Source organism: Chromobacterium subtsugae, from assembly GCF_001676875.1.
Lineage (GTDB): Bacteria > Pseudomonadota > Gammaproteobacteria > Burkholderiales > Chromobacteriaceae > Chromobacterium > Chromobacterium subtsugae.
The window spans coordinates 1-106,887 of the sequence record NZ_JYKA01000010.1 but is presented as its reverse complement, the minus strand read 5'-3'; the positions used below and the strand labels follow the sequence as shown (position 1 = coordinate 106,887).

The following is a 106,887-nucleotide window of genomic DNA, read 5'->3' as shown; positions in this document are numbered from 1 at the left end:
CTTCCTGTTCGGCCTGGCGGCGCACTTCGCCTGAGCCCGGCACGATCATGGCGCGCACCGTAGGCGCCACGCTGCGTCCGCGCACGATGTCCGCGACGGCGCGCAAGTCCTCGATGCGGGCATTGGTGCAAGAGCCGATGAAGACGCGCTGAACGGGCAAGCCTTCCAGTTGGGCGCCTTCGGTCAGGCCGGTGTAGCGCAGCGCCCGCTGCATGGTGAGCCGGTCGGCGCCTTCCGGCGCCGACGCGGCGACGGGGATGCGGCCGCTGATCGGAATGGATTGGTCGGGGCTGGTGCCCCAGGTCACATAGGGCTCGACGTCGCCGGCCTGGAATTCAAGCTCAAGGTCGAATGGGGCGCCGTCGTCGCTGCGCAGGGCGCGCCAGTCCACCTTCGCGGCGTCCAGCGTCGCGCCGGCCAGGTCCGGGCAATGGTGGGCGATGTATTCCAGCGTCAGCGCATCCGGCGCGATGAGCGCGCCGCGCGCGCCGGCCTCGACCGCCATATTGCACAGCGTCATCCGCGCTTCCACCGTCAGCGACTCAATGGCCTCGCCGCAGAACTCGACCACATAGCCGCGCGCGCCGTGCGCGCCGATCCGGTTGATGATCAGCAGGATAAGATCCTTGGCGGTGGTGCCGAGCGGCAAGCGGCCGGCGACATGGATGCGCATGGTTTGCGCGAGGCGATACACCAGGGTCTGGGTCGCCAATACGTGTTCGACTTCTGAGGTGCCGATTCCGAAGCCCAAGGCCCCCAGCGCGCCATAGGTCGTGGTGTGGCTGTCTCCGCAGAGAACGACCATGCCGGGACGAATCATGCCCAGCTCCGGCGCGATGACATGTTCTATGCCTTGAAAGCGGTCGTTGGCATCGAACAGCGGGATGCCGTGGCGGTCGCAGTTCTTCTTCAGGTTCGAGGCCTGCAATGCCGAATTCGGCTCCTCGATGATGCGGATCGCCACGGGGTGGGTCGGGATGATGTGGTCGACCACCGCCACGTTCTGGCCGGGTTGCGAGACTGTGCGGCCGGCTTCCGCCAGCCCGGCGAAGGCTTGCGGGCTGGTGTACTCGTTCATGATGTGCAGGTCGGCGTAAAGCAGCACGTTCTGGGTATCCAGACGCGCCACCGTGTGGGTTTCGACCAGCTTCTGGTAAAGCGTTTGGGGTGGGGTTTGCAATGCGGTCACTCTTGTCTCCCGGTGAGCCTGAAAGCGAGGCGGCTTCCTTTGGAGGCAAGTTAGTGGATTGCAAATTTCTGTACAATAATTGAAATATAAAACTGTTTTTAACTTAAATGCAAAAATGAACTCCATATCCGACGTCGCTTTTTTCCTGGAAGTGGTGAAGGCGGGCACGCTGTCCGGCGCGGCGCAAGAACTGGGCGTATCCACCGCCGCCGTCAGCCGTCGCTTGGCCAATTTGGAGGCGCGGCTCGGCATTCGGCTGTTGAACCGCACGACGAGGCGAGCGGCCGTCACGCATGAAGGCGAGCTGTATCTGGCGGAGGGGAAAAAGATTCTTGGGGAGCTGGAGGAGTTGGAGCAAAGGCTGGCCAGCGCCCAGGCCATCCCAAAGGGGCTGCTGCGCGTCAATGCGACCTTCGGCTTCGGCCGCCAGTTCATCGCCCCGGCGATAGCGGACTTTGTCGAGCTTTATCCCGATGTCGACGTTCAGTTATCGTTGTCCGACCGCCCGGTCAATCTGATCGAAGAGGGATTCGATGTCTGCATCCGCTTCGGCGAGTTGCCCGACGCTCGCATCACTTCCAGGAAAATCGCCAGCAATCGCCGCCTGTTATGCGCATCGCCGGCCTATCTGGAGCGTTTCGGCGCGCCGGTCTCCCCGATGGATCTGCAGCGCCACCGCTGCATTGTGATCCGGGAGAGCGACGAAACCTATGGCGCGTGGCACCTTCACTCAGGCAATACGCAAGCCAATGTGAAGGTCCGCGGGACCGTCTCGACCAACGATGGCGAGGCAGCGGTCAGCTGGGCATTGCGGGGGCTGGGGATATTGCTGCGCTCGGAGTGGAACGTCGCGCCTTATCTGCGTTCGGGACGATTGCGCGAAGTGCTCGGCGACTGGCGGTTTCCGGCGGCCGACATTCACGCGGTCTATCCGATGAAGAACAACCTGTCGGCGAAAGTGCGGGCCTTCGTCAGCCATCTGGATAAGCACTTTGAGCCATATCGGCCCAGGGGGGATGGCAAGAGCGGCTGGTAGCATCCGCAAGCGGCAATGTCTTGGCGACCCGGCTCTTGAGTATGATGTCGGAAAGATCGGGATGGATGATAAAAAGCCGCCAACTTTTTCGCGTTGGCGGCTTTGCGGTCTAATTAGATGCCGGCGGTTACGATATCTTCGCGCGTCAGCAGGAACACGAAGCCATCGCCGCTTTGCGTCTCCATCCACATGAAGGGGAGGGTGGGGAAGCATTCTTCCAGCATGTCGCGGTTGTGGCCGATTTCCACCATCAGCACGCCGCGCTCGTTGAGGAATTCCGGCGCGCGGCGCAGGATTTCGCGGGTGGCGTCCAGGCCGTCTTCGCCGGAGCCCAGCGCGATTTCCGGTTCGTGCAGGTATTCTTCCGGCAGCGCGTCAACCGACTCGGCATCGACGTAGGGCGGGTTGGAAATGATCAGGTCGTATTTTTCTTCTATGCCCTCGAACATATCGGTGTGAACCAGGTTGATCCGGTCCTGCAGGCCGTAATGCTCGACATTGATCGACGCCACTTCCAGCGCGTCCAGAGAAATGTCCACCGCGTCGATTTCGGCGTCGGGGTAGTGGTGGGCCAGCTGGATGGCCAGGCAGCCGGAGCCGGTGCACAGGTCCAGCGCGCGATGCACCAGTTCCGGGTGTTCGATCCACGGCTCCAGCGGCTCGCCCAGCAATTCGTAGATGAAGGAGCGCGGCACCAGCACCCGCTCATCCACGTAGAAGCTGAATTCGCCTTGCCAGGCCTCATTGGTGAGGTAGGCCACCGGCACATGCTCTTCGGCGCGGCGGCGGATCAGCTCCAGCACGTCTTCCAGTTCGGACGGCAGCAGCTTGGCGTCCAGATAGGGGTCGAGCTGGTCTATCGGCAGCTGCAGCGCGGTCAGGATCAGGTAGGCCGCTTCGTCGTGGGCGTTGTGGGTGCCGTGGCCGTAGGTGAGCTCGGCTTCGTTGAAGCGCGTGACGGCGAAGCGCAGCAGGTCGCGCACGGTGCTGAAATGGCTGGCAGCCTGTTGGTACATGGGTTTCCTTTCAATGCAAGGGGGACATGGTCGGCCCATGTCCCCTGGTAGTCTGGCGCTGCCGCCTGGCGGCGGCCAGCTTTAGAACGGCAGCTTGGCGCTGGTGGCGGTGCCCAGCACGCGGCGGAAGTCGCCCTTGATTCTTTCCAGCGCTTCTTCGGTATCGGCTTCGAAGCGCAGCACGATCACCGGCGTGGTGTTGGAGGCGCGGGCCAGGCCGAAGCCGTCCTTGTATTCGACGCGCAGGCCGTCCAGCGTGTTGACTTCCTCGGCGCCGTCGAAGCTGGCGGATTCCTGCAGTTTGGCGATCAGCGCGTGGTTCTCGCCTTCCTTGGCCATTTTCAGGTTCAGCTCCGGCGTGGATACCGCGTTGGGCAGCGCGTTCAGCAGCTCGCTCGGGTCTTCCACGCGCGATAGCACTTCCAGCAGGCGGGCGCCGGTGTAGATGCCGTCGTCGAAGCCGTACCAGCGCTCCTTGAAGAACACGTGGCCGCTCATCTCGCCGGCCAGCAGCGCGCCGGTTTCCTTGATCTTGGCCTTGATGAAGCTGTGGCCGGTGCGCGCCATCACCGGCACGCCGCCGTTTTGCTTGATCCAGGGCTTGAGCAGGCGGGTGGACTTCACGTCGAAGATCACCTTGGCCTTGGGATTGCGTTCCAGCACGTCGGCGGCGTACAGCATCAGCTGGCGGTCCGGCCAGATGATGTTGCCGTCTTTGGTGACCACGCCCAGGCGGTCGCCGTCGCCGTCGAAGGCCAGGCCGATTTCGGCGTCGGTTTTCTGCAGCGCCTCGATCACGTCCTTCAGGTTTTCCGGCTTGGCCGGATCGGGGTGGTGGTTGGGGAAGGTGCCGTCCACGTCGCAGAATAGTTCGCGCACTTTGCAGCCCAGGCGGCGGTACAGCAGCGGGCCGAAGGCGCCGGCCACGCCGTTGCCGCTGTCCACCACGATGTTCAGCGGGCGCTCCAGCTTGATGTCGGAGGTGATGCGCTCGAAATAGGCTTCGGCGATGTCTTCGGTGCGGTAGCCGCCTTCGCCCGCGGCGAGATCGCCGTCGACGATGCGTTGGTACAGTTTCTGAATGTCCTGCCCGGCCAGGGTGTCGCCGGCCAGCATCATCTTGAAGCCGTTGTAGTCGGGCGGGTTGTGGCTGCCGGTGACCATCACGCCGGACAGCGTGCCCAGTTGGTGGGCGGCGAAGTACAGCATCGGCGTGGCGACGCGGCCGACGTCGATCACGTCCACGCCGGCGGCGCGGATGCCTTCGGACAGCGCTTCGCACAGTTCCGGGCCGGACAGTCGACCGTCACGACCCACCACGATGGCCCGCACTTTGCGGGCAAGCGCTTCCGAACCCACGGCCTGGCCAATCTGGCGCGCGACGGCGGCGGTCAGCGTCTTGCCGACGATGCCGCGAATGTCATAAGCCTTGAAGATGTCTTTGGATAGTTTGTTCATGATGGTTTTGTTGCGGTCGATTGTGTTTGAAGGGCGGCGCCGCTATCGCAGGCCGCCTTGTCCGTATTTCAGTTGCCGAATTGCCGGCTGAGCGCCACCAGCTGATCCAGCTTCTGGCGCGCCTTGCCGCTGTCCAACGCTTCGCGCGCCATGGTAACACCGTCGGCCAGGCTTGGGGCGATATCGGCGGTATAGATGGCCGCGCCGGCATTGAACAACACGATGTCGCGCGCCGGGCCGGGCTCGCCGTCCAACACCGACAGCAGCCGCAGCCGCGATTGTTCCGCGGTGTCCGCGCGCAGGTCTTTCAGTTCGCAGCGCATCAGGCCGAATTCGCCGGGCTCGACCTGGTATTCCAGTATCTCGCCGTTTTTCAGCTCGGCCACCATGCTGGGGCCGGACAGTGTCAATTCGTCCAGGCCGTCGCAACCATGCACGATCATCACGTGCTTGCTGCCCAGCTGCTTGAGCACGCGGGACTGGATGCCCACCAGGTCGGGGTGGAAGACCCCCATCAGTTGCTTGTCGGCATCGGCCGGGTTGGTCAGCGGCCCCAGGATGTTGAAGATGGTGCGCGCGCCCAGTTCCTTGCGTATCGGCGCGACATGCTTCATCGCGCTGTGGTGGTTGGGGGCGAACATGAAGCCCAGGCCGATTTCGTCGATGCAGCGGCCGGCCTGTTCCGGACTGAGGGCCAGATTGACGCCCAGCTGTTCCAGCACGTCGGCGCTGCCGGAACTGGACGATACCGAGCGGCCGCCATGTTTGGCGACGCGTGCGCCGGCAGCGGCGGCGACGAAGGCCGCGGTGGTGGAGATGTTGAACGTGTGCGACTTGTCGCCGCCGGTGCCGCAGGTGTCCACCAGGTTGGCGCGGTCGGCCACCGGCACGTGGGTGGCGAATTCGCGCATCACGGTGGCGGCGGCGGCGATTTCCGAAACCGATTCCACCTTGACCCGCAGGCCGATCAGGATCGCGGCGGTCTGGGCCGGGCTCAATTCGCCGCGCATGATCTGGCGCATCAGGTCCAGCATTTCGTCGTAAAACAGTTCATTGCCGTCGATCAGACGGTTCAGGGCCACTTGCGGGCTGATCATGATGATGGATTCCTATGAGCCTTGGCGGCCAAGCTCGGCCAGCCTTTGCGTGTCCAGGTCGATCTGGCAGGCCAGGCGGGCGCGGTCGGCGCCGTTGCCGCTGGCGTAGCTGGCGGCCAGCCAGTCGCATTGCTGGCGGCGGTAGGTTTGGTACGCTTGCCGGGCGCGCAGCAGGGCGCGGGCGGCGTGGAAGCGGTTGTCGCTGGCGCGGTCCAGCTTGCGCATCGCCGCCAGGCTTTTGTCCTCCTGCGCGGCGAGCAGGCGTTGCGCGTCGGCGTGGCGCTGCTGCAGGCAGGCCGCGACGGCCGGCGTATCGGCGGCGCTTTGCGCGCAGTCGTCCAGCGCGCCCGCCCACGCGGGGGAGGCGAGCAGGGCTAAGGCCAGCGTCAGCCGCATGCGCATCAGGCGAATTCCTTCAGGAAATTGTCCAGCATCTGGTGGCCGTGTTCGGTGAGGATGGATTCCGGATGGAACTGCACGCCCTCGATCGGCAGCGTCTTGTGGCGCACGCCCATGATCTCGCCGTCGTCGGTCCAGGCGGTGACTTCCAGGCAATCGGGCAGCGATTCGCGCTCTATCACCAGCGAATGGTAGCGGGTGCAGGTGACCGGATTGGGCAGGCCGCGGAACATGCCCTTGTCCAGATGGCTGACTGGCGACACCTTGCCGTGCATCAGCTGCTTGGCGTGAATCACCTTGCCGCCGAAGGCCTGGCCTATGCCCTGGTGGCCCAGGCACACGCCCATGATGGGCAGCTTGCCGGCGAAGTGCAGGATGGCCGGCACCGACACGCCGGCCTCGTTGGGGGTGCAGGGGCCGGGGGAGATCACCAGGTATTTGGGCTGCAGTTCTTCTATCTGCTGCAGCGAGATTTCATCGTTGCGGAACACCCTCACGTCCTGGCCCAGTTCGCCGAAATACTGCACCAGGTTGTAAGTGAAGGAGTCGTAGTTGTCTATCATCAACAGCATCGGGGTTAAATCCTTGATTGCGCTGGATTTTGTTGCCATTCCAGCTGTTCAGTGCCCCGGCGGCGCTCTGTCGAGCGCGGGGCGGATATGAGATCCACTATACCGGATAGCGGCGGCATGCGCAGCCTACCGGCGCGGGGGGCGTCCGGCCTCTGGGGGAAGGAAGCCGCAAGCGGCGAGGCCCTGCTTCGGGTTTGACATGGATGCGCTTATGCGTCATATCGCAGATTGAATGGTGTCGGATAGTCAGGAAGCGACGATGGAAAGAACGTTCACCGTGCTGGTGGCGGAAGACGTGGAGGCCACCCGCCGGTTGATGGGGCTGGTGATCGAGGAAATGGGGCATGCGGTGCGGTATGCCGAAAACGGCCGGCAGGCGGTGGAGCAGTGCCGGCGGCAATTGCCCGACATGATATTGATGGACTGCATGATGCCGGTGATGGATGGGCAAGAAGCGATCCGTGAGATCCGCCGGCTTTGCGGCGACCGCTGGCTGCCCATCATCTTCCTCAGCGCCCGCAGCGATGAAGAGGCGCACATCAGCAGCCTGGACGTGGGCGCCGACGACTATCTGGTCAAGCCGATCAACCTCACCATGCTGGCCGCCAAGATCCGGGTGATGCAGCGCATCTGCGAGATGCAAAGCCGGATTTCGGCCGACTCGCAAAAACTGCTCAACTATTACAATAGCAACGAGCGGGAGCAGCGTTTCGCCAAGCACGTGCTGGACAGCATCGTCGGCAGCGAGGAGCAGGACCTGCCCGGCGTGTGCGGCTGGCAATTGTCGGCCGAGCAATTCAGCGGCGACGTGCTGGCGCGGGCGCTGTCGCCGACCGGGCAGCTGTGCATCATGCTGGCCGACAGCACCGGCCATGGCCTGTCGGCGGCGCTGGCCTGCTTGCCGGCGGTGGACATTTTCTACGCGATGGTCCGGCGCGGTTTTCCCCTTACCGCGATGGCGCGCGAGATCAACGCCAAGCTGAACCGGCTGCTGCCGGTGGGGCGCTTCGTCGCCGCCGCCCTGGTCGCCATCGACTGGGAGCAAGCCCGCATCGAGGTGTGGAACGGCGGCATGCCCTGCGTGGTGTTCGCCGCCGATGACGGCGCGCTGCTCAAGGAGTGGAAATCGCAGTTTCCGCCGCTGGGCATTTTCGGCGTGGAAGACTTCCGCTGGGAAAGCGAAACCTATTTCTGGGAGCAGAGCGGGCAGCTGGTGCTGTGCTCCGACGGTTTGACCGAGGCGGAAGACGCGCAAGGCCGGCAATTCGGCAGCCGCGGCGTGTTGCAAGCGCTGGCGCGGGCTGGAGAGGACGCGCCGCTGGACGCGATACGGCTGGCGGTGCTGGCGCACTTGGGCGGGGTCAAGAACCGCGACGACATCTCCTTGGGTGTGGTGCGGCTGGAGGCCGACGCGAGCATGGCGGCGGAGCGGGGCGCCGAGCCGCTGGAGCGCGACGACGGCGGCCTGCTGTCCAACTGGCAGATCCAGCTGGAATTCAACGCGGAGGAATTGCGCCGCGATCAGGCCCTTCCCATGCTGATAGGCTGGCTGAACCAATTGGGCCTGCGCGGCGGGCAGTTCAAGCAGGTGCTGCTGGTGGTCACCGAGTTGTTCAACAATGCGCTGGACCATGGCGTGCTGCGGCTGGATTCGCAAATCAAGGCGAAACCGGACGGCTATGAGCGCTACTTCGTGCTGCGGCGCGAGCGTTTGAACGGCTTGCGCGAAGGCTGGGTGGCCTTGCGGATCGAGCGCCGCCGCCATGAGGGGCGGGACGGGATATTCATCCGCCTGTGCGACAGCGGCGCGGGTTTCGATCATGTCTCGCTGCTGGAGGGCTTGCGAAGGGAGCCGTCCGAACTGCCGAGCGGCCGCGGCCTGCCCTTGGTGCGGGCCCTGTGCCGCCAGCTGGTTTTCCATGGCTGCGGCAGCGAGGTGGTGGCTGAATTTCCCCTTTGATTCCGGCTGTGGCGGGGTTCAGCGCGGAGCGGTCGCGGCGGCGCCCGGCAGCGCCCTGCCGCTGGCGGTGGCGTTGCGCCTCACTTTGGCCTGCAGCTGCATCAGGCCGTAAAGCAGCGCCTCGGCGGTAGGCGGGCAGCCAGGCACGTAGACATCCACCGGCACGATGCGGTCGCAGCCGCGCACCACCGAGTAGCTGTAGTGATAATAGCCGCCGCCGTTGGCGCAAGAACCCATCGATAGCACGTAGCGCGGCTCCGCCATCTGGTCGTAGACCTTGCGCATGGCCGGCGCCATCTTGTTGGTCAGCGTGCCGGCGATGATCATCAGGTCGGCCTGGCGCGGCGTGGCGCGCGGAATCAGCCCAAAGCGGTCCATGTCGTAGCGCGCCGCCGCCGCGTGCATCATTTCCACCGCGCAACAGGCGAGGCCGAAGGACAAATACCACAAGCTGTTGCTCTGGCTGGCGCCGAACAGGCTATCCAGCGTGGTCAGCATGTAACCGTTTTTTTCCAGGCTTGGGGTCATGGCATGGCTTCCGAGTCGACGATGGCGCCACTGTAGCCATGGCGGGCGCCGCCGGCTTGTACCGAAACGACATCGGGCGGCAGCAGAATGTCGCGGTTGCCTTCGCCCAGCACCAGCGGCAGCTCGTGGTCCTGATACTGGATCAGGCTCATTTCCAGGTTGCGGTCGCCATGGCTGCGGCGCAGGAAATCCCCCGGCGTCAGGCCGGACAGCGCGCGAAAGTCGCGCGCCATGTGCGGCTGATCGAAATAGCCGCAGTCCGCCGCCAATCCGGCCAGCTGGCCGGCGGCGTCCGGGCGCGAGATCAGCAGCCCCATCATGCTGACGAAACGCATTTGGCGGCGGGTGTCGCGCAATGACTGGCCATAGCTAGCCAGGAAGCGGCGCTCAAATTGGCGCAGGCCCAGGCCGCAGCGCTCGGCCAGGGCGCGGCTGTCGGCGAACAGCCAGTCCGGCGGCAGCAGCAAGGGGCCGCCGTCTTTGGCCTCCTCGCGGCGCGCGGCCTGCCGCCGCAGCCAATCTTCCAGAATGCGCGCCATCTGCCAGGGCTGGCGCGCGGCTTGCAGGGCGTCATGCAGCGCATCCGCCGCCGGGCGGCCCGCCAGTTCCTCAAGCGGCCAGCTTTGATCGGCGATGCGCTGGCAATCGAGCGGGAACAGCCTGCTTAGCTGCCCGGTGCGCAGCAAGGCGCTGATGAAGCGCGTGCCGGGCGACAGGCGTATCGCTATCGGCTGGCTGAACGGTCCGCTGACGAAGCATCGGGGCGTGCAGCCCAGCGGGCGGCCGTTGATTTCCGCCTGGCTTTGACCAGCCAGCAGCACGCCGATCAGAGGGAAGGGCGTGGCGGGGATGCGCACGAGGCCGCTGCCCTCCAGCTGGAGATGGAAGTAGCGGATCAGCGGCGCCAGGCGCGGGGAAGGCGGGAGCAGTAATCTCGACATGCGGTGAATGATATTCGCATGCCGGCCGCCCCGCCCGCATTTTTACTGCGGCATCGCGATTCTTCATGCTTGTGCCATATTGAATGGGCGAGGCCATCGCCGCCGAAGCGAGGTTTCCAGGCATTCGACGAGGAGCGTTTATGAGCGGGCACGGATATTGGGCCGCGGCGATCGCGCTGGCGGCGATATTGAGCGTACAGGCTGCGTCGGCAGCGGATGCCGCCGCGGGGCAGTGCCGGACGTTGACGGATATCGAGGGCCGCTATCGTTGCGCCGGCGAGTGTGTGACGACGGCGGCGGACGGCAGCCGCTCCCTGGTGAAGGTGTCGGGCGAGGAGGATGCGATCCGCCGGTTTGACGGCTCCCAATGGATATATCAGATCGACATCACCGGCTCCGGCGGTTTCGCCGAAACGGAGATCGGCGGGCTGAGCGGCCATGTGCTGCAGACGGCGACGGCCCATGTCTCGGATCAGCAATATCCAGTGCTGGAGGAGTATGCCTTCGCGGCGGACGACCATTGCCGGGCGACCGGCTACGTCAAGACCGTGCGCAATCCGGACCCGGTGGCGCTGAAAGCATGCTCGCTGGCGTGTTCGCGCTAGCGGCATGGCCAAGGCCCGGCGGCTAGCCGAGCCTTGGGCGCGGGGCTTACGCCGCGTGGCCGGCGCAGGCGTGCAGCAGGCTTTGGTCCAGCACGTCCCACATCTCGGCCAACGGATCGAGGAAGTCTAGCATGCCTTCCAGGATCAGCGGCGCGGTGGAGGCGGTCAGCGTGGCGGCCACGGCCTCGCGGACGTGGTTCTCATGCTGGCTCTCCGCGCCGCATTCGCCCCAGTGGTCCAGCAGATAATGCATTTCCGGGTCTTCCAGCCTGACGCCGTAATGGCCGGTGTCCACCAGCGCCTGTTTTTCCCCTGGAATCAACGCGCGGTTGGAGATGATTTCCAGCGCGAAGGCGGTGCCCAGGTTGCGCATCGTGGAATCGAAGTCGCTGCGGGCCCGGCGCTGGAAGGCCGCCATGGCCCGCCGGGTTTGCAGCAGCAGGCCGGTTGGGCGCTCATAGCCGGGATGGTCGGCCAGCAGCCGGTCCGATGCCTCCTTGAGCTCGGTTTCCACTTGCTGCTGGTCATTGACGTCGGCGAAGCGCGGGCGCGCGCCGCTGCGGTTGACGATATGGCCGGCCATTCTGGCGAGGTCGGCGCCGTGGCCTTGTTCGGACTGCGCGATTTCCGCCATTAACTGCGCCTGGCTGATCAAGCCCAGCATTTCCAGCGCGCCGGGAAAGGCTTGCCCGGGGCGGGTGGCGGCGCAGAAGGCCTGGATCTGGTGGAATAGAGCGGCGCAGGCTTCCGCATCCGGCGCGGCATGCGCCCAATGCTGGAAGATGGGGTGGGTGTAAGCGCGGTGGCTCTGGACTATCCGGCTTAGCTGTTCAATCGTGGTGGTGCTCATGGGATCCTCTCTTTTCGGTCGAAACCCCCTTTGTGCATGATCTAGAAATATTTTCTGCCGGCGCTGGCGTCGGGGACGCGATATCCCAGCCGGACGATGTGTTGATCGATGTCGCGTTGGTAGACCTCCCGCAGCTCATGGTTGGTGCACGTTCTCAGGCCCCATTTCACCGCCAGCCGGCTGCGCCGCGAGTCGGATTTGCCGAACATGTCCAGCGCCATCGGGTACATCTTGTCCAGCGCCTGCTGGGCGCGGTGGCGGGAGTCGGCCTGTTCGCGGGCCCGGCGCATCAGCAAGGCGCCGTGGGCGAAGTGCATGGCCTCCTCCTTGAGAATCTCCCGGGCCTCGATGGCCAGCGGCCGGTATGGACTGTCCACCATCTCCTTGATCTGGTAATGGCCCTCCAGCTCGCAAAGAAAGCTGAAAGCCGCGCGTTCTTCCCAGGTGTTGAAGTCGGTAGTCATGCTTTCGGCGGCGAAAAAGCGGCGCTCTTTCTTGTCTTGTCGGAGCATGTGGGAGGTGTCTATCCCCATTTCGGCCAGCAGCCGGGCAAAGCGGCGGAAATGATCCACTTCTTCGGCGGCGAATTTGACGCAAATGTATCTTTCGTCGGCGTTAGGCGCCAAAGGATAGAAGGAGTCGACATAGGTATCGCCGGCGCTGAGCTCGCCCTCGCCATTGGCCAGCATCTGATGAATCAGGATTTCCCGAAATTCGTCGGGCATGTCCGCGTGCTCGATGGTGCCGGGCGGATGGTGGTATGTATGGTGTTCCATTTGCTTGCCTCTTGAATATTTGGCGTAACGACGCGTTGGTTTCCCCTTGCATGGATCCGGAATGACAAATGCCCAGCCTTCCCGCGCGGCGGCGGGAGCGGGGCGGTGCCCGTGATTTTCAGGCGTTGATATAGGTCAGCGTGTGATGGGAAACGATCTTCCCTTCGCTATCCGTTATGGTGGCGGTGCCGTACAGGATGCGGCGTCCCGCGGTCATGACTTCCGCCTCGCAGCTTAGGTCGGTGCGGGCTGCTCTGAGGAAATTGGTTTTCATCTCCAGCGTCACGGCGGGCGTGTCTACCCCGGCCACCGTCATCAGCGCCAGCCAGAAGGCCACATCGGCCAGCGTCATCATGCTGCCACCTTGCGCCACGCCGCCGGGACGATAGTGCTCGGGTTTCAATGGCAGGCGCAAAATCGCCTTGCCGGGCGAGACGGCCTCGACCTGGAAATTCCACCAGGGGCCGAAAGGCGATTCGGCGAGGATTTTTTTGGCTTGCGCGACATCCAGCAGCAACGGAGCGTCTTGTTTCATCGGGGAATTCTTGCCTTCGGCGCGCGGGCCGGCGATTTGGTTTATGTTCAAACAATCTAGGCGCGGCTGCGGCTTGGCGGCAATCGTAGAACTACGGCAATAAGCAAAAACTGTACTTTAGGATTGCTTTCGCGTGGTGTGATTGTCGAATCGGGGCGGGTTTGGCTGGCAGGGCGGCGGCGCCTGTCGCTTCGCCGTGGCCGGCAGGGCAAACTGTTCGAAGGCCGAGCTAGATTGGGACAGCTTGGGGGCGAATTTGCGACAAGCCATAGCGCATTACAGGGGGCTTGTGAAGGCTTGGTTTGGAGCGCTTATTGAAGGAGGCCTTGATTTACGGGCTTTAAGGCGAAACGCAGGGGTGAAGAAAAACCAGGGATGGTGCGAAAGGAGAGACTCGAACTCTCACGCCTTGCGGCGCTGGAACCTAAATCCAGTGCGTCTACCAATTCCGCCACTCTCGCATTTCGAGACTTGAAAACGAGTGATCTGCCACCCACATTCAATCTCGAAGAGGACGGAATGTTAACCCAACAGCCAGATTAAGACAAGTGTTTGGCCGACGACGGAAACTTATTCCCTCCGACAGGGTCTCTTGCTTACAATTCCAAGCGTTTCACAGAACAACTCACTCAGGAGAGCTTCACATGCACCCGGATTTTCAAACGGCCTATCAATCGACCCCTATGGCGGACGCCCGCCATAAGGTCTTGCGCAATACCTACGGCCTGCTTGGCCTGTCGATGATCCCGACCGTCATGGGCGCCATCGTGGGCACCCATATGAGCTTCGCCTTCCTGGCCGGCAGTCCCATCATCGGCATGCTGCTGATCATGGCGGTGTTTTACGGCCTGGTGTTCGCCATCGAGAAAAACCGCTACAGCTCGGCCGGCGTGTTCCTGATGCTGGGTTTCACCTTCATGATGGGCGTGCTGTTGGGGCCTCTGCTGCAGTTCGCGCTTAAATTCTCCAACGGCGGGCAGCTGATCATGACGGCCGGCGCAGCCACGTCGCTGGTGTTCTTCGTGATGGCGGGCATCGCCTCCACCACCAAGCGCGACCTGTCCGGCCTGGGCAATTTCCTGACCGTCGGCGCCATCGTGCTGATGGTGGCTGTGGTGGCCAACCTGTTCCTGCGCATGCCGGCGTTCCAGCTGATGATCTCCGCCGCCTTCGCGCTGTTCAGCTCGCTGATGATCCTATGGCAGGTGAAGGTGGTGGTGGACGGCGGCGAGAACAGCTACATCTCCGCTGCCTTGTCCATCTACATCAGCATCTACAACCTGTTCACCAGCCTGCTGCAACTGCTGCTGGCTTTTGGCGGCAACCGCGACTGATCCAGCCGAGCCGGCGGCGACGCCCGCAACGAAAAACCCTCCGCCTTTGGCGGAGGGTTTTTTCATGGGCGGAGCGATCTAAACCGCCAGGCTCCATGGCAGCGACAGCACCGATTTCAGCTCTTCCTGCCGGTCGGGCCAGCCGCCGGGGCAGTCGCCCGCGGCGCACAGGGCGCTCCGGGCAAGCTGCTGGCAGCAGCCGAGTATCATCATCAAGTCTTCGCTGGTGCCGTGCGCGATCATGAACGCGGCGTCCAGCATGCTGAATTGCATCTCCCGCTCCAGCGCGTCCTGGAAGACGCCGTCGGCGCTGAAGGCTTCGATGCTGATGGCGATGGTGTTTCTAGACGATGGCGATGAAAACAGCTCGATCTGGAAATTGCCTGCCCGGGCTCGTAAAAATTGCCTGACGCGGCTGAATTGCACGGCGTTCGGTTGCGGGCTAAGCATATTGCGCGTGTCGGCCGGTTGCGTCCCGCAGCGCTTCGCTGGCTTGGCGATACCATCCGTTCAGCAGGGTTTCGGCAGCCCTGACGGCGTCTCTGCTCATGGCGGGATTGGTTTTTTTCAGGGATTCGATCAGGCGTATCATGTCCAGCGAGCCATGCCATTCGGATTGGTGCCGCAGAATGGTTTCATGCCATTGGGTGTTTTCCGGGCGGGAGATGTAGCTTGAGTAGCAGCCGAAATCCTGGATGACGTCTTTTTGCTGGATGACGCGGCTGTGCCACGCTTCGTGCTGGTGCTCATGGTGTTCACTGACCAGAGCCCTGGCGCTGAGTTCCCAATCTTCCTGGTGCAGGAATGCCCTGACTACCAGCTGCTTCAGTGGCAGAAAGCCGCTGAGCTGTTCGATCAGCACAAATGAGCCGTGGGGCAGAATCGCCGAGCCTTTGGCGGGTTTGCCCCGGTGCGGAACCCGGCAAGGGTGGGTTTTCCAGTCGGCGCCTCGCATCTGGGTTGGCGACGGGTCGTAATCCGATAGTTTCAGTTCTTTCGCATTCATTTTGCCAAAATCTTTTATTGGGATGCCTCGGGCGCGCCTCACTGGGCGGGGGCGACTTCGTTCATCATGTTCCTGCGTAGATTGCTCAAGACCAGCGCCATCTCGCTGGGCGCCTGCAGCACCGCCTTGCGTATCTGCGAGGCGATTTCATCGGTGGGCAGGTTGTTCAGCTTCAGGTGGTCGCCGATGACGGCGGAGCACAGCAGGAAGTTGAATCCATTCGCTTTTTCCGTCAGGTCGCTCAGCCATTTTTCCGCTTCTTGCTTGTGGCTGGCTGCCTGATTCCTCATGTAGCGCTCCTGCTTGGTGATGCCGGCTTCGTTGGGGTTGCGCGGCTTGACGGCCATGTCGAGCGCGGCTTGCTCCAGCATTCTGATAGCCAGGCATTGCAGGCGGTAATTTTCAAGTGCGTTTTGCGTGCACATGGTGGTGTCCCCGGTCGATGTCGCCGGCGCTACATCGGATTTTTAGACGGCGCGGTGTGATTGCCTGGGCCGGTTTTGCGAGGCTGGTTCGGGCCGAGAGGCTCGTTTGTGGCTTCCTTCTGGGCTTCGTGAGCGATGCGGAGGAAGTGGTTGCGGTCTTCAAGATTCAGCAGCACTTCGGTTGAATGCTCGCCTGGAGCGGCTGCCGCGCCGGCGCTTCCCGCTGCCGCAGCGCCAGGGCTGGTTGTGTCGTGAGCCAATCTGGGTCTCCTGAAAGTGGGGCGTTATGCGGTGGTTTCGGCGCGATGAGGAGGCGCAGAACCGGCATGTCGCACAATATCATGATAAAATGTTCATCATAATAGTAATTATAGTATATGTTTTTCTTTGTGGGCATCAAGGGGTTTCTTCGATGGTGGTTGCTGGCATGGGCTGGGTGTGGCGCTGGCGGCCACTGGCGCTTGAGCATTTGAGTAGCGGATGTTTTATATCTATCTGATTTTTATGTATTTTTGTGATTTCTCTCGGATTTTATTCCATCTACCTGCCTAAGTGGCTCATTTTTTTGTAGTGCTATAGTATGTATTAAACTATAACAAAAATTTTCTATGTGATATTCTCGCCCCGTGTTGGCGAAATGCGCGCGGTCGAGTGGATGCGAAACGGGCGCTTAACGAGGCGGGAAGGGCGGAAAAGAGTTCATATGAGAAAAATTCAAGCGGTGCTCAAGGATATTGCGCAGAAGACCTTGCTGCTGGCCAGTCTGATCGACGAGGCGACCCGCGTCGGCGTATTGAGCCAGGAGCAGGCGGATGATCTGGTGCAGGGGGTGCGCATCCGGGGGCACTTGTCGAACAGTCTCGAAACCATGGCGTACTGGACGGCCAAGGACCTCAATGATCCTGCGCTGGCGGAGGAGTTCCAGGAATTGGTGATCAGCATCCGAGACTTTCTTGCCTGGGTGGATGAGACGGTCGGCAAGCTGCAGGCGGCGCTGCATGACGACAGCGCGGTGGCGTGATGGCGCGCTGGTTATTGGATTGCTAGGCTTGAGTCGCTTGCAATGCGGCGCGCGCCGCGGGTTTGAAGAGAGCCTGTCATGCGGGTTTGCCTTGGCGGCGCCGGCGCGGTTGGGTGCGCCGCTCATTCTCCGTCCCTTTCTTGTGAACCGCCCTGCCGTGTCCCGGCATGAAGCCCGACAAATCAGGCCCTAGTGGGCTTAATAACTCCTTACACTCGGAGTAAATGATTTTTTGTGGCCATGTGGTACACTCTAATAGTAATGAAACTAAAAGAAACAGCACTTTTCTCTAGGCCTTGGCGCCATGAGTCTTCGGTCGCTCACGACAGTCGGGTGAAGGAATAAGAAAATGTACGATGACGGTCGCGTATTTCTGGTGGCTGGATATTGGGCGAAGCTGAAAAAGGCCTTCGCCGCCGCTTCTGTGTATGTGATCGCGGATACCGCGACGATCGCATCGAGCCTGGCGAAACGCTGCATGCCGCAATTCCTGCCGGCTGGCGTGATGAGCCTCGCCGAGGTTCGCCGTTATGTCGCCTACATGAGGCGCATTGTTTCCGGCGACGAGATTTGCCTGATGCAGGAAGGCATCTCGCGCCAGCATGGCAAGCTGCCTGATGATCAGGTGTTTGTTGTGGTCGGTTTTTCCAAGAACCATTCGCCGGATCGGGATCCGGTGGTGAATTTCGTTGCGGCAAAAGGCGAAGCGGAAGCGACGATGCTGCAGCAGAGCGCAATGCCCAGCTTGTCCGTCTCCGGCGTGGCCAGCTTGGCGAAGCTGTTGGAACTGCAGTCCGGAATGGAGCGAGTCGCCTCCGGCGAAATGCCGGCCCTGAAAGAGCAAGGTGTCATTCGGTAATGATCGGGTCTAACGCAAAAGGGTGTGATGGATGTCTACGGTGAACATACCTGTGTATGAGCGTCAACTTGCGGCCGTTCTGCCGGAGGAACTGCGAACCAGCTATTTCAGGGGCGAGGTGCCGGAGTCGATGCGCGAGCGCTTTGACGAGTGGAAACGGCAGGCCTTTCTGGATGGCGGGCCGCCGGCCTCCATGACGGAAAGCAATGTCGCCAAATTCTTTTTGCGCGCGGAAGCGCTCAAGCAGCAGGACGCGCTGGGCGCGATGCCGCTGTCCACGTTGTTTCCGATGAGCAGCGCGCCGATCACCGCCCTGGACGCGGCAGCGGTGCGCCGCGCGGCGGTCGCCGGCCATACCGGCCTGACCCGCGAAGTGGTGGATATGGCGATCCGTCCCGCCGACGTCACGCCGGTGGCGCCCAGGGAAATGCAGAAAATGGCGGCCAGTTTGCAGCAGGCTTCCCAGGCCAAGCCGGAGGGCGTCAACGTGGACCGCAATTTGCTGGATTTCTTCCAGATGCGCGGCAATGCCAAGTACCGCAAGGATTTGATGATCAATGTGGCGCTGGAGGAGGCTCACGGCGCCAAGGGTTTGGCCGAGCGAGTCGAGCGCAGGATGGGGGCGTTGGGGGAGGCCGAGCAGGGGTTGGTCAAGCGGTTGCTGAATGGCGAATCTCCGGCGGATGTGATGAAGGATGCTCGCGCGCCGAAGAAGCCCACATCCTCGCTGGCGATGTAGCCATGGCGAGGTTGATTGCATTGCCGGACTTGTCCCGGCGCGGTTTTCTCCGGCAGGCCGGCGGCGCTTTTCTTGCGCTATCCGGCCTGTCCGCATTGCCGGACCGCTCCGATGCCGAGGCGCTGGCTGTCAGAGAGCAGGCGGGCAATCCGTTCGCGGCCATCTGGGAGCGCCCGCGCGAGGTGGTCATCCACCGCCAGGCAACGGGCGAGCGCCATCGCATCCTGTTATGGCATCCGCAGCAGGGCTGGCTGCGCGATGGTTATGTCGAGGCCTGCAATCTGCTGCGGGATGTGGTGGCGGGAGAGGTGAGGCAGATGGATTTGGGCTTGCTCAATATGCTTTACGCGATCCAGAGCTGGTATCTGGCCAATGGCGTCTACGAGCCGCTGGTGGTGACCTCCGGCTATCGCAATCCGGCGCGCAATCGCGGGATAGAAGGCGCGGCGAAGAATTCCATGCACACCTATGGCAAGGCGGTGGACATGCGCGTGCGCGGGCTCAGCACTGCCCAGCTGTGGCAGATGTCGGCCGCCTTGCGCGCGGGTGGGGTGGGTTACTATCCCGGCAAAGGTTTCGTGCATATTGACACCGGACGCGTTCGTTATTGGCAAGGATAGAAAAAGTTTATTATAATGATAATTATTTTAAACTATTATTCGGTCGGGGGCGTGCATGGACAGCGATGGCGGTGCAGCGGCGAATGACGGCAGGGCATCTGGCAGGCTGGCGGAATTGCAACGTCGGCTGGGTTGTCATTCGATGCCGGAGCGAAGCCCGGCGGCGCATGCGGACCGTCGCGCCGCGCCCCAATCCTTGCAGACGGTATTGCTGACGGGCGGCGCTGCGGGTTTTTCGCTATTGGCCGCTGCCTTGTGCGGCCCGCTGGATCTTCCCTTTGCCGCAGCTGCCGCTGCCGCCGCTTACTGCGCCTGGCAGTCGCACCAGGATGACAGGCGCAGGCGGCTGGATGCCTGGGAGAGCGAGCAGGCCCGGTTGCGATTCGCGAGGGAAGAAAGCGCTTATGATCAATTGCGGACATTGCGCAAGTCGCAGGTTCTGCGCGCGTATGCCAGCTTGCGCGCGCAAGCGCGCAAGCCCATCCGCAGGGGGAGGCGAAGCGGCATGGTGGTGGAAGATGAGTTGAGCCAGACGGATTTGCAGCAGTTTTTCAAATCGCTCAACAGCGCCGCGCACGATCCAGATGGCCGCGCGGTTTACATTCCCCCAGCGACGCCCAGGGCCGGCGCGCGCGATGGCGGTCTGGAGGATGAGGAGATCGCCAGGCTGTTCGGCGTCGGCGGCAATCAGCTGTTTATATCGGAACAGGGCGCTTCCGAGTGATTTTCCCTGTGGCCGGCCCGGCGCAACCTTAAACCTTGCAGGATATCGACATGCGTTTTTTCGGATTCATCATCAACCCCTTGCTAGCGCCATTCAAGACGCTGGCGGCGATGCACCGCTCGCTCATGCCTGGGGCGAGGGAAAGCGGGGGAAGCGGCTGGACCCGGCCGGACAATCACGAAGCCGTTCGCGTCACCGCCGGCAAAACCTCGCGGCTGATCTGGTACTGCACCGCATGCTGCCCGCTGCTGGCGGCGCTGGCCTTGTTGAAGGGGCTGCCTTATCTGCTGGCTTACAATCTGATGATGGCGGCAGCCACCGGCGTGGTGCTCGCCTTGCGCTACGCGCTGATCGCGCGCCAGATGCAGACTGGCGACTTGGCGCAGTCACGCATCGGCGACGCCTTTCGGCATGGCTGGTGGTTTCCCAAAAGCTGACGCCGGCCGCTTTGGGCGGTCCGGATAAGAAAACGGCGCCGTTCCACCGGGAACCGCGCCGTTTTTGCATGTCTGCGAAGCCTTAGTCGACCTGCAGGGGCGAGAACGACTTGATCAAGTCGTCCAGCGCCTTGAGGTCGGCGAGGAAAGGTTCCAGCAAATGCAGCGGCAGCGCGCTCGGGCCGTCGCACTTGGCTTGCGCCGGGTCCGGATGCGCTTCCAGGAACAGGCCGGCCAGCCCCACCGCCATGCCGGCGCGCGCCAGTTCGGCCACCTGGGCGCGGCGGCCGCCGGATGCGGCGGCGCCGGCTTCGCGTTGCTGCAGGGCGTGGGTAACGTCGAAGATCACCGGGCGGTTGCCGGTCACTTTCTTCATCACGCCGAAGCCCAGCATGTCCACCACCAGATTGTCATAGCCCAGGCAGGTGCCGCGGTCGCACAGGATCAATTGCTCGTTGCCGGCCTCGACGAATTTCTCCACCACGTTCTGGATTTGCGGCGGGCTCATGAATTGCGGCTTCTTGATGTTGATCACGCGGCCGGTTTTGGCCAGCGCCACCACCAGGTCGGTTTGGCGGGCCAGGAAGGCCGGCAGTTGCAGCACATCGGCCACTTCGGCCGCCGCCGCCGCCTGCCAGGGCTCGTGCACGTCGGTGATGACGGGCACGCCGAAGGCGTCTTTGACCGCCTGCAGGATTTTCATGCCTTCTTCCAGCCCGGGGCCGCGATAGGAGTGGATGGACGAGCGATTGGCCTTGTCGAAGCTGCCTTTGAACACGTAGGGGATGCCCAGCTTGCTGGTGACGCGGACGTATTCTTCGGCGCTGCGCAACGCCAGATCGCGCGACTCCAGCACGTTGACGCCGCCGAACAGCGTGAAGGCGCCCTGGTTGCTGACATGGATGTTGGACTGGATGGGAACGTTGATCACGTGGTTCTTCCTATATCGGTAAGGCGCTGGCGCAAGCGGGGTGCCGTTCGGCTGGCCCGAGCTTTTCGCCGCATTGCGGAACGACGACATGATATACCCGGTATTCAGCCGCGCACCATCGCTGCCGCGTCAATTTTCCCATCTCCGAGCTGGCGGACCGCGGAGCAGTCCGGTTTGCTGTTGGGGCTTGAATTCAAAATTCATGATTTAAATAGTACAATAATGCCAATGAACTGTTGGATGGCGGCAAAATAATATGATTTTGAAAGAAAAAGCGTTTACCGAAGCCAAGGATTGGAAACAGGCGGCCGGCGACGCCGCGGAAAAGGAAATGGCTTTTTATTTGCGGCGCTATTTTGCCGACGATCAAGAGGTATACGTCCTCAATGATGTGAGGCTGGAATTGGACGGCGACGCCGCGCAAATGGATCATGTGCTGATTCATCCGGCGGGATTGACCATAGTCGAAAGCAAGAGCGTGTCGGGTAGATTGCAGATGAAGGCCGACGGGCAATGGCTGCGCTGGTTCGACGACCGCTCCTCGGGCATGGCGTCGCCCATCATCCAGGCCAGGATGCAGTCGGAATTCTTGCGCAAATACCTGCGCAGCCGCACCGCGCAGCCCGAGGTGATAGACCGCCTGGCGATGGATGTGATCGTGTCCATTTCCAGCAAGGGCCAGTTCATCCCGCCCAAGGGCATCGACGTGCCGGAGGTGTGCAAGGCGGACCAGGTGGGCGAGCGCATCCGCGCCAAATCGCAAGGCGAGGTAGCGTTTCCCGCTTCGCACCGCCGCATCCTGGGCCAGTACCTGGCCAAGATGCATAAGCCACGCGCCGAGCCGGCGCCGGTGGAGTCAGCCGCCCCCATGCCAGCGGCAGCGGTGGCGCCGGCAAAGCCGGAAGCGCCGGCGCTGCAGCATCTGGCTTACATCGGCCCCTTGCTGAAACCGGCCGGATTGTTGCGCAGCCTGGGCGGCGGAGCGGCGCTGCGCAAGGTGTACGCCACTTTGTGCAAGGGCTGCCAATCGCAGCGGCTGGAATTCCGTTACGGCAAATTCGGTTACTACCTGAAATGCTTGGATTGCGGCGAAAACACCGCGATCCGGCTGGATTGCCGGCAATGCGGCAAGCAGACCCGCCTGCGCAAGCAGGAGGAATGCCTGTTCGTCGAATGCAAGGACTGCGATCTATCCGAAGTGCTGCACCGCAACGACCGGCCGCTGCCTGAGTTGGCCTGACGCCATTTGCGGCGGGGCAGGACATTTGGTTTTTTCGCCTTTATAGTGGATGCTTTTCCACCCTGACGATGATGACCGATATGAGCGACCTGTCCGCCTTCCCGATCACCGGCACATGGCCGGCCAAGCATCCCGACCGCCTGCAGCTGTATTCGCTGCCGACGCCAAACGGCGTCAAGGTTTCCATCATGCTGGAGGAGATCGGGCTGCCTTACGAGGCGCATCTGGTCAGCTTCGAGCGCAATGAGCAGCTGTCGCCGGCATTCCTGTCGCTGAACCCGAACAACAAGATCCCGGCGATACTCGATCCCGATGGCCCGGGCGGCAAGCCGCTGGCGCTGTTCGAGTCCGGCGCCATCCTGATTTATCTGGCCGACAAGACCGGCAAGCTGCTGCCCAGCGACCCGGCGGCGCGCTATGAAGCCATCCAGTGGCTGATGTTCCAGATGGGCGGAGTGGGGCCGATGTTCGGCCAGCTGGGCTTCTTCCACAAGTTCGCGGGCAGGGAATACGAGGACAAGCGCCCGCGCGACCGCTACGCCGCCGAGTCGCGTCGTTTGCTGCAGGTGCTGGAAGGCAGGCTGGACGGGCGCGCCTGGATCATGGGCGACGAATACAGCATCGCCGACATCGCCATCTGGCCCTGGGTGCGCAATCTGGTGGGTTTCTACGATGCGGGCGAACTGGTCGGTTTCGCCGACTTTCCCAATGTGCGATGGACGCTGCAGGCCTTCGTTGAGCGGCCGGCGGTGGCGCGCGGGCTGGCGATTCCGACCAGGGATTAGGCCAGGCGCCGGCCGGGAACCGCGTCCGCGGACGCGGTTCGGGCTGGTTCAGGAGACAGTCAGCATGGATATGCTGCAGCGCTCCATGTCCATGGTGACAATGCGGCCCTGCCGGTCGAACATCAGCCAGCTGTCGTTCTGCATCTTCAGTTGCACTTTGGAACCCGCCGGCCAGCTGAAGGCGATGTCGGGAGCGTCGGCGCCGGCGCGGGCCAGCAGCGTGCACACCGCGGCTTCCCGGCTCATCGCCACAGCCAACCAACCGCGGCCGAGCGTGACGTTGAGCGAGCCGCCCGCCATGTCAGGCGGCAGCGCGAGGAAGCTTTCCTTCTGGCCCGGTGGATGGTTGCCCAGCCATGGATGGCCGTTCTTGTCCGCCGCCAGCCAGCAGTAGCGGTAGCTGCCCCAGGGCGAGGGGATCACCGTCGCATTTTTCGCGCTCTCGTGCACGGGGATGTGGCCGCGCGACTGCAGGCGCCGGCCCGGCAGGCTGTATTGCCACAGCTGCATCTTGCCGTCGTCGCCCGCCAGCTCATAGTGCTCGCAGTTCGGGCTGCGCATCACGCGCGCCACCCGGCCCGGCAGGTCGCCCACTTGCCATAGCACGCTGTGCAGGCCGCGGGCCACATCCAGCACGCGGATTTGCCTGTCCTGTCCTACCGCCCAGCCCACGCCGTCGAAACTGTCCGCATAGCAATCCAGCGCCACCGCGCCCAGGTCCTGCTGCTCGCGCCGCGCCAGGTCCAGCCGGTGCACGCGCAACGCGTCGCCGCGCCAGATCACCGCCAGCGCTACCTGGCCGCTGTCCGCCAGCACGATGCTGTCCGCGGGGGCTGGGAAGCGGTGCGCGATTTTGCCGCGCGGATCGACGATGGCCGCGCCCGCTTCTCCCAGCGCGACCAGCAGACGGCCGTTGGCCAGCAGGGCGGCGTCCATGATGGCCAGGCCGGCCAGCGTCGGCGCCCGCAGCCAGCCGACTTCTTTCTGATTTTGCAGCGGATTGGGGAGAGGAGCGGGCAGCTTTCCGGGCAGGTCCGCCTGCAGCAGCCCATCCTGGCTGATGTTGAGCAGTGTTTGCAGTTGGCGGCGGCTGAGCCGGCCTTCACGGTTGTCCTGGTCGACCAGCCAATGGTTGAACATGGCGCGGGCGAGCAGCCGGCTGGCCGGGGTGTGCTGGCCGGCGGCCAGCAGGGCATGGGCGATGGCCGCGCGTTCGGCGGCCTGGTTTTCGCCATCGCGTATCGCCAGTATCCGGCTTTCATGCCGGCGCAGGGTGTCCGGTAGCAGCAGCGCGCGCTGCACCAGGGCCTCCGCCGCCAAGTTGCCCCCGGCCTCTTCCGCCTGCGCCAGCCACTGCGCGGCGCGCTCGCGTTGCGACGCGAGCGGCCAGATCGCTTGCGCGGCTTCCAGCCAGCGTCCTTGCTCCACCAGCGATTGCGCCCATTCCTCGCGCAACTGGCGCGTGGCTTCGGGCCAGCGGCTTTCCAGTTGCGGGATGGCGTGGGCAAAGGCGTGGTCGCGCCTGGCCACGGCCAAGGCGCGCGGCAGGTCTCCGGCCTTGCACATCAGCCGCACGATCAGCGCTGCCGGCATGTCCCAGGCCAGCGCCAGTTCCGCCGCCTGGCTGAAGCGTTCGTGTCTTTCCAGATAGTCCAGTGCTTCGGCGTGGGCTTGCAGCAGTTCGGCCAGCACGAACACCGCCTGGTCGATCTTTCCTTCACGGTCGAGTTTGTCAAAAGTGCGGCGGTAGAGCTGGCGCAGGTGCTGGTTCAGCTCGTCGCCAAGCTGGATGGAGGGGCCGGCGCTGCCGTGGCGGGGCGTCAGCGACAGGTCGCGGCGGGCGTTGGGCGTGCCGAAGGCCTGGCCGGTGCTGGCGCCGTCGCCGCCCAGTGGAATGGCATGGCGCAAAGCCTCGTTGATGCGGCCGGTTTCGAACATCGCCAGCATCTCGCGCATATAGGCGGCCTGGCGGCGGCCCAGCACGCGCGATAGGTGGCTGGTCATCGCCGCGCGCGCCAGCCAGTCGCGCCAGGCTTGCGGCATGGCTTGCGCCGCCAGGCGGCGGGCGGGGATCAGCGCTTGCGCGGTCGCGCCGCCCTTGCCCGGTTTGCCTGCGGGCTTGGCGGGCGCAGCTTGGCGCGGCGGGGCGCGGCGATCGCGGAAGCGGTAGGCCAGCGCCGCCAGCGCGAGCAAGGGGAAGAAATGGGAAGGGCCGCCGGAAGATGAGCCGGCATTCGAGCCGGCATCGTATGACGGAGCGGGCGCGTCGCTGCCCGCGGCGATGAGAACGCCCAGGCCGACGCAGGCGGCCAGGACCGCGGCGACGATCAGTCGCTTGCGCCACGGGCTTTGCGGCGCCGGCTGCGCGGAGGCTTCCTGCCGCGGATGATCCAGCGCCTGCAAAAACTGCAGTTGCTGCGGACTGGCCGGCGGCACCGCGCCGCCCAACAACTGGCGCAGGCTCTGCTCGGTGACGGGCGCCTGCTCCACTTGCCGGGGCAGGGTGTGGCGGCAGTCGTACATGTCGACGACGGCATAGGCGGAGGCATCCAGCCAGTCGCCCGGCCGCAGCGCTTCGGCGTCGGCCAGGTTCAGCGCTTGCGCCCGTCCGCCGGTCACCAGCCACAGGTCGGCGGGCGGCAGTTGCTGGTATTCCGCTTCGGTCAGCGGCGCGGAGCACAGCGCGCGGCCCAGCAGCTGCAGCGGCCAGCCGTCCAGCTGCTCGCAAAGTTGCTCGACTGGCGCGGCGTAGCGCAGCAGGTCGCCGTCGGGGAAGCGGTAGGCGCTGGCGCCGGCATGCCAGCCGGCCAGGATGCGGCGCTGCCGCGCGGCCTCGTCGAAGCGGCCGGCCGGCAGCCATTGCCCGGCTATCCAGTGGCGGCCCTGCAGCAGCGGCCGGCGGATCTGCGCGCCGATCGCGGTCTCAGTCATGCTGCTCTCCCGGCGCGGCCTGGCCTTGCAGGCGCAGGGCCACGCATTGTTCGGTCACGGAATACACGATCAATTCTCTTTGCTCGGTCAGCAGTGCGATGGCGGCGCTGGCCGGCGCGTAGCTGATTTTGGCGATGGGATGGATGGGCTGGTACAGGATGAGGATTCGCCCGTCGCAGAGCAGGCCCAATTGGTTTTGCGCCTTATGGAACAGCACCAGCTGGAAGGCGGTGGACGCATCTGCGCGAGGCACCAGGCCCAGCGCGCTCCAACCGGGCGGCAGTTGGTAGTCGATGCTGGCCGCGGCGGCATGGGGCCGGCCGGCGTGCAGCCGCCAGCATTCGCCCAAGGCGGATGGCTGGCGGACGGCGCAGGCGAACAGATTGGGCTGAGCGAAGCCCAGCAGCGCTTCGCTGTCGGCGGCGCAGGCGCCGGGCACTGTCCATTCATTGTCCAGCGGCCCCAGAGGGCCCTGGCGACTCGACGCCGCAGCGGGACGAGTGGAGCCGGAGGGCGGTTCCGCCCAGAGGCGTCCCAGCCGCAGCTGGCCGGCTTGATGGCGAACGTACAGCAGCGTGCGCGCATCTTGCTGGCACATTGCCAGCACTTCGCGCAGCTGCAGATGGGTGGTGCCTGGCGCCGGGCCGCTGTGCACGCCGCGTTTGCCGGGCGCCACCCAGAACACCAGGTTGCCGACGCGGTCGCGGGCGTAAAGCCTGGCGCAGTTGTCGTGTTGCAGCCAGGCCGCATCCAGCAGGCGGGCGGCGCCGGGCGCCAGTTGCAGCATGTCCTGCGGCGGCAGCTGCACTTTGCCCAGGCCGGGGAGCTGGCTGAAGGCCAGCGTGTCGCCCAGTTGCGCGACCGCGCCTACGGTCTTGCGGGTGAAGGCCAGGCCAAGCGCGCTGCCGGCGCTGCTCCACTGCACGCGGCGCGGCTTCTGCCGCGACGAGCGGCCGGGTTTCGGCACATGCAGCAGCAGGGTTTCTTTTTCTCCCAGCAGGAAGGCGGCGACGTGGCTGCCATCCGGCGACAGCAGCGGGGCGTGGCGCAGCGAGAAGCGGCCGGCCAGTTGCCGGGCTTCGGTCTGGGTGTCGAAATTGCCGGCCAGCAGCGCCCGGCCGGCGGCTTGTGGCGGCAGCGGCAGGGTCAGCTTGCGCTGGCCTGCGCGATCGCGCACCACGATGTCGAGCGCGTCGCCGTCTAGCGTGGGGCGGATGTCGACTTGATGGGTGAAGGCGGAGGCGGCCAGCCCCTTGTCCGGCAGCGGATAGCCTATCAGCCAGCACTCTCCGGGGCGGGTTTCCAGCTGGTCCAGTGCCGCCAGCCATTGCTGGCTGCATTCCTGGTTGAAATTGCGGTAGCTGCGGGTCGCCAGCAATTGGCGCAAGGCGTGGGTTTGCGCGCCTTCGCGCCACTCGCCGGGCGCTTGCAGGCTGCCCCAGGCGAAGTCGCCGCCGGCGGCGCTGGCGCGGCGCTCCAGCAGGATGCACAGCGCCAGGTGGGCGAGCCGGGCGGCGCCAAGCTGCAGATTGCCGCAGTGGAACAGCGCCAGAATGCGGCTGCTGGCGCGGCTTTCGCGCGGGGTGGGCGCGAGGAACAGGAGTTCGTTGCCGGCGGCGCGGCGCAGGAATTCGTCCGGCAATTCGTCGGCCAGCAGCCATTCCGAAGCCAGCAGGCGTTCGTATGGGCCGCGGCGCTGGAGCGCGTCCACGCCTTGCGGCGCTTCGTCATCGCCGCGGATGGCGGCCTGGAAGCGGCCCAGCGCCGGGCTGAGGCGGCGCAGCAGTTCGCCCACTTCGGGGGCGAGCTCGGCGGAAAAGCCGCTCAGGCAGTCGTGCCAGGGTTTGAGCGCGTCGGGTAGTTGCATGTGGATCAGTCTGTCGGGGTCAGGCGGGGGCGAGCCGCCATTGGCGGCGGATGTCGGCCAGCAGCTCGGCGCTGACCGGCAGCTGCCGATTCAGCGGAATCAGCCGGGCGGGCTCGCGCCACAGCAATTGCGGCCAATGCGGGCTGCGGCGGTGCAGCGCCTGCGCCAGCGCTTCGCTGGGCGCGTCAGGCTGCCACAGGGCCGGCAGCCATAGCCGGCTGAAGTCGGCGTCGGCGCGCGCGTATTCCACGCCATCCACCCAGGGCAGCGCGTGTTCGGGGCCGATGACCACCAGCAGGCCGGGGCCAGCGGTGGCCATCAGCGGCGCGCGCCGCTCGTCCGACATGCGCTCCAGGCGCAGCAGCAGGCGTTGGGCGGCGGCGTCGAAGGCGACGGCGGCCTGGGGCGGCAATGTTTTCGCCACGGGCTGCCAGCGCCAGGGCAGGGCCGGCTGCCTCATGCGGCCACCGTCAGGCGCGCGGCCAGCTCCTGTCTGGCGTTGGCCAGCGTTTCCGGCAGGCTGGCGGCGTCGAAGTTGGCGTCTATCTCGCGCAGCAGGGCTTCGACCGCGGCGCCGCCGTCAGGGTCGGCCAGGCAGGCCTCGGCCGACTCCAGCAAGCGGGCGACGCGCGACAGCGGCTGCACGGCGGCGGTTTCCACCGCGCTGGCCAGCGTGGGATTGGCGCTGGCGGCCAGGCGCTCGCGCAGCGTCTCGCGGGCGGTTTGCTGGGCCTCCTGGGTGGGCAGCACGTACAGCAGCGGCCACAGGTCGGCTTCGCCGGCCTCGTCGCGGCCGGCCAGCGCCGCGGCGGCGGCGATCAAACGCTGCGATTTGACGATGCGGCGGTCGGACAGCGAAATGCCGGCGCCGCGCAACTGGCGGATGGCGTCGGCCAGCAAGGGACGGACCGCATCCATCCGCACGCCCTTGACCGCCGCGCACAGCGTATCCAGGTCGGCCAGACGCATCGCGCTTTCCGGCGCGGCGTCCTCAGCCTGCCAGCCGCCGGCCAGCAGGTCTTCCAGCTGATGGTCGGCCACCGGCTCGACGAAGGTGTGCAGCAGGAAGCGGTCGCCGAAGGCGGCCAGCGCCGGGTCGTCTGGCAGCGCGTTGGCGGCGCCGACGCACACTCGCAGCGGGCAGCGCATCTGGGTATGGCCGCGGCGGAAACGGCGCTCGTTCAATACGCCCAGCAGGGTGTTGAGGATGGCGGTGGAGCCGAGGAAGATCTCGTCCAGGAAGACCACGTCGGCTTCCGGCAGCATGCCGGCGGTGTCGGTTTCCACCGTGCCTTCGCGCAGCTTGCGCAGATCTACCGGGCCGAATAATTCGGAAGGCTCGGTGAAGCGGCCCAACAGGTACTCGAAATAGCGGCCGCCCATGCCTTGCGCCACCCGGCGGACCACGGCGCTCTTGGCGGTGCCCGGCGGGCCGACCACCAGCAGGTGTTCCTGCGCCACTGCGGCCAGCATGATCAGTTCGGCCAGCTGGTCTCTGCCGACCAGGCCACGGGTTGCGGTGCGGATGCCGGCGCGCACCTGTGTGGCGGCCTGTTGCGACGGAGATTTCATGATGTTGACATTCAAAATGCGGTATGATCCCAAATTTTCCGCATTGCGTCAAAATGTTAATGCATTGTAATTGATCGTTAACAAATGTGTTTTGCGGGGATGCAGGGATGGCGTCGCATGCGCGCAAAGGAGACGGGGTGGCTTTTCTTGATTTTAATAAGTACTTAGTGTTTAAATCGGGAAGCCGCAAAAAAGTTTAAAGCGGCGGCGATAGGATGCGGGCAAGTGTATCAAATCAGCCTGGCGCGACGCGCTGGCGCAATCATGAGAAGGTGCGTGCATGAAACGAAAGATGGCAGTCTTGCTGGCCGGCCTGGCTTTTTCTTCCGCGGCGGCCATGGCGGCTCCGGTGGCGCTGGCGTATTACTCGGACTATCCGGGCAATTACGCGGCGTTGACCCGGTACTATGAGAATTTCAACGCGGTGTCGGTCGACTTCTACAATATCGCCAGCGACGGCGCGATTTCCGGCAACGGCGCGGCGCCGCCGACCCAGGCGCTGTCCTTTCTGCGGTCCCGCAAAATCCCCGCTTACGGCTGCGTTTCCAATGTCGATGGCGACTGGAGTCCGGACATCGCCCACGCGGTGTCCACCACCGCGCTGAACCAGTCGGTGGCCAACTTGGTGAAGTTTGCCCAGGCCAACGGCTTTGCCGGCATCAATATCGATTTCGAGGCGGTGGCGCAGGGCGACCGCAACCATTTCAGCCACTTCATTCAAACGCTGGGCCGCGCGTTGCATGCCAAGGGTTTGAAGCTGATCGTCAGCGTGCCGGCGTTTTCCGCCAAGGATTACGACGACCAGGCCAATTACGGCTACGACCTGCAGGCATTGGGCGCGGCGGCCGACTATCTGCAGATCATGACTTACGACGAGGCGATTCCGGCCTGGGATCCGGGCCCGGTGGCAGGTTCCGGCTGGATGGAGGATGACCTGGACTACGCGACGTCGCTGGTGCCGGCCGCCAAGATACTGAGCGGCATTCCAGTCTACGGCTACGACTGGAAGCGGGCTGGCGACGGCGGCATGCTGTACTGGAAGGACACGCAGGCGCTGATTGCCCGCTACGGCGCGCAGCCGCGTTACGACGCGGGCAGCAACTCGCTGACCTTCAGTTATGCCGCGGCCGACGGCAGCCGCCACACGGTTTGGACCGAAAATGCCCGCAGCGTGGCGCTGAAGGCCGGCTTGGTGAACGCCTACGGCTTGGGCGGCGTTTCCACCTACGCGCTGGGCATGGAGAATGCCGCTTTCTGGGCGGCGGTGAGGCAGGGCCTGTCGCAGTAGCGCTTAGGCTAAGGGGGATGAAAAAACCGGGCGCAGGCCCGGTTTTTTTCGTGTGAGCGCGGCGGGGCTTACCAACTGCCGCCCAGCGCGGCGATCAAGGCCACGCTGCTGGCGTATTGCCGGTTTTTCACGCTCCACAGATTGTTTTCGGCGTTGATGCGGGTGTTTTGCGCCGACAGCACGTTCAGATAGGCCACGGTGCCGGCCTGGTACTGATTCAGGCTGATCGCTTCCGCCCGCTTGGCCGCGGCCAGCGCCGCGCTTTGCATGCCGGCTTCCTGCTCCAGCAAGCTCTGGGCGGACAGATTGTCCTCCACGCCTTGCAGCGCGGACAGCACGGTCTGGCGGTAGCTGGCCACGCTGGCGTCGTAGCTGGCCACCGCCTGGTCGGTTTGCGCGCTGCGCAGGCCGGAGTCGAACAGGGTCAGCGCCAGAGAGGGGCCGACCGACCAGATGCGGTTGGGCAGGCTGACCCAGTCGGCGAAGCTGGAGCCGCGGTAGCCGCCGCTGGCGCCCAGCGACAGGGTGGGGAAGAAGGCGGCTTTGGCGATGCCGATCTGGGCGTTGGCGGCGGCCATATTGCGCTCGGCGGCGGCGATGTCGGGCCGGCGCTCCAGCAGAGTGGACGGCAGGCCGGCCGGGATCTGCGGCAGGTAGGGCGCCTGGGCGGCCGGCGGCAGCGCGAAGCTGGCCGGCGCCTGGCCCAGTTGTGCGGCGATGGCGTGCTCCAGCTGCGCGCGGGTGAGCTGCTTGTCCACCGTCGCGGCCTGCGAGGTTTTCCATTGGCTTTCCGCCGAGGCTACCGCGTCGTCGCCGACGATGCCTGCGGCGTACTGGTTGCGCGTCAGCTGCAAGGTGTCGGCCAGCAGTTTTTCGCTGGCGCGCAGATTGGCCAGTTGGGCGTCGGCCACCGCCAGCTGCAGGTAGGCGGTGGCGAGCTGCGCCTGGCTGCTGAGGCGGATGGCCGCCAGTTGGGCCTCGGAGGCCTGCTGCTTGGCCTTGCCGGCTTCCACTTCGCGCCGCACCGCGCCCCACAGGTCCACTTCCCAGCTGGCCGACAGGCCCAGGTTGTAGGCGGTGGCGGCGCCGCCGCCCGGCGTGGAGACGCCGCGGGTTTTGGCGGCGTTGGCCGACAGGGACGGGAACAGGCCCGCCTGAGCCTGGCGCAGTTGCGCCTGGGCCTCGCGGTATTGGGCCTCGGCCTGGGCGATGGTCGGGCTTTGCCGGTTCAGCGTGTCCATCAGGCCGTTGAGCGTCTGGTCATGGAATACCGACCACCAGTCGCCGCGCGGCATCGCGTCCTGCGGTTCGGCGGTTTTCCAGCGGCCGTCCTCCTTGAAGCTGGCCGGGATGTCCAGCTTGGGTTTGGCGTAGTCGGGGCCGACGGCGCAGCCGGCCAGCGCGGCGGCGCACAGCGCGGCGCACAGCGCGCGTTGAATCGATATTGTTGTTTTCGTCATGGCTATCATTCCTTGCCGCCGCCGGCCAGCGCGTTGCCGAGGCTGCCGCGCCATTTCAGGCACCACAGGCGGAAGCGGTCCAGGTACAGGTAAACGATGGGGGTGGTGTACAGCGTCAAGAGCTGGCTGAGCAGCAGGCCGCCGACGATGGAGATGCCCAGCGGCGTGCGCATCTCGGCGCCGTCGCCGCGGCCCAGCGCCAGCGGCAGCGCGCCGAACAGCGCCGCCAGCGTGGTCATCATGATGGGGCGGAAGCGCAGCAGGCAGGCTTGCAGAATGGCTTCCTCCGGCGGCAGCTTGTGCTCGCGCTCGGCGGAGAGCGCGAAGTCTATCATCATGATGGCGTTTTTCTTGACGATGCCGATCAACAGCAGAATGCCGATCAGCGCGATGATGTTGAATTCGCCGCCGGTGGCCATCAGCGCCAGCAGCGCGCCGACGCCGGCGGAGGGCAGGGTGGAGAGGATGGTGATCGGATGCACCACGCTCTCGTACAGCATGCCCAGCACGATGTACACCGCCACCAGCGCGGCCAGGATCAGCATGGGCTGGCTGTCCAGCGAGGCCTGGAACGACTTGGCCGTGCCCTGGAAGCTGGCGTGGATGCTGCTGGGCAGGCCGGTGTCGGCCAGCGCCGCGTCTATCGCCTTGGTGGCGTCGGACAGCGAGATGCCCGGCGGCAGGTTGAACGAGATGGTGGTGGCGGCGAACTGGCTTTGGTGGTTGACCGACAGCGAGGTGTTGGTCGGTTTCCAGCTGGCGAAGGCCGACAGCGGCGTCGGCTGGCCGCCCGGCGTCTGCAGGTAGATGTTGCGCAGCGCTTCCGGGTTTTGCCAGTACTCCGGCGCCACTTCCAGCACCACGTGGTACTGGTTCAGCGCGTTGTAGATGGTGGACACCTGGCGCTGGCCGAAGGCGTCGTTCAATACCGAATCCACCTGCGACTGGGTCAGCCCCAGCCGCGCCATCGCGTCGCGGTCGAAGACCAGCGAGGTTTGCAAGCCCTTGACCTCCTGGTCGCTGTTCAGATCGGCGAGGAAGGGGATCTTGCTCATCGCCAGCTGCACCTTGGGCGTCCATTCGCGCAGCTCGTTCAGGTCGTCGCCCTGCAGCGTGTACTGGTACTGCGCGTTGCTGGCGCGGCCGCCGATGCGGATATCCTGCACCGATTGCAGGAACAGCTGGGCGCCTGGCTCCTTGGCCAGCTTCTTGCGCAGCCGCGCGATCACCTGGTCGGCGTTTTCCTTGCGTTCGGACAATGGCTTCAGGCTGACGAACATATTGGCGCCGTTGCGCTGGCCGCCGCCGGTGAAGCCCACCACCTTGTCCACCGCCGGATCGGCGCCGACCACGTTGATGAAGCGCTGCAGCTTCAGCTGCATCGCCTGGAAGGAGATGCTCTGGTCGGCCTTGATCATGCCGGTGAGGCGGCCGGTGTCCTGCTGCGGGAAGAAGCCCTTGGCGATCACCACGTACAGAAACACGTTGAGCGCGATGGTGGCGGCGAGAATGGCCATCATCAGCCGGCTGTGGCGCAGCGCCCAGGTCAGCGAGCGGCGGTAGGCGTCCAGCATGGCGTCGAACACCTTCTCGCTCCACTGGAACAGGCGGCCGGGCGGGCGGCTGGCGTCATGGTTTTTCAGCCAGCGTGCGCACAGCATCGGCGTGGTGGTCAGCGACACCACCAGCGACACCAGGATGGCCACCGACAGCGTGACGGCGAATTCGCGGAACAGCCGGCCGATGATGCCGCCCATCAGCAGAATGGGGATGAACACCGCGATCAGCGAGATGCTCATCGATAACACGGTGAAGCCCACCTCGCGCGCGCCTTGCAGCGCCGCCTGGAACGGCTTCATGCCATCCTCGATGTGGCGCGAGATGTTTTCCAGCACCACGATGGTGTCATCCACCACGAAGCCGGTGGCGATGGTCAGCGCCATCAGGCTGAGGTTGTTCAGCGAGAAGCCGGCCAGGTACATCACCGCGAAGGTGCCGACCAGCGACACCGGCACGGTGATGGCCGGGATGGCGGTGGCGCGGCCGCTGCGCAGGAACAGGAACACCACCAGGATCACCAGGCCGATGGAGATCACCAGCGAGCGCTCCACTTCGCTGAGTGAGGCGCGGATGGTGGGTGTGCGGTCCATTACTTCGTTGATCTTGATCGCGGCGGGGATGGAGGCCTGCAGCTTGGGCAGCAGCGTCTTCACCCGGTCCACGGTGTCGATGATGTTGGCGCCGGGCTGGCGGAACAGGATCAGCATCACCGCCGGCTGCTTGGCCAGCATGCCAGCGTTGCGCAGATCCACCACCGAGTCCTTCACATCGGCGACGTCGGAGATGCGCACCGCGCTGCCGTTTTTGTAGCTGACGATCAGCGGCAGGTAGTCGCTGGCCTTGCCGGCCTGGTCGTTGGCCTGCACCTGCCAGTGCTTGTCCTCGTTTTCGAGAAAGCCTTTGGGGCGATTGGCATTGGTGCTGGTGATGGCGGCACGCACGGTTTCCATGCCGATGCCGTAGTGGTTCAGCTGCATCGGGTTCATTTCCACCCGCACCGCCGGCTGCGCCCCGCCGCCGATCACCACGTTGCCTATGCCGTCTACCTGCGACAGCTTCTGGCCCAGGATGGAGTCGGCGGCGTCGTACATCTGGCCGCGAGTCAGCGAATCCGACGTCAGCGCCAGGATCATGATGGGCGCGTCGGCCGGGTTCACCTTGCGGTAGGTGGGATTGGACGGCATGCCGGTGGGCAGCAGCGAATGGGCGGCGTTGATGGCCGCCTGCACGTCGCGCGCGGCGCCGTTGATGTCGCGGTCCAGGTCGAACTGCAGCGTGATGTTGCTGGAGCCGAGCGAGCTGGTCGACGTCATCTCGGTGATGCCGGCGATGCGGCCCAGCGCGCGCTCCAGCGGCGTGGCCACCGTGGCGGCCATGGTTTCCGGGCTGGCGCCGGGCAGCTTGGCCGACACCGAGATGGTGGGGAAGTCCACCTGCGGCAGCGGCGACACCGGCAACAGCTTGAAGGCCAGCATGCCGGCCAGCAGGATGGCCAGCGTCAGCAGCGTGGTGGCCACCGGGCGGCGGATGAAGGGGGCCGACGGGATCATGCTTGCGCCTCTTCAGCCGGCTGCGGCTTGTCCTTGCGGCCGAAACGGCTCGCCAGGCGGTCGAAGGCCAGGTAGATCACCGGGGTGGTGAACAGCGTCAGCACCTGGCTGACCATCAGGCCGCCCACCATGGTGATGCCCAAGGGCTCGCGCAGTTCCGAACCCATGCCGCCGCCCAGCATCAGCGGCAGCGCGCCCAAGAGCGCCGCCATCGTCGTCATCAGGATGGGGCGGAAGCGCAGCAGGCAGGCCTGGTAGATCGCTTCGCGCGGGCTCATGCCCTGTTCGCGCTCGGCTTCGAGCGCGAAGTCGATCATCATGATCGCGTTCTTCTTCACGATGCCGATCAGCAAAATGATGCCGATGATGGCGATCACCGACAGGTCGGTGCCGGACACCATCAGCGCCAACAACGCGCCGATGCCGGCCGAGGGCAGAGTGGAGAGGATGGTGATCGGGTGGATATAGCTTTCGTACAGCACGCCCAGCACGATGTACATCGTGACGATGGCGGCCAGGATCAGCCACAGCGTGTTGGACAGCGACGCCTGGAAGGCCATGGCCGCGCCTTGGAACTTGGTGTCCATGCTGGCCGGCAGTCCCAGGTCGGCCTCGGCCTGGCGGATGGCGTCCACCGCCTCGCCCAGCGACGCGCCCTGCTTCAGATTGAAGGAAATGGTGGCGGTGGGGAACTGGCCCAGGTGGTTGATGGCCAGCGAAGCCGGGCGTTCCTCTATCGTCGCCACCGCGTCCAGCGGCACCGGCCCGCCGCTGGCGGTGGGCACATAGATGCCTTTCAGCGACAGCGGGTCGCGCTGGTGCTGCGGGTCCACTTCCAGCACCACGCGGTACTGGTTGGTCTGGGTGAAGATGGTGGAAATCAGCCGCTGGCCGAAGGCGTCGTACAGCGCGTTGTCGACCGCGGCGGTGGTGACGCCCAGGCGCGAGGCGGTGTCGCGGTTGATGTTGACGTAGGCTTGCAGGCCCTTGTCCTGCAGGTCGCTCGCCACGTCGGCCAGCGATGGCTCCTGTTGCAGCCGGTGCACCAGCTTGGGCACCCAGGCGGACAGGTCGCCCTGGCTGGTGGCTTGCAGCGTGAACTGGTACTGGGTGCGGCTGACGCGCGCGTCTATGGTCAGGTCCTGCACTGCCTGCAGGTACAGCGACATGCCCGGCATTTCATCGGCGCGGGCTTGCAGCCGCGCGAGCACGGTGCGGATGTCGTCGCGCTCGCCCTTGGGCTTGAGGTTGATCAGCAGGCGGCCGCTGTTCAGCGTGGTGTTGGTGCCGTCCACGCCGATGAACGACGACAGGCTGTCCACCGCCGGGTCTTTCAATAGCGCCGAGGCCAGTTTTTCCTGGCGATCGGCCATCGCGCTGAAGGAGATGGATTGCGAAGCCTCGCTGATGCCCTGGATGGAACCGGTGTCCTGCAGCGGGAAGAAGCCCTTGGGCACCCAGACATACAGCGCCGCGGTCAGCGCGACGGTGCCGATGGCCACCAAGAGCGTGGTTTTCTGGCGGTCCAGCACCCAGGACAGCATCTTGCCGTAGCGGGCGATGATGTCGTCGAAGAACTTGCCGCTGGCGTGGTAGAAGCGGCCCTGTTTTTCCTCAGGCACGTGCTTGAGCAGGCGCGCGCACATCATCGGCGTCAGCGTCAGCGAAATGAAGGCCGAAATCAGGATGGACACCGCCAGCGTGATGGCGAACTCGCGGAACAGACGGCCCACCACGTCGCCCATGAACAGCAGCGGAATCAGCACGGCGATCAGCGAGATGGTCAGCGAGATGATGGTGAAGCCGATCTGCTTGGAGCCCTTCAGCGCCGCCGCCATCGGCTTTTCGCCTTCTTCGATGTAGCGGGCGATGTTCTCGATCATCACGATGGCGTCGTCCACCACGAAGCCGGTGGCGATGGTCAGCGCCATCAGCGTCAGGTTATTGATGGAGAAGCCGGTCAGGTACATCACGCCGAAAGTGCCCACCAGCGACAGCGGCACCGCCACCGCCGGGATGATGGTGGCCGGCACATTGCGCAGGAAGACGAAGATCACCATCACCACCAGCGCGATCGCCAGCATCAGTTCGAACTCCACATCCTCGACCGAGGCGCGGATGGTGACGGTGCGGTCGCTCAGCACCGCCACGTCGACCGAGCCGGGCAGGGTGGTTTTCAGTTGCGGCAGCAGCGCCTTGATGCGGTCGGTCACCTGGATCACGTTGGCGCCGGGCTGGCGCTGCACGTTGAGAATGACGGCCGGCGTAGCGCCGGCCCAGGCGGCCAGGCGCACGTTTTCCGCCGAGTCCACCACCTTGGCCACGTCTTGCACGCGCACCGGCGCGCCGTTCTGGTAGGCGATGACGACGTTTTTGTATTCCGCCGCCGATTGCAGCTGGTCGTTGCCGTCGACGGTGGACGCCTGCAGCGGGCCGTCGAAGCTGCCCTTGGCCTGGTTGACGTTGGCGTTGGCGATGGCGGTGCGGATGTCTTCCTGGGTCAGGCCGCGCGCGGCCAGCGCCTTGGGATTGCTCTGGATGCGTACGGCGGGCCGCTGGCCGCCGCTGATGCTGACCAGGCCCACGCCCGGCACTTGCGACAGCTTCTGCGCCAGCCGGGTGTCCACCATGTCCTCCAGCTTGGTCAGCGGCAGGGTGGGCGAGCTGACGGCGATGGTCAGTATCGGCGTGTCGGCCGGATTGACCTTGTTGTAGATCGGCGGGCTGGGCAGGTCGGCCGGCAGCAGGTTGCCGGCGGCGTTGATGGCCGCCTGCACTTCCTGCTCGGCCACATCCAGCGTCAAATCCAGGCTGAACTGCAGCGTGATCACCGAAGCGCCGCCGGAGCTGGCCGACGACATTTGGGACAGGCCCGGCATCTGGCCGAACTGCCGCTCCAGCGGCGCGGTGACCGACGAGGTCATCACGTCCGGGCTGGCGCCGGGGTAGAGGGTGACCACCTGGATGGTGGGGTAGTCGACTTCAGGCAGCGCCGAAACCGGCAGCATGCGCCAGGAAACCAGGCCGGTCAGCAGGATGGCCACCATCAACAGGGTGGTGGCCACCGGCCGCAGGATGAACGGGCGAGAGGGATTCATGCCGTATCCTTGCGCTTAGTTGGCGGCCGAGGCGTGACGCTTGCCCCAGTCTCCGCTGGCGCCGTGCTTGCGGTGCGGCTTGCCTTCGCTGGCCGCCGCGGCGGCTTCCTGGCTTTGCGCGGCGCGGTCTATCACCTTGACCTTGGCGCCGTTGCGCAGCTTGTCCACGCCGTCTATCACCACCTGCTGGCCGGCGCGCAGGCCGGATTCGATGATGGTGACGTCGCCGGAGGCCGGGCCCACCGCGACCTTGCTGATGCTGACGGTGGAGTCGCTGCCTACGGTGTAGACATAGCTGCCCGCCTTGCCCAGCTGCACCGCGGCGGTCGGCACCACGATGGCGTTCTTGCGCACGCCCAGCTGCAAGTTGACGTTGACGAACTGATTGGGGAACAGCGCCTGTTTTTCGTTGGCGAACTTGGCCTTGATATTGATGGTGCCGGTGCTGGTGTTCAGTTGGTTGTCCATCGCCAGCAGGACGCCGTCGGCCAGCTTGTGCTTGTTGTCGCGGTCCCAGGCTTCCACTTTCAGCTGCTTGTTGTCAGCGGCGGCCTGCAACACCTGCGACAGGCTCACTTCCGGGATGGCGAACACCACATTGATCGGCTGGGTCTGGGTGATCACCACCACGCCGTTGGCGTCGCTGGCGTGCACGATATTGCCCGGATCCACCTGGCGCAGGCCGACGCGGCCGGCCACCGGCGCGGTGACGCGGCTGTAGTCCAGCTGCAGCTTGGCGTTATCCACCGAGCCCTGGTCCAGCTTGACCGTGCCCTGATATTGTTTGACCAGCGCGTCCTGGGTGTCTACCTGTTGCTTGGAGATGGAGTTCTGCCCCAGCAACTGGCGGTAGCGGGCCAGGTCCAGCTGGGCGTTCTGCAGCAGCGCCTGATCGCGCAGCAACTGGCCCTGGGCCTGGGTCAGCGCCGCGAGATAGGGTCGTGGGTCCAGTTCGGCCAGCAACTGGCCCTGCTTGACCAATTGGCCTTCTTCGAAGTGCACCTTGTCCAGCTGGCCGTCCACCCGGCTGCGGACGGTGACGGTATACGTGGAGTTGACCGTGCCCAGCGCGTTCAGCTGCAGCGGGGCGTCCAGCGTCCGCGCGGCGGTCACGCCCACCGCCATCGGCGCGCCGCCCTTGGCGTTGGCGGCGGCATCCTTGGCGCTCTTGCTGTGCTGGTGCCACCACCAGCCGCCGCCGATGACGGCGATGGCTGCGATGACTAAAGGCAGGCGGTTGGATTTGGCGGACGTGGGGGTCGACATGCGGCGTGCTCCGGACGGACGTTTCACTTGTTATTAACTGGCAGAGCATGACATTTTTTCATGCTTTATGCTGCGTTTATGCTAAAAACCGAGCGGCCTATGCCAGCCGCGTTGTATTTTAAGACTGACCGAATTGTATGAGCCTGGTTTTAGTCCGAGCGCGGTTTGTGTTTGAAATTGTTAACTAAAAATGAGTGTTTGCTTTCTTTGTTGGATCGGTGCGGATGCTCGATTGCCTTTCCCCATGCTAAGCGTTTGATTCCAGTAGGGCTGCGCAGTCAAAAGACCGAGCCGCGAGGTTTTCAGCCGATTCGTGATTTTTACATTTCATGGACGCGCCGAGGTTTGTCCATTGCGTATGGCGCTGTTCCGCAAGGCCAAGAAATGCGTGCGGAGGGGCGGAGCCGCTCCCAAAATTGGTTGCGCCGCCGCGCCTGGGAGATGGCTGGAACGGGGAGGGCAGCGGCTGTGAGGCGGAATTGTCGCCGGCGCGGTACGGCATGAGCTGGATGCAAGGGCCACAGCGGGTGTGACGGGCGAGTTTGTTTCTTTTGCGAACATGACATTTTCGTTTTTTGCATATTTTGCCTCATCCGGGCTAGGCAATGCGAACGAACGATGTCATTCTTTTCCGCTTTGATTATTCGGGCCCGGCGATCCGCCAGGGCGGCGCGGGGCAATCCCGCGCGGCAGAACATTAGAGCGAGTTGGATATGGACAAGAAACAAGACGCGCCGGAACTGCGGCGTTCGCTGCAGGCGCGCCATCTGTCGATGATCGCCATCGGCGGCTCCATCGGCACCGGCCTGTTCCTGGCATCGGGCGCCACGGTGGCCGGCGCCGGCGCCGGCGGGGCTTTGCTGGCGTACGCGCTGGTGGGCCTGATGGTGTACTTCCTGATGACCAGCTTGGGCGAGATGGCAGCCTTCATGCCGGTGTCGGGTTCCTTCCAGGTATACGGTTCGCGCTTCGTCGACCCCGCCTTCGGCTTCGCCCAAGGCTGGAACTACTGGTACAACTGGGCGGTGACCATCGCGGTGGAGCTGGCCGCGGCCGCCATCATCATGCACTACTGGTACCCGGCGGTGCCCGGCGTGGTGTGGAGCGCGGGCTTTCTGGTGCTGATCTTCGCGCTCAACTATTTCTCGGTGAAGGGCTTCGGCGAAGCGGAGTTCTGGTGCTCGATGCTGAAAGTGGCCACCATCATCGCCTTCATCGTCATCGGCTTTCTGATGATCTTCGGCATCATGACCGAACCGCAGCCGCAGCGCATCGCGCCCGGCCTCGGCGTGATGATGCAGGGCCAAGGGCCCTTCGTCGGCGGCCTGGCGGCCTTTGTCGGCGTGGCCATGGTGGTGGGCTTCTCCTTCCAGGGCACCGAGCTGATCGGCGTGGCCGCCGGCGAGTCCGCCAATCCGGGCCGCACCATTCCGCGCGCGGTGCGGCAGATCTTCTGGCGCATCCTGATGTTCTACATGCTGTCCATCCTGATCATCGGTCTGATCCTGCCTTACAACGATCCGCTGCTGTTGAAGAACGAGATGAAGGATGTCGGCGCCAGCCCGTTCACGCTGGTGTTCAACCGCGCCGGCCTGGCCTTCGCCGCCAGCCTGATGAACGCGGTGATCCTGTCCGCCATCTTGTCCGCCGGCAACTCCGGCATGTACGCGTCCACCCGCATGCTGTACGCGATGGCCAAGAACGGCATGGCGCCGGCCCGCTTCGGCAAGCTGACCGCCGACGGCGTGCCGCGCAACGCGCTGTACGCCACCACGCTGGTGGCCTGCTTGTGCTTCCTGACTTCGCTGTTCGACAGCAACGCGGTATACATGTGGCTGCTCAATTCGTCGGGCATGACCGGCTTCATCGCCTGGCTGGGCGTGGCCATCAGCCATTACCGCTTCCGCCGCGCCTATGTGCGGCAGGGCTATGACCTGGCCGATCTGCCGTATAAGGCCAAATGGTTCCCGCTGGGGCCGCTGTTCGCCTTCGCCTTGTGCATGCTGATCATGCTGGGCCAGAACTACACCGCCTTCACCGCCGCCAAGGTGGACTGGAACGGCGTGGTGGCCACTTATGTCGGCATTCCGCTGTTCCTGGCGCTGTGGTGGGGCTACCGGGTCAAGCACAAGACCCGCCTGGTGCCGCTGGAGCAGGTTGACCTGGCCGACGCCCACCGCAAGGCGCGGGAGCTGCGCGAGGAAGGCCGCGGCGGCAAATTGGCTGAGGCTCAAGCCTGACCGTCGCGGCGAAAGCCGCGCGTAAAAATGAAACAGGCCCTCAAGGGCCTGTTTGTCGTTTGGGAGCGCAATGTGAAAGTTCACGAGCGCTAATGGCCGCTTAGCTGCGCGTTGGGCGAAAACCGTTTGCGTTTGGCGTGTAAAATGCCGGGCGACGTGGATTGAACTGAAAGAATCTTAATGACGCCTCAACAAATCGTAGGCATGGCGGCCAGGCTGTTCGCGCTGTGGCTGGTGGTGATTTCCTTCCAGTCGCTTGGCATTGCCAGCTTTCTGGGCGGGCGGCCCGACAGCGGCGCTGCGGCGCCATTGCTGTATGTGATGCCGCTGTTGCCTTTGCTGCTGGCCGCTTTTCTTTGGTTTTTCCCGATGTTCATCGCGCACAAGCTGGTGCCGCGCACGCATGAAGCCAATGCGCTGAAGATCCCCGGGCGGGAGTTGCTGGCGGCCGGGGCGGCGATTCTGGGCTTGTGGGCGCTGCTGCGCGCCTTGCCGCAATTGCTCGCGGTACTGGGTTTGCTGATTGCCGCCGATCGGCCGGCGCTGGGTTTTTACTTCACTCCGGACCGCCGTCTGGATCTGTTGAGCTGCCTGCTGGAAGCGGCGTTCGGGATATTCTTGGTGGCGCGGCCCTGGTGGGTGGCGCGGCGGATCCTGCCGGAAGGGGCGCCGCGGACGGATGCGCGATAGACGCAATCCCGCTTGGTCGAGTTGAATTGGAAAGCCCGCTGGCAAGCGGGCTTTTTTGCGTTTACATTTACGATCCTGAAAAGATTTTAAACATCTGCCCGCGGAGCTGCCCTAATGCCGTTGCTGTCCATCTTCCTGACCAAATTTCTGTTCGTGATGGCGGCGCTGCTGCCCATCATGAATCCGCCGGGCCTGGTGCCCATCTTCATCTCGATGACGGCGCGCAACACGCCGCAGCAGCGCCGCTACCTGGCGCGGCGCATCGCGCTGTATTGCGCCTTGCTGCTGGTGGGCAGCATGTATGTCGGCGGCTATGTGCTGTCGTTTTTCGGGGTGTCGCTGCCGGTGGTGCAGATGTCCGGCGGCTTGCTGATCACCTTCGCCGCCTGGCGCATGTTGAACGACACGCCGGCCGAGGCCAGCCAGCCGTCGACCGAGCCGTCGCGCGGCGACAGCCAGGCCGAGCTCAAGCAGCGCGCCTTTTACCCGCTGACTTTCCCGCTGACGGTGGGGCCGGGCTCCATCTCGGTCGCCATCACCATCGGCGCCACGCTCACCGGCAGCGGCAAGGGCATCGTCCGTTACGCGGTGGCGCCGCTGGCGGGCTCCGCCGCCATCCTGGCCTGCAGCGTGCTGGTGTATCTGTGCTACAGCCACGCCGACAAGCTGCTGCGCTACCTGGGCCAGACCGGCTCGGTGGTGTTTCTGCGGCTGTCGGCCTTCATTCTGCTGTGCCTGGGGGTGCAGATCATGTGGGACGGCTTCGGCGAGCTGGCGGCGCAATGGCTGCGCGACAATGCCGCCAGCTTCCACTGACGCGGGCCGCGCCTTGCGGCTTTTGTTGACCTGAGGCAAGGCGGGAGGAGGCCGGCGGGGCGCAGACTATGTTCATGACATCGGTCCACTGAACGGAGACGAAACCATGAGCACCAGCGCTTTCTTCATCCCCTCGCTCAACCTGATGGGCGCCGGCTGTCTGCGGCAGGCGATAGACGCCATGCGCGGCCACGGCTTCCGCCGGGCGCTGATCGTCACCGACCAGGGCCTGGTCAAGGCCGGGCTGGCCGGCAAGGTGGTGGACATGCTGGCTGCGGCGGATATCGAGCCGACGGTCTTCGACGGCGTGCATCCCAATCCCAGCTGCGCCAACGTCAATGCCGGCCTGGCCTTGCTCAAGGAAAAACGCTGCGACGTGGTGGTGTCGCTGGGCGGCGGCTCGCCGCACGACTGCGCCAAGGCCATCGCGCTGGTGGCGGTGAATGGCGGCAAGATCCAGGACTACGAGGGCGTGGACAAGTCGGCCAAGCCGCAACTGCCGCTGGTGGCGATCAACACCACCGCCGGTACCGCGTCCGAAATGACGCGCTTTTGCATCATCACCGACGAGTCGCGCCATATCAAGATGGCCATCGTCGACAAGCACACCACGCCGATTCTGTCGGTCAACGATCCGGAAACCATGGCCGGCATGCCGGCCGCGCTGACCGCCGCCACCGGCATGGACGCGCTGACCCACGCGGTGGAGGCCTATGTGTCCACCATCGCCACCCCCATCACCGATGCCTGCGCCTTGAAGGCGGTGGAGCTGATCGCCGGTTTCCTGCGCCGCGCGGTGAAGGATGGCAAGGACATGGAAGCGCGTGAGCAGATGGCTTACGCGCAATTCCTGGCCGGCATGGCCTTCAATAACGCGTCCTTGGGGTATGTGCACGCGATGGCGCACCAGCTGGGCGGTTTCTACGACTTGCCGCACGGCGTGTGCAACGCGGTGCTGCTGCCGCATGTGCAGGCTTTCAATGCCGAGGCGGCCGGAGGCCGGCTGGGCGATGTGGCCGTCGCGCTGGGCGAGGAGGCGCGCAGTCCGGAAGCCGCCATCGCGGCGATAAGGCGGCTGGCGGCCGATGTCGGCATCCCGGCCGGGCTGGCGCAATTGGGCGTGAAGGACGCTGATATTCCGTTATTGGCGGGCAATGCGCTGAACGACGCCTGCGGTTTGACCAATCCGCGCAAGGCCAGCCACGAAGAAATCTGCGCGATCTTCCGCGCCGCGCTGTAGGCCGCGCACGGCCTCTCGCCTCGCAACCCGCCATCGCAGGATGGCGGGTTTTTCCTGTTTTTCCCGCCAAATGCCGCGCCGGGCACGACGATAGCGCCGGATGGCATTTAGCAAGCGGGCGGTTTTCAGGCAAGATGGATGGGTAATGACAACCGGCTTCGGCCGGATGATGAGAAAGAGAGAAGCGCATGTCCGACCTGCAACCATCCTCCCTGCACCCGGAAACGCAGGCCATTCGAGCCGGCCGCACCGTCAGTGAATTCGGCGAACACAGCCAGGCCCTGTATCTGACCTCCAGCTTCACCTACGAGTCCGCGGCCCAGGCCGCCGCGATGTTCCTGGGCGAAGTGGAGGGCTACACCTATTCCCGTTTCACCAACCCCACCGTGGCGGCTTTCCAGCAGCGGCTGGCGGCGATGGAGGGCGGCGAGCGCGCCATCGCCACCGCCACCGGCATGGCGGCGATCCAGGCGATCATGATGACGCTGCTGAAGGCGGGCGACCACATCGTATCGTCGCAAAGCCTGTTCGGCTCCACCACCAATCTGTTCGCCGGCCAGCTGTCGAAATTCGGCGTGGCCACCCGTTTCGTCGACGCCAGGGATCTGGCCGCCTGGCGCGCGGCGATCACGCCGGAAACCCGGCTGTTGTTCCTGGAGACACCGTCCAATCCGCTGACCGAGGTGGCCGACGTGGCCGCCATCGCCGCCATCGCCCATGAGCATGGCGCGCTGCTGGTGGTGGATAACAGTTTCTGTTCGCCGGCGCTGCAGCAGCCGCTGGCGCTGGGCGCCGACCTGGTGATGCATTCGGCCACCAAATTCCTCGATGGCCATGGCCGGGTGATGGGCGGCGCGGTGGTGGGCAGCGACGCGCTGATCGAACAAATCTATCTGCATGTGCGCGCGGCCGGGCCGTCGCTGTCGCCGTTCAACGCCTGGACGCTGTTGTCGGGCATGGAAACCCTGCACCTGCGGATGGAAAAGCACAGCGCCAACGCGCTGGAGCTGGCGCGCTGGCTGGAGAGCCTGCCGCAGGTGGAGCGGGTGTACTACCCCGGGCTGGAAAGCCATCCGCAGCATGAATTGGCGCGGCGCCAGCAAAAAAGCGGCGGCGCGGTGGTGTCCTTCGTGGTGAAGGGCGGCCGCGAGGCGGCCTGGCGGGTGGTCGATGCCGCGCAGGTGATCTCCCGCACCGCCAATCTGGGGGATGTGAAGTCCACCATCACCCACCCGGCCAGCACCACGCACGCGCGGGTCAGCCAGGAGGCGCGCGACCGGGCGGGCATCGTCGAAGGGCTGTTGCGCGTCAGCGTCGGTCTGGAAAATGTGGCCGACCTTAAACAAGATCTGTTGCGAGGCCTTGACTAAGCCCTTTTAACGCGTGTTTCATTCAAACGGCAGTCTAAAATTGGACTGCCGTTTTTGTATTGCCCTGAGTCGGTGAATGTCGCGGGCATGGTCTTGCCTTGACATTGATCAAATTAAAACGTAAGTTTGAAACGCTTGTTCGAAAGCTGAGATGAGCAAGACTAAACCACAAGCAAATACAATAAAGGCACTGGAGAACATGGAGGCAAGCCGTCCCGACACCGCTACCCGCATTCTGGATGTTGCAGAACGTCTGTTCGTGGAGCACGGTTTCGAGGCGACTTCGCTGCGCATGATCACCCAGCAGGCCGAGGTGAATCTGGCCGCGGTGAACTATCACTTCGGCTCCAAGGACGCATTGTTCGAATCCGTGTTCATGCGCCGGCTGGCCCCGCTGCTGGAGGGCTGCCTGCTAGAACTCGACAAGCTGGAAGCGGAAGAGGGCGAGTTGCCCCTGGATCAGCTGGTATTGTCGTTCATCCGACCCTGCCTGGCGCTGTCCAAGGACCCGTCCCGCGGCGGCGCGATGTTCGTGCGCCTGCTGTCGCGCACGCTGGTGGAAAACCACCGGCTGCTGCGCGAGACCATCTCCCAGCAATACAGCGTATTCGTGCAACGCTATACCAGCGCCTTCCAGAAGGCGCTGCCCCATCTGGAGCCGGAGCAGTTGGCCTGGCGCATGCACCTCGCCTTCAGCGTCATGTTCAACGCCTTCGCCGGTAACGATGTGCTGAAAATCTTCACGCGCAGCCAGATCGTCACCGCCCGGGATCCGGACATGATCGTCAAATATCTGGTGCCTTTCGTGATTGCCGGTTTGGTTTCGCCTGTCGAAGGCTGATTCCGCGCCGCCTGCCGGAGTATGACAAAAGCAAGGCAGCGGTTTGCGGGAGTGAGGGGTCAACACGAGGGTAATACACAATGATTGCTGCCATTCTTCTGATCGCGCTGCTCGGCGCGCTGGCGTATTTCGCCGCGCCGGTGCTGGCCTGGACTGTGGGCATCGCCGCCTGGCTCGCCGCGCTCCAGTTCGTTTTCCATTGTCCGCCGTCCGTCGCCGTCTGGGCGGTGTTCGCCGTTGTCGCCGCGGTGCTCAATATCGTGCCGCTGCGCCGCGCGGTGTTCACCGGCCCGGTATTCGGCATCTTCAAGAAAATCACTCCGGCGATGTCGCAGACCGAACAGGAAGCGATCAACGCCGGCACCGTATGGTGGGACCGCGATCTGTTCTCCGGCAAGCCGGACTATCAGCGCCTGCTGTCTTTTCCGGATCCGAAGCTGACGGCTGAAGAGCAGGCCTTCATCGACGGCCCGACCGAACAGCTGTGCGGCATGATCGACGACTGGAAGATCACCCACGAGCTGAAGGACCTGCCGCCGGAAGTATGGCAGTTCATCAAGGACAACGGCTTCCTGGGCATGATCGTCAAGAAGAAATACGGCGGCCTGGAGTTCTCCAACTACGCCCATGCCAAGGTGGTGACCAAGATCGCCACCCGCGGCGGCTCCGCCGCCGTATCGGTGATGGTGCCCAACTCGCTCGGCCCGGGCGAGCTGCTGCAGCACTACGGTACTGAAGCGCAGAAGGACTACTATCTGCCGCGCCTGGCCAAGGGCCAGGAAGTGCCTTGCTTCGCGCTGACCAGCCCGTACGCCGGCTCCGACGCCGGCAGCATTCCCGACTTCGGCGTGGTATGCCGCGGCTCCTACACCCACCCGCGCACCGGCGAGCACTTCGAAAACGTGCTGGGCGTGCGCGTGAGCTGGGAAAAGCGCTGGATCACCCTGGCGCCGGTGGCCACCATCTTGGGCCTGGCGTTCAAGATGTACGACCCCGACCACCTGCTGGGCGACAAGGAAGACATCGGCATCACCTGCGCGCTGGTGCCGACCGAGCACGCCGGCGTGGAAATCGGCCGTCGCCATTTCCCGGGCGGCGCCGCCTTCATGAACGGCCCGACCTGGGGCAAGGACGTGTTCATTCCGCTGGACTGGATCATCGGCGGCCGCGATTTCGCCGGCCAGGGCTGGCGCATGCTGGTTGAGTGCCTGTCGGTAGGCCGCTGCATCTCGCTGCCGGCGATGTCGGTGGCCTGCGGCAAGCTGACTACCTGGACCACCGGCGCCTATGCCCGCATCCGCGACCAGTTCGGCCTGCCCATCGGCAAGTTCGAAGGCGTGGATGAGGCGATGGCCCGCATCGGCGGCTTCACCTACCAGATGGAGGCGTCGCAGGATCTGGCGCTGACCGCGCTGGATAACGGCGAGAAGCCGTCGGTGCTGTCCGCCATCCTGAAGTACCACAACACCGAGCGCATGCGCAAAACCCTGAACGACGCGATGGACGTGCATGGCGGCAAGGCAGTGGTGCTGGGCCCGCGCAACTACCTGGCGCGCGGCTACCAGGCGATTCCGATCGGCATCACCGTCGAAGGCGCCAACATCCTGACCCGTTCGATGATCATCTACGGCCAGGGCGCCATCCGCTGCCATCCCTTCGTGCTGCGCGAAATGAAAGCCGCGATGGCCAACGACGGCGCCGAGTTCGACAAGGCGATCACCGGCCACATCAACTTCGTGATCAGCAACAAGGTGCGCGCCTTCTGGCTGGGCCTGACCGGCGCCTGCTTCGCCGGCAGCCCGAAGGGCGGCGTCACCGCGCGCTACTACAAACAGACCACCCGCCTGTCCAGCGCCTTCGCGCTGCTGTCCGACATGGCCATGTTCAGCCTGGGCGGCTCGCTGAAGTTCCGCGAGAAGCTGTCGGCCCGCCTCGGCGACATGCTGTCCGGCCTGTACATCGCCACCGCCTGCCTGAAGCGCTTCGAGCGCGACGGCGCGCCGAAGGAAGACATCGCGGTGATGAGCTGGGCGGTGGAAAACGCGCTGTACGACGTGCAAGTGGCGATGGACGGCTTTCTGGCCAACCTGCCCAACCGCGCGCTGGCGTGGATTCTGCGCCGCATCATCTTCCCGTGGGGCCTGACGTTGAAGCCGGCGTCCGACCGCGTCGGCACCAAGGTGGCGCGCGCGCTGATGGAGCCCGGCGCCACCCGCGACCGCCTTACCCGCGGCATGTACGTGTCCAAGGATGAAAACGACGCGGTCGGCGTGCTGGGCCACGCGCTGGAGGCCGTGCTGGCGACCGAGCCGGTGGAGCAGAAGCTGCGCAAGCTGGCCCGCGACGGCAAGTTCCGCACCATCACCGCCCGCGAGCGCCTGGCCGAAGCGCTGCAGACCGGCCTGATCACGCAAGCCGAGTTCGACGCCGTCGCCCGCGCCCGCAAGCTGAAGCGCGACGTGATCATGGTGGACGACTTCGACATGAAGCTGGAGCAGCATGATGACAAAATGCTGCAGCGCCTGATTTTCTAAGATCGGCAAAGTGGTACTATCGCCGGACACGCGCGACGTGTCCGGCGTTGACGAAAACGGCTGCGACGCGATTGCGGCCGTTTTCGTCAACGCTTAGCGCCCGGCGGGCAGGAGTTCAAGCAATGGAGCAGCAGGAGCAACGGATTCCGGTCTTGCGAGTCAGGGCCCTGCCCACCAGCACCAATGCCTACGGCAGGGTGCAGGCCGGCTGGCTGATGAGCCAGATCGACATGGCCGGCAGTCTGGACGCCGAACGGCTGTCGCGCGGTCCGGTCACCACGGTGGCGGTCAACGCCTTCCAGTTCGCCGCGCCCATCATGCTGGGCGACGTGGTGGACATGTATGTGGAACGGCTGCGGATAGGGCAGAAGTCCATCACGCTGAAGATTTCGGTGGAGGCGGAGCGGATGGACGGCTCGCACGTGCGCGTGACCGAGGTGATCGCCACCTATGTCGCTATCGACCGCGATGGCAAGTCGCGCCTGCTGGGCCAGGATTGAGGAAAGTGTTGCCGTATTTCCCGATTGTTGTGGAAATGTTGCATTAAAACGAACGTTTGGAACAAAAGCTCTGCGGTTTGGTGGGATTGCTCTAATTCTCTGGTAGCATCGATTATGACTCACGCCATGATTGGGTCATCGTTAATGAAAATATCTACTCAAGAAATATCAGAGAGGGAAGCATGAAGCTCAAGCATCTTAGCCTGTCCGTGATGATCATGGGCACTGCGCTCGGCCTGGCGTCCACTCAGGCGGCTGCCTCGGGTTATCAGTTCGGTTCGCAAAGCGTCTCCGGCCAGGGCACCGCCCATGCCAACGGCGCGGAAGCCAACGATCCGTCCACCATCTTCTCCAACCCGGCCGGCCTGACCAGGCTGGACGGCACCCAGCTCTCCACTGGCGTCACCCTGGTGGTGCCGCACTCCGAATACACTGACAACGGCTCCAAGAATGTGTTGGGCCAGCCCACCGGCGGCGACAACGGCGGCACTTTCGCGCCGAAGGCGGTGGCGGCGCCGACCTTCTACCTGTCCAGCAAGATCAACGACAGAATCACCGCCGGCATCGGCATGTACGTGCCCTACGGCGCCAAGCTGGACTACGGCTTCAACTGGGCCGGCCGCTACGCGCTGAAGAGCATCGACCTGCAGTCGCTGAACATCAACCCGTCCATCGCCTTCAAGTTGGATGAGCGCAATTCTTTGGGTTTCGGAATTTCGGCTCAGTACATGGACGCCACCCTGGAGCAGATGGCTGATGCCACGTCCGGCCTCGCCATGAAGGCGGCCGCAGCTGGCGGCATCACCGGTCCGTATGGTCCGGGGGGGGCGACCGTTACCTTGACCAATCCGGCGCAGATCTCCGCTGTAATGCGGGCTGGCGGCATTGGCGGCGATGGTCTGGCTCACGTTGAGGGTAATGACTGGGGATTCGGCTGGAATATCGGCTACATGTTCCAGTTGAATGAAAACACTCGCTTCGGCCTGGCCTACCGCTCCACTGTGAAGCAATCGTTGCAAGGCTCTTCTACTTGGACGTTCAATAACGTCCAAGGCAATGTGACCATCGGCGGGGTGACGCTGCCTGCCGCTGTCGCGGCCAAGCTTGCGCACCCGGATGCTTCCGCGTCTGTCGATGTCAGCACGCCGGAGACGGCATCGGCCAACTTCTTCCATCAGCTGAATCCGAAAATTGCGTTGATGGGCGATGTGACCTGGGTGCGCAACTCGCGTCTGCAGCAGATCGACATCAAGCAGTCGACCGTTAACGGCGTGGTGCAGGGCGATCTGGTGTTGCATCAGAACTGGAAAGATACCTGGCGCGTGTCGGTCGGCTCCAACTACCAGCTGAGCGATGCCTGGATGCTGCGCGGCGGCTTGGCCTGGGAGCAGTCTCCGGTGAAGTCGGATGACCAGCGCCATCCGGCGATTCCGGATAGCGACCGCATCTGGCTGTCGCTGGGCGCCAACTTCAAGATCAACAAGCAAAGCTCGATCGATATGGCGTACAGTTTCATCGACTTCAAGAGCGCTAACGTCAACTACTCGGATACTTGCAACCCGACCGGCAATAACGGCGCATGTACCGGCAACGGCGGCACGGTCAATGGCAGCTACAAGACCTATCTGCAACTGCTCGGCCTGCAGTACAACTACCGCTTCTAAGCCGTCTTTAATGGCTTGAAACTCCCGACAGGGCAGGCGCGCAGCGTCTGCCCTGTTGTCGTTCCGGCACAGTGGGCGGCTTTGTTGCGGCCGCGCCAGCGCCGCATGCAGTTTTTTTACAAAAGCTGCTTTGATTTTGCCCAAAATGGGTTAGACTAATCCGACATAAAAGCGAGTGTTTGATATTTTATCGACGCTGGCCGATCTGCAGGACGATTCCGCGGCGCGCGGGCCGTCCGAATGGTCTACAAAGCGGGTCCGGCAACGGGCCGCGAGTGGTGACGGACCGGAAGAATAGCGAATATCGCCGGCCACGCTATCAAGTAGTACCCGCCTGCGCCGCTCCAGCCTCTGGCGGAGCGGGCGCAGGGCAAGGACGATTCAACGCTCGTCCTTGAAGCAAGCTGGACAGGTTGAGAGGGGCCTGTCTCATGTGTGTTTCAACAAATCGAGGAAACCATGTCTCAAACCAAATTCAATGTGCGCAAGGTAGCCGTGCTCGGTGCCGGCGTGATGGGGGCGCAGATCGCCGCTCATCTGGTAAACGCCAAAGTCCCGACCATCCTGTTTGATCTTCCGGCCAAGGAAGGCGACAAGAACGGCATCGCGCTGAAGGCCATCGACGGTCTGAAAAAGCTGAAACCCTCTCCGCTGGCGGGCAGCGATGTGGTGGCCCACATCCAGCCGGCCAACTACGACGACCATCTGCACCTGCTGAAGGATTGCGACCTGGTGATCGAGGCCATCGCCGAGCGCATGGACTGGAAGGTGGACCTGTACCACAAGGTGGCCCCGCATCTGGGCGAGCACACCATCTTCGCCACCAACACCTCCGGCCTGTCGATCAACAAGCTGGCCGAAGGCTGCCCGGATTCGGTGCGCCCGCGCTTCTGCGGCGTGCATTTCTTCAACCCGCCGCGCTACATGCACCTGGTTGAAATCATTCCCTGCGTGACCTCCGACGCCCACATCCTGGACAACCTGGAACGCTTCCTGGTGTCCACGCTGGGCAAGGGCGTGGTACGCGCGAAAGACACCCCGAACTTCGTCGCCAACCGCATCGGCGTGTTCTCGATGCTGGCCACCATCGCCAACGCCGCCAAGTACGGCATCCGCTTCGACGTGGTCGACGACCTGACCGGCCCGCGTCTGGGCCGTCCGAAGTCCGCCACCTTCCGCACCGCCGACGTGGTGGGCCTGGACACCTTCGCCCACGTGGTGAAGACCATGCAGGACACCCTGCCGCAAGATCCGTGGCACGGCCTGTTCCAGACTCCGGACTGGATGCAGAAGCTGATCGCCGCCGGCGCGCTGGGCGCCAAGACCAAGGCCGGCATCTACAAGAAAGACGGCAAGCGCATGCTGGTGCTCGACCCGGCCAAGGGCGAGTATGTCGGCTCCGGCGAGAAGGGCGACGACGCGGTCAAGGACATCCTGAAGATCGCCGATCCGGCGGAGAAATTCCAGAAGCTGCGCGACAGCGAGCATCCGCAGGCGCAATTCCTGTGGGCATGTTTCCGCGACGTGTTCCACTACATCTCCTACCACCTGGGCGATATCGCCAATTGCGCGCGCGATGTCGATTTCGCCATCCGCTGGGGCTTCGGTTGGAGCGCCGGTCCGTTCGAGACCTGGCAATCCGCCGGCTGGCAGCAAGTTGCGAAATGGCTGCAGGAAGACGTCAAGGCCGGCAAGGCCCTGACCGCCGCCGAACTGCCGGCCTGGGTGCTGGAGAGTGATCGCGCCGGCGTGCATTTCGCCGAAGGCTCGTTCAACGCCGCCGACAAGAAGCTGATTGGCCGCTCCGCGCTGGATGTTTACCAGCGTCAGCTGGCGCCGGCCAAGGTGCTGGGCGAAGCCGTGGCGCCGCTGGGCGAAACCGTGTTTGAAAACGAGGGCGTGCGCGCCTTCACCACCGGCGACGATGTGCTGGTGGTGTCGTTCAAGTCCAAGGCCCACGCCATCGGCCCGGCCGTGCTGGAAGGCCTGAACACCGCCATCGACATCGCCGAAGACCGCTTCAAGGGCCTGGTGATCTGGCAGACCGAAGAGCCGTTCTCGGTCGGCGCCGACCTGCAGTCGATGATGCCGGCCTTCATGATGGGCGATTGGGACGCCATCGATTCGATGATCGGCCGCTTCCAGACCACCGCCTTGCGCCTGCGCTACAGCCAGATCCCGACCGTGGCCGCTACCCAGGGCTATGTATTCGGCGGCGGCTGCGAATTCGCGATGCACTGCGACAAGACCGTGGCGGCGCTGGAGTCCTATGTCGGTCTGGTGGAAGTGGGCGTGGGCCTGCTGCCGGGCGGCGGCGGCTGCAAGGAATTCGCGCTGCGCGCTTCGCAGGAGGCCCGCGGCGACGTGCTGGCGGCGCTGAAGGACTACTTCATGAACATCGCCACCGCCAAGGTCGCCACCAGCGGCGTCGAGGCGCAGGAGCTGGGCTTCTTCCGCAAGGGCGATCCGGTGGTGTTCAACGCCTATGAGCTGCTGTACGTGGCCAAGAAGCAGGCGCTGGTGCTGGCAGAATCCGGCTACCGTCCGCCGCTGAAGGTGAAGGGCTTCCCGGTGGCTGGCCGTTCCGGCGCCGCGTCGATCAAGGGCCAACTGGTGAACATGCTGGAAGGCAACTTCATCAGCCAGCACGACTTCTTCATCGCTTCGCAGATCGCCGACGTGATGACTGGCGGCGATGTGGAGGCCGGCACCCTGGTTAACGAGCAATGGATTCTGGACCTGGAGCGCAAGGCTTTCATGACCCTGCTGAAAAACTCCAAGACCCAGGACCGCATCGCGAACATGCTGACCACCGGCAAGCCGCTGCGCAACTAAGTGCTTGGGGATGATTCTGCTGCGCGTGCCGATCTCAAGGCTGTGATGCTCGCCGTACCACTTGTACGGCTGCGCTTCTCGCCTTGACCTCGGCCCGCTCGCTGCGAATCCTCCCGCAAGCACGGCCAATAGCCAGATGATAGGTCGGTTGATTTCTACCGCTTGGATCAGCCGGCCGACAGGAGAATCGAAAATGAGCAAACAAGTACAAGAAGCTTACATCGTCGCCGCCACCCGCACCCCGGTGGGCAAGGCGCCGCGCGGCATGATGCGCCATGTGCGCCCGGACGACATGCTGGCGCATGTGATCACCGGCGCGCTGGCCCAGGTGCCGACCCTGGACCCGAAACTGATTTCCGACTGCGTGGTCGGCTGCGCCTTCCCGGAAGCGGAGCAGGGCCTGAACATGGCGCGCATCGGCGTGCTGCTGGCCGGCCTGCCCAACACCGTGGGCGGCATCACCATCAACCGCTACTGCTCGTCCGGCATCAACGCCGTGCAGATGGCCGCCGACCGCATCCGCCTGGGCGAAGCCGACGTGGTGATCGCGGCCGGTTCCGAATCGATGTCGCTGGTGCCGATGATGGGCAACAAGGTGTCGCTGAACCCGGAAATCTTCGCCAAGGACGAGAACTACGGCATCGCCTACGGCATGGGCCTGACCGCTGAAAAAGTGGCGCAGCAGTGGGGCGTGTCGCGCGAAGACCAGGACGCGTTCGCGGTGGAATCCCACCGCCGCGCGCTGGCCGCCATCGACGGCGGCAAGTTCAAGAGCGAGATCACCCCGCTGGAAGTGACTTACCGCACGCCGAACCTGGAAACCGGCGAAGTGGTGAGCAAGACCCGCGTGCTGGACACCGACGAGGGCCCGCGCCGCGAAACCACGCTGGAAGGCCTGGCCAAGCTGAAAACCGTGTTCGACGCCAAGGGTTCGGTCACCGCCGGCAACTCTTCGCAGATGTCCGACGGTGCCGGCGCGGTGATCCTGGTGTCCGAGCGCGTGCTCAAGGAGTTCAACCTGGTGCCGCTGGCCCGCTACGTGACCTTCTCGGTCAAGGGCGTGCCGCCGGAAATCATGGGCATCGGTCCGAAGGAAGCCATCCCGGCCGCGCTGGCCCAAGCCGGCTTGAAGCAGGACGACCTGAAATGGATCGAACTGAACGAAGCCTTCGCCGCCCAGGCGCTGGCGGTGGCGCGCGATCTGGAGCTGGACATGTCCAAGGTCAACCCGCACGGCGGCGCGATCGCCCTGGGCCACCCGCTGGGCGCGACCGGTGCCATCCGCACCGCCACGCTGGTGCACGGCATGCGCGACGCCGGCCTGAAGGGCCACGGCATGGTGACGATGTGCATCGGCACCGGCATGGGTGCCGCCGGCATCATCGAAGTGCTGTAAGCCAGCTACCTTCCGCTACCCGCGATAAACCCGCCGGATTCCCGGCGGGTTTTTTCATGCGCGTGCCCGCGCTGGCCGGATGAGAAAAGCCTGCCCCTTGGGCAGGCTTTCCCGCGCCGCGAGATTGCGCGTTTAACGTCCCATGTAACGGATCACGTTCATATTGCCGGAGCTGCGCACCACCACCCAGCCTGCCGGAATCGGCGAGCCCAGCATCACCGTGATTTCCGTCCCCGGCGCGGCGCCCTTGGTATAGCGGATGACATTGCTGTTGCCATTGGCGCGCACCACTACCCAGTCGGCGGGAATGGGCGAGCCCAGCATAACGGTAATCTCGTTGCCATAGCTGGAGCCATTCAGATTGCGCAGCGTGTTCATATTGCCGTCGCCGCGCACGATTGCCCAGCCGTCCGGTATCGGCGAGCCCAGCATCACCGAGATTTCCGTTCCCGGCGCCGCGCCCTTGGTGTAGCGGATGACATTGCTGTTGCCATTGGCGCGCACCACTACCCAGTCGGCGGGGATGGGAGAGCCCAGCATCACGGTGATTTCGCTGCCATAGCTGGAACCGTTGAGATTATGCAGCACGTTCATTTTGCCGTCGCCGCGAACGATCACCCAGCCGTCCGGCGTCGGCGAGCCCAGCATTACCGCGATTTCGGTTCCCAGCGACGCGCCTTTGCTGTAGTAGATGACGTTAGTGGTGCCGGTAGAGCGGATCACCACCCAGTCTTTGGGAATCGGAGAGCCCAGCATGACCGACAGCTGCTGAGTGTAGGAAGCGCCGTGGGTGTCGGTGATTTCGTTCTGGTTGCCGCTGCTGCGGGTGATGACCCAGCCATCGGGAACCGGCGAGCCCAGCATGATCCATAGCGTTTGGCCGTAATACAACGGCGCGAAGCGCGCGGTTTGAGGGTTGGCGGGCTGTGCGGCGGAGGCGGCATTGGCGCAGGCGGCGCCGGCCAGCAGCGCTGCTGCGGCGATACGGAACAGTGTCTTGTTTGTCATGGAATGATGATCTTGGCGTGCTTGTTGCGGTTGGTCGAATGACGCGTTTGTCGAGCGGTGCGGGGTGTCCGGGCTGTCGCTATTGAAACTGCGCGGCCGGATATTTTAAAATGACTATGTCATTTATTTTATGAGCATGTCGCAATTTTGGCAATCGCGGACGTCGCCGATGGATTGGAGCTGTCGCTGGAGCGGGTGGAAAGGACGGAGGGAGGCATGCGGGCCAATGCCATGCGCGCTTGGCTGCGATAGGGCAGGCAAGCGCGCGGTTGATGGCGTGGGTTTTGGCGCTAGATGCGGAAACGGCTGATCAGCGTATCCTGGCGCGCGACTTTTTCCGACGTTTCATTGCAATGCTGCAATTGCACCTCGGCGACATCGGCCACTTGCTGGCCTATCTGCTGGATATTGCCGGCGCTGTGGCTGATGTCCTGCGCCATGCCGCTTTGACGCTGGATGGTGCTGGCGATTTCGCTGTTTTTGCGGTTGATGTCGGCGATCACGTCCTGGATGCGCAGCAGCATTTCGCTGGTCTGTTCCGCCTCGGCCACGGTGTGGCCGGCGCGCTCGCGGCTTTCCTCCATTTTCTGGTGCGCTTGCCCCACCCCGCGTTGCAGCTGCTCTATCGTGCTGCGTATCTCCTGGGTGGCGCTCTGGGTTTGCGACGCCAGCTTGCGCACTTCGTCGGCGACCACCGCGAAGCCGCGCCCCAGCTCGCCCGCCCGCGCGGCCTCGATGGCGGCGTTGAGCGCCAGCAGATTGGTCTGCTCCGCCACGCCGGTAATCACTTGGACGATGGATTCGATATTTTTGCTGAAGGCGGCCAGCTCGCCCATCGATTGCGAAGTTTCCTCCATGGTCTGCGCCAGTTTGCAGATGGACTGGGCGGATTGGGCCACCTGTTTCACCCGGCCATCGGTTTCCTCATGCGCCTGCTTCGCCGCGGCGGCCACGGCGCTGGCATTATTGTTGATTTCCCCGGTGGTGTCGGCCATTTCCTGGATTGCCGATGCCAGGCCGTCCAGCTCCTGCTGCAGGCGGGCGGCCTCGTTGCGGCTTTGGCGGGCTTCGTTGGCGCTTTGCTCGGTGCTGTCGTGCACCGAATGCGAAATCCGCTGGATGTCGCCGACCAGTTGCTGCAGGTAGGCGAGGAAGGTGTTGAGTTCGTGGGCCACCTCGCCGAATTCATCGCTGGCGGAATCGTCTATCCGGCGCGTCAGATCGCCGTTGCCGCTATTGATTTGCGCCAGCGATGACTTCAGCTGCAGCAGCGGCGCCTGCATCAGCCGCCCCATCAGGCTGCTGAGCGCCAGCATGCTCAGGATTACGCCTATCACCGCGCCTATCATCGCCTGCTGGCCCAGCGAGCGGACGTTGGCCATTACCTTGTCGGTGTCCAGGACGATGCCTACCAGCCATTTGGCGTTTTGCAGCTTGTCCAGCGGCTGGAAGGCCACCATCAGCTTTTTGCCGTTCACGTCGATGTCTTGCAGATCCTTGCTCAAGGCCGGCGCTTGTCCGCCGAACAAGTCGGCCACCGATTTGCCGTTCAGCTTGCCGTCGGGGTGGCTGATGATCTTGCCGTCGGCCGACAGCAAAAAGGCATACCCCGCGCCGTTGAAATTGACGGTGTTCAGCGCTTCGGACACGGTTTTCAGGCTGAGGTCGCCGCCAAACGCGCCCTTGACCGCGCCCTTGTCAGTGAGCTTGGCCACCGCCGAGATCAATATCTCGCCGGAGGCGGCGTCGGGGTAGGGATCGGTCAGCGCGGCGCCGTTGGCGTTCTTGGCCACCGGATACCACGGGCGTTTGCGCGCGTCCCAGTCGGGCGGCGGGTTCCATTTGGGATCGTTGGTGATTCTTTTGCCGTCGGTGTCCAGTCCGCCGAAGATCAGCAGAAACTCCTGCTTGTGCTGAGGGCGGTCGAACACTTCCTGAATGCGCTCCGCGCTGAAGCCGGAGTCTATCAGCTGCGCCATCAAATCTATCTGTTTGAGCTTGCCGTTCAGCCAGTTTTCAATCTGCGCTGCCAGCACTTGGCCGGTTTGGGCGATCTCCTGCTGCTTGTCGCGCCTGACGCTGTCGGCGATGCTGCGGTACTGGATCCAGGACAGCGTGGACACGGTGACGGCCAGGACCAGCGCCGAGATGAGTCCCGCTTTGTGAGCTATTTTCATGATCCGACCCTTGCCGTGGCGCTAATTTGATTTAGGTTAGTACATTTTGCGCAATGGACCAGCCGCGGCCGCAAGCCTGTCCGGAAGGCTGGCGCGGCAGTCTGCTCGCAAGGGGGGAGATGAAAAAAAGCCGCAGGCGCGGCATGGGGCGGGAGACGGGCGGCATGGCCGCCCTTGCTCAGGCGTGGGCCTGGTATGCCTTCAGCACTTGCAATCCGTGGGTTTCTGCGCGGACTTGATCATGGCGGCAAATCATCCTGCTGTTCCCGATCAGAGCCTGAATGCCGGATAGCAGGTTGAAGCGGGCAGGCACGGGATAGCCCAGGTTTTGATTCAGCGGACGGATATGAAGCACCGCCGCCATGTTTTGGTACTCCTCGGGCGTCAGCTTGCCGGAGTCGAGCATGCTCGTCATCACATCGTGGGCTTAGTCCGTGGAGAGGTTCTCCAAGTTCAGCTTGCCGGCCGCTTTGGGAGCGGGCGCATCCGACTGCGCTTCGGTCAGCATTCGGACAAATCCGGATGCCTGCGCGGCGTCGGCGATTCGGGGCGCGGATGCCACCGGCTTTGCGGAAAGCGCCGGGGTCAGCATTTTTTCTCCGTTGGCGACTGTCAGCGTACCTTCAAATTAGCCCGGTAGACATAGCCCGGCGAGTTGATCGGGATCGACCAGGATTCAAATGCTCAAGTCATGGGGCATGGTTTGCCTACAGGAGCCGGGGCAGTCCAGGGGCAGGCCATGCGCGTTTCTGGCAAAACAGCGTGGCGTGTCTTGGTTTTGGTTTGCCGGCGCGGATGGCAACATGGTCAAGGTGACTTGCCAGAAGCCATGGAAGCGAACTGATCCGGTGGCGGGGTCAGTATCGTTGACGTGTACGTTTGAGCAGGTGTTTGATGCTGGTTAGGTGAGTTTTACGGCAAAACGGCAAGCATATTGCTTGCCGTTTTGCATGCACCTACCGGTTAGAGTTTGATGCAGTAGAAGGGGCCGCTAGGCCGGCCATAACCTTTGTTGGCATAGAATGCGCCCGGGGCTGAGGCGATAGCGTAAAGGGAAACATCTAGCTCGGCGCCAGATTTCTCATCATTCCAGATGAGGTCTCCTGCGGAGGTCTCCGAGACGAGGTCCCTGCGGATGCAGCGGTAGTTGGGAATGTAGGGCTTGCTGTAATCGCTCTGCGCTACCGAGCCAATGGCTACATAGCCTGCCGGAGCATTCGGCAGCCAGATGGAGCCATCGCTGCTGCCGCCGCTTCCTTTGTCGGTCCATATCAGAGTGTAGTCTATCGGCAGTGCCAGCAAAGGGGCAGAGCCATCGTCATTTTCCACCTCTACCACCTGGATTGCCCCACTCCCTGATTTGCCGTGATCTCCCTGGGCATGATCGCCAATGATGTACTGGTTGGGATTCGTCGGAGCCGGACGCCAGATGCTGACATCCTTGGCGGAGCCGGTTCCTTTGTCGGTGTAGATCGGGTCATGTAGGTAGTTGGAGATTGTGGTAACGATCAATCTGGCGGATCCAGCGTTCAGGATTTGCTTCACGATTTCGGGCGAATTCATATGAAACTCCTAACGGTAAGTAAGTGTGAAATGAGTGATGTTAATTCACTCATAACTAATTTTGCATTAATTCAGTTGTTATGCCTTGTTACTTGTGACAGTTGTAAGGAAGATAAATAAATGCAAATACAGCAAGACGTCCAAGGCTTTGCCCTTGATGCGCGCAGTCTGAGGCTCGGCATGCCGGCTATGGGCAATCGTTTGCTGATATTCCCAATACGCATGTGAGGAACGTGACGGTCGTGCGGAGTGGCAAGTATCGCGCTTACTTTGGGGAGTAGGGGATGGGTGATGAAGTCGTGCTGCCGCGGGAGAATTTCCGGGCACTGCTGGAGGCGGCGGCCAAGGCTGGCGCGCGCCAAGCGTTTGATGAGGCGGGCGTCGAGTATGCGGTGAAGCTAGCCACGAGAGTAGATGGCGTAGCGGATGCTGTGCTGAAGGCGTTGGCCGGCGGCATTGTGATCGGTCTGCTGGGAGCGATCTGGGCCGTCAAGTCAGTCCGAAGCGCTTCGTGCCTCTCTTGCCGATGCAAGCAAGACGTCCGGGTAATTTCCGATTGTGACGGTATCTTGCTTGCCGTCTGCCGGTCGGCAGTACTGTAGGCGCCACGCTTTCTTGCCGTGGGGATCACCCACACAGCCAACCTGCCACCATCAGACAGCTTGATAACGGCAAGACCAGGTTTGGCGGGGTTAATCCTGGCCGTGGTAAGTGGAGCAACGAGTTTTGGCATGTTGGGATCCCGTACCGTCACGGCGCAAGCTTATACGAACAAGGCTACCGTCAAAACAGATTGATGTGTGCTGATTGCCGCTTGCCGGAAATGAAAAAGCCGCCAGTCATAGCAAGCAAACTCAAGGGTTTCGCTTACTACCGCTGACGGCTTCTTGCTGCTATTTGGCGGAGGCTGTGGGATTCGAACCCGCGGAACAATCCAGCATCCATGCGGGTTTCGCGGCGTTGGCTATTAACTTGGGGCGTATTTGGGGCAACCCATCAATCCCCATGCCGCAACCACCTCATCTAGCATACCTTCACCGCTCGTCGGATGCCACTTGCCGGCGACGCTCCCCTGGCTGTAGTTTGAAAACGTACGAATTCAAATTGCAGACCATCATGGAACCCAACCGCACCCCCTATACCCTCGACCTACTGAGCGACGAGCTCGACATGGTGATCCGCGCGCTCAAATCTGGGCAGCCGACCCTGTGGGAAGCCAAGCAACTGACCCAGCGATACCGGGAGGTTTTCATCGACCAGACTCGCGATCTGCTGCCGGCCCATGAGGGCTGTGAGCAAACCGTCGCCGGCCGGCTGCTGGTCGTTCAGGAGCTGGAGCTGGCGCTCGACCGCTTCCGCGAGATTGGCGTGTCGCCGAAAACCCGGATGCGCGATGTCCCATGCCTGGACACCGCGCTGCGCTACTCGCTGGATGAGGCCGCAGCGGGGCGCCCTGGTGGGATTTCGTTCCGATGAAATTTAAATCTTTATTTTTTTGGGGCCGTGGCTTCCAGATTGTTGTTCAAGGAGGCAGCATTATTCACAAGTCTTATCGTAATCTGAGCAATTGGTGTATCACCTTCATTGACCCAAAAATGGAGTACTCCAAGAACCTGATAAGTCTCCCCCGGTATGTAAATGTACTCGTCAATATTAGGTAGCCTTGAGAACTCAACATAGCTACTGAATAGAAAAGTGCCGTTTTCCAGTATCAAGTAAGCGTTATTCATTTTGTTACCTCGCGATATTTTTAATTTGCAAAAATAAGCATTTGCACGTATTTATTGCAAACCGCTTGTGACCGCGAGTAAAGCATAGTCAATAGATTGCCGCCCATCTATGCGTGCTATTGACTAATGCCTAGAGACAGAAAACTATTGAGATCGGTCAGTCCTCAGTATTTTTTGGCAGGCGTTGAGCTGCCGGACGACGTCATCTGCCTCGGCGGCGAGCCGGAGAGCATCGTCTCCATACGCTGCAGAAAAGTCGCCTCCCGCGGCACCATCACGCTGGCCGGCGCCGGCGGCAATTGCGGGCAGATCGCCGCGCCCGGCGGCGGGTTGCTGCTGGCGCAGCCGGAGAGCAGCAGCATGGCGAGCCAGAGCGGCTTGCAGTTCGAGTTGTCCATTTTCCAGATCCTTTTCGTAGGCGGCCGCCGTGGCCGCATCATCTACTGCCGCCTGGTGCTCGCGCGCCCGGGCCGCCTGGGTGGCCGCTGCCTGCTGCTGGGCCTGGCTGGCGCGCGCCACCGCGGCGTCGCGCTGGGCGATCACGGCCCGCATTTCCCAGCCCAGCGCCAGCAGGGCGACGATCACCACCAGCAGCAGCGCCTCGCGCCAGTATTTCAGCAGCGCCAGCATCAGCAGGGCTCCTGAAAAAGTGCCTGTTCCGCCAGGCGGCGCTTGAGCAGGCCGGGCAACTGCTGGCCACCGGCGCGGTCCCAGCGCGGGAACTGGCCAGCGGCGCCGGCGTAGTCACCAGTATTCAGCAGCCGCAGCAGGGTGGAGGACTGCAGCGAGCCCAGGCCCAGGTTGTAGGTAAAGCTGACCAGCGCCGAGAACTGATTGCCGTTCAGCGGCACGCTCACCAGCCGGCCGACGCCGGCCTCGAATCGTGCCAGGTCAGCCGCCAGCAGCTGGGTGGCCTGCGCCTGGGTGATGGTCAGTCCGGCGCGCACGTCCGGCCCGGTGTGGCCGTAGCCGATGGTCCAGACGCCGACGACGTCTTGGTAGGCCTGCAGGCGCAGGCCTTCGAACTGCTGGATCAGGGCGATGCCTTCTGCGTTGGTTTTCATTGCGGTTTTGCTCCCATTTTTTTGCCCACCCCCAGGCCGGCGATCAGCGCGCCAGCGCCGATGCCATAGCCCTGCAGGTCGAACGGTTTGCCCTGGATGGTGCAGTACACCTGCAACCCAAGGCCGATAGCGGTGGCGACGCCACCCCAGATGTAGGCGGGCTCAAGCTGGCCGTCATCGTCGGTCAGCATCTCGGTCAATCTGCTCATGCGCGGTCCTTATGCGGCTTTGAGGTCGTGGGGGAATGCCGGCGGTGCGGGCATTTCGTCGGGGGTGAAGACGAAGCCCTTCACGCGCGGGAAGGCCTGGAAAATCCACTCCGGCAGGCTCATTTCGTGGATGCCGTGGTCGCGGTGGCGGTGGAATTTGCTGTGCAGCACCAGCATGTTGGCCATCGAGTCGACGAACAGCTCCGGCCGCGCCGGGTCGAAGGCGCGCCAGTCGAAGCCCTTGGCCTCGGCCAGCTTGCACAGCGCCCACAGCAGCGAATGCTCAGCCGAGAAAAACTGGCCGGGGATCGGCTGATCGGTCAGCAGGTCCAGCACCGGCAGTTGGGTGATCTCGCCCAGCGCCACGCCGCGCACGGTGCGCCAGTCGACGGCGCCGCTGAATGCCCACTCGCAGAGCAGGTGGTGGTACTCGGCGCCCTCGGTGTGGCCGCTGATGGCGCACGGCAGCCGGGCGGCGTGGCCGGCCGCCTTGGTGTGGCGGAAGGTGGCCGACTCGGTGCGCGGCGGATGGTCCGGATAGAACACGTCCTCGGCCAGGGTGTCGTGGTGGGCGTGTTCGTTGGCCGGCGCGCCGGCGACGGCCAGGTGTTGCTTCTCGGTCATGTGGATTGTCTCCAGAAACGAAAACACCCGCCGGGTGGCGGGTGTCAGTGGGGTGGGTTTCTTGCTGTTATCGGCCGGCGTTCATTCGGCTCATGCTGGCGCGCATGTCCTCGCGCAGGGCGGCGATGGCTTGGTGGATGTCCTGCTTCATGTCGTCGACCATGTCGCGCAGGTCCACGCGCCGGCAGTATTCGTCGGCCACGCGGACTCGTAGGTCCTCATGGTCGGCGCGCAGCCGCTCATGCCGGTTATGCAGGCTGATCAGCCACCAGCCCAGGGCGGCGGAGAACAGCGACAGCACGCCGGTCAGCGCCGTCAGCATCAATTCGGCCTGGCTCATTCAATCCCCTTTGGCAAAAAAATTCCCGCGCGCGGCGGGTTGTTGGTTTGGTACTGCTGGTGGTGGATCAGCTCCAGGTGATGGCCTGCACCGCGGCGACGGTGGTAGCGGCTTGGACTTTGATCATCAGGTTGGCGTATTTCTGCTGCAGCGCGCCGCGCGCCGCCACCCAGTCGGCGTTGACCTGGGCGAGTTGGGCCGCGGTGTGCTGCTGCAGCGACCACGCGCCGTTGGCGGCGCACCAGATGCCGGACGTCCAGCCGGCTGGCGCCGTCGGCGCGGCGGCGACGTCACTGGCCAGATTGGCCTGGTCGGTAGGCTGGCTGGGGTACTGGTGCGGTGCGCCGAGGGCCGAGGAGGTGAAGCCGGCCGTGATTGCCGCCTGGCAGCCGGCCTGAAGCTGCGCAACCTGGGCCGCCTGCACCTGGGCCAGCGTCGGCGCCGGCGGCGCGGTCAGCACCGGGTTGCCGCCGCTGTCACTGGTGATGATCTGTCCGGCGGCCTGCCCGGCCAATAGTGCCTCGTGCTGCGCGTCGGTGATTTGGACCGCATCCGATGGCATGGCCGCGCCATGGATTTCCGGGTCGTAGAACCCGCCGGTGGATTTTGCGTAATAGATCATGGATTAGTTCCCGATGGCGAACCAGGACACGGCATTCCCGGATGCTGAGCTGTTTCGTAGGTAGAAAGACGTTTTGGGGCTGGCGGTATTGATGGACCAACTACCGTAAATGGCGACTGAGGATCCGAGGTTATACGCCTCCCCGAGCAGCACCTGACCCAGTTGATTCGGAAAGGCGATGGGGAGCGTTACCAGCGTGTCAGATGCAGATGCCACGCTCGCCGCCCCCCACTGAAAAATCAGGCCGCTCGGTAGTTTCTGATATCCGTTCGATCCAATGCTGGCCGCGCCGAAACCGCCGGTAACTACAATACTGGTCCCGTCGAAAACACACCTGGCAGATTGACCGGATTGCAAGGTGACGGATGCAACGCTCGCACTGTTATAGAAAAACGATGCGCCATTACCGGAAATCGTAACCGGGCCATTGCCGGTGTTGATGTATTCCATCGCGGCACCAGCCGGCACACCGTTGAAACTTGGCGTGTTCAGCGTGAAGCTGCCACTCAACTCCACCAATTTGCCGATGTCGGACAGCGGCTGCGTGGCCGCCGCCTGGTAGAGGACCGCGCCCGCGTTGCTGCCGATGCGCGAGGCCTGCGCCAGCGGCGCGACAGCGTTCGCCAGCGCATTACTGGTAGCGTACTGCCCCAGGTTCAGCGCGCTGATCGCGGCGGAGAGGGTATTTTGCGTCCAGTTCGTGGTGGCATTGAGGTTGGAGCTATCGCCAACCGGCGGATTTTTGCTGTAGCAGGACAGCAGTACGATGTAGTTGTGGGTGTCGCCACAGACCAGCGCGCCGTAGCCCGGGGGCAGGTTGAATGTCGCGCCATTCGCCGGAATGCCCTGACCGAAAAATGCCCCTACGGCCGTCGCCAGAGTCAGCTGGTTGGAGGTGGATCCATTCCAGAAATAGGCCAGGACGGGGATGGACTGAGTGGGATCCGGTAGGGTAGCTGTGCAGTCTACGGTGCCATTGAACTCGAAGAAGCTGTGCGCGGGAAGCTTGACCGGCCCGCTTTTCTGGATGAACTGGACGTTGATGCCAACCGGCGCCAGTCCGCCCAACACCTGGGCAAGCTGGTTGTTTTTGCCCTTGGTCGGCACTAGGCCGCCAGCCTGGATCGCATTCACCAGCTCCATCATGAGCGTGTTCATGAAATCAGCGCGCAGCAACGTTGCCGGCTGACCGGACGCAGGATTGCCATCGGTGAAATAGCCGGCCGTGCCAGCAGCGCCCGGCGGCGGCATTTGCGAAACGGCAGTTGGATCGTCGTATTGGTACATGTTTTCCTCAGGCGTAGTTGAACTGTAGGATGGCGTGCGCCGGCACCAGCCGGCTCAAAACCTGCTGCAGCGGGGCATTCCCCCAGCTGTTGAGCGGCTCGCCCATTGCGGATTGCCCCATCCGCCACGAAATCACCGTCTCAAGAGGGGCGTGGACCGCCCAGGTGTGCGCCCACTCCGGGCCGCCAAGCTGGCCACCCATCGCCGACTGCCCCATCCGGAACGGCGCAAAATTCGTGATGCTGATGGTGTAGCCGAGGCGGGCCGCCACCTGCACGAAGTACGCCGCAGACTGGCCGCCAACCGCCGTCAGCTGCGCCACAACCTGGCCGCGCCGGCCCTGCAGCGTCGTCGCCGGCCCCAATACTGGATCCGGCAAACCCAGCGTGGACTCCCATTCGGGCAGCAACTCATATGCAGTCGCCGGGAACGCGTCCACCAGCAGGTTGTTGGCCCGCGCATGCGTGCGGCCATACACCTGCGCCAGCGCCAGCGCTACCTTGGACTGGACGGCGTCAGGCTCGCGCGGCCACACTCGCCCGCGCGGCAGCAAGCGCTGCAGCGCGCCCTGGTAGTCCAGGGCGGTGTAGTTCGGGAGCGGCATAGGACCTCACTGCCAGGTAATAGGGCCCAGCACCGGCAGATAGCCGGTGGGGCTGGTGATGTCGGCGCCCGACGGAGAAACCACGATGAAGTCGCTCACGCCGGCAACCGTGGCGATCGCCGACCAGATCAGCTGCAAGGAGATGCTGCCGCCCGGCTGGCCATACTGGAAAAACACGCCGGCAATGGCCAATGCAACCGCCGCCTGGCTGGCCACCGGCACGCCCTTGATGGTGAATGGCACCGGGTTGCTGATGGGGGAGACCACATAGACCAGCGCCGTGACCGGCTGAAGGGGGGCGATGGCATTGGCAACGGTCAGCTGATCCCCCGTCGCCACCACGCCGCGCGGCACGCCGCCCGGGCCCTGGTCGAACTGCGACACGCCATTGCTGCCGACCGGGAAGCCGCCGTTGGCGGACTCAGCGCCGTCCAGCATCACATACACCACCACCGTCCCCGGCCCGAAGCCGTTCGGCGCGCACCAGGCGCGGGAAACGCCGGGCACCGCCATGGCCCAGGTGATGTAGTCTTTCTGCGCGCCGCCCTGCGGCGTGGACTGAAAAGCGGATAGCACTCGCGAGCGATAGGGCTCGTCGCCCTCCAGGTCCGCGCCACCAGTCAGCGCCGTGGCGGCCACCCCGGACGCCTGGATACCGGGCAGCGACTGCGCCAGGGATAACACCGTACCTGCAGGTGAATTGCCTGCCGCCCCCACCAGCCCAATAGGATCCGGCACGGCAGAGATAGGCACAGTCACGGAGCTGTTCGCCCCTACCACGCCAGCCGCTGTGACGATGTACTGCTGCCCATCGCCACGGGTGATCAGCGCACCGGATGGCAATTGAGCATTGACCTGACCGGGAAAAGTGGCTGCGCCAGCGGCCGGGGTAGCAGGCTTGATGTAAACGCCCTTCATCGCGCCCCAGCCCTGCAAAAACTCGCCAGTAGCCGTCCAGGGCGTGGATTGCTTCGCTACAAAATCGATGTAGTCGTAATGGCCATACGCCATGGCCGCCTGAGCGGACGCCATCACGCCCAGATTGCTGAACCGCAGCAGGCCGTCGCCGCCTGGCACATTGGCGGCAATGTCCTGCGCGACTTGCTGACGCAGCGCGGTAAGGGTTGGTGTTGCATAGGGCATCAGTTCACTCCATTCCAGGCCCACTTGAATTGCACGGCGCTGCGCGCGCCGGCCGTGCTGTATGACACAACCTGCGCGCCCAGCGTGGAGGGCGCCACCCACTGCGTGGTGATGTCGAATTTGGCTACCACGCCGTCGTCGATCAGCCACTGCAAGGCCTCGGCGATGTAATCGCGGGCGCGGTTGGCGGTCTCCCGGGTCTGTTTGGCACGCGCCAGCAACCACAGGCGCGAGCCGATCGGGCGCGCGGTGTCATCCAGGCACCACCCGCGCGGGTCGCCGCTGCCATCGGGAATGACGTCGTCCGGGCCGGCCTCGCGGTCAGTGCCCAGGCTGAGCAAAATGGCGGATTGCAAGTCATTGCCGGCCAACAATTCAGAACCGGCCAGCACCCAGTCGCCATGCGTGCCGGCCACCCAAACGGTGGAAATGTCCATGCGCTATTCCTGCTGGTTGGGCTGTTGCGTGGTGACGGTCGAGCTGCCGCCCTGAACGCCTTGCACCGCGTGGTTGTGGCCGTTGAAGATGCCACGCATCTGCGCCATGGAGTGGGCATTGCTGCCGGCGTTGTCGATGATGTCGCCGCCGGCCTTGATCAGCCCGCTCACATCCAACTCGGGCGTGTTGAGCTTCACGCCGGCGCTGGCGTTGACCGTCACCGTGGGGGTGTTGTTGACCGTGAGCGGCAAGCCGGCGCCATTGACGACGATGCCGCCGGCGGTGAGATACACCGACTGGCCGCGGTTATCGAAAATCGCCACCTCACCCGGCTTCAAACCTGTCATCCGGCTGCCCTGGTGGTTGGTGGCCACCACCACGCCGTTGTTGCGGTCGCCCAGCGGGAACAGCACGACGGCGTCGGATCCCACCGGCGGGTGGCTGGTGAACCCGTAATCCGCCAGCCGGCGCAGGTGGTCGCGAGTCTCGTCGCGGCCCATCTGGACCTGCAGCACCTGCACCGGGCCGCCATCGCTGGCCGGCGCCGTAATGCGCCCGCGGCCCAGCAGCATCCAGACACGCCGCGCCAGTCGCTCTATCTGCTGAATCATCCATTGCCTCCTTGGGCAGCGCCGGCGACAACGTCGCGCATGGTCGGGAACAGGTTGACGGGCTGGACGGCGAATGCCTCCGGCGGCATCAGCGTCAGGTCGGCATGCGTGCCGGTCTCGTCACGGCGGTAGGCCACCTCAGAAATCAGCCAGTTCGCGCGCGGCACATGCACCGTCGGCGCCACCAGCGTCACCAGCGTGTTGGGCTGCCACAGGTTGCCGGCCTCGTCTCGCCAGCTATCCACGGTTACGTTTGCCTGTGAACTGCGACCAGCACGGCGGACGGCTTCCCAGTTGACACGCGCCTTGGTGATCTGGAAATCAGATGTGTCTCCTGTCTCAGCGATGATGCTGCGTACGCGCAGTCGCGGCACGCCGGGGTCATTCACCACTGCCACAACGTCAGGACCGACCCCCACGTCGCTCATCATGTCCATTGGCAAGCTCCGGCCGATGTACTGGCTGAAGCGCTGCGCCATGGACCAGCGCATGGTGATGGACTCGATGTTGACCCCCTCCGCCACCACCGGGTAGCGAACGCCGGCAGAGGCCCGCATCGCCTGCGACAGCCTCAACGAGCCATCCGGATTTTCGTAGACCAGCATCTGGCTGTTGCGCGCCACAGGCTCCAGGATGTTGTAAGGGGTCTCCCCCCACGGCAGCTGCCATACCGGCACCACCTCGCCGGCGCCGACATCCGACACCACATCGATGCCATAGGGCGTGGCCAACTGGATGGCCATGGCCAGCGGGGTGATGTTGGTCATCTGGCAGCCGTTGAAAAAGTGGCTGCAGTCGACCAGGTCCTGGCATTTGCCGCGGCCGCTGACAGCTATGGAGTGCGCCCCGGAGGACAGTGCGGGAGTGAAATCATCCACGTAGCCCGTCACTACGATATCGCTGCCCAGAAGCACCTGGACGGGGTCGCCCGGATTCAGCAAAAAGCGCCCAAATTCTTTCGGGTAGTGCTCGGTCATGCCGATCTGGAAGCCGGATGGGAAGCGCTCAATTCCGCGCACAACATTGACGGTGGTCCAACCGGAAATACGCTGGCCGTTGGTAACAAGGGTGAGGTCATCCATAATGTCAGCTCAATGTCATGAGGAGTGGGCAATGATTGGCTTTTTGCTTGTGATGGTGATGTCGGATGGCTGGCAAGGCGGCGTTGTGCCGCAAGGCATCTATAAGACTGCCGAGGACTGCCTGCAGGCCGGCCCCCGGTGGGTGCTCCACAACAACAACATCGGTCACCCGTCGACGTTTTACTGCCAGAAAAAGGCGGTGCCGAAGGGCCAGCAGTGGAGCGAAGCCGGCATCACGCCGCAGATGCGCGAGAAATGGGCCAAGCAGCAGGCGGAGAAGTACAAGAACATCACCTACACCATGCCGGAGGACCCATTCTCAGCATCTACTGAGCCAGCGCATTGAACTGCGTAGGCATGAACAGCGGGTGGATGGCGCCGGCCTGCTGCGCCAACTCACCCGCGCGCGACGGATCGCGATAGAGCCGCTGCGCCAGCACCATGGACGGCATGGGCTGCGGAATGGAGACCGGCATCATGCGCGCCAGCGAACCGCCGCGGGCCGTCAGGTCGGCCACCACCGCGGTGCGCAGATCACGCAACGCCTGATAGCTCGCCATACTCCCGGCGTCTGCCGCGGCAACCGCCTCCCGCTCTACCAACTGCGACACCCGGCTCCTCAATGAGGCAGCGTCGTCATAGCTGGTCGGCTGGTAGGCCGATACAGCGCGGCAAACGCCGATCACCGCCGCGCGCCGCATCATCGCTACCGTCTGTTGCTGCGCAGTGGTCATGGCCACGCCCATGGGCGAGGTATCCACGCCCTGAGGCATGGGCAGCTGGCTGAGCGCAGTCAATGCGTTGATGGCGTCCATGGGACTGGCGCTCGCCGCGACCAGGGCGGCCACCGATTGCGACACGGCCGCCGGCAACGGCTGAATGGCGGCAGCCTGGGCGCCAAGCTGGCCGGCCGCCGCCGACACCGCCGCCGCCGAGGCCGTTACCGCTTGGCGTTGAATAGCGCTGGCGGCGACGGCCCGCCGCGTGGGCGATGGCGTAGGGGTGCTGGGCGCGGCCACGCCGCGCGGGTCGCCGTAGCGATTGGCGAAGCTGTCCAGCGTCTGCAGCTGGCCAGCGACGCCGGCCACTGAGTTGTAAATCCCCTTGGCCGCGCTCACTACCTGATTGATGCGGCTGGCCCACTGCGCCGCAGTGCTCACCACCGACTGCACCACAGCGACCCCTTGCTTGACCTGGCCGATGAGACCGGCGACAAAATCCGCCTCAACAGACAGGCCGGCCTCGTCGGCCAGATTGGATAACCAGCTGGAAGTGTCTTGCTGCTCGTCCGGAAACTCGCGGTCGCCGGACTCGACAAACTGCATCGACAGCTCAACGTAGCGCCCCTGGTCCCAGCGCTCGGACACGCGCATCGGCCCCAGGCTGACGTAGAGCGTGCCCAGCGTGGGATGCACCAGCTCGCCGCGCCCCTCCTGCTCAGCCGCGGCGATCATCTGCTGCATCTGACTGATGACGTCGTCGCCAACCAGGAAGCCGATCAAGTTGATGCGCCGCCCGCGCCGGCCCATATCCTCCACCCACAGCACATCCCGGTTCGGGTACTCGTGCTCAGCCAGCCGACGGCCGAATTCACCATCGGATGCCAGCACGGCGAACGGGATGCCGCGGTAGCTGGCCGGCCGCAACTGGTCCCAAAAGGTGGCGCCGCCCAGGCCCAGCGCATCCGTCAGCTGACCGGCCGCAGACACCACGCCATCCAGTGCGCCCGCGGTGCGGGTGGCGGTGTTCAATACGTCTTGGAAGCTCATTGCATACCTTATGGAAGTGAGTAGAATCGCTTTGAGATTTAATTTGGAGCTTATTGTTATGTCTGAATGGTTGGCGCTGCCGATAATATTTATTTTTATGCTTTATGTTGTATTTGAGTGGCCACTATATCGCTACCCGCTTTTAATGCTTATTGCGGGGATTGCAATTTGCATCTTCGCTTATCAGGTCGGAGCCGTGCTTGAATTTGTTCAACTTAAAGGTCGACTTCCTAAAGGGGTTGATATTAAAGAGGCAATTGCTGTGACGTCCTTGTCTCTTGGGGCTCTTGGCGGAGGTGTTGTCTCTGCGGCTATTACTCAAAAAGCCAAGCAGTCTTATGTTGATAAGATCGAATCGTTGGAGTCTGGTATATCTCTGCTGGCTTATGAAATAAAAGAAGGCAGGAAGGCAGAAACCACTGAGGGATTAATTTATGCGCTTGACAAAGAAAAAGAGCTTGGACGGCTAGAGAGAAAAATAAAAGCATTCAAAAAGTATTTGTGAATAAAAAACCCCGCAGAAGCGGGGTTAAATATTTCAGAGTGATTACTTTTTCTTTGCTGGTGGCTTTTGAGCCAGCGTAGAGCCTGCTGCGGCTTTTGCATTGCTTCCGGTGTTGTTACTTCTCAGCACCTTGGAGGCTTGGGTTGCCGCGGGGGGAGAGGTAACTTTTCCAGGTGCTTTGGTCTGAGAAAGAGCGCTACCTGCCGCAGCTTTTGATGCTGGGCTGGTAGATTTACTCGTCAGTGTTTTGGCGGCTGCAGTAGCTGCCGGTGGTTGTGTTACTTTTTTGCGCGGATCGTTTGGCATGGAGACTTCCCTCATATGGATTTTCTCATATCGACAGACCGAACCTTGCCGATATGAAAAGGTATCATTGCCATGAGTGAAACGTGAAGATGACAGATTTCAGTAGTCGAGAATATCTGTATACATAACTAAAGAGCGTGGCATTTTGAACCCCGCCGGAGCGGGGTTCTGTCATTTTTGCTCTACGACCGCCTCTTGAAGCAGTCCGAACATCCCAACGATCCAGCCTTTCAGCCGATCCTGATCCGGGGGTATTCTCTCCGGACTCAAGCCCAGGCGTAGGAGTAGGGCGCTTTGCAACAGCCTGACCAGGTAAGGAAGAGGATCCTCCGAGCGGTTGGCAAGTGCTGCTGCCACCGCGAAGGCCAACTCTCCCTCTGCGTTGCCGGCGCTGTAGGATTCGTCATCCTCCATGCCGTAATTGTCGGCCATTCCCTCTGCGGCCCGCATCAGACCAGACCGGAATCCGGCCACCTCAACACGGTGCCCGGTCATCGCGATCTCCCTGTTCGAATTGGACGCTCTTCGATGACTGCAAAGTGTTCAGCTTTCCGCATCAGCTCGGCAAGGTCATCCAGTGCTTTGTTGGCTTCGGCACTGATCCCGTCTTGGGGAGCCAAGTCACCATTTCCGTGCAGGACGGAAATGTAGAATGCCTGGTTGAAGATCTTGTCCTTCAGTTCCTGAGGAAGACTTGCTGCATGGATCACATGCGCAGGAACGATCTTGGTCTCAAACAGAGTAGTCACGTTGCTCATGCTGACCTCTCCGCCAGTCGATCATTTGCAGGCAGCTCAACCGCGAGGTTGTTGATCAGCCTGTGGATGTAGGTCATGCCTTTGCCGGTGACCACGGTTTTCTGCCCCATCTGAAGCTCGCCGCGCTTCCTCCAGGGAGAGGGGATCACACGGAAGTAGCCTTGATCTATGAAGCGCTGGTAGGGCTCATTGCTTTGCATCAGCACTCCTTTCTCCCTCAGGAAGGCATAGAGGCGGTTGCGGCCCGTGCCCAACTCCTTGGCAACTTCGTCCATGGTCTGGCAGTTGATGGTGTTGGCAACGTCATCGTGGAACTGCACCTTGGGCGCCTGTTCAGCGACCTTGTGCTCCAGCAGTACTTTTTGCTGCTCGGCGATCTGCCGACCCTCCAACTGGTCGGCCCAGGCGCGCGCCGCGGCCACCGGGTCTTGGAAGTCGGGGAGGACTGGGGCTGCCACCTTCTGTTCCAATTCCATCCAGCGGTCAATGATACGTTTGCGCAGCCTGACGTTGTAGCCGGCGATCAGTGTCAGGGTAAGGTCTTTGGGAAGGCTGATTGAGGATGTATATCCGCGTAGATCCTTGCTCTCCTGGACATGGCTCAAATCTGAGCCACCCCCCAGCTCATCAAGCATGACACGGATATCACGGATCACGTTCTTGTGCTCTTTCTCGCACAGCTCGGCGATCTCACGGCTGCTCATGGTCATGGGCTGGCCATTCATGGTTACCAGGTTCATGTGGCATCCCCCTCGCTACGTTCCATGTTTTTCAGTGCGAGTTGCAGGCCGAGCAATAGCCGATTGGTCTCGCCGGAGTACTGCAGGGAGCAAGTCCCGTCATCGAAGAGCTTCACCGTGATAGAGGCTGCCACGGGCTTGAGTTCCTGTTCGTGGTTCATGATCCCTCTCCTCACGCGGCCAAAATGTGGTTTTGGATCTGCTCGCGCAGTACGTCTGCGTCGTTGTGCAGGCCCCCGGCGATCCCCTTGGCGTGGATCGCGATGCCGCGGATGTCGGCATCGTCAGCAGAGAGGCGGGCGATGGCGCTCATCAGGGTGCGCAGATCGTCCAGTTGGACGGTGATGAGGTCGAGGGACTCGACACTGTCCGCCAGAACTTGAACAGGCGAGGTGAGTGTGCTAGATTTCATAGCGAATTTTCCTTGAATTGCGTTCAGGATGTTCGATACCGAAGCCTCAACAGTTCCCGCTGTTGGGGCTTCAACCATTTCTGGGCCGGTCGCTTCAGGCTGCCTTGTCAAGTTGCTCCTCCTCTCGTTGAATCTCCTTCATAACCAGATCAAGTAGTACCGAGTTCGCGCTACGATACTGACTTGCTGCTCGGTTCTTGACCCAATCCTCCGCCTTCTTGGGGAAGCGGATCTGAGTCCTCCATACGTAGTTCAGCTCTTCTTTCACCATGTCCTCCCATGTTTTGACACTATTTTGGTGTCGTGACTCTATGGTAGTGCGGCACTATAATGGTGTCAATAACTTTTGACACGAAAATGGTGCCGTATGTCTGATGACGGATACACGCGGATCACCCTCCGCATCCCGACTCCGCTTGATGAGAGGCTCACTGAGTCAGCAAAGGCGACAAGCAAGTCCAAAAACGCTGAAATCGTCGAAAGACTGGACATGTCATTCAATAGGTCCGATGACAAGATCGTTAATGATCTTGCAAAGACACTAAGCAAGATGGAGGAGCGCGTTTCCTATTCGGACAGTGTTGCAATTTCCTATATAAAGACAGCCCAAATCCTTGCCAAGTCTGTTCTGTTACTACGTGACGGAATTAGCGATGGGGCTCTCGCGCCCAGCATGGCTAGGTTTCTAGAGGGTACGGCAAGCATGGCAGAGTTCGTATCAGAATCTTCAATTGACATCACAGAATCACAGCTATCCCAGGTGCGTGCACTCATGCAGAAATATGCAGAAGACGGCGTACCCGACTATGTCATATCAAGAGACCCGATTAAGCCATAGTTTCGTCGATCAGTTCAGCAGCAGCGAGGGCTGGATCGCACCTTCCAGCAGGAACCGCTCCGACTCCAGCCTCGGGATCTCGCGCTTCCTCTCCAGCATCAGGCGCGAGCCGAACGAGGCTCGCACCTTCGATTCCACTTCGCGCGCGATCAGCTCCTGCATCTGTTGCCACAGGCCCAGGTCGCGGCGCTTCAACTGTTCGGCCATGGCGTTGAAGGCGTTGATGTAGCCGATCTTGACGTCCAGCGCCTTCCGGCCGGTGAAGCCCATCACCAACAACACGAATCCGTCCTTGGTCATCTGGTAGCAGTCGTACCGCTGGCCGTTCTGTTCATCCAGGTAGGTGGCCTCCTCAAAATTGAGTAGACCCCATGCGCCCGACTCTGCGGCAAGTTGGCGTACGGCGCGCAACACGTTGTCGTGCCGCTTGCCAAAGGCCTTGGCCACGCGCCGGCTATCGGTCACGATCTTGTCGCCGGCCAGCATTACGAAGTCGTTGAAGTTCGAAACAATCAGTTCGTTCATGTCACGCTCCTAACACCTGGGAAGGGGAGTCCAGCGGCAGGCAGGGCAGGTGTACACCCCGCTTTTCGGGTCGCGTTCCCTAGCCGTGGACGAAAAAAAGCCCCACGTCGAAACGTGAGGCTGGCAAAGACAAAGCCCCGCGGTTGCGGGGCCTTTTACTTTAAGCCGTTGCTGGCTTAGCGCTTGCGATAGTGGTCATTCGTTGCTTTGTTCTTGTAGTGGCCGCCCTTGTGCGAGGAGCCTTTGCCGCCGGCGTAGTGGCCACCGCCGTGCTTGCCGGCGAAGGAGACTGCCGGGAGGGCTAGGGAGAGGGCGGCGATCAGCAAGAGAGCTTTTTTCATGGTTGTGGTCCAGTTTCATCAAGGAGCAAGCATTATGACATTGACAATGTGTCGGCTCCAGCATGAAGCTCTACCTTCCCATGAAAGAGGAGAAAATAATGCTCAGGAAAATCACACTCGCTCTTGCTGTTGCGCTCATTTCCGTTGGCGCCGTAGAAGCCAAGCAGATGACTGACCAGCAGATCAAACGGGCCATCATCAAGGAGTCGATCGATTCCTACTCCGGTAACTGTCCATGCCCCTACAACACCGCCCGCAACGGCAGCTCATGCGGGCGCCGTAGCGCGTACAGCCGGCCAGGTGGTGAGGCCCCCATCTGCTACGAAAAGGATGTGACGAAGGAGATGGTCAACGAGTACCGGCAGCGGCTGGCCGGCAACGTATAGTTCGGTCTCGGAAAGCAAAAGCCCCGCGGTGGCGGGGCTTTTTGAGCTAATTTGGCTGTCTGTGGGCCAGTGAGAACAGAAGGTCGGCCAGATCGCTGCGTTCGATACTTCCTTTAGCAACGTCAACCATGATCTGCTCAAGCTCTGGATTCCGTTCAACAGTGAATCCTTGCTGCTTAAGGTAGGTCAGGGCGGTGACAAGAGCCGTACGTTTGTTGGCATCAGTGAAAACGTGACCTCTGGCCAGGCTGATGGCGTACATGGCAGCATGATCAAAAACGTCGTCGATCTCAACGTACAGCTTTAGGTTCTCAACCCGTTCTAGGGCACCTTCCAATTTGCCCATGTCAGCCCGGCCAGCAAGACCGGGTTCATCCGCCAAGATCAGATCGTGGATTTCTTGAACTTGCCCAGGCGAAATGGCCCTGTTAGCGATCGGCAAGGGCCTTTATCACTTTGCTGTGTTCAACGATCACTTTTTTAGCGGAAGAAACGACCGACTCTGTCGACGTGCAAGCAGCTACTGGCTTAACAGCGGTACGCTTCTTGATGTCGATCCCGTATGTGTTGCGAGTCACGTTGTGCGCTACCGTATCCCGTTTGCTGCTGGACTCGACGACGATGCTTTGTTTGGACTTTTCCATGATGATTCCCTATGAACGAACGCTTGCCAAATTTCACGACTTGCGATGAGCTGTCCGAAATCATGCGTGTGTACGTACATGCGTATGTACGTACGTATTGTATGTGCTCACGAAAAAAGGTGGTGAAAAATCTTGCGAGAATTTTGCAAGCCTACAACGCATCACGCGCCAAGCATCTCGAAAGTCGAGCGCGAAAAATTCGGCGATGACGGAATGCAATAGATTTGACCGTTTTTTTCGTGAGCGAGTTCATCCTAGTATCGTCGAAGGCACGCAGAACTTGATCGATTGCCACGTGCGTGGATCGGCTCGGTCAGCCGTCGTGCATGCCTACGGCGAGATCATCTCCGGCATTGAGTAGTTGTACTTGGATGCGCTGCTCACCGTGGCCTGTCCGCCGGACGCAGTAGCGCGCGCGCCAGCCGGCAGGCCGCTAACCGCGATGTGGATTTTGGCATCCGAGAGCTTGGCCACCGCATCCTGCAGCGAGCGCAGCTGGTCGATCAGCATCTTCTGCGCCGGATCCAGAGCAACCGACGATGATTCCGAACGAGTGGCTGCGGAAGAGGGGGCTGAGGCACTCCTTGGAGAGACCGTGCCGGCGGCACGCGATTTTCCTTTGTAGTTCACTCCGACCGCTGCAGAAGCATCAAGCATCTGTGCGGAGTAAGGGTTGTGGCCGTTCTCGCGGACGATCATGGCGTCCATCAGAGAGCGCATCACATCGGTGCTTCCCAGGTTCAGTCGCTGATTGCTATCAACCCCCATGCGCTTGGCGACGGCCGCCACATACGCTGCAGTATTGTTTTCCGACTTTGGAGCCCACTTCTGAATGATGGACTGAACAGAGGTGAGCCCGGAGTTCGAATAGCGTTTGAGTTGCTTGGCCATGGCGTTCAGCCCCGCTTCCGGTGTGTCGAAAACGGCGAACCGCCCGCCGGCGCCGGCTTCTTTCACCGCGCCAGCCTGGCCAACGAACTGCAGATTGCCGGGATTATTGTTGCGGACACCGCGGGGCAGCGCCTTGGCAGACTGCGCCTTTTGCGGCAACTCCGACTGGGCTGCCTGGGCCAGCCGCTGGCCAGCCGCTGGCGCGGCCTGCGCCGCGTCGGTCCAACCGGTCGGCTTGGCCTGCGGATTTTCCTTGATGTAACGGCTCATGTACTGCAGCGCGTTCTCGTCGCCAAACTCGTACCAGGGCTGATAGGCCGCCTTGGCCTTGTCCTTCAGGTCGGCAAACGCCTTGCCGTTCATGTCCAGGCCATGCCAGCGGCTCGATGCTGTTCCGTTTCGCTGCTGCTGCGCGCGCACGAACTCGTTCTCGCCGCGGTTCAGCTCCGGCGACTCCAGCAGCAGCCCCAGCCCCAGCGACAGGCGGCTGGCCAACTCGCCAAAAAATGGCAACGTGACGCGGCTGAGCTGTTTGACGCCGGCGCTGGCGGCGGCAGCCGCCTCTGATGCAGCAGCCTGGCCGGCGACCTTCGCCGCGCCGCCGGCCAGCTCCTGGCTGACCTGCTTGACCACGGATTCGATCATCCGGTTACTGATGGCGGACAGCCCCTTCCGCAGCAGCCACGAGCCGCCCAAGCCGACAGCGGCGCCGCCAGCCAGCGTCGCGCCTGGATGCTCGGACAGCATCTTGGCAGCGCTCTCCATCAGCTTGCTGTAGATCGGGCCGACGAAATCGCCCAACCAGTTGCTGGCGCGCTGGTGGCCCAGCCCGGCTTCGCGTTCGTGGCGCTTGGCCTGGTCGGCCGCTTTCAGCTGCTCCGGGGTTTGCACCGCGCCCATGGCCTTGGTCTTGGCCATGTCGTCTTCCAGCTTCTTGCGGCCATCCATCAGCATGGGCATCAGGCCCTGAACGCCAAACTGCCCGGCGATCATTGACTTGGTCTGCGCCGACATCTTGGGGCTGACCATCACCTGCGCCAGGTCCTTCAACGCTGCCGACGTGTCCACCGCGCCGTCCTTGGTGCGGTGGATGCTGATGCCCAGCCGGTTGAGCATGGCCAGCGCCGCCATGTTCCGGCCGTTGGCGGCATCGTTGAGGGTGCTGCCCAGCGCGCTGATGCCGCCATCGAGCTGCTCCGCTTCGACGCCCGCCAGCTTCGCGGCGCCGCGCAGCTTCTGCAATTCGTCCGTGCCAACACCCGTCATCTGCGCCGTGCGCAGCACGGAATTGCCATAGCTGGCCCAGCTGGTGGCGGAAGCGGTGATGCCGGCGATGATGGCGCCGCCGGCAATGGCGGATACCGGGGCGGACAGGTTGCTGGCGGTACTGCCCAGCGCGGTGCCGATGCCCTGGATTTTTTTGGCCAACCCGTCGAAACGCTGGGTGACGCGCTGCTCCAGCTGGGATTTCGACAGGTCGTCGACTTTCTTCCCTAGCGCCAGCCGGGTAGCGAACTTGCCCAGTCGCGCCTCCAGCTTCTGGACGATGGGTCCAGCCTGGTCTTGCGCCGTGATCCGGATCCGGAATTGATTGTCAGCTGCCGCCATTGCACATCCTCAGCATTTGCCGGTGCCATCGCGCCAGCCGCGCCCAGGTCAGGCCGCCGGCGTCATGAGGCCCCCAACTGTAAAACTTGGTCACGTCTGCCACGATGTCCTGCCAGTCGGCCGGCAGCTGGCCGGCTGGCTGGGTCAGAAAAAATTGGCCAGATATGCCTCAGCCGCCTTGAAGTCGCGGGCGCCCAGGCGGCCGATTGCAGCAACTGGAACGCCGCTGACCAGGGAGATCAGGAATTTCGTGGCGAAGATCGGCGTTTTCTTTTCCAGCTGCTCGTGGAATTTCTCCAGCTCGTCCACCAGCGGCTCCCGCAATTCCAGAACGTGGAACTGCTCATCGCCCAGTCCAACGGGCTTGCGCAGTTCCAGGGTCAGCTCATCGGCGACTTCCGTTTTTTGGGCTTCGCTCATCATGCTTCCTCCACGCTCATGCCTTCCCAGCGAACGTCGATCTCGGCCTCGACCGAGTCAACTTCCGGGGATTCCACCGTCCACATGTTGCGGCCGACCACGGTTTTGCCGTTGGCAAGCTGCAGGGTGACGGTGACGTTGGTCATCGTGCTCAGCTCGGCCACGGTCAGGTTGCCGCTGTCGCGCAGCTTGGCCTTGATGAATCCAGGAATCGGCGTCTCCGAATAACCGTGCACGCCGTCGCGGCCGGCTTTGGTCTCCCGCTTGACCTTGGCCGGGCTGTAACCGAAATCGCCGGCCACCATGTACGAGGTGCCATTGACGCTCAGCTGGCAGGTGCCTGCGAGCAGGTAAGTGTTGTCTACTGCCATGTTGGCTCCCAGAAATGCAAAACGCCGCCCGAAGGCGGCGTTTCTGTGGGTGACGGCTTACATCAACCGGAATTGGTTGAGCAGCGCGAAAATACGGAGCTGATTGACCAGCGTCGGCGCGAACAAAACATTGACGCGGCCGGGGTTGCTGGCATCCAGTTCGACGATCAGCGCAGCCTTGAATGCGGCGCTTTTCTGCACGATGCCGGCGTGCTCCAGCTCGCCATACGCGGCCACCAACTCCCCGCGGATTGTCGACGGGGTGACGATGTTGGAGCCCGGCGCGAATTTGGTGCCGTCTGCGGCCAGCTTCACGCGCGCGAACTTGCTGGTGACCCGGGTGCGCAGGAACCGCACCACATAGGCCAGGGTGAACATCGTCTCCACCTCCAGATAGCTGTTGTCCGCATTGCCGAACGCGTTTTTCTGGTAGGTGGTGATCAGGTTCTCGATCGCCACGGTGCCGTCCTGCGCCACTGTGAAGGTGCTGATGCCGTCGTACAGCAGGGTGTTGCGATCGGTCAGCTGGAAACGGCTCTGCACCGGCGGCGCCAGCACGCCGATCAGCGGCACGGTCTGCAGCGGCTGGGCCGGGTCGGCGCGCACGCTGACGGCCGTGGCGGCGGCGGTAGCCGCGGCCCACAGCCACGCCGGCGTCGGGCTGTCGTAGAAGCCCATCACCGTTTCGTGCTGGTTGTTGCGCGTGACACCGAAGGTCGTCAGCGCGCCCAGCGTGCCGCGCAGCGCGGTGAACACGTGGCCGTAAAGTTGCTTGGCGTAGCTCCAGCGGCCGGTCTGGTCGTTCATGAACTGCTGCAGCGCGTTGAGGCTGGTGGTGTCGTTGAACGGGCAGACGATGAAATCGAACGGCTGGTCCCCCAGGTTCGCCAGCGCTGTCGCCAAGCTGGGCGCCGTCGCGCCGCCGGACATGGCGGCGATCTGAACACCCAGGCCGGCCGGCATGGTTTCCCCGCCGGTCGGGCCCAGGTAGTTCAGCCGCAGATCGATGTCGTTGCCGCACGGCCCTTTGTTGACCGCCGTCAGCGTCACCACCGCGCTGTTGGCGGCGTTGGTGGCCAGCAGCGGGCAGCCGGCGTCGGCCGACAGCACGCTGGCGATATAGGCCGCGATCTGCGCCGGTTGCTGCGTCGGCAGTACCGGGATGGCGTAGCGGATGCCGGCCACGTACAGATAGAACGTCCCCGCCGCCGTCGGCGCGCTGGCGATGGTGATGCTGCCGGCAGCCGGCGTGGCGCCGGGATCATCGGCCAGCGGCAGATACCACACCTCGCCGAACTGGTCGTTTTTGCGATACCACGCGGTCAGCAGCGCCAGCATGGAGTTGGGGCCGCCCACGGTCTGGGCATCCGCGACGCCCTGGCTGATGACGGGCACATTCGGCACCGTTCCCATCACGATGGCGGCGGCGGTCGCCTGGCCGATGATCAGCGCGCGCTGGCTGGCCTGCGCGGTGTTGGCTCGGCTGTTGTCCATCTCTGCGTAGAACAGCCCGACGCGCAGGGCCTGCGGAATGGTCTTGAAGGGAATGGTCATTTATCACCGCCTTTCTTGGCCGTGTCGGTGGCGTCCACGGACACAGCCAGCGCTACCTGCTCAACATCGCCATCGCGGAGCCGGCGCAGCCAGTAATCGGTATCGGGAACCTCGCGGCCGGCGGCGGGCAATAGGTCGAGCAGGTCGGGGTCGCGGATAGCGAACCCAGCCTTGGGTTTGACATACATGGGTCACTCCTGATGAATGGAGAAATCGAACTCGACCGGCGGGGCACTTGCCGTGCCGACGGTAGCCGACACCGCACCGTGGACATCGATGAGCGGCTGATTGATAGAAGGCTCGAACACCTCGGGGTATTCGAAGTCGAATCGCAGCCAGGCCTCGCCCAGATGCTCACGCTGCTGGCCAGTCACCTCGATCTCGGTTTCCACCGCCAGCACCTGCTGCACCATGCGCAGCACGGTGTAGTTGGTGAGTACGGCGTTTTCGATCTGATCGCAGAGGGTGTCCAGCAGCGACTCGGCCTCACCGGCGCTGGCGCCAACCACCCTGGCATTGACCGCTACCGTAGCTGTGGTTAAGAACTGGGGAGCGCCCAGCGGGCCACGGCCCTGCTTGCGCTCCATTGGGGTCTGCACCAGGATCAGCGGCATGCCGGGAGGTGTGGTGGGGAGGTCGCGCGGCACATAGACCTTCTGGCCGGCCAGCGTGTTGGCCGCCTGCAGCGCCGCCACCACCGCGCTTCGGAGTTGGGTGCGGAACAGCATGTCAACCTCCGGACACGTAGTTGAGCATCAGCTTGATGGCGCCGTGGCCGTCAGGGTGAACATCCGCCACCGAGTAGACGATGCCCGTCCGCAGGATGGCGACTACGTCGCCTGACTGCGGCGGGAACGGCAGCGCGGCCGCCCGGATACCCAGCACCGGCTGGGAGGTGGAGGTGTAGATCGACCCGCCCAATCCGTCGACAGCGCGGTATGCCTCGTCGAACACGCCGGAGATGGAAATCGACTGGCCGGTGGTCGTGGTGTACGTCACCGGCTCGCCAAACACCCCCTCCAGCGGCGCGAGGACTGCGGCGTCCCAGTCGATCACGGTCAGGACTCCGCGCGGCCGGACATCAACACCTCGGGACGGGTGCAGATGAACAGCGGGTAGGAGTAGGTCTCCATCTTCCACCACATGCGGCGCACGGTATCGAAGATCGGCAGTACGTACACCGGCTTGCCCGGGGTGTTGACCCAGTCTACGGTTTCGCCAGGCGCGTTGGCTTCGCGGAAGATGCCAGGGGCGCCAACCGGGAAGAACTTGACCTTGTCGTCCGGGATTTTGATCGTGGCGTTGTCATCCGAGCCGCGGTAGTTCCACCAGCGGATGCCGCCGAACTCGAAGGAGTCGAAGGCACCCCCTTGACCGTTATTCCGCAACTCGGCCGCATCGCTCCAGTTCAGGAAGGTGCGGATCACGTCCGGGTGATTGGAAAACAGGTCGTAGAAACCGTCGCCACACAACGCATGGACGCGGGTGCTGGAGGTGAACGAGCCTTGCGCAGCGCGCGCCATCGCGCGAGTGATGCCATTGCAGATCGGGCGCAAGGTGTTGGCGACGCCGGCGGCGAGATTGAACCCCACCTCCGGCGCCTGCTTGATTCCGAATTCGTCGAACCAGTTGTACAGCACGCTGCCATCACCGGGATTCAGACACAGACCTTGCACGGCGGCCAGCCGCAGGTATTCCTTGGTGTACTCCACCGAAGCCAGCAGGCCAGTGGGGCCGGAAAGGCGGCGCTCCACCTCTTCCATCACCTGCATCAGCACGGATTCCTGGCCGAATTCGCGAATGCCTTGCAGCTCCTCGGCGTAGACGGTGTCGTCATGCATCAGCCGCGGCACGTCGAAGTATCGCATTTTGCGCTTCTCGGTGGTGCGCTGGGTGCCTTCTCCGCCGCGCTCGCTGAACGGGATCAGCACCAGCTTGCCTTGCCGCTCCTCAACCGCCAGCGCTTTGGTGCGGATCGGGTTGGGGTCGAAAATGTTGAGCTCACCCAGACCGTTCGGTTGGTACGGGTTGCGCTGGACTGCATCGGTCAGCGTGATGGCCGAGAACGCATCCTGATGAAAGATGTCGAGGATATTGGCGGGCATGGATCAGCCTTTCGGGAATAAAAAAACCGCCCGGAGGCGGTTTTTCTGGATGGGTGCTGGCGGTATCAGCGGACGAGGATGTGGGGTTGCGCCAGTTGGGAAATGGCGACCGCCTGCTGCGCGGGCGTGATGCCAGGCGGCCACAGCAGTTCGGAACCATTCACCTCCGCCAGGCGGGTGACCGCCAGCGCCGGCTTCGGCCCGGTGGTCACGTCTTTGGAGGCGAAAAGCACACCGGCGGCCACTTGCGAACCATCCGTCGCCGCCGGATTCAGCGGGCGCCACTGGCCAGCAGTGCCCGGCGACGTGACGGTGATGGTGAACGAATCACCAACCGCGAACGGCGTGCTGCCGGCCGCTACAGTGAACACCATGCCATCGGCGTCCAGCGCGGTGCCGACAGGCAGGTCCACGTTGTTGAAATTGCCCGGCCCGGTGATGCTGAACACAGTCGGCGCCGTCAGCGTGATGGTGAACAGGCCCGCCGGGGTGAAACCAGCTTGCGGCTGCGTGCCGATGGTGAGCGTGCCGTTGCCGACGTTGGCTGCGCCAGCCGCAGCGCTGGCGACCGGCGCGGCATTGCTGGCCGAAATCTGACCCAAGACGGTGCCGGCCAGGACCATTTGGCCACCAGTCAGCAGGATCTGGTCGCGCGATTGATGCCCGGAGGCTTCGGAAACCAGGAAGCCACCGTTATGCCACCACTCTTGCAGCGGGGCGACAGTAGGGTTACCCATATATCAGTCCTCTTGATCGGAATAGGTTATCGACGGGCCTTGGCGAAGACCTTGTCCCACGCGCTGGCCTGCTGAGCTTTGCCGCTGGGCGGCACGCCATCGGTAGCACCCAACTGCGGGTTACGCGCGGCGCGACCGGCGTTGCCAGCCGGAGCGCCAGCCGGCGTATCGCGCAACACCGCCAGCGCTTCGCTGCGCGTCATCGAGCTGTTGAATGCCAGGTTGGCGGCCAACACCGGGTTGCGGGCGGCCGCCTTGCTGCCGAAGATGGCGGCGCAGCGAGCGCGTTCGCGCCGGCGGGCACGGGCGCAGGCGCTCTTGCCGTGCATTTCGTCCTCGTCGTCCTCGGCGTCCGGATCGTTGTCGCGGTCCTCGTCCTCGTCCGCATCCGGCTCTTCGGCACGCTTGGCCTTCTTGCCGCGCTTGCCTTTGCCGCCATCGCGGTCATCGTCGTCCGGATCGTCGCCCTCGGCGCGACGGCTGCGCTTGCCGTCGTCGTCATCGTCGTCCGGATCATCGCCTTCGGCGCGCCGACTGTTTTTGCGGTCATCATCGTCCAGATCATCGTCCTCGGCGCGGCGGCTGCGCTTGCCGTCGTCGTCATCGTCCTGGCCGGAATCGGCGCGACTGCCGCGGGAGCCGGACACGCCGGCGAGATGGGCAAAAGACAGCTTGCCCGACAGGCTGCTAAGAAAAGACATGGATATCTCCAGAGGGTTAGCCCAGCTTGGCCAGCAGGGAACGGAATGCGGCATCCGGCGCCATCACGGCGTCAGCAAAGCCGATTTTGACGCCGGCGGCCCCCATGAAGGTGCCAGCCTGGGTGCTGCGAACAGCGCGGGCAGAAATGCCCCGGTTGCGGGCGACGGTGTCGACGAACAGCTCGCCCATCTCATCCACATCAGCCTGGAAATCAGCCAGCGCCTCGGAGGAGAGTGGCCGCACATCGCTGCCGTTCGCCTTCTTGTCGCCGTAGTGGATGATGGTGACGTTGACGCCGGCGGCGCCGAGCGCCTTGGACATGTCGACGTGCATGCAGATCACGCCCACGCTGCCGGTGCCGCCAGTGCGCGGCACGATGATGCGATCGGTAGCGCTGGCCAGCGCGTAGGCGGCGCTGTAGGCGTTTTCCGTCAGGATGGACCAGATCGGCTTCTCGCCACGCGCGGCGTAGATGGCGTCGGCCAGATCGAAACAGCCCGCCACTTCACCGCCCGGCGAATCGATGTCGAACACGATGCCATGCACCGAGTCATCCGCCAGCGCCAGGCTGAGGTTGGCGCGGATGCCGTCATAGCCCGTCATGCCGGAATACGGCTGCATGGTGCCCAGTTTCTGCACCAGCGTGCCGCTGACCGGGATGACGGCCACGCCGGCGACCACCTGATATGGTTTGGTCTCAGCCGGCGCGCCGACATCACCATCCCAGTCGTCCAGCGCTACCACGCGGCCATTCGCATGGAACAGACGCGCCAAGCCGAAGCGATCGGCCAGCGCCGCCATCACCACCTCCGCTTTTTGCGGGGTGATGGCCAGCGGCACGTTGAACAGCCGCTGAGCCAGATGTGGGTAGTTGATCATTGCGGGGTTGGGCTTTCTTCAGGGGTTGAGGCCTCGGTGGCCGGGGCTCCATACCAATCAGGCAGTTTCAGGCCGGCTTCCTTGAATTTCCGAACTTCCAGCGCGCGCTGATCGATGGCTTCCTCATAGTCGAGGCCTTGCTCCGCGCACTCGCGCTTCAGCGTTGATAGGCCGGCGTCCATCTTCAAGACGGACCCCTGAGGCTCCTTGACCGGATCCACCCAGCCTCGGCCGACGCTGAGCCATTCGCACCGCGCATATTGCGTCCGGAATTCAAGGAAATCCGGCGCATTGCGCGGCAGCGGCAGGTCACCGTTGTCCATCGCCTCATGCAGCCAGGTGGCGTACATGGGCGAGGCCGTGCCGATCTTGAATTCGGCGCGGCGCCGCTCCAGCGTTTTCCAGCTCTCCAGCAGCGCGGCGCGCGCTGACGAGTAGTTGGTGCGGGACCAGTCCTGCGTGATCTGCTCCGCCGAAATGCCGGAGGCGGCGGCGAACGTCAGTTGCATGGCGCGGACGAACTCGCCGAATCCACTATGCGGATGGGCGGCGGCCACGGTCTCGATGGATTCGCCCGGCGCCAGCGTCGGGATGCGCGCGCCGTTGAGCATGACCGGCCGCGCCTCATGGAAATCGGCCCGAAGGTCCTGGTATGCCGACAGCTCATCACTACCATTGATCGCCTCCTCCACCTGAGCGGAATCGAACGGGCTGGTGATGTAGGTGCCGAACGAAGAGGCGATGGTGGCGGCCTGTAGCTCCACGCCGTAGTAGCGCGCCAGCATCTTGAACCGGCTGAGCACCGACGTGAAAATGCCGATGCCGCGGTTCTGCCCGGCACGATCCCGCTCGAAATCGTGGATGACGCGCACCCAGCCGTCGTCATCCTCGCGTTCTATCCGCTCCCACTCGTTGGACTCGATCGCGTTGTACCAGTCGTTCTGGTGGGCTTTGCGGATGTGGTAGGCGATGGGCACGCCGTCGTCGTCGATTTCCACCCCATTGCGCAGGTATTTGGTGTCCACCATCTGCCACGGGTTGGACAGCCTGTCCGGGTCCACCACCAAGTAACAGGTTGCATAGCGAGCGGCGCCGGGATAGACCCTGTCCGGCTTCCAGTAGTTGACGATCAAGCTGTCGCCGTCTACCAGCTTGTGCCGCAGCCCCAGGCGAAGCTGCTGCGACACCGTCAACTGGCGCGACAAGTCGTTGTAGCGGCCGATGTCGTCGGCAAACCCTCGCCACAACGCTTCCACCACCTGCTGGAATTCGTTGGCCCATACCGCGTCGAATTCCCTGATACCCGTCATCGTGGCCAGCGCGCGGTAATCCGGCATCGACGACAGGCGCATCGACACGCCGACGGTGTTGTCCAGAATGCGGGTGACCGCGCCCTGGGCCAGACCATCGTTGCGCACCAGATCGCGGCTGCGTGCCACCATCCGGTCGCGGAACTGGTTGATTTCCGCATCCGGCGAGCGGATAAACGGCAGCCAGTCGCCCATTTCCTGCGTCGACCAGCTGGAGGCGTCATACGGAAACACCGATGAACCAGCCAGCGGAAGGCCTTCCGTTCTGACCGTTGAGTCGCCGAACGAAGCGCGCGCCGGCGGCAGCGGGCGGCCATCCGACCCCAGCAAAGTGATTTGGTTTTCCATCAGAACACCGGTCGGATTGGCCTGCGCCTCCTCATCCCCAGCGCGTACATCAACGAGTTGATGTGCTGCTGCAGCTGGGCCAGGTTGGCGCGGGTATAGGTTACGGATTTGGTGCCGTCGCCCTGCGTGTACGAGTACGACTCACCCAGGCCGCCGGTACTCAGCCGGTGGAGCGCCAGCTGCGCCTCCGTCAGCCATTGCTGCAGCGTGGCCTGCGGGATGCCGGTGAAGTTGTTGGTTTGCGGCGTGAACACGACGTGGGCTCCTATGCCATGCGACGGACGAGAGAGCGCTTGGCGGCCGGCAGCTTCGCCTCTTCGGGCAAAGCATTTGAATGGGCTGCCTGCTCAACTTTCACCGCGGTTGATGTCGAAAGTTGGTTTAATTTCAATCCGAAGTGCAGCAAGCCACACAGCGCGCCATAGGCGTAGACTCGGCAATCGCTCGCCTCGTTGGCCTTGCCGGATGGTTGCTCCCATACCCGGTAGCGGACGCCGCCGGTTTCTTTCACCACAATTCGCTCTGCTGTTATCTGGGCGAAATAGTTGATGTCTCGGTCGGTAGGGAAGTGCATGTAGCCAGGGCCCGGCACCTCCAGGTGCAGTCGATTTCTGATGGTGTCCTTGGCGGCATTCACGCCCAAGATAATGGGACGGAAAGTCGCTTTGGTTCGCGATCGCGGTCGTTTAGTCGGCCAGACGGGGTTTCGTTGCCCACTCCGTGCCGACTCTCCCTTGATGGCCCAAACTTTTCGCCCGAGGCGGGCTTTGGCGAATTCGTACACTGCCTGGGTATGGTGGCCGCCCGAGTCGATACACGCGGCCATTGCACTAAAGCCACGACCATCGTCCCGCCGCCATATCCGCTTCAGGTACTCGTCCAGTTGTTTCTGAGTTTCGGGCTCGCTCATTTCCCCATCGATCACGTGGTAGTCGATGGACCAGGACTCTTCATTGCGCCCCCAGCCTACGACCTCCATCTCCAACCGATAGTCCTGTACGTCAATGCCAACGGTAAGAACAGCAACGCCGTCCGGCACTTCGCCTGGCCAAACCTCGCAGCGCGCTACCAGCGACTCCAGGCGCAGTTCCTTGCCAGAGTGTGGGCGGTGCGGCAATCCCATCTGGGTGTTCCACCATGCCTGCTCTTTGTCGGCGTCGCCTTTTGCCGCCAAGTACTTCCTGGCGATATCGGCCGGCTTGTCCTTTTGCCAGGGGCTGAAGAGTTTGCTGGCCTGGTATCCCGCATGTGAGTTGTCGACTCCCCATTCACCACATTCCGGGCACTTGGCGCGGTATACCGCGTGCCGTTCACCATCCCACCAGTCCCAGACTGCTGCGACTGAGTCTCCGCCGGCCTGCTTCGCCTGTTCATACAAGTCCAGAGGAGAGTGCCGATGCCCGCAGCAGTCAAAGGGCCTTGTCTGATGCCACCGGGTGGTGCGTAGCGCGCGCAGGCGCTCACCCTCAGACCAGCCTGATCCGCAGCAGTCGCAGTAGATTCGCGCAGTCTTTGGATCGTGCCGACCGTCAGGCTTGTCCCAGTTGACGTGCTTGAAAAAGTCCAGGAATACGCGCTCGCCGCAATGCGGGCACTCAACCGAAGCCCGCCGTTGATCGGACTCTCCATAGCTGTCGGCGATCCGGCTTTCATCCTCCAGAGTGGGGGAGCAGGCTCGAACTGAAAGCCAGTTGACACCGAATGTCGCAGTCCGTTCTTCAGCCAGCGTGATTGGGTCGCCCTCGCGCGTGACCGGGTATTTGTCGACCTCGTCGGACAGCAGAACGCGAATGGGGCGCCGAGCCAGGTTGTCAGGACTACCGGCGCCGGCCAGCGCCAAGAATCCGCCAGGGAATGACTTATACAGCAGGGTCTCGTCTGCATTTCTTGTCTTGCTGGAGCCGATCAGATCGCGCAGCGCCGGCGTAACACGGATCAGCGGGGAGATCCGCTCCTTGGAGAACTGCTCAGCGGCTTCATCCTTAGGCTGCAGCAGCAAGATGGGGCAGGGGTCCAAGTGCGCGAAATAGCCGAACACATTCTCGATCAGCGCCGTTTTCATCAATTGGGTACAGCACATCGTGGTGATGATGTGCACGCCGGGCTCTGTGACTGCGAGCATCGGGCCGCGGGCAACTTCGACCGTAGCGGTCTCCCAGTTGCCGGAAGTGCTGCCGGCCTCCCGCGCCAGTTTGCGGTATCTGTCAGCCCAGGTCGGCACGCTGATGCGAGGAGGCGGCGTCCACCCGCGAACAAAGGACGCGCGGAGTAACTCAGCCTTGGCCGAAGTCCCCCTCAGGGTCACCGAGCTGTTGAATGTGCTTGTGCGCATGCTCGGTCAGTACCTCAGTTACACGATCGGCCTCGAGTCCGAGGTCGGCGGCAACCAAGGGGCCGACGCGCGCCGGCCAGTTCAGCCAGGCATCGCGCGCCGCCCGGGCACACTCAAAAAGCACCCCCTTGGCCACTTCTATTTCAATCAGCTGCCCGGACTTCTGCTCGTATTCCAACTGGCGGAGCAGGGCGAGATAGTTTTCCTTGATACGCAACGCCTCGGCATAGTCGCGATCCGGCACCGCGCCGCCGGCAATCATGCTGCGGGCGGTTTCCTCAAGGGACTGGTGTACGTTGCCATCCGATGCGAACTGCGAACTGCGAACACCCTGCGAACTGTTCGCACTTGTGTTCGCAGTGTTCGCACCCTTTGCGTTGGCCTCGCGCCATGCTGTGCCCACCAGTCCCGCATCTATCTTCCCCCCGTCCGAAAGCACCAGCCTGCCTTGTTTTACGGCACGGCGTACCAGTGTGTCGGAGCAATTTTCTCGTCGCGCAAACTCTCTCAGCGAAATCAGTTCAGACATGGGTGCGAACACCTTTCAGGACCTATAGCTGGGGGAGAATCGCGGTGCGCAATGCCCGTGGAACTCCACCCCTACGGAAGGACCCGCCCGGGGCCTACCGAGCCGACGCCAGGGCCCTGGCCAGCGCGTGCCCCATCTCGCGGTTGAAGTGCCTGTTGACCTGGGCGATGGCCAGTTCGTGGTAGCCCAGATGGATGTCCACCGGCAGCGCATCGCCGAATCGGATCAGCAGTTTCAGGTGACCGCGCTTGTCATCCATCACTTCGTTCAGACCGCGCAGCTTCTTGCGTTTGCCGTTAAGTAGCGTCACGCGCCGGGGATCAACTGGTCGCTGCCACACGCCATCGACGATGCCGCGCCTAGTCTTGACCTTGCCAATGAAAATGTCTGGTCTGGCTCTTAGTCGCGCCAAGGTGCCCCGTGACAGCTGGCCGTAAGCGTTCTTCTTGATGTCCTTCGGGTTCAGTAGCGCTTTGCTGTTCAGCACGTGTTCGCCGCCGGACTCATACGGTGCCAGATATCGAGCGGCTTGGTCCTTGATAAAAACCATCGCCTCTTGATTGCTCTTTCGCGCCGCGCGCACTCCGACACTATTGCGGGTAAATGGAGTGGGGTTCTTGAACTTGCTGGCGATCTGTTTGGATTCGGCGGCCTGAACGGTCTTGGCAACTACGGTCAAGGCCTGTGCTGTAGCGAATGGCAGCTGGTCGCGCTGCATCAACGTCAGTTTCCTGCGCAAAGCTTTGGCATTCGAACTTACGGAGATGAAAGGGGTAGGCATGTTTGTTCTGAGTGCCGTAAGAGCTGTCCCGTCGGACGGGGTTGGGTAGGGCGGCGGACTGCTACGCTCTGGCTAAACAACCTGGAGCCGATATGGACCTGCTCGATGTTACGCCATTCGTTCTGTCATTCATTCGCCTGGGCGCGCTGCTGCTGATTGCCTGCGCGGTCGGCGCCTTCGCGGCGTTCTACGTCGACCACCGCATGGCGCTGATGGAGTACCCGATGCACATGCGCAAGCGCTACCGCACCCTGGCGTTCGAGTTCAGCACGCTGGCCGTTGTGGTGCTGGGCTCGCTGGAGACGTTCCTGGGCTGATCTACACCCGGACCATCTCCGGCACGCGGTGGCGGGGGATGATGATGTAGTCTTCCTTGCTCAGCCGCTCGAAGTAATCGAAGCGGATGGTAGTAGGTCCGATTTCTCCTACTCTGGCGGCGCGCCCGGAGGCCATCAGCACATGCTGGCCTTCGCGCAGGTGGCAGGCGTCGAGGACGGCGCGGGCGTGTTCCATGTGCATGGTGGGCTCCGGAAACGACAAAGCCCCGCGCAGTGGCGGGGCCGGAAATGGAAACAGCCCGAACTCTGGACGTAGTTCGGGCTGCTGCAAAAATGGTAGTTCTGTAACATCCGGCATGTCAAGCGCTACGTAAAAACCACAGTCCGGTGATTCTCTGCAAAACCGGCTTGCTATGCCATTTTGATTGATATATTATTCAAACATAGCAGGACGAAACAGCAACCAACCGGAGAAAAGAGATGTCTGCCAACCACACCTACGAACAAATCGCCTCCGACTTCCAACTGTGGGGAGAGTACTTTGACACCGCTGCTGAAATGACCGAAGAAGAGTTCAATGCAATGAGCACCGAAGACAAGGTGGCTCTGCAAGTTCAAGCGTTTGGCCCCGAGAATGAATGAGCAGAAAGACAACCGCGGCGGCGCTCGCAAGGGTGCCGGCCGCAAGGCCGAGGATGGAGCGATCGGCCTTGTCCCCCATTCCATCGCGATGACGCCAGATGACAAAAAGTGGTGTCAGGACGTGGGCGCCGCCCGCGTCCGCGCCATCATTCGCGCTGCACGAGAGGCAGAGGCTGGGCTCGATGGGGAATAACAGCGGCTGGAACTGGCATGCCCACCTGCCACCCCCCACCCCAGAGAGTGCCGCCGCGTTCGGGCAGATGGAATTCCTCGACGGCCTGCGGGTCTGGTTTATGCACCGCACCGGCGCGCCGCTGACCAATGCCCAGCTGGCCGAGGTGGCCATGGTGTCGCAGAACACCGCCGAGTCATGGCGGACAGCACCCGGCCTCGCCACCCACCGCGCGCTCAGTACGCGGGATAGAGTACTGATCCTGCTGCGCCTCGCGAACCTCGCCGGCAGCCGCCGACCAGGCAATGCGCGATTGGCGCGGTGGTCCCTGGCTGAGGACCAGATCATTTGCGCCCACTATGCAGTGGTGGGCGCCGTCGGCCTGGTATCCCAATTGCCAGGACGCTCTGCTGAGGCAATATCGATTCGCGCGGGCCGGCTAGGTGTTGCTGGGCGAGACTGCTCGGCCCTGTAGCGGCGTCATCAGGCCGTCCTCCGCTCCACATAGCACAGCCTATCCAGCACCTCCGCCATCGGCCCTTCCAGCGCCGCATAAGCCTGATTCATCATGCGCTCCAGCTGAGCCACGACGCCTTTACCGTAGCGGTGCAGCGTCATGTGGCTGAGGCCGTGCCGGTCGCCCAGATCGCGGCAGCCTGGCCCCTCACCGGTGGCCCACGTGCGGATGATGTCCAGGTCGGTCTTGTAGCCGTACTTGCCCGGGGTGTGCGTGGTCAGGTAGACCATCTCGGTCTCGCGCTGGACGTGCAGTGCCCACAGCACGGCGCGCTGCTCGAACGGCAGCCGGCTGATCTTGGCCATGACCATCGCCGACTGCGCCTTGAGGTCGTGGGGTGACAGGCCATCAAACGCCGGCGCCACGGCCTCGCCGAATTTTTGCACCTTGACCATGCTGGTGGTCTCGATCTGAAACGCCCAGCCCACCAGCGCGCGAACCGTGGAAAACTGCATATCACCCCCCCTGTTTCGTTGAATCTTCTGCTCAGGCCGCGAACAGCGCGCCCTGGATTTCCTGGACCTGCACTGTCACTCCCGGCGTGGCGCCGTACCGCTTGCGCACCACGATGTCGCAGGCCTGGACGTCATCCACCCACACCACGCCGTTCATGCCGTCAAACAGCGCCTTGACCACGTTGTCGGCGTCCGGCTTTTTGGTCGGGTATACCTGGTTGGTGAGGGCCGCTGCCTGTTTCCGTTTGCTCCAGCTGGTCGGGATCGGCAGCACCATGTGGATGGTGACGTCCGCGGGTCCGGTCAGCGGTGCGCGGCCGGCCATGGCTGCCTGGGCGGCGAGGGCGATCATCCCCTCATAGCTGGCGGTTTTCTCGGGGGTGTACATGCGCGCGAATTTGCCGCCGCGCGTAGACACTTTCGGCCGGCCTTTGCCGACAGGCGTACCGGGTACGGTGAAGCGGATCGCGGTCATTTCTTGATTTTCCTCTGGCAGTTCCTGCAGCGATCGGCGCCCTGGGCCTGGATCAGACCGACTCCATTCGTCTCCACGGCACCGAGGCCGCACGCGCTTTGAATCACGCCGCCATCGAGGCGAGTCCAGTGGTGGGCCAGGCAGTGCCGGCCGACGAACGGCATGTGTGCCCAGGCCGATTTAGTTTCAGCCGGTATGCGGCCAATCCAAACGCCATGTTTCATTGCGCCCCCAGCTTCAGCTGGATCAAAGCCAGCAGCCACAGCGGGGAGGTCGCCAGCAGAGCGGCGACGAGTAGCGCGCCGGCGATGGCGCGGCGCCAGGTCGAGATGCGTTTCATGCTGCGTCCTCCATGGGGTTTGTTTTCGGCAGGTAGGCTTGCAGGGCCTCGGGGACGGGGCGGCCGGCTTTGGCCAGGGCCTCGGCCGCGTAGCGCTTGCCGATCGTCCCGCCCTTGTACACGCCGCGGGCTACCTCATCGGCGATCTTGAGCCAGTTGTCCATGCGCTGGCCGTGGCCGCTGGGGAACTGCATGCCCTTGGCCGCCTGGTGCACCTGGGCGATGTGAACCTCGGCTTCTTCGCGGCTCATCGTTGGCGCCGGCAGAGCGTCGTAGCTGTCGCTGGCCGGCGGGGCGTAATCGCGGGAGCAGCAGGCCTGGACGAACTCGTCGGCGCTGGGCGGGTAGCGGAATTTGCTCTCCAGCCCGTGGCGGATGTCGGCCGGAGACAGGTTGCGCAGCTCATGGACCCACACGTCGATGGCTTCCAGCAGCCCGATGTCCATGCCCTCGTACGGCAGCCCCTGGTCCTTCGGGACGCGCTCGCCGGAGCGGAATTTGTCCACGAACGCATTGCCGAAGCGGCCGCGTAGGCTGCGGAAAATGTCGTTCACGACATCGCGGTCAACTTGCGAGTGCTGCATGCTTGCCTCCGGTCAGGTATTGCTGGCCGACGCCGATGGTGTCCATGGCGGCGGCGCGTTGGTCGTGGATGGTGTTGCCGGACTTCTGCGCGGCCTGGACCTTGGCGTCCGTCACGCGGTTGCGGTCTGCGTTGAACTGGCGCTGGTCCAGCAGCCACTTGCGGTACTGGGCTTGCCAGGCAGTGTCATCTGCGCGCAGGGAGCGGGCGGCCTGGTGGTGGGCGATGAATCGCTCCATCTCGGCGTCAGGGTCAAGCTGGAGCTCGCCGGCCTTTAGGCGGCTGGTTCTGTCGGGTTGCAGGTCTGCAGGGACGGGGATTCCGGAGGAGGTGTCACGCGTGCGCTCACCCACCGAACGTAGTGAGGTGGGTTTATTCTTGTCTTTATCTTTATCTAGCGTGACATCGCGTGACTCGTCGTGACATTGACGTGACATGTCGGCGTCACGCGCTTCTCTCTCACGCTGTCGTTGCTCTCTTTTCCGCTCTGTAGCTGACTTTGCGCCGGATTCGTCACTGCCTTGGTCCTCGCGCTTTGGCTGGCGCTTGTCCCAGCCAGACAGCTCCAGGCCATCCAGTACCCGGCCTTGCATGGCAGCCAAAACGGCCTCGATGTCTTCGTCTGTCACGTCGAGTGCGCTGGCGAGGTCTTCCGCCGTGACTGTCACGTGACCTCGCGTGACATTGCGTGACGCATCAACGAGCAGGTGCAGATAGACGGCTTGCACCAGGGCGATGGGTTGTCCGGAGATACGCGCGATCGTCCGCCACTTGGGGTCATTCGGCATGTCGTGCCAGAGTCTGAGCCATTGGTTGCTCATGGCTGCTGCTCCGCGTCTTGCGAGGTTCGAGTTGCACTCCTGGCGGACCGGACACACAGCTGGCCAATTAGCGCAGCAACAAAAGCCTCCTTGTTTGCGGCACGAAGGTATTGCTGCATCAATAGTGCCTGAGCGCGGTCGGGCCAGTTCTTGATATGATTCGAGATCACCTCGTCATACTGAACAATCATTTCCAGATTGGAGTTATGCATGGCTGTTCTCCTTCACGACTGCCCGCACTGTCTCGGTAAGTCTCTTGGTTTTGTTGCAGTGGGGTCGAGCCTGCACCAAGTGCGCCAAGGGTGGTGGAACATCTTTTTCCAATGCCCATCGTGCTCTGGGCCAATTTGCGCGATTGCTGAATGGGTGCACTCGATTAACCCCAAAGACTTCCCTGGGAACCTTCGTAGTCGAGAGGCCGCCTCCTTCTTGCGTGCGATAAAGGTATTCTCGGAAGTCGGTATTTTGGAGATTCCAGAGCATCTGCCTGGCAACGTTGCAAGGGCATTTGAAGAGTCTGCAAGCGCTCGCAAGACGAGCTTGCACTCGGTTGCCTGTGCGGGGTATCGCCGTACGATGGAATTGGCTTTGAAGGCATTTGCGCCAGAAATAGAGGCGTGGACGCTGGAAAAGAGAATCGATAAGCTGGCCTCTGAAAATAAAATCACTCCAGCCTTGCAAGAGTGGGCGCACCAGCTTCGGCTTGACGGTAATGAGGCCATCCATGGGGATGGAGAGGCTGATGAGGCTTTGTGCGATCAGATGCATGAACTCACCCGGTTTTTGCTCACATACCTCTACACAATGCCCAAGCAAGTCGAGTTGGCTCGACAGCAAGAGCACGACGGGGGAGCAAAGGCGGCTACCTGATGGCGGTAGGCCTAAGGTCACATCTGAAGGGTTGATCTGTTCGCTGTGCTTGTGCATACTTGTCCTCGCAAGTCCTCCGAACAACCCCCGCGAGCCGCGCCAACGGCGATGACCGGGGGTTTTGTTTTTTCCCGCGACGCCGCGGGCGGCTTACTACACCTGTTTCAGCCGGCGCCGGCCGGCCACTGTCTCAATCGTTGCCGGCTTCAGCTTCCGCGCGCCGGGCAGCGTGTACGCCATCAGCTTGGCCTGGGTGTCTCCAGGCCGGAAAACCACTAGCACCGCATCGAACGGAGCCTTCTGTGCTGCGCCCACGAATTGCAGGCGAGGGCGGAGGCACCGCACTTCAGCAGCCAGAAACACGTTCCGATGCCACCAAAGAACCGACGTCCGGGCCGGGACCAGGCAAACGACGGTGGCGCCCTGTAGGCTGCTGAGCCTGGCCTTGTCCATCCAGTGCTTGGTGACATGCCCGAATGGGGGATTCATCCAGACGGTTTCATTGCTCCAGTCCTGCGCCAGGCCGTTCTCGGCCGGCGTGTAGAAGCGCGCGCATTTGGCCGTCTTCTCCGTCGCGCACACGTCCACCGTGAAGCCGAATTCGGCATTGAGGGCGGCAAACAGGTCTGCCGGCGTCTCCCAGTCGTCACGGTCACTGCGGAAGTGGATGGCGGCGTCAGTCATCGGTCAACTGGGCCAGGTCGGCCAGGAATGACTGCAGCTTGTTGATCTTCCGGCGCAGGGCGGCACCAGCGTGCCCCTTCAACTGGGCCAAGCCGCGGCGCTTCTCCGCCTCGCCGTCGTGTCCCTTGAGGCTGTCCGAGATCATCTGCATCAGGCCGCGGTCGGCGGAGTCGATCTCCTCAGGCACCGAGGTCAGCATGTAGCCGAACTCATCTGCCAGGGCCTCCAGCATCCTGTGATCGTTGGTCAGGCTCATCAGCTCGACCATCTCCTGCATGTCGAACCATCTGGAGTTGTCATCCGGGTTGGCTTTGGCCCGGATCACGCCGGCATAGCCGCCCATGCGCTCGGCGATGACCTTTGAGCCGCCCGCGCTGTGCACGGTCTTGTGTGCCGCGTCCCGCCAGTTCATGGGCATGGGAGTCCTTTTTGATCATTTTTTCGGGGGAAGGGGTTTGCCATACTTCACTCAGGCCGCGAACCAGGGGACTTTGCCCAGTCTTCCTTGTCCATGCGGTCAAGCTCTGGGAAACGCCTGATCAGCTGATACGCACTTCCGTCAGGCACTAGCTCTCCCCACTTGGCAACTGCCGCTGTGGAGACCCCGAGCGATTTAGCGATTCGGGACTTGACCCCACGGCCATCCCCGAAGTACGTCACAACGATAGCTGTTCTCATGCTGGGAATGATAACCATGGTTTACATCAAGTGCAATCCTGAGTTTGCGAAAATTCCGCTAACCTTGGTTGACATGGAAAACACTCTTGGAACCCGGATACGCAAGGCCCTTGAGGCTTTGAGCGTGCAAACCGGAAGCAAAAAAACACCCAACTGGCTGGCGATCCAGGTGGGCGTGTCACGCCCTGCGGCGTACAAGTGGATGAACAATCCGAATGCGGGGATTGAGGGTGAAAACCTCTACAAAGTGGCCCGCGCATTGAATGTCAGCGCAGAGTGGCTTGCGTTTGGGCGGGGCGAGATGCAGCCGTCTGCAGGTGGGTACGTGGAAGCCAGTTCCGTTGAAGAACTGATAAGACAGATCAAGGCCAAAGGCCCGGATGCGGTGCTTGAGGTGATCAAGGGCTTGGCAGATAACAGCGACAAGTTCACCAACTAAAAAGGCGACTTCTCAGTCGCCTTTTTATCTCGTCCGTTTCAAATCTTGCCATCCCTGGCAAATACTTCCTTCAGCGCATGCAGCAATGATCGCACCTCACCAAAATGGATGAGTTTCAGCTTGCCATGCTCATCGATTTCAAGGCTTAGGAACGCCCGCCGGGGGCCTCTGGCCGCATCATCGGGCCTGTAGTGGTGGCAATTTTCGGTGTGAATGCAAGGTTCTGCGGTACTGCTGCTGCAACTCATAACCTACTCCGTTTCGTGTGGCGAGCGTTTGTCCGGCGCCGGCATGGGCGTCATGTCGTTGTCTGTAAATTTTCCCACTGACTAGACAAACGGTCACTTCCGAATCGGAAGTAAAACGATGTATGCGTATTTCTACGTAGTTTTCAATCAATTGATTGAAATAGAATGAGCAAAATTCATGCTACTCACAGGCACCAAATCTGTACATGAGTTGCTCCACAGTCCGCGCCCCGTAAAGGGTCATCAGCTGTTTTAAGTGATAGTCGACCCCACGATTAGTCATGCCTAGGGCGGCTGCGACCTCGGTTTTTTTAAGCCCTTGGTTACAGATCAGGTCTATCAGAATTTGCTGATTTTTTTCCAATTTGGAAGTAGCCCGCTGGCCGGCCAAAACTCGGTAGGCGACGTCGGTGACATCGGGGCATAGCAGCTCGAGGGTGTGGCGCAGCTCCAGATCCTGCTCCACGTGCTTGCCGATCATCGACAGGACGATGCGGCAATCGTTGTATTCGGCGACGTAGGACATGCCGTAGTCCATGCCGAATCGGCTGCAATCGCGCAAGTACGCCCGGAATTTCTCGTTTGGACTGACCTTGCCGATCAGGTGGTGCGACCAGGGCACCGCCACGCCGGGTAGGGCGGAGGCGATGGGGTCGACCTCGTGATAGGCCCGCGCGGCATACCGGCTGAGCCACCCCTCACTCCAGCCGAGGTTCATGGTGGTGGACGGCTGCAGGCCGCTGTCCGCGCAAAACGCTACCAGGATGGTGGGCGCGTCCGAGATGACCTTGATCATCGCCAGCGCGGCGTGCAGATCCTGTTGCGTGCGAACCTTGAGCAGCATGCGCCGCATAACGGCCGTCAGGTAGACGGCGGAGCCGGGCTTGGTCTGGAACAGCTCCAGGACCTCCGGCAGATTGCTGATGGATTTAGTCATTATGGCCTCCCCGATAGTTCAGGTTAGGCCATTTCAGGGCGCAGCAATATCCTGCGCTAATGATTTTTTAGCGTTTGGTGGTTAATAGCAGCTGGATTAGCTGCCAAACCTCATCAGGCCCTTTGTCCAGCAGCTTCTCTGCCAAATCCTCAAGGGAGCTGGCGGCGACATACGGCGCGCTTGCTGTAGGCTCCGGGCGGCGCGATCCTTTGCCGTCTTCAATGTATTGCGGGGTCAGGTTCAGCGCTTTGGCGAGGTCCAGGATGTGCGTTGTGCCCTGTACGTTGTCATTTTCCAAGTCGGAAATCGTTCCGCGGCTGACGCCGACCTTGCGCGCCAGGGTGGTCTGCGACCACTTTCGCGCCATTCTTTCCTCTCGGATTCGTGCACCTCTACCGTTCATTGCAGCATCATCGGCCATCGGGATGCCAGTATGGCTTCGGGTTGTGCCGGTAAACTTGCAGGTAGCGCCCATGAAAAAGCCCGCGCTAGGCGGGCTGGGGCGCCAGGTGTTTTTATCCGAACCGTGGTGGGTCAGGCCTGACGTTGGGAGTAGTGTGGCCGCCGGCCGGCGGCGGGGTCAAGTAAGGGAAAACCCGCCAAACTGGTTGGGCTGCCGCCTAGCTTACGTTCTTGGCAATGAAGTAGACAGCGGTGACTAATGCCGATCCGAAGCCGCAGACGAAGGTAACCAACTTCCAAGTCTGGGCGTTGATCTCCTTGTGAAGGTCGACCCTCAGCAGGTGTAAGTCGTCCTTGGTGGCCATCGTATTTTCAATGACGGTCAAGTGCGTCTCAACCCCCGCTAGGCGGTCACGGGTGGTTTCTGCGATGGCTTCTAACTTCGATACGCGAGCTTCCATGTCTCCATTATGGGGTGGGCCGCCCCCGTCTTCAAGGGGACGCGTTTTTTTCGAGTCGAAGGGAACGATTTTCCTCTCAGCCATTGTGGTCTACCACGTCATCGAACGCTTCAATGTAGCCGCACGTGGAGCATCGGTATAAGCGGACCGTGAAGACGCCTCCCGAGACGGAGGTTGTGATTGCCGGGTTACCTTGCGGATGGCCCGCTGCAGTTTCTGTAAGGAAAACGCCCATATAGCCCCACGCGTGATGCGCGGGGATCCGCTCCATCTCTTCTAGCTGTCCATGGCCGTAACGGCACTCAGGTGTAATAACCATCTCTCCCTTTCTGGCATAGCCTGCTGAATTGACTTTGTCATTTTCCTGCTGCTTTTGGTGCTGCAGTAGCTGCTCAGCTCCCCACCCACCAGAACGCCCACTCGCCCAGCACCAGCAGCATCGTCACCAGCCGGCAGCCGGCCGGGTCCAGCGCCGCGGCGTCGCCGGCGTAGTAGAGCGGATTGTTGGCGGCGGTCACCTGGGGATCACTACCTCGGCATAGCACCGGCAATCTCCCTCCATGCTTGCAGTGGGTACTGGTCAGTAGGACTCCTGCCTTCTTACTTCGCGCCAGAAGCCTCCCCGCCACGGCTGGCGGACTGCTGCATGTCCCGAATCAAGCTGTTAAACGCTAGGCCATTGGGGATTACATAGAGCGGCCCCTTCTCTTCGGCAGGATATATCCCGAATGTAAAGGGGAAAGGACCACCTTTTAGCACCAATCCATCATCCCGGGTGAGCGTTGAGGTTGCATCCGCCCCGCATTGAAGCACCCCGATAGAGTTTCGATCGGCGGCCATGAATGCTCCCAACTCAATTTTCAAAGCTTTGCGGAGCTGTTGCTCATCAAGCCTTCCGGTCTGATCTTCGCTTTTAATTTGCTTGATTACTCCATCTGCAACCAATTTTTTGAGGACGGTCTTTGCTTCTTCAGACCAGCACTCCTCAATCTTCGGTTTCTCAGCGCAGCCGGCCAGCGCCAGCGCGGCCGCCACGATCACCATTGTTGTCCTCATTCCCGCCGCTCCTACAGACTATCTGGTGCGCCAATGCCGATAACATCACACAGCACCGGGGTGAGATGGTGGCCAGTTGCAGCATGGAATAGGGTGCACTCCACTCGAACCCTCTTGCCTTTCAACTGCTTGAATGCACTCCACTGAGCCTTGTCCTTCAGAACCAGCTGCATCACCCGAACTCCTTGCTCCGGAACTTCATCAGGGTCTGGATTCTGTGCATTTGCTGACGATGCGTTGATCGGCTGATCGAGTTGTAGTGCAGGGAACGTCACGGTTTTTTCTTTACCGTTTGTGCAGCAGTCAACCCCCTTCCTTTCCACCAGCGTTCCCGCAAGTCCCACCATTTTGTCGTACTGGACATCAAGAGCCATGGCAGGTGTAGCTGACAGGGCAAGGATGGCTATCACCAAGCTTTTGTTCATTTTTATCATCGCCAAGTTTTGACGTTGTCATTTTACAGCACTGGAGGTGTTGCATAAATGCAAACCAAAGTTAGTCAAATATTGAAACCATGGTTGACGTTAATGGAAACCATGGTTTACATTTCGCTCACACCACCGGCACGCCGGAACGATCTTGAACAAACCGCAGTAGCAGACGGCACACCGCCCACCGTGACCACCTGGCAGCAACCAGTGGCGAAGAGGGCGGATAGCGCCGGCACATGATCGGATGCAACCAGCGGCGTCAGGCGGGGATAGAAACCTGCAGGGCGAGCGGGAAGCGGCAAGGCCGCAAGATGCAGATGAAGGGAGTGGAGTCGGGTGGTGTAGATGGGCTGGCGACCACGGCCAGGCGACCGAGCAAAGGAAGCGAACGGGTGGAGGTGAGCCGTAGCCCACGGAAAGGCGCAGTTTGATGCCAGCTACCGCACCCTATTGAATTCGGCCCAATGGCACGGGCGGCGAAGGGCAACGAGGCGGTCGCATGCCAAGCGACGCCGGACACGTAACCGGCAAGCCGCTTCTCACGAGGCGGCACATTGAAGCGGCGGCGTGGAAGGACACGCAGGGTAGGTAGCCGCGGACCCGCACCGATCACGCGCGACTGTCGAATGGGTGCAGCCGGTATCAAGCCCGGCCCGCTTCAGTGTGAGCAGCAAACAGGCACGCGGCGGGCCTGCACCGAATCGCTGATACACCGGGCCGCCGTGTGCGGCCCATCCCTGAGCATCTTGCCCGCAGGGTGCTCAGGGATGCACCCGCATCCTTCTCCTCGTACTACCCCGTTTGCCCGGCCCCCCCGCGCCGGGCTTCTTTTTGCCCAATCCCGGAGGTCAACATGATCGCCCACGCTAGCGCGGCGCCGGCCGCCGCACAGATTACCGTCCACACCTGCCAGCTGCAGGCGGCCAACTCCGCCAGCTACGCGACACGCCGGCTGTCGGGTTATCGCGTCGATTACCAGCAACCGCGCACCCGGCGGCGCGCCGGCCTGATCGTTCTGGCCCGCAGCATGGGCGAGGCGCTGGACCGTGTTGACGGCCTGATGCCCGGCTACGTCATGTCGGGATGGGGGAGGGCGCGGAAGTGAAAGCCTTCATCAAGAACACGCTGGGCGGCCTGCTGATGGTCGCCCTTTTCTTTTCTGCGCTGACGCTGGCGCAAATTGCGGAGCAACTGAAATGAGCCTGCAAAACCTTTCCTGCGCGGTGCTGAATGACCTGTGCCGCCACCTCTCCAGCGCTGACCGAGATGAGCGGCTGGTGCTGGCCGTCGAGCATGAGGCCGATCTGATGCTCTCCGACATCGAATGCAGCCGCGGCATGGGCGAGTCGTTCATGGACATGCTGCTGAGCGGCGCGCCGGCGGAGCTGATGGGCGAGCTGCATCTGTACCTGGGCCAGCAGCTGCTGCGCCGGGTGTTTGACAGGACGGACCTGGGCCCGCACTACGACCAGTTGGCGCGCGCGGCGCGGGCGTTTGTGGATGCGTCGGCGGCGGCAACGCTGGATCGGCGGGTTGAGAGCGACGACCCGGAAGAGGATGAGAGGGAGGCGGCGTGATGGCGCACAAGGGAGCAAGAGAGCAAGCGGTGGAAGCGCTTCAAGATTGCATTCGTTATGGCAGCCTGCCTCGGCAAGTTCGTCATAAGACGGAGCAGGCAGTGTCCAGGCTGGAGCAAAGCATCATCCACGCCCGCAATACCGCAGAACAGCGCGACCAGCTGCTGGCGGCACTGGAGCGCGCAGTGGCCGAGGCCGTGGCGGACGATCTGGACGACTGGTTCGCCAATGCCAAGGCCGCCATCGCCGCTGTGAAAGGGCCGGCAGCATGAGCGCCACCACAACCCTGTCCAGCATCCTCTACGCGCAGCGCCGGCTCTCCAACGAGATCGAGCTGTTCGGCTCGCTGCCGCGCACGCAGCAACAGCTGACCCCTGAACAGAAACGACGGCGTGATGACGCCTGGCAGCGCCGAATGGCGCGCGAGCTGGCAGGGGAAGACCCGATAAACGACAAGGCCGCCTGAGCGGCCTTTTTTCATGGAGCAACCACCATGACCGCCACATCCCGCGAGGAATGGCTCGCGCTGCGCAATACCGGCATCGGCGGCAGCGACGCCGGCACCGTGCTGAACGTGAACCCGTATAAGACCCCGCTGCAGCTCTATCTGGAGAAGCGCGGCGAGATCGAGCCGGACGACATCAGCGAGAAGGAAGCCGTCCACTTCGGCAACGTGCTGGAAGACATCGTCGCGCAGGAGTACAGCCGGCGCACCGGCCGCCGCGTCGAGCGCTGCACCACCACGCTGCGCCACCCCAAGCACCCGTTCATGCTGGGTAATCTGGACCGCCTGGTCTGGGAGGGCGACAAGCGCCCGCAGCACCGCGGCGAGATCCGCACCCGCCACCTGCTGGAGTGCAAAACCGCGCTGGGCCGGTTCATCGACAAATCGGCATGGGGGCCGGACGGCTCCGACGAAGTGCCGATGACCTATATGGCGCAGTGCCAGCACTACCTGGCAGTCACCGACGCCGAGCAGATCGACCTGGCCGTCCTGCTGTCCGGGCCTGAGTTCCGCATCTACCCGATCAAGCGCGACGACGAGCTGATCACCGCAATGATCGAGCAGGAGGGCGAGTTTTGGGAGCGCGTGCAGAGCGGCAGTGCGCCGGAGATGGACTACGACCACGACACCACACCGGACCTGCTGGCCAAGCTCTACCCCGGCACCGACGGCAGCGAGATCGTGCTGCCGGATAGCGCGCTGCACTGGCAGCAGGTGCTGGCCGAGGCGAAAGAGCAGGTCAAGCTGTACGACAGCATCGCCACCGGCGCCAAGAACCACCTGCTGCACCTGATGGGCAATGCCGCTATCGGCAAGCTGCCGGACGGTTCGCAGTTCACCCGCAAGGCGATCACCCGCGGTGCGTACACCGTTGACCCCGTTACCTATATCGATTTCCGATTCAAGAAAGCCAAGGAGGCCGCATGAGCGCCATTATCGAACACGAAAGCATTACCGACGTGCCGGCCTACCATGGCCACCAGACGTCGACCACCGCGCTGGTGCTGGACGACGGCAGCATCGACCGCATGATGCGCCTGGCGGAGATTATGGCCAGTGGCAAGGCAACGATTCCTCAGCATCTCCGGAACAACTCCGGGGACTGCTTGGCAGTCGTGATGCAGTCCATGCAGTGGCGGATGAACCCGTTCGCCGTGGCGCAGAAGACCCACCTCGTCAATGGCACGCTGGGCTACGAGGCCCAACTGGTGGCCGCCGTGATCAATACCAGCGGCGTGACTACGGGGCGATTCCACTTTGAGTGGTTCGGCGATTGGACCAAGGTGATCGGCAAGTTCGATATCCGCAAGGGGGACAAGGGTGAGTATCGCGTGCCTGGTTGGAAGCTCGCGGACGAGGAAGGCCTGGGTGTACGAGTTTGGGCAACGTTGAAGGGTGAAACTGAACCGCGGGTTCTGGAGCTGCTGCTCGCGCAGGCTCGAACTCGCAATTCCACCCTGTGGGCCGATGATCCGAAGCAGCAGCTGGCCTATCTGTCGCAGAAGCGCTGGTCGAGGCTCTATGCCTCGGACGTGCTGCTGGGCGTCTACACGCCTGATGAGCTGGAAGTCGTTGCGCCAGAGGAGCGCGACATTACGCCGCGTGCCAACAGCGCGCCGGCTGCTGCGGCGTCTTCCTCCCGCGCCAGCCAGCTCAAGCAGAAGCTCGGCGCGAAGCCGGTGCCGACCGCGCTGCCGGGGCCGAGCCTGGACGATGTTCTGCGGGCTATCAGCACAGCTGGCGGCAAGGCTCAGATGCAGGCAGCGAAGGAGCTGGCGAGCAAGCTGGGCGAGCAGGAATACGCAGTCGCCGCGGAGCACTACCAGTTGCGCGTTGAAGAACTCCGCGCGCAAGCGGCGGCGCAGGTGCCTGCAGGCCAGGCTTCAGGATTCGACCTCACCGGCTTCAAGACCCGCATCGCCAACTGCAAGGACGTGGACACGCTGGACCTTCTGGCCGACGAATTCAGCAGCATCGCTGACGGCGCGGATTTCGAAGAGCTGAGCCAGATGTACCAGGCGCGCCGCGGCGCGCTGGTGGGGGAGTAAGCCATGGCCTGGTTCAAACAGCTGTCGTTCTACCGTCTGGCCGACACCGTTGACCAGTCCACCCTCTCTGCGGCGCTGGAGCGGCGCCCGTTCCAGCCCTGCATGGGCCTGGATTGGTTCAGCGAAGGCTGGGTGGCCCCGGCCGGCCACCTGGACGCGCCTGTCTACGCAGAA

Annotated in this window: 127 protein-coding genes, 1 tRNA gene and 1 pseudogene (1 of these 129 only partly in view); 43 read left to right on the top strand and 86 right to left on the bottom strand. The window is 62.9% G+C overall.

The genetic code is table 11. The annotated features are described in order from the left end of the window. Positions 1-1,189: the 5' portion of a 3-isopropylmalate dehydratase large subunit gene (gene leuC / locus MY55_RS14055; protein ID WP_065202565.1), read on the bottom strand. 242 nt of this gene lie to the left of the window's left edge; the window shows 1,189 of its 1,431 coding nt (coding positions 1-1,189); the start codon lies at positions 1,187-1,189; its stop codon lies beyond the left edge, outside the window. 115 nt (positions 1,190-1,304) lie between these two features. Here leuC and MY55_RS14050 point away from each other — a divergent pair, with 115 nt between their 5' ends. Next, the gene (locus MY55_RS14050; protein ID WP_065202564.1) at positions 1,305-2,225 is read left to right on the top strand and encodes a LysR family transcriptional regulator; all 921 of its coding nucleotides are present in this window, start codon (positions 1,305-1,307) and stop codon (positions 2,223-2,225) included. A gap of 113 nt (positions 2,226-2,338) precedes the next feature. Here the strand turns inward: MY55_RS14050 and prmB are convergent, their stop codons facing one another. From prmB to MY55_RS14025, 5 genes are all read right to left on the bottom strand, one after another. Beyond that, complete coding sequence (gene prmB / locus MY55_RS14045) at positions 2,339-3,241, bottom strand: 50S ribosomal protein L3 N(5)-glutamine methyltransferase (protein WP_065202563.1); 903 nt, start codon at positions 3,239-3,241, stop codon at positions 2,339-2,341. Positions 3,242-3,322: 81 nt separating this feature from the next. Continuing rightward, complete coding sequence (locus MY55_RS14040; RefSeq protein ID WP_043580641.1) at positions 3,323-4,699, bottom strand: phosphomannomutase/phosphoglucomutase; 1,377 nt, start codon at positions 4,697-4,699, stop codon at positions 3,323-3,325. A gap of 68 nt (positions 4,700-4,767) precedes the next feature. Then, entirely contained in the window at positions 4,768-5,796 is a 1,029-nt protein-coding gene (trpD, locus tag MY55_RS14035) for an anthranilate phosphoribosyltransferase (RefSeq protein ID WP_043580643.1), read from the bottom strand. A gap of 12 nt (positions 5,797-5,808) precedes the next feature. Beyond that, the gene (locus MY55_RS14030; RefSeq protein ID WP_043580645.1) at positions 5,809-6,198 is read right to left on the bottom strand and encodes a lysozyme inhibitor LprI family protein; all 390 of its coding nucleotides are present in this window, start codon (positions 6,196-6,198) and stop codon (positions 5,809-5,811) included. Continuing rightward, a complete protein-coding gene (locus MY55_RS14025) occupies positions 6,198-6,767 on the bottom strand; it encodes an aminodeoxychorismate/anthranilate synthase component II (protein WP_043580647.1) in 570 nt (189 codons plus the stop codon). The genes MY55_RS14030 and MY55_RS14025 overlap by 1 nt, the downstream gene beginning before the upstream one ends. A 259-nt stretch (positions 6,768-7,026) precedes the next feature. On the opposite strand from MY55_RS14025, the gene MY55_RS14020 reads away from it, so the two are divergent. After that, positions 7,027-8,727, top strand: coding sequence for an ATP-binding SpoIIE family protein phosphatase (locus tag MY55_RS14020; RefSeq protein ID WP_065202562.1), 1,701 nt, complete (start codon positions 7,027-7,029; stop codon positions 8,725-8,727). Between the two features lie 18 nt (positions 8,728-8,745). Here the strand turns inward: MY55_RS14020 and MY55_RS14015 are convergent, their stop codons facing one another. After that, positions 8,746-9,255, bottom strand: coding sequence for a NuoB/complex I 20 kDa subunit family protein (locus tag MY55_RS14015; protein ID WP_047238193.1), 510 nt, complete (start codon positions 9,253-9,255; stop codon positions 8,746-8,748). After that, complete coding sequence (locus MY55_RS14010; RefSeq protein ID WP_065202561.1) at positions 9,252-10,196, bottom strand: AraC family transcriptional regulator; 945 nt, start codon at positions 10,194-10,196, stop codon at positions 9,252-9,254. Before MY55_RS14010 ends, MY55_RS14015 begins: the two co-directional genes overlap by 4 nt. Before the next feature lie 140 nt (positions 10,197-10,336). On the opposite strand from MY55_RS14010, the gene MY55_RS14005 reads away from it, so the two are divergent. After that, the gene (locus tag MY55_RS14005) at positions 10,337-10,801 is read left to right on the top strand and encodes a hypothetical protein (protein WP_043580653.1); all 465 of its coding nucleotides are present in this window, start codon (positions 10,337-10,339) and stop codon (positions 10,799-10,801) included. Positions 10,802-10,847: 46 nt separating this feature from the next. Here the strand turns inward: MY55_RS14005 and MY55_RS14000 are convergent, their stop codons facing one another. The 4 genes from MY55_RS14000 to MY55_RS13985 form a co-directional block, all read right to left on the bottom strand. Next, complete coding sequence (locus MY55_RS14000) at positions 10,848-11,651, bottom strand: hypothetical protein (protein WP_065202560.1); 804 nt, start codon at positions 11,649-11,651, stop codon at positions 10,848-10,850. A gap of 41 nt (positions 11,652-11,692) precedes the next feature. Then, a complete protein-coding gene (locus MY55_RS13995; RefSeq protein ID WP_052941734.1) occupies positions 11,693-12,427 on the bottom strand; it encodes a Phenylacetic acid catabolic protein in 735 nt (244 codons plus the stop codon). 118 nt (positions 12,428-12,545) lie between these two features. After that, complete coding sequence (locus tag MY55_RS13990) at positions 12,546-12,962, bottom strand: PaaI family thioesterase (protein ID WP_047238200.1); 417 nt, start codon at positions 12,960-12,962, stop codon at positions 12,546-12,548. A gap of 376 nt (positions 12,963-13,338) precedes the next feature. Continuing rightward, positions 13,339-13,423, bottom strand: a tRNA-Leu gene (locus tag MY55_RS13985). Between the two features lie 183 nt (positions 13,424-13,606). Here MY55_RS13985 and MY55_RS13980 point away from each other — a divergent pair. Then, a complete protein-coding gene (locus MY55_RS13980; protein WP_043580657.1) occupies positions 13,607-14,296 on the top strand; it encodes a Bax inhibitor-1/YccA family protein in 690 nt (229 codons plus the stop codon). Positions 14,297-14,374: 78 nt separating this feature from the next. Here the strand turns inward: MY55_RS13980 and MY55_RS13975 are convergent, their stop codons facing one another. Genes MY55_RS13975 through MY55_RS13965 form a run of 3 tightly spaced genes read right to left on the bottom strand, consistent with a single transcriptional unit; the run spans position 14,375 to position 15,727 of the window. Beyond that, the gene (locus MY55_RS13975; protein ID WP_059184246.1) at positions 14,375-14,746 is read right to left on the bottom strand and encodes a hypothetical protein; all 372 of its coding nucleotides are present in this window, start codon (positions 14,744-14,746) and stop codon (positions 14,375-14,377) included. Next, complete coding sequence (locus MY55_RS13970; protein WP_043580661.1) at positions 14,739-15,302, bottom strand: hypothetical protein; 564 nt, start codon at positions 15,300-15,302, stop codon at positions 14,739-14,741. Before MY55_RS13970 ends, MY55_RS13975 begins: the two co-directional genes overlap by 8 nt. A 38-nt stretch (positions 15,303-15,340) precedes the next feature. Continuing rightward, positions 15,341-15,727: a hypothetical protein gene (locus tag MY55_RS13965; RefSeq protein WP_146008285.1), complete on the bottom strand. Its 387-nt coding sequence runs from the start codon at positions 15,725-15,727 to the stop codon at positions 15,341-15,343. 703 nt (positions 15,728-16,430) lie between these two features. On the opposite strand from MY55_RS13965, the gene MY55_RS13960 reads away from it, so the two are divergent. The 6 genes from MY55_RS13960 to MY55_RS13935 all read left to right on the top strand — a co-directional run bounded on the left by MY55_RS13960 (position 16,431) and on the right by MY55_RS13935 (position 20,127). Continuing rightward, a complete protein-coding gene (locus MY55_RS13960) occupies positions 16,431-16,748 on the top strand; it encodes a hypothetical protein (RefSeq protein WP_043580664.1) in 318 nt (105 codons plus the stop codon). 349 nt (positions 16,749-17,097) lie between these two features. Continuing rightward, complete coding sequence (locus MY55_RS13955; RefSeq protein WP_043580666.1) at positions 17,098-17,607, top strand: hypothetical protein; 510 nt, start codon at positions 17,098-17,100, stop codon at positions 17,605-17,607. A gap of 130 nt (positions 17,608-17,737) precedes the next feature. After that, positions 17,738-18,346, top strand: coding sequence for a hypothetical protein (locus MY55_RS13950; RefSeq protein ID WP_043580668.1), 609 nt, complete (start codon positions 17,738-17,740; stop codon positions 18,344-18,346). 2 nt (positions 18,347-18,348) lie between these two features. Next, positions 18,349-18,966, top strand: coding sequence for a YcbK family protein (locus MY55_RS13945; RefSeq protein ID WP_043580670.1), 618 nt, complete (start codon positions 18,349-18,351; stop codon positions 18,964-18,966). Between the two features lie 55 nt (positions 18,967-19,021). Beyond that, positions 19,022-19,690: a hypothetical protein gene (locus tag MY55_RS13940; RefSeq protein ID WP_146008287.1), complete on the top strand. Its 669-nt coding sequence runs from the start codon at positions 19,022-19,024 to the stop codon at positions 19,688-19,690. Between the two features lie 50 nt (positions 19,691-19,740). After that, a complete protein-coding gene (locus tag MY55_RS13935; RefSeq protein WP_043580674.1) occupies positions 19,741-20,127 on the top strand; it encodes a hypothetical protein in 387 nt (128 codons plus the stop codon). Positions 20,128-20,209: 82 nt separating this feature from the next. Here the strand turns inward: MY55_RS13935 and kdsA are convergent, their stop codons facing one another. Continuing rightward, positions 20,210-21,055, bottom strand: a complete 846-nt coding sequence (gene kdsA / locus MY55_RS13930) for a 3-deoxy-8-phosphooctulonate synthase (RefSeq protein ID WP_208856048.1) — start codon at positions 21,053-21,055, stop codon at positions 20,210-20,212. 259 nt (positions 21,056-21,314) lie between these two features. Between kdsA and MY55_RS13925 the strand changes: the two genes are divergently transcribed. After that, complete coding sequence (locus tag MY55_RS13925; RefSeq protein WP_047237839.1) at positions 21,315-22,298, top strand: nuclease-related domain-containing protein; 984 nt, start codon at positions 21,315-21,317, stop codon at positions 22,296-22,298. An 80-nt stretch (positions 22,299-22,378) separates the two neighbouring features. Next, a complete protein-coding gene (locus MY55_RS13920) occupies positions 22,379-23,083 on the top strand; it encodes a glutathione S-transferase N-terminal domain-containing protein (RefSeq protein WP_043580679.1) in 705 nt (234 codons plus the stop codon). A gap of 48 nt (positions 23,084-23,131) precedes the next feature. Here the strand turns inward: MY55_RS13920 and MY55_RS13915 are convergent, their stop codons facing one another. The 4 genes from MY55_RS13915 to MY55_RS13900 are packed head-to-tail and all read right to left on the bottom strand — an operon-like array spanning position 23,132 to position 29,453. Next, positions 23,132-26,014, bottom strand: a complete 2,883-nt coding sequence (locus MY55_RS13915; RefSeq protein WP_047237840.1) for a bpX6 domain-containing protein — start codon at positions 26,012-26,014, stop codon at positions 23,132-23,134. Continuing rightward, positions 26,007-27,881 carry a hypothetical protein gene (locus MY55_RS13910; RefSeq protein ID WP_047237841.1) on the bottom strand — a complete coding sequence of 625 codons (1,875 nt, stop codon included), beginning with the start codon at positions 27,879-27,881 and terminating at the stop codon, positions 26,007-26,009. The genes MY55_RS13915 and MY55_RS13910 overlap by 8 nt, the downstream gene beginning before the upstream one ends. Before the next feature lie 19 nt (positions 27,882-27,900). After that, the gene (locus tag MY55_RS13905; RefSeq protein ID WP_065202559.1) at positions 27,901-28,341 is read right to left on the bottom strand and encodes a bpX5 domain-containing protein; all 441 of its coding nucleotides are present in this window, start codon (positions 28,339-28,341) and stop codon (positions 27,901-27,903) included. Further along, entirely contained in the window at positions 28,338-29,453 is a 1,116-nt protein-coding gene (locus MY55_RS13900; RefSeq protein ID WP_047258510.1) for an AAA family ATPase, read from the bottom strand. The genes MY55_RS13905 and MY55_RS13900 overlap by 4 nt, the downstream gene beginning before the upstream one ends. Before the next feature lie 292 nt (positions 29,454-29,745). On the opposite strand from MY55_RS13900, the gene MY55_RS13895 reads away from it, so the two are divergent. Beyond that, positions 29,746-30,741: a glycosyl hydrolase family 18 protein gene (locus MY55_RS13895; RefSeq protein ID WP_230623451.1), complete on the top strand. Its 996-nt coding sequence runs from the start codon at positions 29,746-29,748 to the stop codon at positions 30,739-30,741. 68 nt (positions 30,742-30,809) lie between these two features. Here the strand turns inward: MY55_RS13895 and MY55_RS13890 are convergent, their stop codons facing one another. From MY55_RS13890 to MY55_RS13875, 4 genes are read right to left on the bottom strand one after another with little or no spacing between them, the layout of a single operon-like run. Continuing rightward, complete coding sequence (locus tag MY55_RS13890; protein WP_047258492.1) at positions 30,810-32,201, bottom strand: efflux transporter outer membrane subunit; 1,392 nt, start codon at positions 32,199-32,201, stop codon at positions 30,810-30,812. Positions 32,202-32,206: 5 nt separating this feature from the next. Then, positions 32,207-35,311, bottom strand: coding sequence for a multidrug efflux RND transporter permease subunit (locus MY55_RS13885; protein ID WP_047237843.1), 3,105 nt, complete (start codon positions 35,309-35,311; stop codon positions 32,207-32,209). Beyond that, positions 35,308-38,409, bottom strand: coding sequence for an MdtB/MuxB family multidrug efflux RND transporter permease subunit (locus MY55_RS13880; protein WP_047237844.1), 3,102 nt, complete (start codon positions 38,407-38,409; stop codon positions 35,308-35,310). Before MY55_RS13880 ends, MY55_RS13885 begins: the two co-directional genes overlap by 4 nt. Positions 38,410-38,424: 15 nt before the next feature. After that, positions 38,425-39,675 (bottom strand): MdtA/MuxA family multidrug efflux RND transporter periplasmic adaptor subunit, encoded by a 1,251-nt coding sequence (locus MY55_RS13875; RefSeq protein WP_043580690.1) that lies wholly within the window; start codon positions 39,673-39,675, stop codon positions 38,425-38,427. A 713-nt stretch (positions 39,676-40,388) separates the two neighbouring features. Here MY55_RS13875 and MY55_RS13870 point away from each other — a divergent pair. The 11 genes from MY55_RS13870 to MY55_RS13820 all read left to right on the top strand — a co-directional run bounded on the left by MY55_RS13870 (position 40,389) and on the right by MY55_RS13820 (position 55,801). After that, the gene (locus tag MY55_RS13870; RefSeq protein WP_047243364.1) at positions 40,389-41,915 is read left to right on the top strand and encodes an amino acid permease; all 1,527 of its coding nucleotides are present in this window, start codon (positions 40,389-40,391) and stop codon (positions 41,913-41,915) included. A 234-nt stretch (positions 41,916-42,149) separates the two neighbouring features. After that, entirely contained in the window at positions 42,150-42,605 is a 456-nt protein-coding gene (locus tag MY55_RS13865) for a hypothetical protein (protein WP_157889324.1), read from the top strand. 114 nt (positions 42,606-42,719) lie between these two features. Next, positions 42,720-43,421, top strand: coding sequence for a MarC family protein (locus MY55_RS13860; protein WP_043580695.1), 702 nt, complete (start codon positions 42,720-42,722; stop codon positions 43,419-43,421). Positions 43,422-43,527: 106 nt separating this feature from the next. Next, complete coding sequence (gene yiaY / locus MY55_RS13855; protein WP_065202558.1) at positions 43,528-44,661, top strand: L-threonine dehydrogenase; 1,134 nt, start codon at positions 43,528-43,530, stop codon at positions 44,659-44,661. A 188-nt stretch (positions 44,662-44,849) separates the two neighbouring features. Beyond that, positions 44,850-46,031: an O-succinylhomoserine sulfhydrylase gene (locus tag MY55_RS13850; protein ID WP_043580699.1), complete on the top strand. Its 1,182-nt coding sequence runs from the start codon at positions 44,850-44,852 to the stop codon at positions 46,029-46,031. Between the two features lie 199 nt (positions 46,032-46,230). Then, positions 46,231-46,872: a TetR/AcrR family transcriptional regulator gene (locus tag MY55_RS13845; RefSeq protein ID WP_043580701.1), complete on the top strand. Its 642-nt coding sequence runs from the start codon at positions 46,231-46,233 to the stop codon at positions 46,870-46,872. 80 nt (positions 46,873-46,952) lie between these two features. Further along, positions 46,953-49,406 (top strand): acyl-CoA dehydrogenase, encoded by a 2,454-nt coding sequence (locus MY55_RS13840; RefSeq protein WP_047238406.1) that lies wholly within the window; start codon positions 46,953-46,955, stop codon positions 49,404-49,406. A 152-nt stretch (positions 49,407-49,558) separates the two neighbouring features. Beyond that, positions 49,559-49,906, top strand: coding sequence for an acyl-CoA thioesterase (locus MY55_RS13835; protein WP_230623452.1), 348 nt, complete (start codon positions 49,559-49,561; stop codon positions 49,904-49,906). Positions 49,907-50,088: 182 nt separating this feature from the next. Further along, entirely contained in the window at positions 50,089-51,570 is a 1,482-nt protein-coding gene (locus MY55_RS13830; protein ID WP_047238405.1) for an OmpP1/FadL family transporter, read from the top strand. Positions 51,571-52,029: 459 nt separating this feature from the next. Then, complete coding sequence (locus MY55_RS13825; RefSeq protein WP_047258508.1) at positions 52,030-54,405, top strand: 3-hydroxyacyl-CoA dehydrogenase/enoyl-CoA hydratase family protein; 2,376 nt, start codon at positions 52,030-52,032, stop codon at positions 54,403-54,405. Between the two features lie 193 nt (positions 54,406-54,598). Continuing rightward, entirely contained in the window at positions 54,599-55,801 is a 1,203-nt protein-coding gene (locus MY55_RS13820) for an acetyl-CoA C-acyltransferase (protein WP_047258488.1), read from the top strand. Between the two features lie 132 nt (positions 55,802-55,933). Here the strand turns inward: MY55_RS13820 and MY55_RS13815 are convergent, their stop codons facing one another. The 6 genes from MY55_RS13815 to MY55_RS24630 form a co-directional block, all read right to left on the bottom strand. After that, positions 55,934-56,809 (bottom strand): hypothetical protein, encoded by an 876-nt coding sequence (locus tag MY55_RS13815; protein WP_047237692.1) that lies wholly within the window; start codon positions 56,807-56,809, stop codon positions 55,934-55,936. A gap of 290 nt (positions 56,810-57,099) precedes the next feature. After that, on the bottom strand, positions 57,100-58,986 hold the full coding sequence (locus tag MY55_RS13810; protein WP_065202557.1) for a methyl-accepting chemotaxis protein: 1,887 nt from the start codon (positions 58,984-58,986) through the stop codon (positions 57,100-57,102). Between the two features lie 178 nt (positions 58,987-59,164). Further along, the gene (locus tag MY55_RS13805; protein WP_047243359.1) at positions 59,165-59,401 is read right to left on the bottom strand and encodes a hypothetical protein; all 237 of its coding nucleotides are present in this window, start codon (positions 59,399-59,401) and stop codon (positions 59,165-59,167) included. 12 nt (positions 59,402-59,413) lie between these two features. Next, positions 59,414-59,578: a hypothetical protein gene (locus MY55_RS23585; RefSeq protein ID WP_155419363.1), complete on the bottom strand. Its 165-nt coding sequence runs from the start codon at positions 59,576-59,578 to the stop codon at positions 59,414-59,416. A gap of 371 nt (positions 59,579-59,949) precedes the next feature. Then, the gene (locus tag MY55_RS13800; protein ID WP_043577449.1) at positions 59,950-60,549 is read right to left on the bottom strand and encodes a Vps62-related protein; all 600 of its coding nucleotides are present in this window, start codon (positions 60,547-60,549) and stop codon (positions 59,950-59,952) included. 494 nt (positions 60,550-61,043) lie between these two features. Beyond that, entirely contained in the window at positions 61,044-61,184 is a 141-nt protein-coding gene (locus MY55_RS24630) for an Arm DNA-binding domain-containing protein (protein WP_219945936.1), read from the bottom strand. Between the two features lie 481 nt (positions 61,185-61,665). Here MY55_RS24630 and MY55_RS13790 point away from each other — a divergent pair, with 481 nt between their 5' ends. Then, positions 61,666-62,025: a hypothetical protein gene (locus tag MY55_RS13790; RefSeq protein ID WP_157889322.1), complete on the top strand. Its 360-nt coding sequence runs from the start codon at positions 61,666-61,668 to the stop codon at positions 62,023-62,025. Between the two features lie 398 nt (positions 62,026-62,423). Here MY55_RS13790 and MY55_RS23575 read toward each other — a convergent pair whose 3' ends face one another. The 12 genes from MY55_RS23575 to MY55_RS13730 form a co-directional block, all read right to left on the bottom strand. Beyond that, positions 62,424-62,909, bottom strand: a complete 486-nt coding sequence (locus tag MY55_RS23575; RefSeq protein ID WP_157889321.1) for a hypothetical protein — start codon at positions 62,907-62,909, stop codon at positions 62,424-62,426. Next, the gene (locus tag MY55_RS13780) at positions 62,909-63,343 is read right to left on the bottom strand and encodes a lysozyme (RefSeq protein WP_065202553.1); all 435 of its coding nucleotides are present in this window, start codon (positions 63,341-63,343) and stop codon (positions 62,909-62,911) included. The genes MY55_RS23575 and MY55_RS13780 overlap by 1 nt, the downstream gene beginning before the upstream one ends. After that, complete coding sequence (locus tag MY55_RS13775; RefSeq protein WP_047236633.1) at positions 63,340-63,552, bottom strand: hypothetical protein; 213 nt, start codon at positions 63,550-63,552, stop codon at positions 63,340-63,342. Before MY55_RS13775 ends, MY55_RS13780 begins: the two co-directional genes overlap by 4 nt. 9 nt (positions 63,553-63,561) lie before the next feature. Continuing rightward, entirely contained in the window at positions 63,562-64,176 is a 615-nt protein-coding gene (locus tag MY55_RS13770) for a hypothetical protein (protein ID WP_208856047.1), read from the bottom strand. Between the two features lie 67 nt (positions 64,177-64,243). Then, a complete protein-coding gene (locus MY55_RS13765) occupies positions 64,244-64,516 on the bottom strand; it encodes a hypothetical protein (RefSeq protein ID WP_047236635.1) in 273 nt (90 codons plus the stop codon). Positions 64,517-64,583: 67 nt separating this feature from the next. Then, positions 64,584-65,138 (bottom strand): DUF4376 domain-containing protein, encoded by a 555-nt coding sequence (locus MY55_RS13760; RefSeq protein ID WP_081284699.1) that lies wholly within the window; start codon positions 65,136-65,138, stop codon positions 64,584-64,586. 3 nt (positions 65,139-65,141) lie between these two features. Then, positions 65,142-66,425, bottom strand: coding sequence for a gp53-like domain-containing protein (locus tag MY55_RS13755; protein WP_065202552.1), 1,284 nt, complete (start codon positions 66,423-66,425; stop codon positions 65,142-65,144). A 7-nt stretch (positions 66,426-66,432) separates the two neighbouring features. Beyond that, positions 66,433-67,029 (bottom strand): YmfQ family protein, encoded by a 597-nt coding sequence (locus MY55_RS13750; protein WP_065202551.1) that lies wholly within the window; start codon positions 67,027-67,029, stop codon positions 66,433-66,435. Positions 67,030-67,035: 6 nt separating this feature from the next. Beyond that, on the bottom strand, positions 67,036-68,172 hold the full coding sequence (locus MY55_RS13745) for a baseplate J/gp47 family protein (RefSeq protein WP_065202550.1): 1,137 nt from the start codon (positions 68,170-68,172) through the stop codon (positions 67,036-67,038). After that, positions 68,172-68,609, bottom strand: coding sequence for a phage GP46 family protein (locus MY55_RS13740; RefSeq protein WP_065202549.1), 438 nt, complete (start codon positions 68,607-68,609; stop codon positions 68,172-68,174). The genes MY55_RS13745 and MY55_RS13740 overlap by 1 nt, the downstream gene beginning before the upstream one ends. Positions 68,610-68,612: 3 nt before the next feature. Beyond that, a complete protein-coding gene (locus tag MY55_RS13735; RefSeq protein WP_065202548.1) occupies positions 68,613-69,221 on the bottom strand; it encodes a phage baseplate assembly protein V in 609 nt (202 codons plus the stop codon). Continuing rightward, positions 69,218-70,303: a phage baseplate assembly protein gene (locus MY55_RS13730; RefSeq protein WP_157889320.1), complete on the bottom strand. Its 1,086-nt coding sequence runs from the start codon at positions 70,301-70,303 to the stop codon at positions 69,218-69,220. Before MY55_RS13730 ends, MY55_RS13735 begins: the two co-directional genes overlap by 4 nt. Positions 70,304-70,334: 31 nt before the next feature. On the opposite strand from MY55_RS13730, the gene MY55_RS13725 reads away from it, so the two are divergent. Continuing rightward, entirely contained in the window at positions 70,335-70,649 is a 315-nt protein-coding gene (locus MY55_RS13725) for a hypothetical protein (protein WP_065202546.1), read from the top strand. On the opposite strand, the gene MY55_RS13720 is transcribed toward MY55_RS13725, so the two are convergent. Beyond that, positions 70,630-72,072: a DNA circularization protein gene (locus MY55_RS13720; protein ID WP_065202545.1), complete on the bottom strand. Its 1,443-nt coding sequence runs from the start codon at positions 72,070-72,072 to the stop codon at positions 70,630-70,632. The genes MY55_RS13725 and MY55_RS13720 overlap by 20 nt on opposite strands. A gap of 58 nt (positions 72,073-72,130) precedes the next feature. Between MY55_RS13720 and MY55_RS13715 the strand changes: the two genes are divergently transcribed. After that, entirely contained in the window at positions 72,131-72,577 is a 447-nt protein-coding gene (locus MY55_RS13715; RefSeq protein WP_157889319.1) for a hypothetical protein, read from the top strand. A gap of 42 nt (positions 72,578-72,619) precedes the next feature. Here the strand turns inward: MY55_RS13715 and MY55_RS22710 are convergent, their stop codons facing one another. From MY55_RS22710 to MY55_RS24625, 7 genes are all read right to left on the bottom strand, one after another. Then, positions 72,620-72,883 carry a hypothetical protein gene (locus MY55_RS22710; RefSeq protein WP_081284702.1) on the bottom strand — a complete coding sequence of 88 codons (264 nt, stop codon included), beginning with the start codon at positions 72,881-72,883 and terminating at the stop codon, positions 72,620-72,622. A gap of 171 nt (positions 72,884-73,054) precedes the next feature. After that, positions 73,055-73,378, bottom strand: a complete 324-nt coding sequence (locus tag MY55_RS13710; RefSeq protein WP_065202543.1) for a hypothetical protein — start codon at positions 73,376-73,378, stop codon at positions 73,055-73,057. After that, positions 73,375-73,641, bottom strand: coding sequence for a hypothetical protein (locus MY55_RS13705; RefSeq protein ID WP_065202542.1), 267 nt, complete (start codon positions 73,639-73,641; stop codon positions 73,375-73,377). The genes MY55_RS13710 and MY55_RS13705 overlap by 4 nt, the downstream gene beginning before the upstream one ends. Beyond that, on the bottom strand, positions 73,638-74,381 hold the full coding sequence (locus MY55_RS13700; protein WP_065202541.1) for a phage antirepressor KilAC domain-containing protein: 744 nt from the start codon (positions 74,379-74,381) through the stop codon (positions 73,638-73,640). The genes MY55_RS13705 and MY55_RS13700 overlap by 4 nt, the downstream gene beginning before the upstream one ends. Then, positions 74,378-74,542 carry a hypothetical protein gene (locus MY55_RS23570; RefSeq protein WP_157889318.1) on the bottom strand — a complete coding sequence of 55 codons (165 nt, stop codon included), beginning with the start codon at positions 74,540-74,542 and terminating at the stop codon, positions 74,378-74,380. The genes MY55_RS13700 and MY55_RS23570 overlap by 4 nt, the downstream gene beginning before the upstream one ends. Positions 74,543-74,553: 11 nt before the next feature. Then, positions 74,554-74,793 (bottom strand): hypothetical protein, encoded by a 240-nt coding sequence (locus MY55_RS13695; RefSeq protein WP_065202540.1) that lies wholly within the window; start codon positions 74,791-74,793, stop codon positions 74,554-74,556. A gap of 94 nt (positions 74,794-74,887) precedes the next feature. Next, positions 74,888-75,064 carry an Arc family DNA-binding protein gene (locus MY55_RS24625; RefSeq protein WP_425266106.1) on the bottom strand — a complete coding sequence of 59 codons (177 nt, stop codon included), beginning with the start codon at positions 75,062-75,064 and terminating at the stop codon, positions 74,888-74,890. Positions 75,065-75,160: 96 nt separating this feature from the next. Between MY55_RS24625 and MY55_RS13690 the strand changes: the two genes are divergently transcribed. Continuing rightward, positions 75,161-75,631, top strand: coding sequence for a hypothetical protein (locus MY55_RS13690; RefSeq protein ID WP_065202539.1), 471 nt, complete (start codon positions 75,161-75,163; stop codon positions 75,629-75,631). A gap of 9 nt (positions 75,632-75,640) precedes the next feature. Here MY55_RS13690 and MY55_RS13685 read toward each other — a convergent pair whose 3' ends face one another. Both MY55_RS13685 and MY55_RS23560 read right to left on the bottom strand, forming a co-directional pair. Next, positions 75,641-76,156 carry a Rha family transcriptional regulator gene (locus MY55_RS13685; RefSeq protein WP_065202538.1) on the bottom strand — a complete coding sequence of 172 codons (516 nt, stop codon included), beginning with the start codon at positions 76,154-76,156 and terminating at the stop codon, positions 75,641-75,643. A gap of 176 nt (positions 76,157-76,332) precedes the next feature. Next, positions 76,333-76,497 (bottom strand): hypothetical protein, encoded by a 165-nt coding sequence (locus tag MY55_RS23560; protein WP_099049652.1) that lies wholly within the window; start codon positions 76,495-76,497, stop codon positions 76,333-76,335. Positions 76,498-76,559: 62 nt separating this feature from the next. Here MY55_RS23560 and MY55_RS13680 point away from each other — a divergent pair, with 62 nt between their 5' ends. Further along, positions 76,560-76,883 (top strand): hypothetical protein, encoded by a 324-nt coding sequence (locus MY55_RS13680; protein ID WP_208856046.1) that lies wholly within the window; start codon positions 76,560-76,562, stop codon positions 76,881-76,883. Positions 76,884-76,929: 46 nt separating this feature from the next. On the opposite strand, the gene MY55_RS13675 is transcribed toward MY55_RS13680, so the two are convergent. From MY55_RS13675 to MY55_RS13595, 18 genes are all read right to left on the bottom strand, one after another. Then, positions 76,930-77,325, bottom strand: coding sequence for a type II toxin-antitoxin system death-on-curing family toxin (locus tag MY55_RS13675; protein WP_230723478.1), 396 nt, complete (start codon positions 77,323-77,325; stop codon positions 76,930-76,932). Beyond that, positions 77,312-77,527, bottom strand: coding sequence for a hypothetical protein (locus tag MY55_RS23555; protein ID WP_157889316.1), 216 nt, complete (start codon positions 77,525-77,527; stop codon positions 77,312-77,314). The genes MY55_RS13675 and MY55_RS23555 overlap by 14 nt, the downstream gene beginning before the upstream one ends. 330 nt (positions 77,528-77,857) lie before the next feature. Beyond that, the gene (locus tag MY55_RS24085) at positions 77,858-80,026 is read right to left on the bottom strand and encodes a hypothetical protein (protein ID WP_065202537.1); all 2,169 of its coding nucleotides are present in this window, start codon (positions 80,024-80,026) and stop codon (positions 77,858-77,860) included. A gap of 144 nt (positions 80,027-80,170) precedes the next feature. Then, positions 80,171-80,449, bottom strand: coding sequence for a phage tail assembly protein (locus MY55_RS13665; protein ID WP_081284697.1), 279 nt, complete (start codon positions 80,447-80,449; stop codon positions 80,171-80,173). Continuing rightward, positions 80,446-80,817 (bottom strand): phage tail tube protein, encoded by a 372-nt coding sequence (locus tag MY55_RS13660; RefSeq protein ID WP_065202535.1) that lies wholly within the window; start codon positions 80,815-80,817, stop codon positions 80,446-80,448. The genes MY55_RS13665 and MY55_RS13660 overlap by 4 nt, the downstream gene beginning before the upstream one ends. Before the next feature lie 57 nt (positions 80,818-80,874). Next, the gene (locus MY55_RS13655; RefSeq protein ID WP_065202534.1) at positions 80,875-82,371 is read right to left on the bottom strand and encodes a phage tail sheath subtilisin-like domain-containing protein; all 1,497 of its coding nucleotides are present in this window, start codon (positions 82,369-82,371) and stop codon (positions 80,875-80,877) included. After that, complete coding sequence (locus tag MY55_RS13650; RefSeq protein WP_065202533.1) at positions 82,368-82,559, bottom strand: DUF2635 domain-containing protein; 192 nt, start codon at positions 82,557-82,559, stop codon at positions 82,368-82,370. The genes MY55_RS13655 and MY55_RS13650 overlap by 4 nt, the downstream gene beginning before the upstream one ends. 3 nt (positions 82,560-82,562) lie before the next feature. Then, positions 82,563-83,099, bottom strand: a complete 537-nt coding sequence (locus tag MY55_RS13645; protein ID WP_065202532.1) for a hypothetical protein — start codon at positions 83,097-83,099, stop codon at positions 82,563-82,565. Position 83,100: 1 nt separating this feature from the next. Then, a complete protein-coding gene (locus MY55_RS13640) occupies positions 83,101-83,427 on the bottom strand; it encodes a head-tail joining protein (RefSeq protein WP_065202531.1) in 327 nt (108 codons plus the stop codon). A 2-nt stretch (positions 83,428-83,429) separates the two neighbouring features. Beyond that, positions 83,430-84,476, bottom strand: a complete 1,047-nt coding sequence (locus MY55_RS13635; protein WP_065202530.1) for a major capsid protein — start codon at positions 84,474-84,476, stop codon at positions 83,430-83,432. A 65-nt stretch (positions 84,477-84,541) separates the two neighbouring features. Beyond that, positions 84,542-85,213: a head decoration protein gene (locus MY55_RS13630; protein WP_065202529.1), complete on the bottom strand. Its 672-nt coding sequence runs from the start codon at positions 85,211-85,213 to the stop codon at positions 84,542-84,544. A 26-nt stretch (positions 85,214-85,239) separates the two neighbouring features. Next, positions 85,240-85,914 (bottom strand): hypothetical protein, encoded by a 675-nt coding sequence (locus tag MY55_RS13625; protein ID WP_065202528.1) that lies wholly within the window; start codon positions 85,912-85,914, stop codon positions 85,240-85,242. Between the two features lie 16 nt (positions 85,915-85,930). Further along, entirely contained in the window at positions 85,931-86,794 is an 864-nt protein-coding gene (locus MY55_RS13620; protein ID WP_065202527.1) for a S49 family peptidase, read from the bottom strand. After that, the gene (locus MY55_RS13615; RefSeq protein ID WP_065202526.1) at positions 86,791-88,452 is read right to left on the bottom strand and encodes a phage portal protein; all 1,662 of its coding nucleotides are present in this window, start codon (positions 88,450-88,452) and stop codon (positions 86,791-86,793) included. Before MY55_RS13615 ends, MY55_RS13620 begins: the two co-directional genes overlap by 4 nt. Further along, positions 88,452-88,706, bottom strand: a complete 255-nt coding sequence (gpW, locus tag MY55_RS13610; RefSeq protein WP_065202525.1) for a gpW family head-tail joining protein — start codon at positions 88,704-88,706, stop codon at positions 88,452-88,454. The genes MY55_RS13615 and gpW overlap by 1 nt, the downstream gene beginning before the upstream one ends. An 11-nt stretch (positions 88,707-88,717) precedes the next feature. Next, the gene (locus MY55_RS13605; protein WP_065202524.1) at positions 88,718-90,784 is read right to left on the bottom strand and encodes a phage terminase large subunit family protein; all 2,067 of its coding nucleotides are present in this window, start codon (positions 90,782-90,784) and stop codon (positions 88,718-88,720) included. After that, complete coding sequence (locus MY55_RS13600) at positions 90,726-91,313, bottom strand: hypothetical protein (RefSeq protein WP_065202523.1); 588 nt, start codon at positions 91,311-91,313, stop codon at positions 90,726-90,728. The genes MY55_RS13605 and MY55_RS13600 overlap by 59 nt, the downstream gene beginning before the upstream one ends. A gap of 94 nt (positions 91,314-91,407) precedes the next feature. After that, the gene (locus tag MY55_RS13595; RefSeq protein ID WP_208856045.1) at positions 91,408-92,031 is read right to left on the bottom strand and encodes a hypothetical protein; all 624 of its coding nucleotides are present in this window, start codon (positions 92,029-92,031) and stop codon (positions 91,408-91,410) included. A 155-nt stretch (positions 92,032-92,186) separates the two neighbouring features. Here MY55_RS13595 and MY55_RS13590 point away from each other — a divergent pair, with 155 nt between their 5' ends. Then, on the top strand, positions 92,187-92,411 hold the full coding sequence (locus MY55_RS13590; RefSeq protein WP_065202521.1) for a hypothetical protein: 225 nt from the start codon (positions 92,187-92,189) through the stop codon (positions 92,409-92,411). A 1-nt stretch (position 92,412) separates the two neighbouring features. Here the strand turns inward: MY55_RS13590 and MY55_RS13585 are convergent, their stop codons facing one another. Further along, positions 92,413-92,613 (bottom strand): hypothetical protein, encoded by a 201-nt coding sequence (locus MY55_RS13585; protein WP_065202520.1) that lies wholly within the window; start codon positions 92,611-92,613, stop codon positions 92,413-92,415. Between the two features lie 239 nt (positions 92,614-92,852). Here MY55_RS13585 and MY55_RS24020 point away from each other — a divergent pair, with 239 nt between their 5' ends. From MY55_RS24020 to MY55_RS13575, 3 genes are read left to right on the top strand one after another with little or no spacing between them, the layout of a single operon-like run. Continuing rightward, the gene (locus MY55_RS24020; protein ID WP_167595299.1) at positions 92,853-93,014 is read left to right on the top strand and encodes a hypothetical protein; all 162 of its coding nucleotides are present in this window, start codon (positions 92,853-92,855) and stop codon (positions 93,012-93,014) included. Continuing rightward, the gene (locus MY55_RS13580; protein ID WP_065202519.1) at positions 93,007-93,207 is read left to right on the top strand and encodes a hypothetical protein; all 201 of its coding nucleotides are present in this window, start codon (positions 93,007-93,009) and stop codon (positions 93,205-93,207) included. The genes MY55_RS24020 and MY55_RS13580 overlap by 8 nt, the downstream gene beginning before the upstream one ends. Beyond that, entirely contained in the window at positions 93,197-93,661 is a 465-nt protein-coding gene (locus MY55_RS13575) for a hypothetical protein (RefSeq protein ID WP_065202518.1), read from the top strand. The genes MY55_RS13580 and MY55_RS13575 overlap by 11 nt, the downstream gene beginning before the upstream one ends. 8 nt (positions 93,662-93,669) lie before the next feature. On the opposite strand, the gene MY55_RS13570 is transcribed toward MY55_RS13575, so the two are convergent. The 5 genes from MY55_RS13570 to MY55_RS23075 form a co-directional block, all read right to left on the bottom strand. Beyond that, on the bottom strand, positions 93,670-94,158 hold the full coding sequence (locus tag MY55_RS13570; RefSeq protein WP_065202517.1) for a hypothetical protein: 489 nt from the start codon (positions 94,156-94,158) through the stop codon (positions 93,670-93,672). A 31-nt stretch (positions 94,159-94,189) separates the two neighbouring features. After that, complete coding sequence (locus tag MY55_RS13565) at positions 94,190-94,633, bottom strand: RusA family crossover junction endodeoxyribonuclease (RefSeq protein ID WP_047236661.1); 444 nt, start codon at positions 94,631-94,633, stop codon at positions 94,190-94,192. A gap of 336 nt (positions 94,634-94,969) precedes the next feature. Further along, the gene (locus tag MY55_RS13560) at positions 94,970-95,557 is read right to left on the bottom strand and encodes a hypothetical protein (RefSeq protein WP_065202516.1); all 588 of its coding nucleotides are present in this window, start codon (positions 95,555-95,557) and stop codon (positions 94,970-94,972) included. Then, a complete protein-coding gene (locus MY55_RS24080; protein ID WP_065202515.1) occupies positions 95,538-96,377 on the bottom strand; it encodes a hypothetical protein in 840 nt (279 codons plus the stop codon). Before MY55_RS24080 ends, MY55_RS13560 begins: the two co-directional genes overlap by 20 nt. Then, on the bottom strand, positions 96,374-96,589 hold the full coding sequence (locus tag MY55_RS23075) for a hypothetical protein (protein ID WP_065202514.1): 216 nt from the start codon (positions 96,587-96,589) through the stop codon (positions 96,374-96,376). The genes MY55_RS24080 and MY55_RS23075 overlap by 4 nt, the downstream gene beginning before the upstream one ends. Here MY55_RS23075 and MY55_RS22700 point away from each other — a divergent pair. Then, complete coding sequence (locus tag MY55_RS22700) at positions 96,588-97,247, top strand: DUF4145 domain-containing protein (RefSeq protein WP_081284695.1); 660 nt, start codon at positions 96,588-96,590, stop codon at positions 97,245-97,247. The genes MY55_RS23075 and MY55_RS22700 overlap by 2 nt on opposite strands. 153 nt (positions 97,248-97,400) lie before the next feature. Here the strand turns inward: MY55_RS22700 and MY55_RS13540 are convergent, their stop codons facing one another. The 3 genes from MY55_RS13540 to MY55_RS24620 are packed head-to-tail and all read right to left on the bottom strand — an operon-like array spanning position 97,401 to position 98,609. Further along, positions 97,401-97,931, bottom strand: a complete 531-nt coding sequence (locus tag MY55_RS13540) for a DNA N-6-adenine-methyltransferase (RefSeq protein WP_065202512.1) — start codon at positions 97,929-97,931, stop codon at positions 97,401-97,403. Continuing rightward, the gene (locus MY55_RS13535; protein WP_076098280.1) at positions 97,924-98,343 is read right to left on the bottom strand and encodes a phage regulatory CII family protein; all 420 of its coding nucleotides are present in this window, start codon (positions 98,341-98,343) and stop codon (positions 97,924-97,926) included. The genes MY55_RS13540 and MY55_RS13535 overlap by 8 nt, the downstream gene beginning before the upstream one ends. Before the next feature lie 53 nt (positions 98,344-98,396). Continuing rightward, positions 98,397-98,609 carry a Cro/CI family transcriptional regulator gene (locus MY55_RS24620; RefSeq protein WP_425266107.1) on the bottom strand — a complete coding sequence of 71 codons (213 nt, stop codon included), beginning with the start codon at positions 98,607-98,609 and terminating at the stop codon, positions 98,397-98,399. Between the two features lie 16 nt (positions 98,610-98,625). Between MY55_RS24620 and MY55_RS13530 the strand changes: the two genes are divergently transcribed. Next, a complete protein-coding gene (locus MY55_RS13530) occupies positions 98,626-99,048 on the top strand; it encodes a helix-turn-helix domain-containing protein (protein WP_081284693.1) in 423 nt (140 codons plus the stop codon). A 38-nt stretch (positions 99,049-99,086) separates the two neighbouring features. On the opposite strand, the gene MY55_RS23550 is transcribed toward MY55_RS13530, so the two are convergent. From MY55_RS23550 to MY55_RS22690, 7 genes are all read right to left on the bottom strand, one after another. Then, positions 99,087-99,296 (bottom strand): hypothetical protein, encoded by a 210-nt coding sequence (locus MY55_RS23550; protein WP_157889314.1) that lies wholly within the window; start codon positions 99,294-99,296, stop codon positions 99,087-99,089. A gap of 181 nt (positions 99,297-99,477) precedes the next feature. After that, complete coding sequence (locus tag MY55_RS13525; RefSeq protein WP_065202510.1) at positions 99,478-100,233, bottom strand: autoinducer binding domain-containing protein; 756 nt, start codon at positions 100,231-100,233, stop codon at positions 99,478-99,480. Between the two features lie 67 nt (positions 100,234-100,300). Continuing rightward, a complete protein-coding gene (locus tag MY55_RS13520) occupies positions 100,301-100,636 on the bottom strand; it encodes a helix-turn-helix domain-containing protein (protein ID WP_065202570.1) in 336 nt (111 codons plus the stop codon). A 217-nt stretch (positions 100,637-100,853) separates the two neighbouring features. Beyond that, the gene (locus MY55_RS13515) at positions 100,854-101,096 is read right to left on the bottom strand and encodes a hypothetical protein (RefSeq protein ID WP_065202509.1); all 243 of its coding nucleotides are present in this window, start codon (positions 101,094-101,096) and stop codon (positions 100,854-100,856) included. Positions 101,097-101,488: 392 nt separating this feature from the next. Continuing rightward, a complete protein-coding gene (locus tag MY55_RS24465; protein ID WP_279625454.1) occupies positions 101,489-101,614 on the bottom strand; it encodes a hypothetical protein in 126 nt (41 codons plus the stop codon). An 82-nt stretch (positions 101,615-101,696) separates the two neighbouring features. After that, positions 101,697-102,140 (bottom strand): hypothetical protein, encoded by a 444-nt coding sequence (locus MY55_RS13510; protein WP_157889312.1) that lies wholly within the window; start codon positions 102,138-102,140, stop codon positions 101,697-101,699. Between the two features lie 23 nt (positions 102,141-102,163). Beyond that, the gene (locus MY55_RS22690; protein WP_157889311.1) at positions 102,164-102,577 is read right to left on the bottom strand and encodes a DUF4431 domain-containing protein; all 414 of its coding nucleotides are present in this window, start codon (positions 102,575-102,577) and stop codon (positions 102,164-102,166) included. 57 nt (positions 102,578-102,634) lie between these two features. On the opposite strand from MY55_RS22690, the gene MY55_RS23545 reads away from it, so the two are divergent. The 8 genes and pseudogenes from MY55_RS23545 to rdgC form a co-directional block, all read left to right on the top strand. Continuing rightward, positions 102,635-102,823, top strand: a complete 189-nt coding sequence (locus MY55_RS23545) for a hypothetical protein (RefSeq protein WP_157889310.1) — start codon at positions 102,635-102,637, stop codon at positions 102,821-102,823. A gap of 613 nt (positions 102,824-103,436) precedes the next feature. Further along, entirely contained in the window at positions 103,437-103,688 is a 252-nt protein-coding gene (locus tag MY55_RS13505) for a hypothetical protein (protein ID WP_065202507.1), read from the top strand. A gap of 91 nt (positions 103,689-103,779) precedes the next feature. Next, complete coding sequence (locus MY55_RS13500) at positions 103,780-104,160, top strand: hypothetical protein (protein WP_065202506.1); 381 nt, start codon at positions 103,780-103,782, stop codon at positions 104,158-104,160. Next, positions 104,160-104,432, top strand: coding sequence for a hypothetical protein (locus MY55_RS23540; protein WP_157889309.1), 273 nt, complete (start codon positions 104,160-104,162; stop codon positions 104,430-104,432). The genes MY55_RS13500 and MY55_RS23540 overlap by 1 nt, the downstream gene beginning before the upstream one ends. Continuing rightward, positions 104,429-104,626 (top strand): hypothetical protein, encoded by a 198-nt coding sequence (locus MY55_RS13495; protein WP_065202505.1) that lies wholly within the window; start codon positions 104,429-104,431, stop codon positions 104,624-104,626. Before MY55_RS23540 ends, MY55_RS13495 begins: the two co-directional genes overlap by 4 nt. 27 nt (positions 104,627-104,653) lie before the next feature. Next, positions 104,654-105,592, top strand: a complete 939-nt coding sequence (locus tag MY55_RS13490) for a YqaJ viral recombinase family nuclease (RefSeq protein WP_065202504.1) — start codon at positions 104,654-104,656, stop codon at positions 105,590-105,592. Positions 105,593-105,648: 56 nt separating this feature from the next. Beyond that, positions 105,649-106,269 (top strand): annotated as a pseudogene (locus tag MY55_RS24270) (RecT family recombinase); the annotation flags it as partial. Positions 106,270-106,716: 447 nt separating this feature from the next. Next, on the top strand, positions 106,717-106,887 hold a 171-nt coding region (gene rdgC / locus MY55_RS22680), incomplete at its 3' end, for a recombination-associated protein RdgC (protein WP_167595298.1).

Bases quoted from the DNA above. Each gene is read 5' to 3' on its own strand.
- MY55_RS13565 (WP_047236661.1), bottom strand. From the start codon at position 94,633: ATGACCGCGATCCGCTTCACCGTACCCGGTACGCCTGTCGGCAAAGGC.
- MY55_RS13830 (WP_047238405.1), top strand. From the start codon at position 50,089: ATGAAGCTCAAGCATCTTAGCCTGTCCGTGATGATCATGGGCACTGCG.
- MY55_RS13590 (WP_065202521.1), top strand. From the start codon at position 92,187: ATGGACCTGCTCGATGTTACGCCATTCGTTCTGTCATTCATTCGCCTG.
- MY55_RS13780 (WP_065202553.1), bottom strand. From the start codon at position 63,343: ATGAAAACCAACGCAGAAGGCATCGCCCTGATCCAGCAGTTCGAAGGC.
- MY55_RS13635 (WP_065202530.1), bottom strand. From the start codon at position 84,476: ATGCCCGCCAATATCCTCGACATCTTTCATCAGGATGCGTTCTCGGCC.
- MY55_RS13505 (WP_065202507.1), top strand. From the start codon at position 103,437: ATGATCGCCCACGCTAGCGCGGCGCCGGCCGCCGCACAGATTACCGTC.
- MY55_RS13520 (WP_065202570.1), bottom strand. From the start codon at position 100,636: ATGAACGGTAGAGGTGCACGAATCCGAGAGGAAAGAATGGCGCGAAAG.
- MY55_RS13730 (WP_157889320.1), bottom strand. From the start codon at position 70,303: ATGGATGACCTCACCCTTGTTACCAACGGCCAGCGTATTTCCGGTTGG.
- MY55_RS13890 (WP_047258492.1), bottom strand. From the start codon at position 32,201: ATGACGAAAACAACAATATCGATTCAACGCGCGCTGTGCGCCGCGCTG.
- MY55_RS24080 (WP_065202515.1), bottom strand. From the start codon at position 96,377: ATGAGCAACCAATGGCTCAGACTCTGGCACGACATGCCGAATGACCCC.
- MY55_RS13755 (WP_065202552.1), bottom strand. From the start codon at position 66,425: ATGTACCAATACGACGATCCAACTGCCGTTTCGCAAATGCCGCCGCCG.
- MY55_RS13740 (WP_065202549.1), bottom strand. From the start codon at position 68,609: ATGGACATTTCCACCGTTTGGGTGGCCGGCACGCATGGCGACTGGGTG.
- MY55_RS13645 (WP_065202532.1), bottom strand. From the start codon at position 83,099: ATGCTGTTCCGCACCCAACTCCGAAGCGCGGTGGTGGCGGCGCTGCAG.
- MY55_RS13975 (WP_059184246.1), bottom strand. From the start codon at position 14,746: ATGCTTAGCCCGCAACCGAACGCCGTGCAATTCAGCCGCGTCAGGCAA.
- MY55_RS13965 (WP_146008285.1), bottom strand. From the start codon at position 15,727: ATGTGCACGCAAAACGCACTTGAAAATTACCGCCTGCAATGCCTGGCT.
- MY55_RS13970 (WP_043580661.1), bottom strand. From the start codon at position 15,302: ATGAATGCGAAAGAACTGAAACTATCGGATTACGACCCGTCGCCAACC.
- MY55_RS14005 (WP_043580653.1), top strand. From the start codon at position 10,337: ATGAGCGGGCACGGATATTGGGCCGCGGCGATCGCGCTGGCGGCGATA.
- MY55_RS13770 (WP_208856047.1), bottom strand. From the start codon at position 64,176: ATGACCGAGAAGCAACACCTGGCCGTCGCCGGCGCGCCGGCCAACGAA.
- MY55_RS14020 (WP_065202562.1), top strand. From the start codon at position 7,027: ATGGAAAGAACGTTCACCGTGCTGGTGGCGGAAGACGTGGAGGCCACC.
- MY55_RS13820 (WP_047258488.1), top strand. From the start codon at position 54,599: ATGAGCAAACAAGTACAAGAAGCTTACATCGTCGCCGCCACCCGCACC.
- MY55_RS13815 (WP_047237692.1), bottom strand. From the start codon at position 56,809: ATGACAAACAAGACACTGTTCCGTATCGCCGCAGCAGCGCTGCTGGCC.
- MY55_RS13705 (WP_065202542.1), bottom strand. From the start codon at position 73,641: ATGAGCAACGTGACTACTCTGTTTGAGACCAAGATCGTTCCTGCGCAT.
- MY55_RS13600 (WP_065202523.1), bottom strand. From the start codon at position 91,313: ATGTCTGAACTGATTTCGCTGAGAGAGTTTGCGCGACGAGAAAATTGC.
- MY55_RS13525 (WP_065202510.1), bottom strand. From the start codon at position 100,233: ATGACTAAATCCATCAGCAATCTGCCGGAGGTCCTGGAGCTGTTCCAG.
- MY55_RS13735 (WP_065202548.1), bottom strand. From the start codon at position 69,221: ATGATTCAGCAGATAGAGCGACTGGCGCGGCGTGTCTGGATGCTGCTG.
- yiaY (WP_065202558.1), top strand. From the start codon at position 43,528: ATGAGCACCAGCGCTTTCTTCATCCCCTCGCTCAACCTGATGGGCGCC.
- MY55_RS13900 (WP_047258510.1), bottom strand. From the start codon at position 29,453: ATGAAATCTCCGTCGCAACAGGCCGCCACACAGGTGCGCGCCGGCATC.
- MY55_RS13790 (WP_157889322.1), top strand. From the start codon at position 61,666: ATGGAACCCAACCGCACCCCCTATACCCTCGACCTACTGAGCGACGAG.
- MY55_RS23550 (WP_157889314.1), bottom strand. From the start codon at position 99,296: ATGAGTTGCAGCAGCAGTACCGCAGAACCTTGCATTCACACCGAAAAT.
- MY55_RS14030 (WP_043580645.1), bottom strand. From the start codon at position 6,198: ATGCGCATGCGGCTGACGCTGGCCTTAGCCCTGCTCGCCTCCCCCGCG.
- MY55_RS13630 (WP_065202529.1), bottom strand. From the start codon at position 85,213: ATGGGTAACCCTACTGTCGCCCCGCTGCAAGAGTGGTGGCATAACGGT.
- MY55_RS24625 (WP_425266106.1), bottom strand. From the start codon at position 75,064: ATGGTGAAAGAAGAGCTGAACTACGTATGGAGGACTCAGATCCGCTTC.
- MY55_RS22710 (WP_081284702.1), bottom strand. From the start codon at position 72,883: ATGCCAAACGATCCGCGCAAAAAAGTAACACAACCACCGGCAGCTACT.
- MY55_RS23545 (WP_157889310.1), top strand. From the start codon at position 102,635: ATGCAAACCAAAGTTAGTCAAATATTGAAACCATGGTTGACGTTAATG.
- MY55_RS13570 (WP_065202517.1), bottom strand. From the start codon at position 94,158: ATGCAGTTTTCCACGGTTCGCGCGCTGGTGGGCTGGGCGTTTCAGATC.
- MY55_RS13620 (WP_065202527.1), bottom strand. From the start codon at position 86,794: ATGATCAACTACCCACATCTGGCTCAGCGGCTGTTCAACGTGCCGCTG.
- MY55_RS13595 (WP_208856045.1), bottom strand. From the start codon at position 92,031: ATGCAGCGCGACCAGCTGCCATTCGCTACAGCACAGGCCTTGACCGTA.
- MY55_RS24020 (WP_167595299.1), top strand. From the start codon at position 92,853: ATGTCTGCCAACCACACCTACGAACAAATCGCCTCCGACTTCCAACTG.
- MY55_RS13680 (WP_208856046.1), top strand. From the start codon at position 76,560: ATGAAGCTCTACCTTCCCATGAAAGAGGAGAAAATAATGCTCAGGAAA.
- MY55_RS24620 (WP_425266107.1), bottom strand. From the start codon at position 98,609: ATGAGAACAGCTATCGTTGTGACGTACTTCGGGGATGGCCGTGGGGTC.
- MY55_RS13660 (WP_065202535.1), bottom strand. From the start codon at position 80,817: ATGGCAGTAGACAACACTTACCTGCTCGCAGGCACCTGCCAGCTGAGC.
- MY55_RS23575 (WP_157889321.1), bottom strand. From the start codon at position 62,909: ATGCTGGCGCTGCTGAAATACTGGCGCGAGGCGCTGCTGCTGGTGGTG.
- MY55_RS13745 (WP_065202550.1), bottom strand. From the start codon at position 68,172: ATGCCCTATGCAACACCAACCCTTACCGCGCTGCGTCAGCAAGTCGCG.
- MY55_RS14010 (WP_065202561.1), bottom strand. From the start codon at position 10,196: ATGTCGAGATTACTGCTCCCGCCTTCCCCGCGCCTGGCGCCGCTGATC.
- MY55_RS23075 (WP_065202514.1), bottom strand. From the start codon at position 96,589: ATGCATAACTCCAATCTGGAAATGATTGTTCAGTATGACGAGGTGATC.
- MY55_RS13495 (WP_065202505.1), top strand. From the start codon at position 104,429: ATGAGCGCCACCACAACCCTGTCCAGCATCCTCTACGCGCAGCGCCGG.
- MY55_RS13910 (WP_047237841.1), bottom strand. From the start codon at position 27,881: ATGCAACTACCCGACGCGCTCAAACCCTGGCACGACTGCCTGAGCGGC.
- MY55_RS13625 (WP_065202528.1), bottom strand. From the start codon at position 85,914: ATGTCTTTTCTTAGCAGCCTGTCGGGCAAGCTGTCTTTTGCCCATCTC.
- MY55_RS13560 (WP_065202516.1), bottom strand. From the start codon at position 95,557: ATGCAGCACTCGCAAGTTGACCGCGATGTCGTGAACGACATTTTCCGC.
- MY55_RS13535 (WP_076098280.1), bottom strand. From the start codon at position 98,343: ATGAACTGGCGGGACGCGGCACACAAGACCGTGCACAGCGCGGGCGGC.
- MY55_RS13935 (WP_043580674.1), top strand. From the start codon at position 19,741: ATGCGTTTTTTCGGATTCATCATCAACCCCTTGCTAGCGCCATTCAAG.
- MY55_RS14000 (WP_065202560.1), bottom strand. From the start codon at position 11,651: ATGAGCACCACCACGATTGAACAGCTAAGCCGGATAGTCCAGAGCCAC.
- MY55_RS13575 (WP_065202518.1), top strand. From the start codon at position 93,197: ATGGGGAATAACAGCGGCTGGAACTGGCATGCCCACCTGCCACCCCCC.
- MY55_RS13655 (WP_065202534.1), bottom strand. From the start codon at position 82,371: ATGACCATTCCCTTCAAGACCATTCCGCAGGCCCTGCGCGTCGGGCTG.
- prmB (WP_065202563.1), bottom strand. From the start codon at position 3,241: ATGTACCAACAGGCTGCCAGCCATTTCAGCACCGTGCGCGACCTGCTG.
- MY55_RS23560 (WP_099049652.1), bottom strand. From the start codon at position 76,497: ATGAAAAAAGCTCTCTTGCTGATCGCCGCCCTCTCCCTAGCCCTCCCG.
- MY55_RS13905 (WP_065202559.1), bottom strand. From the start codon at position 28,341: ATGAGGCAGCCGGCCCTGCCCTGGCGCTGGCAGCCCGTGGCGAAAACA.
- MY55_RS13880 (WP_047237844.1), bottom strand. From the start codon at position 38,409: ATGAATCCCTCTCGCCCGTTCATCCTGCGGCCGGTGGCCACCACCCTG.
- MY55_RS13580 (WP_065202519.1), top strand. From the start codon at position 93,007: ATGAATGAGCAGAAAGACAACCGCGGCGGCGCTCGCAAGGGTGCCGGC.
- MY55_RS22690 (WP_157889311.1), bottom strand. From the start codon at position 102,577: ATGAACAAAAGCTTGGTGATAGCCATCCTTGCCCTGTCAGCTACACCT.
- MY55_RS22700 (WP_081284695.1), top strand. From the start codon at position 96,588: ATGGCTGTTCTCCTTCACGACTGCCCGCACTGTCTCGGTAAGTCTCTT.
- MY55_RS13850 (WP_043580699.1), top strand. From the start codon at position 44,850: ATGTCCGACCTGCAACCATCCTCCCTGCACCCGGAAACGCAGGCCATT.
- MY55_RS13885 (WP_047237843.1), bottom strand. From the start codon at position 35,311: ATGATCCCGTCGGCCCCCTTCATCCGCCGCCCGGTGGCCACCACGCTG.
- MY55_RS13775 (WP_047236633.1), bottom strand. From the start codon at position 63,552: ATGAGCAGATTGACCGAGATGCTGACCGACGATGACGGCCAGCTTGAG.
- MY55_RS13585 (WP_065202520.1), bottom strand. From the start codon at position 92,613: ATGCACATGGAACACGCCCGCGCCGTCCTCGACGCCTGCCACCTGCGC.
- MY55_RS13725 (WP_065202546.1), top strand. From the start codon at position 70,335: ATGATTGGCTTTTTGCTTGTGATGGTGATGTCGGATGGCTGGCAAGGC.
- MY55_RS13530 (WP_081284693.1), top strand. From the start codon at position 98,626: ATGGTTTACATCAAGTGCAATCCTGAGTTTGCGAAAATTCCGCTAACC.
- MY55_RS23540 (WP_157889309.1), top strand. From the start codon at position 104,160: ATGGCGCACAAGGGAGCAAGAGAGCAAGCGGTGGAAGCGCTTCAAGAT.
- MY55_RS13760 (WP_081284699.1), bottom strand. From the start codon at position 65,138: ATGATCTATTACGCAAAATCCACCGGCGGGTTCTACGACCCGGAAATC.
- MY55_RS13940 (WP_146008287.1), top strand. From the start codon at position 19,022: ATGGACAGCGATGGCGGTGCAGCGGCGAATGACGGCAGGGCATCTGGC.
- MY55_RS13915 (WP_047237840.1), bottom strand. From the start codon at position 26,014: ATGACTGAGACCGCGATCGGCGCGCAGATCCGCCGGCCGCTGCTGCAG.
- MY55_RS13605 (WP_065202524.1), bottom strand. From the start codon at position 90,784: ATGCGCACAAGCACATTCAACAGCTCGGTGACCCTGAGGGGGACTTCG.
- MY55_RS13980 (WP_043580657.1), top strand. From the start codon at position 13,607: ATGCACCCGGATTTTCAAACGGCCTATCAATCGACCCCTATGGCGGAC.
- MY55_RS23585 (WP_155419363.1), bottom strand. From the start codon at position 59,578: ATGCTGACCCCGGCGCTTTCCGCAAAGCCGGTGGCATCCGCGCCCCGA.
- MY55_RS13695 (WP_065202540.1), bottom strand. From the start codon at position 74,793: ATGAAATCTAGCACACTCACCTCGCCTGTTCAAGTTCTGGCGGACAGT.
- trpD (WP_043580643.1), bottom strand. From the start codon at position 5,796: ATGATCAGCCCGCAAGTGGCCCTGAACCGTCTGATCGACGGCAATGAA.
- MY55_RS13995 (WP_052941734.1), bottom strand. From the start codon at position 12,427: ATGGAACACCATACATACCACCATCCGCCCGGCACCATCGAGCACGCG.
- MY55_RS14040 (WP_043580641.1), bottom strand. From the start codon at position 4,699: ATGAACAAACTATCCAAAGACATCTTCAAGGCTTATGACATTCGCGGC.
- MY55_RS13710 (WP_065202543.1), bottom strand. From the start codon at position 73,378: ATGACCGGGCACCGTGTTGAGGTGGCCGGATTCCGGTCTGGTCTGATG.
- MY55_RS14050 (WP_065202564.1), top strand. From the start codon at position 1,305: ATGAACTCCATATCCGACGTCGCTTTTTTCCTGGAAGTGGTGAAGGCG.
- MY55_RS13665 (WP_081284697.1), bottom strand. From the start codon at position 80,449: ATGATGAGCGAAGCCCAAAAAACGGAAGTCGCCGATGAGCTGACCCTG.
- MY55_RS13960 (WP_043580664.1), top strand. From the start codon at position 16,431: ATGAGAAAAATTCAAGCGGTGCTCAAGGATATTGCGCAGAAGACCTTG.
- MY55_RS14025 (WP_043580647.1), bottom strand. From the start codon at position 6,767: ATGCTGTTGATGATAGACAACTACGACTCCTTCACTTACAACCTGGTG.
- MY55_RS13955 (WP_043580666.1), top strand. From the start codon at position 17,098: ATGTACGATGACGGTCGCGTATTTCTGGTGGCTGGATATTGGGCGAAG.
- MY55_RS13845 (WP_043580701.1), top strand. From the start codon at position 46,231: ATGGAGGCAAGCCGTCCCGACACCGCTACCCGCATTCTGGATGTTGCA.
- MY55_RS13700 (WP_065202541.1), bottom strand. From the start codon at position 74,381: ATGAACCTGGTAACCATGAATGGCCAGCCCATGACCATGAGCAGCCGT.
- MY55_RS13690 (WP_065202539.1), top strand. From the start codon at position 75,161: ATGTCTGATGACGGATACACGCGGATCACCCTCCGCATCCCGACTCCG.
- MY55_RS13925 (WP_047237839.1), top strand. From the start codon at position 21,315: ATGATTTTGAAAGAAAAAGCGTTTACCGAAGCCAAGGATTGGAAACAG.
- MY55_RS13765 (WP_047236635.1), bottom strand. From the start codon at position 64,516: ATGAGCCAGGCCGAATTGATGCTGACGGCGCTGACCGGCGTGCTGTCG.
- MY55_RS13920 (WP_043580679.1), top strand. From the start codon at position 22,379: ATGAGCGACCTGTCCGCCTTCCCGATCACCGGCACATGGCCGGCCAAG.
- MY55_RS13540 (WP_065202512.1), bottom strand. From the start codon at position 97,931: ATGACTGACGCCGCCATCCACTTCCGCAGTGACCGTGACGACTGGGAG.
- MY55_RS13825 (WP_047258508.1), top strand. From the start codon at position 52,030: ATGTCTCAAACCAAATTCAATGTGCGCAAGGTAGCCGTGCTCGGTGCC.
- MY55_RS13720 (WP_065202545.1), bottom strand. From the start codon at position 72,072: ATGAGCTTCCAAGACGTATTGAACACCGCCACCCGCACCGCGGGCGCA.
- MY55_RS23555 (WP_157889316.1), bottom strand. From the start codon at position 77,527: ATGGAAAAGTCCAAACAAAGCATCGTCGTCGAGTCCAGCAGCAAACGG.
- MY55_RS13990 (WP_047238200.1), bottom strand. From the start codon at position 12,962: ATGAAACAAGACGCTCCGTTGCTGCTGGATGTCGCGCAAGCCAAAAAA.
- MY55_RS14015 (WP_047238193.1), bottom strand. From the start codon at position 9,255: ATGACCCCAAGCCTGGAAAAAAACGGTTACATGCTGACCACGCTGGAT.
- MY55_RS23570 (WP_157889318.1), bottom strand. From the start codon at position 74,542: ATGAACCACGAACAGGAACTCAAGCCCGTGGCAGCCTCTATCACGGTG.
- MY55_RS13715 (WP_157889319.1), top strand. From the start codon at position 72,131: ATGTCTGAATGGTTGGCGCTGCCGATAATATTTATTTTTATGCTTTAT.
- MY55_RS13800 (WP_043577449.1), bottom strand. From the start codon at position 60,549: ATGAATTCGCCCGAAATCGTGAAGCAAATCCTGAACGCTGGATCCGCC.
- MY55_RS13510 (WP_157889312.1), bottom strand. From the start codon at position 102,140: ATGGTGATCGTGGCGGCCGCGCTGGCGCTGGCCGGCTGCGCTGAGAAA.
- MY55_RS13650 (WP_065202533.1), bottom strand. From the start codon at position 82,559: ATGTATGTCAAACCCAAGGCTGGGTTCGCTATCCGCGACCCCGACCTG.
- MY55_RS13840 (WP_047238406.1), top strand. From the start codon at position 46,953: ATGATTGCTGCCATTCTTCTGATCGCGCTGCTCGGCGCGCTGGCGTAT.
- MY55_RS13810 (WP_065202557.1), bottom strand. From the start codon at position 58,986: ATGAAAATAGCTCACAAAGCGGGACTCATCTCGGCGCTGGTCCTGGCC.
- MY55_RS24085 (WP_065202537.1), bottom strand. From the start codon at position 80,026: ATGGCGGCAGCTGACAATCAATTCCGGATCCGGATCACGGCGCAAGAC.
- MY55_RS13685 (WP_065202538.1), bottom strand. From the start codon at position 76,156: ATGAACGAACTGATTGTTTCGAACTTCAACGACTTCGTAATGCTGGCC.
- MY55_RS13860 (WP_043580695.1), top strand. From the start codon at position 42,720: ATGCCGTTGCTGTCCATCTTCCTGACCAAATTTCTGTTCGTGATGGCG.
- MY55_RS13950 (WP_043580668.1), top strand. From the start codon at position 17,738: ATGCGCGAGCGCTTTGACGAGTGGAAACGGCAGGCCTTTCTGGATGGC.
- MY55_RS13750 (WP_065202551.1), bottom strand. From the start codon at position 67,029: ATGCCGCTCCCGAACTACACCGCCCTGGACTACCAGGGCGCGCTGCAG.
- MY55_RS13515 (WP_065202509.1), bottom strand. From the start codon at position 101,096: ATGGAAGCTCGCGTATCGAAGTTAGAAGCCATCGCAGAAACCACCCGT.
- MY55_RS13615 (WP_065202526.1), bottom strand. From the start codon at position 88,452: ATGGAAAACCAAATCACTTTGCTGGGGTCGGATGGCCGCCCGCTGCCG.
- MY55_RS13805 (WP_047243359.1), bottom strand. From the start codon at position 59,401: ATGACGAGCATGCTCGACTCCGGCAAGCTGACGCCCGAGGAGTACCAA.
- MY55_RS13875 (WP_043580690.1), bottom strand. From the start codon at position 39,675: ATGTCGACCCCCACGTCCGCCAAATCCAACCGCCTGCCTTTAGTCATC.
- MY55_RS13490 (WP_065202504.1), top strand. From the start codon at position 104,654: ATGACCGCCACATCCCGCGAGGAATGGCTCGCGCTGCGCAATACCGGC.
- MY55_RS13945 (WP_043580670.1), top strand. From the start codon at position 18,349: ATGGCGAGGTTGATTGCATTGCCGGACTTGTCCCGGCGCGGTTTTCTC.
- MY55_RS13870 (WP_047243364.1), top strand. From the start codon at position 40,389: ATGGACAAGAAACAAGACGCGCCGGAACTGCGGCGTTCGCTGCAGGCG.
- MY55_RS13895 (WP_230623451.1), top strand. From the start codon at position 29,746: ATGGCAGTCTTGCTGGCCGGCCTGGCTTTTTCTTCCGCGGCGGCCATG.
- MY55_RS13500 (WP_065202506.1), top strand. From the start codon at position 103,780: ATGAGCCTGCAAAACCTTTCCTGCGCGGTGCTGAATGACCTGTGCCGC.